This is a genomic window from Halomicrobium zhouii, from assembly GCF_900114435.1.
Classification (GTDB): Archaea; Halobacteriota; Halobacteria; order Halobacteriales; family Haloarculaceae; genus Halomicrobium; species Halomicrobium zhouii.
Window position 1 is genome coordinate 332,123 of sequence record NZ_FOZK01000003.1, and the last position, 108,625, is coordinate 440,747.

At 66.7% G+C, this 108,625-nt stretch carries 117 protein-coding genes, 2 tRNA genes and 2 pseudogenes (2 of these 121 cut by a window edge); 58 read left to right on the top strand and 63 right to left on the bottom strand.

Going from position 1 to position 108,625, the window contains the following annotated elements:
• The 3 genes in view from BM337_RS15360 to BM337_RS15370 are tightly spaced (each overlapping or abutting the next) and all read right to left on the bottom strand, a layout consistent with a single transcriptional unit that may run on beyond the window.
• Positions 1 to 547, bottom strand: partial view of a DUF5803 family protein gene (locus tag BM337_RS15360; protein ID WP_089817525.1) — the 5' portion only. 227 nt of this gene lie to the left of the window's left edge; the window shows 547 of its 774 coding nt (coding positions 1-547); the start codon lies at positions 545 to 547; the stop codon falls past the left edge of the window.
• The gene (locus tag BM337_RS15365) at positions 544 to 1,215 is read right to left on the bottom strand and encodes a DUF2110 family protein (protein WP_089817526.1); all 672 of its coding nucleotides are present in this window, start codon (positions 1,213 to 1,215) and stop codon (positions 544 to 546) included. Before BM337_RS15365 ends, BM337_RS15360 begins: the two co-directional genes overlap by 4 nt.
• Positions 1,215 to 1,757, bottom strand: coding sequence for a transcription factor (locus tag BM337_RS15370; protein ID WP_089817527.1), 543 nt, complete (start codon positions 1,755 to 1,757; stop codon positions 1,215 to 1,217). The genes BM337_RS15365 and BM337_RS15370 overlap by 1 nt, the downstream gene beginning before the upstream one ends.
• Before the next feature lie 128 nt (positions 1,758 to 1,885).
• Between BM337_RS15370 and BM337_RS15375 the strand changes: the two genes are divergently transcribed.
• Positions 1,886 to 2,617: a ThuA domain-containing protein gene (locus BM337_RS15375; protein WP_089817528.1), complete on the top strand. Its 732-nt coding sequence runs from the start codon at positions 1,886 to 1,888 to the stop codon at positions 2,615 to 2,617.
• 18 nt (positions 2,618 to 2,635) lie between these two features.
• On the opposite strand, the gene BM337_RS15380 is transcribed toward BM337_RS15375, so the two are convergent.
• The 4 genes from BM337_RS15380 to BM337_RS21420 all read right to left on the bottom strand — a co-directional run bounded on the left by BM337_RS15380 (position 2,636) and on the right by BM337_RS21420 (position 4,711).
• Positions 2,636 to 3,175: a tRNA (cytidine(56)-2'-O)-methyltransferase gene (locus BM337_RS15380; RefSeq protein WP_089817529.1), complete on the bottom strand. Its 540-nt coding sequence runs from the start codon at positions 3,173 to 3,175 to the stop codon at positions 2,636 to 2,638.
• Positions 3,176 to 3,261: 86 nt separating this feature from the next.
• Positions 3,262 to 3,696, bottom strand: coding sequence for an SHOCT domain-containing protein (locus BM337_RS15385; RefSeq protein WP_089817530.1), 435 nt, complete (start codon positions 3,694 to 3,696; stop codon positions 3,262 to 3,264).
• Positions 3,697 to 3,770: 74 nt separating this feature from the next.
• The gene (locus BM337_RS15390) at positions 3,771 to 4,196 is read right to left on the bottom strand and encodes an SHOCT domain-containing protein (protein WP_245778684.1); all 426 of its coding nucleotides are present in this window, start codon (positions 4,194 to 4,196) and stop codon (positions 3,771 to 3,773) included.
• Between the two features lie 62 nt (positions 4,197 to 4,258).
• Positions 4,259 to 4,711: an SHOCT domain-containing protein gene (locus BM337_RS21420; protein ID WP_218155576.1), complete on the bottom strand. Its 453-nt coding sequence runs from the start codon at positions 4,709 to 4,711 to the stop codon at positions 4,259 to 4,261.
• 115 nt (positions 4,712 to 4,826) lie between these two features.
• Here BM337_RS21420 and BM337_RS15400 point away from each other — a divergent pair, with 115 nt between their 5' ends.
• Positions 4,827 to 5,753: an NAD-dependent epimerase/dehydratase family protein gene (locus tag BM337_RS15400; RefSeq protein WP_089818173.1), complete on the top strand. Its 927-nt coding sequence runs from the start codon at positions 4,827 to 4,829 to the stop codon at positions 5,751 to 5,753.
• Between the two features lie 28 nt (positions 5,754 to 5,781).
• Here BM337_RS15400 and BM337_RS15405 read toward each other — a convergent pair whose 3' ends face one another.
• Complete coding sequence (locus BM337_RS15405; RefSeq protein ID WP_089817531.1) at positions 5,782 to 6,237, bottom strand: YbhB/YbcL family Raf kinase inhibitor-like protein; 456 nt, start codon at positions 6,235 to 6,237, stop codon at positions 5,782 to 5,784.
• 92 nt (positions 6,238 to 6,329) lie between these two features.
• Between BM337_RS15405 and BM337_RS15410 the strand changes: the two genes are divergently transcribed.
• The 5 genes and pseudogenes from BM337_RS15410 (at position 6,330) to BM337_RS15425 (ending at position 8,968) form a co-directional block, all read left to right on the top strand.
• Positions 6,330 to 7,124, top strand: coding sequence for a DUF2797 domain-containing protein (locus tag BM337_RS15410; RefSeq protein ID WP_089817532.1), 795 nt, complete (start codon positions 6,330 to 6,332; stop codon positions 7,122 to 7,124).
• Between the two features lie 114 nt (positions 7,125 to 7,238).
• Positions 7,239 to 7,970 (top strand): annotated as a pseudogene (locus tag BM337_RS21975) (DUF7490 domain-containing protein); the annotation flags it as partial.
• A gap of 135 nt (positions 7,971 to 8,105) precedes the next feature.
• A pseudogene (locus BM337_RS21920) lies at positions 8,106 to 8,204 on the top strand (PGF-CTERM sorting domain-containing protein); the annotation flags it as partial.
• On the top strand, positions 8,201 to 8,497 hold the full coding sequence (locus BM337_RS15420; protein ID WP_089817534.1) for a DUF8060 family membrane protein: 297 nt from the start codon (positions 8,201 to 8,203) through the stop codon (positions 8,495 to 8,497). The pseudogene BM337_RS21920 and the gene BM337_RS15420, both read left to right, overlap by 4 nt.
• A 39-nt stretch (positions 8,498 to 8,536) precedes the next feature.
• On the top strand, positions 8,537 to 8,968 hold the full coding sequence (locus BM337_RS15425) for a hypothetical protein (RefSeq protein ID WP_089817535.1): 432 nt from the start codon (positions 8,537 to 8,539) through the stop codon (positions 8,966 to 8,968).
• Positions 8,969 to 9,300: 332 nt separating this feature from the next.
• On the opposite strand, the gene BM337_RS15430 is transcribed toward BM337_RS15425, so the two are convergent.
• From BM337_RS15430 to BM337_RS15455, 6 genes are all read right to left on the bottom strand, one after another.
• Entirely contained in the window at positions 9,301 to 9,807 is a 507-nt protein-coding gene (locus tag BM337_RS15430) for an NUDIX domain-containing protein (protein WP_177227600.1), read from the bottom strand.
• Between the two features lie 370 nt (positions 9,808 to 10,177).
• Positions 10,178 to 10,528, bottom strand: a complete 351-nt coding sequence (locus tag BM337_RS15435; RefSeq protein WP_089817537.1) for a helix-turn-helix transcriptional regulator — start codon at positions 10,526 to 10,528, stop codon at positions 10,178 to 10,180.
• Positions 10,529 to 10,554: 26 nt separating this feature from the next.
• Positions 10,555 to 11,292, bottom strand: a complete 738-nt coding sequence (locus BM337_RS15440) for an NRDE family protein (RefSeq protein WP_089817538.1) — start codon at positions 11,290 to 11,292, stop codon at positions 10,555 to 10,557.
• Positions 11,293 to 11,351: 59 nt separating this feature from the next.
• Positions 11,352 to 12,890, bottom strand: coding sequence for a class I adenylate-forming enzyme family protein (locus tag BM337_RS15445; protein WP_089817539.1), 1,539 nt, complete (start codon positions 12,888 to 12,890; stop codon positions 11,352 to 11,354).
• A complete protein-coding gene (locus tag BM337_RS15450; RefSeq protein ID WP_089817540.1) occupies positions 12,887 to 13,927 on the bottom strand; it encodes a mandelate racemase/muconate lactonizing enzyme family protein in 1,041 nt (346 codons plus the stop codon). The genes BM337_RS15445 and BM337_RS15450 overlap by 4 nt, the downstream gene beginning before the upstream one ends.
• Entirely contained in the window at positions 13,924 to 14,880 is a 957-nt protein-coding gene (locus tag BM337_RS15455; RefSeq protein WP_089817541.1) for a 1,4-dihydroxy-2-naphthoate polyprenyltransferase, read from the bottom strand. Before BM337_RS15455 ends, BM337_RS15450 begins: the two co-directional genes overlap by 4 nt.
• A gap of 204 nt (positions 14,881 to 15,084) precedes the next feature.
• Here BM337_RS15455 and BM337_RS15460 point away from each other — a divergent pair, with 204 nt between their 5' ends.
• The gene (locus BM337_RS15460) at positions 15,085 to 16,434 is read left to right on the top strand and encodes a cation:proton antiporter (RefSeq protein WP_089817542.1); all 1,350 of its coding nucleotides are present in this window, start codon (positions 15,085 to 15,087) and stop codon (positions 16,432 to 16,434) included.
• On the opposite strand, the gene BM337_RS15465 is transcribed toward BM337_RS15460, so the two are convergent.
• Positions 16,428 to 17,384 (bottom strand): 1,4-dihydroxy-2-naphthoyl-CoA synthase, encoded by a 957-nt coding sequence (locus BM337_RS15465; protein WP_089817543.1) that lies wholly within the window; start codon positions 17,382 to 17,384, stop codon positions 16,428 to 16,430. The genes BM337_RS15460 and BM337_RS15465 overlap by 7 nt on opposite strands.
• 81 nt (positions 17,385 to 17,465) lie before the next feature.
• On the opposite strand from BM337_RS15465, the gene BM337_RS15470 reads away from it, so the two are divergent.
• Entirely contained in the window at positions 17,466 to 17,681 is a 216-nt protein-coding gene (locus BM337_RS15470) for a DUF8066 domain-containing protein (protein ID WP_089817544.1), read from the top strand.
• A gap of 67 nt (positions 17,682 to 17,748) precedes the next feature.
• Positions 17,749 to 18,738, top strand: coding sequence for a J domain-containing protein (locus BM337_RS15475; protein ID WP_089817545.1), 990 nt, complete (start codon positions 17,749 to 17,751; stop codon positions 18,736 to 18,738).
• Positions 18,739 to 18,762: 24 nt separating this feature from the next.
• Here the strand turns inward: BM337_RS15475 and menD are convergent, their stop codons facing one another.
• Positions 18,763 to 20,529 (bottom strand): 2-succinyl-5-enolpyruvyl-6-hydroxy-3-cyclohexene-1-carboxylic-acid synthase, encoded by a 1,767-nt coding sequence (gene menD, locus BM337_RS15480; protein WP_089817546.1) that lies wholly within the window; start codon positions 20,527 to 20,529, stop codon positions 18,763 to 18,765.
• Positions 20,526 to 21,860, bottom strand: a complete 1,335-nt coding sequence (locus BM337_RS15485) for an isochorismate synthase (RefSeq protein WP_089817547.1) — start codon at positions 21,858 to 21,860, stop codon at positions 20,526 to 20,528. The genes menD and BM337_RS15485 overlap by 4 nt, the downstream gene beginning before the upstream one ends.
• Positions 21,861 to 22,143: 283 nt before the next feature.
• Here BM337_RS15485 and BM337_RS15490 point away from each other — a divergent pair, with 283 nt between their 5' ends.
• Positions 22,144 to 22,359 (top strand): ribbon-helix-helix domain-containing protein, encoded by a 216-nt coding sequence (locus BM337_RS15490; RefSeq protein ID WP_089817548.1) that lies wholly within the window; start codon positions 22,144 to 22,146, stop codon positions 22,357 to 22,359.
• An 87-nt stretch (positions 22,360 to 22,446) separates the two neighbouring features.
• Positions 22,447 to 22,728, top strand: coding sequence for a UPF0058 family protein (locus BM337_RS15495; RefSeq protein ID WP_089817549.1), 282 nt, complete (start codon positions 22,447 to 22,449; stop codon positions 22,726 to 22,728).
• Between the two features lie 17 nt (positions 22,729 to 22,745).
• On the opposite strand, the gene BM337_RS15500 is transcribed toward BM337_RS15495, so the two are convergent.
• Together BM337_RS15500 and BM337_RS15505 are read right to left on the bottom strand one after the other, a co-directional pair.
• Positions 22,746 to 23,258: an Lrp/AsnC family transcriptional regulator gene (locus BM337_RS15500; RefSeq protein ID WP_089817550.1), complete on the bottom strand. Its 513-nt coding sequence runs from the start codon at positions 23,256 to 23,258 to the stop codon at positions 22,746 to 22,748.
• Between the two features lie 87 nt (positions 23,259 to 23,345).
• Positions 23,346 to 24,137: an enoyl-CoA hydratase/isomerase family protein gene (locus tag BM337_RS15505; protein WP_089817551.1), complete on the bottom strand. Its 792-nt coding sequence runs from the start codon at positions 24,135 to 24,137 to the stop codon at positions 23,346 to 23,348.
• Between the two features lie 111 nt (positions 24,138 to 24,248).
• On the opposite strand from BM337_RS15505, the gene BM337_RS15510 reads away from it, so the two are divergent.
• The 4 genes from BM337_RS15510 to BM337_RS15525 all read left to right on the top strand — a co-directional run bounded on the left by BM337_RS15510 (position 24,249) and on the right by BM337_RS15525 (position 27,563).
• Positions 24,249 to 25,670 carry a cryptochrome/photolyase family protein gene (locus BM337_RS15510; protein WP_089817553.1) on the top strand — a complete coding sequence of 474 codons (1,422 nt, stop codon included), beginning with the start codon at positions 24,249 to 24,251 and terminating at the stop codon, positions 25,668 to 25,670.
• Positions 25,671 to 25,782: 112 nt separating this feature from the next.
• Positions 25,783 to 26,394 (top strand): superoxide dismutase, encoded by a 612-nt coding sequence (gene sod, locus BM337_RS15515; protein WP_089817555.1) that lies wholly within the window; start codon positions 25,783 to 25,785, stop codon positions 26,392 to 26,394.
• 95 nt (positions 26,395 to 26,489) lie between these two features.
• Positions 26,490 to 26,753, top strand: a complete 264-nt coding sequence (locus BM337_RS15520; protein ID WP_089817557.1) for a DUF5827 family protein — start codon at positions 26,490 to 26,492, stop codon at positions 26,751 to 26,753.
• Positions 26,754 to 27,563, top strand: a complete 810-nt coding sequence (locus tag BM337_RS15525) for an ATPase (RefSeq protein ID WP_089817559.1) — start codon at positions 26,754 to 26,756, stop codon at positions 27,561 to 27,563.
• Between the two features lie 31 nt (positions 27,564 to 27,594).
• Here BM337_RS15525 and BM337_RS15530 read toward each other — a convergent pair whose 3' ends face one another.
• The 5 genes from BM337_RS15530 to cyaB all read right to left on the bottom strand — a co-directional run bounded on the left by BM337_RS15530 (position 27,595) and on the right by cyaB (position 31,793).
• Positions 27,595 to 28,071 carry a DUF5804 family protein gene (locus BM337_RS15530; RefSeq protein WP_089817561.1) on the bottom strand — a complete coding sequence of 159 codons (477 nt, stop codon included), beginning with the start codon at positions 28,069 to 28,071 and terminating at the stop codon, positions 27,595 to 27,597.
• Between the two features lie 48 nt (positions 28,072 to 28,119).
• Positions 28,120 to 29,310 carry a tRNA sulfurtransferase gene (locus tag BM337_RS15535; RefSeq protein WP_089817563.1) on the bottom strand — a complete coding sequence of 397 codons (1,191 nt, stop codon included), beginning with the start codon at positions 29,308 to 29,310 and terminating at the stop codon, positions 28,120 to 28,122.
• Positions 29,311 to 29,375: 65 nt separating this feature from the next.
• Positions 29,376 to 29,906 (bottom strand): hypothetical protein, encoded by a 531-nt coding sequence (locus BM337_RS15540; protein WP_089817565.1) that lies wholly within the window; start codon positions 29,904 to 29,906, stop codon positions 29,376 to 29,378.
• Positions 29,907 to 29,991: 85 nt separating this feature from the next.
• Positions 29,992 to 31,194, bottom strand: coding sequence for a methionine adenosyltransferase (locus BM337_RS15545; protein ID WP_089817567.1), 1,203 nt, complete (start codon positions 31,192 to 31,194; stop codon positions 29,992 to 29,994).
• A 59-nt stretch (positions 31,195 to 31,253) separates the two neighbouring features.
• Positions 31,254 to 31,793: a class IV adenylate cyclase gene (cyaB, locus tag BM337_RS15550; RefSeq protein WP_089817569.1), complete on the bottom strand. Its 540-nt coding sequence runs from the start codon at positions 31,791 to 31,793 to the stop codon at positions 31,254 to 31,256.
• Positions 31,794 to 31,909: 116 nt separating this feature from the next.
• Between cyaB and BM337_RS20720 the strand changes: the two genes are divergently transcribed.
• Together BM337_RS20720 and BM337_RS15560 are read left to right on the top strand one after the other, a co-directional pair.
• Entirely contained in the window at positions 31,910 to 32,326 is a 417-nt protein-coding gene (locus tag BM337_RS20720; protein WP_177227561.1) for a hypothetical protein, read from the top strand.
• Between the two features lie 75 nt (positions 32,327 to 32,401).
• Entirely contained in the window at positions 32,402 to 33,415 is a 1,014-nt protein-coding gene (locus BM337_RS15560) for an FKBP-type peptidyl-prolyl cis-trans isomerase (RefSeq protein ID WP_089817573.1), read from the top strand.
• Between the two features lie 577 nt (positions 33,416 to 33,992).
• On the opposite strand, the gene pyrI is transcribed toward BM337_RS15560, so the two are convergent.
• Both pyrI and pyrB read right to left on the bottom strand, forming a co-directional pair.
• Positions 33,993 to 34,454, bottom strand: coding sequence for an aspartate carbamoyltransferase regulatory subunit (gene pyrI, locus BM337_RS15565; RefSeq protein WP_089817574.1), 462 nt, complete (start codon positions 34,452 to 34,454; stop codon positions 33,993 to 33,995).
• Entirely contained in the window at positions 34,451 to 35,365 is a 915-nt protein-coding gene (gene pyrB / locus BM337_RS15570; RefSeq protein ID WP_089817576.1) for an aspartate carbamoyltransferase, read from the bottom strand. Before pyrB ends, pyrI begins: the two co-directional genes overlap by 4 nt.
• Positions 35,366 to 35,447: 82 nt before the next feature.
• On the opposite strand from pyrB, the gene BM337_RS15575 reads away from it, so the two are divergent.
• The 4 genes from BM337_RS15575 to BM337_RS15590 all read left to right on the top strand — a co-directional run bounded on the left by BM337_RS15575 (position 35,448) and on the right by BM337_RS15590 (position 39,690).
• Positions 35,448 to 36,074 (top strand): MinD/ParA family ATP-binding protein, encoded by a 627-nt coding sequence (locus BM337_RS15575; RefSeq protein ID WP_089817578.1) that lies wholly within the window; start codon positions 35,448 to 35,450, stop codon positions 36,072 to 36,074.
• Positions 36,075 to 36,103: 29 nt separating this feature from the next.
• A complete protein-coding gene (locus BM337_RS15580) occupies positions 36,104 to 36,733 on the top strand; it encodes an RAD55 family ATPase (protein WP_089817579.1) in 630 nt (209 codons plus the stop codon).
• A 235-nt stretch (positions 36,734 to 36,968) separates the two neighbouring features.
• On the top strand, positions 36,969 to 38,402 hold the full coding sequence (gene thiC / locus BM337_RS15585) for a phosphomethylpyrimidine synthase ThiC (RefSeq protein WP_089817582.1): 1,434 nt from the start codon (positions 36,969 to 36,971) through the stop codon (positions 38,400 to 38,402).
• A gap of 463 nt (positions 38,403 to 38,865) precedes the next feature.
• A complete protein-coding gene (locus BM337_RS15590) occupies positions 38,866 to 39,690 on the top strand; it encodes a hypothetical protein (protein WP_089817584.1) in 825 nt (274 codons plus the stop codon).
• A gap of 268 nt (positions 39,691 to 39,958) precedes the next feature.
• On the opposite strand, the gene BM337_RS15595 is transcribed toward BM337_RS15590, so the two are convergent.
• Positions 39,959 to 40,522, bottom strand: a complete 564-nt coding sequence (locus BM337_RS15595; protein ID WP_089817586.1) for an NUDIX hydrolase — start codon at positions 40,520 to 40,522, stop codon at positions 39,959 to 39,961.
• A 179-nt stretch (positions 40,523 to 40,701) separates the two neighbouring features.
• On the opposite strand from BM337_RS15595, the gene BM337_RS15600 reads away from it, so the two are divergent.
• From BM337_RS15600 to BM337_RS15635, 8 genes are all read left to right on the top strand, one after another.
• Entirely contained in the window at positions 40,702 to 40,887 is a 186-nt protein-coding gene (locus BM337_RS15600; RefSeq protein WP_089817588.1) for a DUF1918 domain-containing protein, read from the top strand.
• A gap of 11 nt (positions 40,888 to 40,898) precedes the next feature.
• A complete protein-coding gene (locus BM337_RS15605) occupies positions 40,899 to 41,324 on the top strand; it encodes an RNA-binding protein (protein WP_089817590.1) in 426 nt (141 codons plus the stop codon).
• A complete protein-coding gene (locus BM337_RS15610; protein WP_089817592.1) occupies positions 41,321 to 42,049 on the top strand; it encodes an RNase P subunit p30 family protein in 729 nt (242 codons plus the stop codon). Before BM337_RS15605 ends, BM337_RS15610 begins: the two co-directional genes overlap by 4 nt.
• A gap of 68 nt (positions 42,050 to 42,117) precedes the next feature.
• A complete protein-coding gene (locus BM337_RS15615; protein WP_089817594.1) occupies positions 42,118 to 42,537 on the top strand; it encodes a hypothetical protein in 420 nt (139 codons plus the stop codon).
• A gap of 198 nt (positions 42,538 to 42,735) precedes the next feature.
• Positions 42,736 to 43,374, top strand: coding sequence for a class I SAM-dependent methyltransferase (locus BM337_RS15620; protein WP_089817595.1), 639 nt, complete (start codon positions 42,736 to 42,738; stop codon positions 43,372 to 43,374).
• Positions 43,371 to 43,850 carry an Rpp14/Pop5 family protein gene (locus BM337_RS15625; RefSeq protein WP_089817597.1) on the top strand — a complete coding sequence of 160 codons (480 nt, stop codon included), beginning with the start codon at positions 43,371 to 43,373 and terminating at the stop codon, positions 43,848 to 43,850. Before BM337_RS15620 ends, BM337_RS15625 begins: the two co-directional genes overlap by 4 nt.
• A gap of 2 nt (positions 43,851 to 43,852) precedes the next feature.
• Complete coding sequence (psmA, locus tag BM337_RS15630; protein ID WP_089817599.1) at positions 43,853 to 44,665, top strand: archaeal proteasome endopeptidase complex subunit alpha; 813 nt, start codon at positions 43,853 to 43,855, stop codon at positions 44,663 to 44,665.
• A 155-nt stretch (positions 44,666 to 44,820) separates the two neighbouring features.
• The gene (locus BM337_RS15635; RefSeq protein ID WP_177227563.1) at positions 44,821 to 45,015 is read left to right on the top strand and encodes a hypothetical protein; all 195 of its coding nucleotides are present in this window, start codon (positions 44,821 to 44,823) and stop codon (positions 45,013 to 45,015) included.
• Positions 45,016 to 45,135: 120 nt separating this feature from the next.
• Here the strand turns inward: BM337_RS15635 and BM337_RS15640 are convergent, their stop codons facing one another.
• From BM337_RS15640 to BM337_RS15650, 3 genes are all read right to left on the bottom strand, one after another.
• Complete coding sequence (locus BM337_RS15640) at positions 45,136 to 46,206, bottom strand: disk-shape morphogenesis protein volactin (RefSeq protein ID WP_089817603.1); 1,071 nt, start codon at positions 46,204 to 46,206, stop codon at positions 45,136 to 45,138.
• 95 nt (positions 46,207 to 46,301) lie between these two features.
• Positions 46,302 to 47,186 (bottom strand): cell division protein CdpA domain-containing protein, encoded by an 885-nt coding sequence (locus BM337_RS15645; protein ID WP_089817605.1) that lies wholly within the window; start codon positions 47,184 to 47,186, stop codon positions 46,302 to 46,304.
• A gap of 108 nt (positions 47,187 to 47,294) precedes the next feature.
• Complete coding sequence (locus BM337_RS15650; RefSeq protein ID WP_089817608.1) at positions 47,295 to 48,053, bottom strand: hypothetical protein; 759 nt, start codon at positions 48,051 to 48,053, stop codon at positions 47,295 to 47,297.
• 119 nt (positions 48,054 to 48,172) lie between these two features.
• On the opposite strand from BM337_RS15650, the gene BM337_RS15655 reads away from it, so the two are divergent.
• A complete protein-coding gene (locus BM337_RS15655; RefSeq protein WP_089817610.1) occupies positions 48,173 to 48,898 on the top strand; it encodes a ribosome assembly factor SBDS in 726 nt (241 codons plus the stop codon).
• A 30-nt stretch (positions 48,899 to 48,928) separates the two neighbouring features.
• Here the strand turns inward: BM337_RS15655 and BM337_RS15660 are convergent, their stop codons facing one another.
• The gene (locus BM337_RS15660; protein WP_089817611.1) at positions 48,929 to 49,255 is read right to left on the bottom strand and encodes an FUN14 domain-containing protein; all 327 of its coding nucleotides are present in this window, start codon (positions 49,253 to 49,255) and stop codon (positions 48,929 to 48,931) included.
• 112 nt (positions 49,256 to 49,367) lie between these two features.
• On the opposite strand from BM337_RS15660, the gene hflX reads away from it, so the two are divergent.
• Positions 49,368 to 50,678, top strand: coding sequence for a GTPase HflX (hflX, locus tag BM337_RS15665; RefSeq protein WP_089817613.1), 1,311 nt, complete (start codon positions 49,368 to 49,370; stop codon positions 50,676 to 50,678).
• A gap of 15 nt (positions 50,679 to 50,693) precedes the next feature.
• Here the strand turns inward: hflX and BM337_RS15670 are convergent, their stop codons facing one another.
• The 3 genes from BM337_RS15670 to BM337_RS15680 are packed head-to-tail and all read right to left on the bottom strand — an operon-like array spanning position 50,694 to position 53,399.
• On the bottom strand, positions 50,694 to 52,121 hold the full coding sequence (locus BM337_RS15670) for an NAD(P)H-hydrate dehydratase (RefSeq protein WP_089817615.1): 1,428 nt from the start codon (positions 52,119 to 52,121) through the stop codon (positions 50,694 to 50,696).
• 60 nt (positions 52,122 to 52,181) lie between these two features.
• Positions 52,182 to 52,457 carry an acylphosphatase gene (locus tag BM337_RS15675; RefSeq protein WP_089817617.1) on the bottom strand — a complete coding sequence of 92 codons (276 nt, stop codon included), beginning with the start codon at positions 52,455 to 52,457 and terminating at the stop codon, positions 52,182 to 52,184.
• 33 nt (positions 52,458 to 52,490) lie between these two features.
• Positions 52,491 to 53,399, bottom strand: a complete 909-nt coding sequence (locus BM337_RS15680; protein WP_089817619.1) for a DNA-3-methyladenine glycosylase family protein — start codon at positions 53,397 to 53,399, stop codon at positions 52,491 to 52,493.
• Between the two features lie 86 nt (positions 53,400 to 53,485).
• On the opposite strand from BM337_RS15680, the gene BM337_RS15685 reads away from it, so the two are divergent.
• Positions 53,486 to 53,998, top strand: coding sequence for a DUF555 domain-containing protein (locus BM337_RS15685; protein ID WP_089817621.1), 513 nt, complete (start codon positions 53,486 to 53,488; stop codon positions 53,996 to 53,998).
• A gap of 99 nt (positions 53,999 to 54,097) precedes the next feature.
• Here the strand turns inward: BM337_RS15685 and BM337_RS15690 are convergent, their stop codons facing one another.
• On the bottom strand, positions 54,098 to 54,334 hold the full coding sequence (locus BM337_RS15690; protein WP_089817623.1) for a UPF0058 family protein: 237 nt from the start codon (positions 54,332 to 54,334) through the stop codon (positions 54,098 to 54,100).
• 144 nt (positions 54,335 to 54,478) lie between these two features.
• Between BM337_RS15690 and BM337_RS15695 the strand changes: the two genes are divergently transcribed.
• The gene (locus BM337_RS15695; protein ID WP_089817625.1) at positions 54,479 to 54,883 is read left to right on the top strand and encodes a translation initiation factor IF-2 subunit beta; all 405 of its coding nucleotides are present in this window, start codon (positions 54,479 to 54,481) and stop codon (positions 54,881 to 54,883) included.
• A 21-nt stretch (positions 54,884 to 54,904) separates the two neighbouring features.
• Here BM337_RS15695 and BM337_RS15700 read toward each other — a convergent pair whose 3' ends face one another.
• The 6 genes from BM337_RS15700 to BM337_RS15725 form a co-directional block, all read right to left on the bottom strand.
• Positions 54,905 to 55,084: a DUF7836 family putative zinc-binding protein gene (locus tag BM337_RS15700; protein ID WP_089817627.1), complete on the bottom strand. Its 180-nt coding sequence runs from the start codon at positions 55,082 to 55,084 to the stop codon at positions 54,905 to 54,907.
• 90 nt (positions 55,085 to 55,174) lie between these two features.
• Positions 55,175 to 56,155: a transcription initiation factor IIB gene (locus tag BM337_RS15705; protein ID WP_089817629.1), complete on the bottom strand. Its 981-nt coding sequence runs from the start codon at positions 56,153 to 56,155 to the stop codon at positions 55,175 to 55,177.
• A gap of 279 nt (positions 56,156 to 56,434) precedes the next feature.
• Complete coding sequence (locus BM337_RS15710) at positions 56,435 to 57,781, bottom strand: ferritin-like domain-containing protein (RefSeq protein WP_089817631.1); 1,347 nt, start codon at positions 57,779 to 57,781, stop codon at positions 56,435 to 56,437.
• A 177-nt stretch (positions 57,782 to 57,958) separates the two neighbouring features.
• Positions 57,959 to 58,264, bottom strand: a complete 306-nt coding sequence (locus BM337_RS15715) for a DUF8036 family membrane protein (RefSeq protein ID WP_089817632.1) — start codon at positions 58,262 to 58,264, stop codon at positions 57,959 to 57,961.
• A 54-nt stretch (positions 58,265 to 58,318) separates the two neighbouring features.
• Positions 58,319 to 58,594 carry an ArsR/SmtB family transcription factor gene (locus BM337_RS15720; RefSeq protein ID WP_089817634.1) on the bottom strand — a complete coding sequence of 92 codons (276 nt, stop codon included), beginning with the start codon at positions 58,592 to 58,594 and terminating at the stop codon, positions 58,319 to 58,321.
• Between the two features lie 65 nt (positions 58,595 to 58,659).
• Positions 58,660 to 58,944: a DUF357 domain-containing protein gene (locus tag BM337_RS15725; protein ID WP_089817636.1), complete on the bottom strand. Its 285-nt coding sequence runs from the start codon at positions 58,942 to 58,944 to the stop codon at positions 58,660 to 58,662.
• Positions 58,945 to 59,052: 108 nt separating this feature from the next.
• Between BM337_RS15725 and BM337_RS15730 the strand changes: the two genes are divergently transcribed.
• The gene (locus BM337_RS15730; RefSeq protein WP_089817637.1) at positions 59,053 to 60,102 is read left to right on the top strand and encodes an NAD(P)/FAD-dependent oxidoreductase; all 1,050 of its coding nucleotides are present in this window, start codon (positions 59,053 to 59,055) and stop codon (positions 60,100 to 60,102) included.
• 86 nt (positions 60,103 to 60,188) lie between these two features.
• Positions 60,189 to 60,476, top strand: coding sequence for a DUF7545 family protein (locus BM337_RS15735; RefSeq protein WP_089817639.1), 288 nt, complete (start codon positions 60,189 to 60,191; stop codon positions 60,474 to 60,476).
• Between the two features lie 53 nt (positions 60,477 to 60,529).
• On the opposite strand, the gene BM337_RS15740 is transcribed toward BM337_RS15735, so the two are convergent.
• Both BM337_RS15740 and BM337_RS15745 read right to left on the bottom strand, forming a co-directional pair.
• A complete protein-coding gene (locus BM337_RS15740; protein WP_089817642.1) occupies positions 60,530 to 61,192 on the bottom strand; it encodes a 2,5-diamino-6-(ribosylamino)-4(3H)-pyrimidinone 5'-phosphate reductase in 663 nt (220 codons plus the stop codon).
• A gap of 81 nt (positions 61,193 to 61,273) precedes the next feature.
• A complete protein-coding gene (locus tag BM337_RS15745) occupies positions 61,274 to 61,759 on the bottom strand; it encodes a hypothetical protein (protein ID WP_089817644.1) in 486 nt (161 codons plus the stop codon).
• Between the two features lie 271 nt (positions 61,760 to 62,030).
• Here BM337_RS15745 and BM337_RS15750 point away from each other — a divergent pair, with 271 nt between their 5' ends.
• The 3 genes from BM337_RS15750 to BM337_RS15760 are packed head-to-tail and all read left to right on the top strand — an operon-like array spanning position 62,031 to position 65,819.
• Entirely contained in the window at positions 62,031 to 63,308 is a 1,278-nt protein-coding gene (locus BM337_RS15750; protein WP_089817646.1) for a Single-stranded DNA binding protein, read from the top strand.
• The gene (locus BM337_RS15755) at positions 63,305 to 65,053 is read left to right on the top strand and encodes a hypothetical protein (RefSeq protein WP_089817648.1); all 1,749 of its coding nucleotides are present in this window, start codon (positions 63,305 to 63,307) and stop codon (positions 65,051 to 65,053) included. The genes BM337_RS15750 and BM337_RS15755 overlap by 4 nt, the downstream gene beginning before the upstream one ends.
• A 4-nt stretch (positions 65,054 to 65,057) precedes the next feature.
• Entirely contained in the window at positions 65,058 to 65,819 is a 762-nt protein-coding gene (locus BM337_RS15760; RefSeq protein WP_089817650.1) for a metallophosphoesterase, read from the top strand.
• Here the strand turns inward: BM337_RS15760 and BM337_RS15765 are convergent.
• The 3 genes from BM337_RS15765 to BM337_RS15775 form a co-directional block, all read right to left on the bottom strand.
• Complete coding sequence (locus BM337_RS15765) at positions 65,816 to 66,079, bottom strand: hypothetical protein (RefSeq protein WP_089817651.1); 264 nt, start codon at positions 66,077 to 66,079, stop codon at positions 65,816 to 65,818. The two genes, BM337_RS15760 and BM337_RS15765, sit on opposite strands and share 4 nt — an antisense overlap.
• Before the next feature lie 53 nt (positions 66,080 to 66,132).
• Entirely contained in the window at positions 66,133 to 66,396 is a 264-nt protein-coding gene (locus BM337_RS15770) for a hypothetical protein (RefSeq protein ID WP_089817653.1), read from the bottom strand.
• Positions 66,397 to 66,461: 65 nt separating this feature from the next.
• On the bottom strand, positions 66,462 to 66,719 hold the full coding sequence (locus BM337_RS15775) for a hypothetical protein (RefSeq protein ID WP_089817655.1): 258 nt from the start codon (positions 66,717 to 66,719) through the stop codon (positions 66,462 to 66,464).
• Positions 66,720 to 66,795: 76 nt separating this feature from the next.
• On the opposite strand from BM337_RS15775, the gene BM337_RS15780 reads away from it, so the two are divergent.
• From BM337_RS15780 to BM337_RS15790, 3 genes are all read left to right on the top strand, one after another.
• Complete coding sequence (locus BM337_RS15780; RefSeq protein ID WP_089817657.1) at positions 66,796 to 69,627, top strand: DEAD/DEAH box helicase; 2,832 nt, start codon at positions 66,796 to 66,798, stop codon at positions 69,625 to 69,627.
• A gap of 81 nt (positions 69,628 to 69,708) precedes the next feature.
• A complete protein-coding gene (locus BM337_RS15785) occupies positions 69,709 to 70,527 on the top strand; it encodes a hypothetical protein (RefSeq protein ID WP_089817659.1) in 819 nt (272 codons plus the stop codon).
• 36 nt (positions 70,528 to 70,563) lie between these two features.
• Entirely contained in the window at positions 70,564 to 72,318 is a 1,755-nt protein-coding gene (locus BM337_RS15790; RefSeq protein ID WP_089817661.1) for a MutS-related protein, read from the top strand.
• Positions 72,319 to 73,044: 726 nt separating this feature from the next.
• On the opposite strand, the gene BM337_RS15795 is transcribed toward BM337_RS15790, so the two are convergent.
• Positions 73,045 to 73,359, bottom strand: a complete 315-nt coding sequence (locus tag BM337_RS15795; RefSeq protein ID WP_089817662.1) for a hypothetical protein — start codon at positions 73,357 to 73,359, stop codon at positions 73,045 to 73,047.
• Between the two features lie 226 nt (positions 73,360 to 73,585).
• A tRNA-OTHER gene (locus BM337_RS15800) sits at positions 73,586 to 73,657 on the bottom strand.
• A 496-nt stretch (positions 73,658 to 74,153) separates the two neighbouring features.
• Here BM337_RS15800 and BM337_RS15805 point away from each other — a divergent pair.
• The 3 genes from BM337_RS15805 (at position 74,154) to BM337_RS15815 (ending at position 78,452) form a co-directional block, all read left to right on the top strand.
• Positions 74,154 to 74,564, top strand: coding sequence for an archease (locus BM337_RS15805; protein WP_089817664.1), 411 nt, complete (start codon positions 74,154 to 74,156; stop codon positions 74,562 to 74,564).
• A 140-nt stretch (positions 74,565 to 74,704) separates the two neighbouring features.
• Positions 74,705 to 77,149: a heavy metal translocating P-type ATPase gene (locus BM337_RS15810; protein ID WP_089817666.1), complete on the top strand. Its 2,445-nt coding sequence runs from the start codon at positions 74,705 to 74,707 to the stop codon at positions 77,147 to 77,149.
• A 37-nt stretch (positions 77,150 to 77,186) separates the two neighbouring features.
• Positions 77,187 to 78,452, top strand: a complete 1,266-nt coding sequence (locus BM337_RS15815) for an HAD family hydrolase (RefSeq protein WP_089817668.1) — start codon at positions 77,187 to 77,189, stop codon at positions 78,450 to 78,452.
• A 190-nt stretch (positions 78,453 to 78,642) separates the two neighbouring features.
• Here the strand turns inward: BM337_RS15815 and BM337_RS15820 are convergent, their stop codons facing one another.
• A complete protein-coding gene (locus BM337_RS15820; protein ID WP_089817670.1) occupies positions 78,643 to 78,921 on the bottom strand; it encodes a winged helix-turn-helix domain-containing protein in 279 nt (92 codons plus the stop codon).
• Positions 78,922 to 79,411: 490 nt separating this feature from the next.
• The gene (locus BM337_RS15825) at positions 79,412 to 80,419 is read right to left on the bottom strand and encodes a threonine aldolase family protein (protein ID WP_089817672.1); all 1,008 of its coding nucleotides are present in this window, start codon (positions 80,417 to 80,419) and stop codon (positions 79,412 to 79,414) included.
• 250 nt (positions 80,420 to 80,669) lie between these two features.
• Between BM337_RS15825 and BM337_RS15830 the strand changes: the two genes are divergently transcribed.
• Positions 80,670 to 81,122, top strand: coding sequence for a TRAM domain-containing protein (locus BM337_RS15830; RefSeq protein WP_089817673.1), 453 nt, complete (start codon positions 80,670 to 80,672; stop codon positions 81,120 to 81,122).
• Positions 81,123 to 81,254: 132 nt separating this feature from the next.
• Here the strand turns inward: BM337_RS15830 and nirK are convergent, their stop codons facing one another.
• Positions 81,255 to 82,343 (bottom strand): copper-containing nitrite reductase, encoded by a 1,089-nt coding sequence (nirK, locus tag BM337_RS15835; RefSeq protein WP_089817675.1) that lies wholly within the window; start codon positions 82,341 to 82,343, stop codon positions 81,255 to 81,257.
• A 439-nt stretch (positions 82,344 to 82,782) separates the two neighbouring features.
• On the opposite strand from nirK, the gene BM337_RS15840 reads away from it, so the two are divergent.
• From BM337_RS15840 to BM337_RS15855, 4 genes are all read left to right on the top strand, one after another.
• The gene (locus BM337_RS15840; protein ID WP_218155578.1) at positions 82,783 to 84,024 is read left to right on the top strand and encodes a 4Fe-4S ferredoxin N-terminal domain-containing protein; all 1,242 of its coding nucleotides are present in this window, start codon (positions 82,783 to 82,785) and stop codon (positions 84,022 to 84,024) included.
• Positions 84,021 to 85,346, top strand: coding sequence for an NrfD/PsrC family molybdoenzyme membrane anchor subunit (gene nrfD / locus BM337_RS15845; protein ID WP_089817677.1), 1,326 nt, complete (start codon positions 84,021 to 84,023; stop codon positions 85,344 to 85,346). Before BM337_RS15840 ends, nrfD begins: the two co-directional genes overlap by 4 nt.
• Entirely contained in the window at positions 85,346 to 85,582 is a 237-nt protein-coding gene (locus BM337_RS15850; protein ID WP_089817679.1) for a hypothetical protein, read from the top strand. The genes nrfD and BM337_RS15850 overlap by 1 nt, the downstream gene beginning before the upstream one ends.
• 79 nt (positions 85,583 to 85,661) lie before the next feature.
• Entirely contained in the window at positions 85,662 to 86,777 is a 1,116-nt protein-coding gene (locus BM337_RS15855; protein ID WP_089817681.1) for an Mrp/NBP35 family ATP-binding protein, read from the top strand.
• A gap of 51 nt (positions 86,778 to 86,828) precedes the next feature.
• Here BM337_RS15855 and BM337_RS15860 read toward each other — a convergent pair whose 3' ends face one another.
• A complete protein-coding gene (locus tag BM337_RS15860; protein ID WP_089817683.1) occupies positions 86,829 to 87,110 on the bottom strand; it encodes a hypothetical protein in 282 nt (93 codons plus the stop codon).
• Positions 87,111 to 87,226: 116 nt separating this feature from the next.
• Entirely contained in the window at positions 87,227 to 89,509 is a 2,283-nt protein-coding gene (locus BM337_RS15865; RefSeq protein WP_089817685.1) for a nitric-oxide reductase large subunit, read from the bottom strand.
• A gap of 190 nt (positions 89,510 to 89,699) precedes the next feature.
• On the opposite strand from BM337_RS15865, the gene BM337_RS15870 reads away from it, so the two are divergent.
• Positions 89,700 to 89,912 carry a glycine zipper 2TM domain-containing protein gene (locus BM337_RS15870; protein ID WP_089817687.1) on the top strand — a complete coding sequence of 71 codons (213 nt, stop codon included), beginning with the start codon at positions 89,700 to 89,702 and terminating at the stop codon, positions 89,910 to 89,912.
• 255 nt (positions 89,913 to 90,167) lie between these two features.
• On the opposite strand, the gene BM337_RS15875 is transcribed toward BM337_RS15870, so the two are convergent.
• From BM337_RS15875 to BM337_RS15900, 6 genes are all read right to left on the bottom strand, one after another.
• Positions 90,168 to 90,242 (bottom strand) — tRNA-Glu (locus BM337_RS15875).
• Between the two features lie 65 nt (positions 90,243 to 90,307).
• Positions 90,308 to 91,459 carry a helix-turn-helix transcriptional regulator gene (locus BM337_RS15880; RefSeq protein WP_089817689.1) on the bottom strand — a complete coding sequence of 384 codons (1,152 nt, stop codon included), beginning with the start codon at positions 91,457 to 91,459 and terminating at the stop codon, positions 90,308 to 90,310.
• Between the two features lie 59 nt (positions 91,460 to 91,518).
• Positions 91,519 to 94,599, bottom strand: coding sequence for an FAD-binding and (Fe-S)-binding domain-containing protein (locus tag BM337_RS15885; protein WP_089817691.1), 3,081 nt, complete (start codon positions 94,597 to 94,599; stop codon positions 91,519 to 91,521).
• A gap of 102 nt (positions 94,600 to 94,701) precedes the next feature.
• A complete protein-coding gene (thyX, locus tag BM337_RS15890) occupies positions 94,702 to 95,445 on the bottom strand; it encodes an FAD-dependent thymidylate synthase (protein ID WP_089817693.1) in 744 nt (247 codons plus the stop codon).
• 97 nt (positions 95,446 to 95,542) lie between these two features.
• Entirely contained in the window at positions 95,543 to 96,229 is a 687-nt protein-coding gene (locus BM337_RS15895; protein ID WP_449271696.1) for an RAD55 family ATPase, read from the bottom strand.
• Positions 96,213 to 96,797 (bottom strand): response regulator transcription factor, encoded by a 585-nt coding sequence (locus BM337_RS15900; RefSeq protein WP_089817697.1) that lies wholly within the window; start codon positions 96,795 to 96,797, stop codon positions 96,213 to 96,215. The genes BM337_RS15895 and BM337_RS15900 overlap by 17 nt, the downstream gene beginning before the upstream one ends.
• Before the next feature lie 120 nt (positions 96,798 to 96,917).
• Here BM337_RS15900 and BM337_RS15905 point away from each other — a divergent pair, with 120 nt between their 5' ends.
• Positions 96,918 to 97,496: an MBL fold metallo-hydrolase gene (locus BM337_RS15905; protein WP_089818177.1), complete on the top strand. Its 579-nt coding sequence runs from the start codon at positions 96,918 to 96,920 to the stop codon at positions 97,494 to 97,496.
• A 33-nt stretch (positions 97,497 to 97,529) separates the two neighbouring features.
• On the opposite strand, the gene BM337_RS15910 is transcribed toward BM337_RS15905, so the two are convergent.
• Positions 97,530 to 98,441, bottom strand: coding sequence for a PLP-dependent cysteine synthase family protein (locus BM337_RS15910; RefSeq protein ID WP_089817699.1), 912 nt, complete (start codon positions 98,439 to 98,441; stop codon positions 97,530 to 97,532).
• A gap of 144 nt (positions 98,442 to 98,585) precedes the next feature.
• On the opposite strand from BM337_RS15910, the gene BM337_RS15915 reads away from it, so the two are divergent.
• Both BM337_RS15915 and BM337_RS15920 read left to right on the top strand, forming a co-directional pair.
• Positions 98,586 to 98,969 (top strand): thioredoxin family protein, encoded by a 384-nt coding sequence (locus BM337_RS15915; RefSeq protein WP_089817701.1) that lies wholly within the window; start codon positions 98,586 to 98,588, stop codon positions 98,967 to 98,969.
• A gap of 75 nt (positions 98,970 to 99,044) precedes the next feature.
• Entirely contained in the window at positions 99,045 to 99,365 is a 321-nt protein-coding gene (locus BM337_RS15920) for a hypothetical protein (protein WP_089817705.1), read from the top strand.
• Positions 99,366 to 99,375: 10 nt separating this feature from the next.
• On the opposite strand, the gene BM337_RS15925 is transcribed toward BM337_RS15920, so the two are convergent.
• Complete coding sequence (locus BM337_RS15925) at positions 99,376 to 101,517, bottom strand: thioredoxin domain-containing protein (RefSeq protein WP_089817707.1); 2,142 nt, start codon at positions 101,515 to 101,517, stop codon at positions 99,376 to 99,378.
• Positions 101,518 to 101,653: 136 nt separating this feature from the next.
• Between BM337_RS15925 and BM337_RS15930 the strand changes: the two genes are divergently transcribed.
• A complete protein-coding gene (locus BM337_RS15930) occupies positions 101,654 to 102,463 on the top strand; it encodes a hypothetical protein (RefSeq protein WP_089817709.1) in 810 nt (269 codons plus the stop codon).
• A 281-nt stretch (positions 102,464 to 102,744) separates the two neighbouring features.
• Here the strand turns inward: BM337_RS15930 and BM337_RS15935 are convergent, their stop codons facing one another.
• On the bottom strand, positions 102,745 to 104,106 hold the full coding sequence (locus BM337_RS15935) for an NAD-dependent succinate-semialdehyde dehydrogenase (protein WP_089817711.1): 1,362 nt from the start codon (positions 104,104 to 104,106) through the stop codon (positions 102,745 to 102,747).
• 123 nt (positions 104,107 to 104,229) lie between these two features.
• Here BM337_RS15935 and BM337_RS15940 point away from each other — a divergent pair, with 123 nt between their 5' ends.
• The gene (locus BM337_RS15940) at positions 104,230 to 105,408 is read left to right on the top strand and encodes a M24 family metallopeptidase (protein ID WP_089818179.1); all 1,179 of its coding nucleotides are present in this window, start codon (positions 104,230 to 104,232) and stop codon (positions 105,406 to 105,408) included.
• Positions 105,409 to 105,462: 54 nt separating this feature from the next.
• Here the strand turns inward: BM337_RS15940 and BM337_RS15945 are convergent, their stop codons facing one another.
• The gene (locus tag BM337_RS15945) at positions 105,463 to 106,431 is read right to left on the bottom strand and encodes a D-2-hydroxyacid dehydrogenase (RefSeq protein ID WP_089817714.1); all 969 of its coding nucleotides are present in this window, start codon (positions 106,429 to 106,431) and stop codon (positions 105,463 to 105,465) included.
• Between the two features lie 103 nt (positions 106,432 to 106,534).
• On the opposite strand from BM337_RS15945, the gene BM337_RS15950 reads away from it, so the two are divergent.
• Both BM337_RS15950 and ilvA read left to right on the top strand, forming a co-directional pair.
• Positions 106,535 to 107,839 (top strand): amidohydrolase, encoded by a 1,305-nt coding sequence (locus tag BM337_RS15950; RefSeq protein ID WP_089817715.1) that lies wholly within the window; start codon positions 106,535 to 106,537, stop codon positions 107,837 to 107,839.
• On the top strand, positions 107,836 to 108,625 hold the 5' portion of the coding sequence (ilvA, locus tag BM337_RS15955) for a threonine ammonia-lyase (protein ID WP_089817717.1). The gene runs 488 nt beyond the window's last position; the window shows 790 of its 1,278 coding nt (coding positions 1-790); the start codon lies at positions 107,836 to 107,838; its stop codon lies beyond the right edge, outside the window. The genes BM337_RS15950 and ilvA overlap by 4 nt, the downstream gene beginning before the upstream one ends.

Here is a 108,625-nt window from a genome sequence, read left to right on the forward strand (position 1 = left end):
TGACGACCATGTAGCCCTCGTCGTTCACCTCCGTCTCGTAGTTCCCTGGACTGACCTGCGAGAGCAGCGGCACGCCGACGCGCGCGTTCTCCGGGAGTCTGACGGCGGTGGAGCCCTCCACGAACACTGGCGTAGTGAACTGCTTTCCGTGGCGCTCCGAGGTGAACGCGACCTGGCCAGTGCTGTCGTTCGGCAGATCCAGTATCGTCCGCTCCCGGGTCTGTTCGACCGAGAGCGCGGAGCTGTTCGAGTCGATCACCGTCCCGTTCTCGTAGCGATACCGCAGGGCGGATATCTGGAGGTTGTTCTCGGTGCCGAGTTCGTCACGTTCGTACAGTTCCAGGGTCGACGTGTTGGAGGCGTCGTATACCGCCTCGTACGACGACCGGTTGACGACGATAGAGACGTTTCTATCGGTGTCCCACTCGTAGGTGGCGTTCTCGTTGAGCGCGGCCTGGTCGGGTTCCCCCGGGCCGAACACGCTCGAACAGCCCGCGAGCGCGACGAGCACGGCGAGCAGTCCGAACAGCGCCAGCCGTCGCCTCATGGAACGACGCAGAGCAGTTCGGCGGGGAGGTACTCCCCGATACTCGCCAGCAGTCCCGGCGGGTCGGTGTTCTCACCGCAGACGATACTCTGTTCGAGCAGGCCGATGCGCTCGACCGTGACGATGTCCTGGGCGTGGCCCGCGCGGTTCACCGTCGCCCGGACTTCTGCCCGCGTCGCGCTGTTGACGTTGACCCGGCCGTCCCCGCGCGTCCACTCGTAGAGCCGGTCGACCTCGTCGTCGGCGAGTCGAGCGGGCGATTCGTTGACGAACCGCAGCGGCATGTGCTGCACGAGGCCGAATCGCTTGCGGACCTGCTCGGGACTCCCGCGGCCCAGGTCCAGGTTCTCGGCGGAGATTCTGACGGCGTTGCCGAACCCGGCGTCGAGGACGAAGCCGTCGTCGTCCCAGCGCTGGAGGGTGCCGGTGTACGTCTCGCCCTCGGCCATGTCGGGGACGACCTCGCCGAACTCCTCCCGGAGGACGTTGCGGGCCGCCGTCGCGTCGGGACCGTCGACGGTCACCGACGGGAAGTCGTCGTCGCGGACGCCGACGTCGAAACTGACGTCGAGGTCGCCGATCTCGTTCGCGACGAGCGAGGTGAGCGAGTCGAGCGCGCGCTCTCGCGCGTCGCCTTCGATGTACAGCTTTGTTGCGAGTACGACCATCAGGCCTCAGCTTCCGTTTCCGTCTCAGCGTCGACGTTGAGTTCGTCGCGCAGTCGCTCGATCCGGCCGTCCATCGCGTCGACCAGTCTCGTGTTCTCCATCGTCTCGACCTGGTTGCCACATTCTGGGCACTCGAAGCCGAACTCCATGGCCTCGGCGAACTCGAAGCGGATGCCGCAGGTCTCACACAGGTAGAACTCGTTGTCGCGCTCGTAGGCCCGGCGCTCCTCGAGGGCTTCGAGGAGCCGGTACATCTCCGACTCGAGCGCCTCCGGGATGTTCTCGTAGTGGAACGTCCAGAGGTAGGTGAGCCACCCCGAGTCCTCGTCGCGCAGTCGTCGGTACGTCGCGAGATCGTTCTCGTAGAGAATGAACAGCGCGCGACGGACGTCGTTGAGTTCGAGGCCCAGCTCCTCGGCCAGTTCCTCGTCGGTCACTTCGCCGTCCGGCGGCGCGGCGGCGACCGGCATCCCCTTCGGTCCGACCAGTTCGTGGAGGTATTTCTGTATGACGGGATCCTCCAGAAGGTCCTCAAAAGCCATTAGTAACAGTTGCGACCGTCGCGCGGTTAAGTTTTTAGCTTTGGCCGTCGTTTCGGTCCGGGAGCGCCGCGCCGTCTCGGCCCGAGATCCACCCGGAGTTTTACGGACGCGAGCGACGGACTAGCGCCATGGCATCCGTCACCGTCTGGAACGAGTTCGTCCACGAGCGCGAACACGACGCCGTCGAGGAGATGTACCCCCACGGCATCCACGAGACCATCGCCGACGCGCTTGCAGAACGCGGCCACGAGACGCGGACGGCCACACTTCAGGAGGACGAGCACGGCCTCACGAGCGACGTCCTCGACGAAACGGACGTCCTCTTCTGGTGGGGCCACACGGCCCACGACGAAGTCGACGACGCGGTCGTCGAACGCGTCTGCGACCGCGTCCACGAGGGAATGGGGTTCGTCGCACTCCACTCGGGCCACTTCTCCAGGCCGTTCAAGCGATTGATGGGGACGCCGTGTTCGCTCACCTGGCGAGAGAACGAGGAGCGCGAGCGCCTCTGGGCCATCCACCCAGAGCACCCCATCGTCGACGGAATCGAGAACCCGGTCGTCGTCCCCGAGGCCGAGACCTACGGCGAGCCGTTCGCCGTCCCCGAACCGGACGAACTCGTCTTCACCTCCTGGTTCGAGGGCGGTGAGGTGTTCCGGTCGGGGTGTTGCTACCGCCGTGGACTCGGTCGCGTCTTCTACTTCCGCCCGGGCCACGAGACGCATCCCATCTATCACGACGAGACGATCCAGCAGATCCTCGCCAACGCCGCCGAGTGGGCGAGCGAGAACGCCGATACGCCGGCGGATCTGGATACGGAGAACGTCACCGAACCGCCCGAGTCGGCCTACCGGGACTGACCGCCCTGACCGAGGGAACTACTCCTCGACCGACTCGACGCGCTTCCCGGTCTCCTTCGGGACGACCACGCTGTCGGCGTCCTCCCACTCGCGGTCGAGTTCTCGGCCCTCGAACAACCGGTCGAGGAAGACTGCGAGGCCGGCGATCTCGGAGTGGGGCTGGTTCGTCACGCCGACGTTCCAGTCGGCGTGCTCGTACACCTCGAAGGGAACCTTCTCGGCGCCGACGACGACGAGCAGGGGTTTTTCGCGGTGCGCCTCGCGGATCTCAGCTTCGACGTCTTGTACCGGGAGCCCGTACATGGTGAGGTGCGCGACGCGTCCGTTCCAGTCGCGGATGACCTTCGTCGGCGAGTCGGTCGTCTCTACCTCGAAAGGGCCGCCGAACCGGTCCGTGATGTCTTCGATGGTATCCTGCCTGCTGGCGCCGGGGCCGGCGAGGAAGAGCCTGTCGGCGCCCAGCGCGCGGGCCGTCAGGCCGACGTGGGTCGTCGTCCGCTCGTCGCGACCGGGTCGGTGTCCCAGTCGGAGGACGACGACCTCGGGTTCGTCTTGCATGGTGGCCGAGAGGACGTGGTCACGGGAAGCCGTTACGGAAGCACGCAGGAACGTCGAACCGAATTCAGCTCTCCGTCCGAAGCGACTCACTCGGTCAGCAAATCGAGCCCGTCGGCCCGGTTCGTCGGTTCCGTCCGGCGGTCGCTCTCCAGCAGTTGCTCCATGCGCCGTTCGAACTCCTCGTCACCGACGTCACCCTCTGCGTAGCGCCGCTGCAGGACGGTAACCGGATCAGCCTCCGATTCGTCCGCCTGGGACCGTTCTGCGCTGCCCGTCGTACCGGGAGACGATTCCCTCGTGAGTCCGTAGAGCAGTTTCGCCCCCGCGAGTGCCGGCAACGCTGTCGCCGGAATCAACACCAGCCCGGGGAGGAAGACGGTCCAGCCCGGGCGAAGGACCGACAGGAACCCCATCCAGGCCATGTAGAGCGCGGGGAGACCGAACACCAGAACGCCGAACAGTCCGAGGAGGAGGCGCGCGAGCGGGGACTCGGGGGCGTATTCGTCCACGACGTCGAGCATGGAATCGCGTTCCACCGGAGCGGACTAAAATTAACCGGTGACGTTTCGATGTGATTCGGCGGTCGACGGCGGTTCTACTCCGCTATCGTCTGCTCCGTCCCGGTTTCGAGGGACTGGGCCGACCCACCGTCCTCAGTCAACCGGGCCAGCTTTCGCTCGAATTCGTCGTCCGTCAGGTCACCGGCAGCGTACCGGCGCCGTAACGTCGAGAGCGGATCCGACGTCGCCGCGTCGGCGACGACGTCGTCGGTCGAGTCGACGGCCGACGCGCGCTCTGCGACGTCCTTCAGGAGGTGATTCCCGGCCGCGACGGTGAAGAGGCCGGTCAGCAACACGAGTACCGAGCCGAGACGGCCGACGTACATCCACATCTGGATAGGCCACCACAGCGCGAAGAAGGCGTACAGGGTCACGGGAACGCCGAGCGTCACGAGAGCCGCCCCGACGGTGAGGCGCGGGCGCGGGGCGTCGGGGACGTACCGGTCGACGAGACCGAACATGTCTCGACAATCTGTGACCGCCGACAAGAATCTTACTGGCTGTGCACCGGTGGCCCGAAGGGCTACTCGACGGCTCGTTCCACGCCGGCACCGCCGGTCGACAGATCGGAACGGTCGGTTTCCACGAGACGTTCGACTCTCCGTTCGAACTCGTCCTCGGTCAGTTCCCCGGTGGCGTACCGTCGCTTGAGAGTCGACATCGGGTCACCTCCATCTCCGGCCGATCCGTCGGAAGCGGGAGACGTTTCCACCGGGCCATCCTCGCGAGCGCGCGCCCAGTCGGCGACGTCACGGATAGAGACCTGGGTGACGCGGGCCGACGCGAGGAAGGCGAGGAACATCCCGGCCGGGATAGCCAGGTAGGAGACGTGCACGTCGGTAATCGGTCCGTACTGGTTGACGGCGTTGAGTGCGAAGAGGACGAACAGGCAGAGGAACGTCGTCGTCAGGGCGACGGGAACGATCAGCCGTGGATACGGTTCCGACGGCGTGTACCGGTCGACGAAGTCGCTCATGGCAGTGTGGTCGCCCCCATCGGCTAAAAATTTCGGGGGCGGACGGTGAGCGCCAGCAGTCCATCACGCGACTGACATCACAAAGGCAATGGGGGAGCGAGGTGGACTCGCAGGCATGAACCTGACGGACAGACGGATACTCGTCACCGGCGGCGCGGGTTTCGTGGGCTCACACCTCGCAGAGCGACTCGTCGCGGACAACGACGTCGTCGTCGCCGACGACCTGACGAACGGTGACGCGTCGTGGGTCCCGGACGACGCGACGCTCGTCGAAGGCGATCTCACCGACCCGGAGTTCGTCGCCGAGGCGATAACGGGCGACGTAGACGTCGTCTTCCACTTCGCGGCGGACAAGAACGCCGCCGCGGACGACATCCAGCAGTACCGCACGAACAACCGGATGACCGAGAACGTCCTCGAACGGATGGACGAGGTCGGCGTCGACAACTTCGCGTTTACGTCTTCCTCTACCGTATACGGCGAGGCGCCGCGGCCGACGCCCGAGGACTACGCGCCGCTGGAACCCATCAGCATCTACGGCGCGAGCAAACTCGGCGAGGAGGGGCTGGCCTCCGTCTACGCGCACAGTCACGACATGACGGCGTGGGTGTTCCGCTTCGCCAACATCGTCGGTCCACGACTCCAGCTAGGCGCCGTCATCCCCGACTTCGTCCAGAAGCTGAAAGAGGACCCCGACTCGCTCACCATCCTCGGCGACGGCCGCCAGGAGAAGTCCTACATGCACATCGACGAGTGCGTCGACGCGATGTGCCACGTCGTCGAAAGTTCGGACCGGCCGTTCAACGTCTACAACCTCGGGACGCGGACGACGACGTCGGTGACGGCGATCGCCGACATCGTTAGCGACGAGATGGGGCTGGACCCCGACTACGAGTACACCGGCGGTGACCGCGGCTGGACCGGCGACGTCCCGCGGATGCGGCTCTCCATCGAGAAACTCTCCGCGCTCGGCTGGCGACCCGAACTGTCGAGCGACGACGCGGTCCGGCGGGCGACGCGCGAGCTACTGGCCGACTGGTAGCGCGATTCGTCAGGAGTGCGTTCGACCGTCAGGGCACGTACGTGCCGGTGAGTTCGTCCTTCTCGACGACGTGGCCCTCGGCGGCGCCGAAGAAGTCGTCCTTGTCGGCCTCGGCGTCGAGGTCGAGTTCCGCGTCCAGCGCGTACAGCAGGAACCGGTAGGTGTGCTCGCCGTCCGGCGGCTGCGGGCCGCCCCAGCCCGTCTCGCCGAAGTCGTTTCGCCCCTCGACGGCGTTGGTCGGCAGCCAGCCCGCCGGAATCTCCGAGAGTTCCGGGTCGACGTTCCAGACGACCCAGTGGTCCCAGATCTTCCCCGCTGGCTCCCGGGCGTCGGGGTCGTCGACGACCAGCGCGAGCGACTCGGCACCGGTCGGGACGCCATCGATCTCGAGCGGCGGGTTCGTGTTCTCGGCGCTGTAGCCGTGTTCGTCCGGTATCGAGTCGCCGTCCTCGAACGCGGGACTCGTGAGTGTGAGGTCTGCCATGTCGTATCACGCCGATCCGACCGGCGCAACCAAAAATCCCGCCGTCCCGGCGGAACGAAGTGACTTTACTCGGCCGTGACCTACGCCGCGGCGTGCAAGTCGTCGGGTACCGTGCGCGGACGAACGAGCCGGCAGCGCTCCGTATCGCCGACGGGGGGACCGTCCGCGACGAGTGGCTCGAACCCGGCGACGAACTCGCCTACTCGCTGGGCGACCGGCACTGCGCGGGAACGGTCGATTACAGTGACGCCCACGGTGACACCGATGGCGACGAGAGCGACGACGTCCACCTCCCCTGTGACGCCGAGAAAGCGCCGTACTGCGACGTCCACACGTCCCGCTGGCCTTGCGCGCGCTGTACCGGCAACTGCGACATGCCCATCGACAACTGCCACGAGGAACACGCCATCTACCTCGCCGCCTTCGCGCCGGACGTGTTCAAGGTCGGCGTGACCAAACCGTGGCGCCTGGAACGGCGCCTCCGCGAGCAGGGCGCCGACAGGGCTGCTCACCTCAGGACCGTCGCCAACGGCCGCGTCGCCCGGGAAATCGAAGCCGAGATCGCGACCGACGTCGGTGACCGGGTTCGCGTCCCCACCAAGATGCAGGGGTTCCACGAGCCCGTCGACGATGGGGCGTGGGCCGACCTGCTCGCCGAGTACGACTACGAGACCACCTTCGAATTCGACTACGGCCTCGGGCTCGCCGACCGGCCGATGCCGGAGACCATCGCGACCGGGACCGTGGTCGGCGCGAAGGGACGGGTCGTGATCCTCGAGAACGGCGGGACGACCTACGCCGTCGATTTGCGTGATCTGGTGGGCTACGAGGTCGAAGACGAGGGGAGCGACAGGGAGTTGCAGTCCAGCCTCGGCGCGTTCAGTTGAATTAGATTCGGTTCGTTTTGTCCACACACAAAACATTTAATAGGTGAACGTGGCCTCAGCAGTGTGCAACGGGAAACCGCATTCGTGGGTGGCCTCGCCGTCGTCCTCCTGGCCATGCTCGTCGGGGTGACTGCCGTCCCCGGCGTGGTGGCCGAGCCGCGCGAAGACGTGCGACCCAGTCACTTCGTTATCCAGGACGACCAGTGGTCGATACAGCCGGTCGACGTGTCGGGCCGCACCGCGACCCTTCAGGTAGAGACGCGCATCCGTCACTGGGGCGGAGTGGGTGAGAACGTTACCGTGGCCGTTCGCGCTGTCGACTCCAAGTCCGGCCTGCTCGAAGACCGGACAGAGACAGACCTCGGCGCTATCGAAGGCGAACGGGAGACGCCCGTCCGGACCAATCTCACGGTCGCGCGACAGGGCGGGTATCACGTCGAGACGTTCGTCTTCGAGGACAGCGTCACCGAGGCCGAACACCGCCGTTCCATCAGCGGCGTCGAGGCATTGAAACCGGCGTACGCCCGGTCACCCGTCGAGTTCCACGACTACGGGGGCGGCGAGTCCGGGAAGCCCACGATAGACAAACGGATCGAGGCGGTAGAGGACGGCACGGCGACGCTGGAACTCACGCCTCACCTTACGAACCAGGGCGACGATACCGCCGGTGACGTGACGCTCGTCGTCACCGCTCGCCAGGCCGACTCCCACGTCGTCGCCGGCCAGGCCCAGACCGATGTGGGGTCGATACGCCCCGGCCGAACGGCCAGGCCGACGGTCGAACTGACCGTCCCCGAAGAGTACAACTACTGGCTCGACGCCACCCTGCTGAAAGACGGCGTCGTCGTCGACACGATCAGCGAACCGGCCAACCTGGACCCCCAGGAAACCCTGGAGGAGGACGAACGCCAGACGGAAGTCACGTTCGACGCCGGCGATTTCACCGGGACGGAACGGGACCACAGTCAGGACCGGAGCTCGGAGACGCCGACCGGTTCCAGCGGCCCCGGCTTCGGCACGGCCATCGCGCTGGTCGGACTCGTCGGCGCAGCACTACTCGCGGCACGGAGGAACCAATGACAGAGAACGTCGACACAGAGAACACTAACGACATGGCGACCGGATCGGACAGCCAGTACGACTACGACGGCGGCGACGACAAGACCATCGTCGACCACCTGCAGTGGGCACTGTTCGTCATCCTCATCCTGGTCGTGCTCGTGGCGACCTTCCAGTTCTACTTCGCCGCGTCGTCGGCCATCGACCAGTTCGTGACCGGTCGGTACCGGTCTATCTTCCAGGCCGGGTTCAACCTCGCCATCCTGCTGGTCAGCGGCCTCGGGCTGTCGCTGCTGGTCCGCAACATGCGGTAGACGACAATCCTTTTCCGCTGCCCGCGCAAATCCGGGCGTATGGCAGACGACGAACCTGCGGACGACGACGTCGAGGGCGAGGAGAGCCAGGACGACGACCAGAAGTCCTTCCGCGAGCGCGTCGAGGAGATTCGCCAGGAACGCGCCGAAGAGCGCGAGGAAGGCGAGGGCGAGGGCGAGATGAGCCGCGAGGAGCGCATGGAAGAGATGATGGGCGGCGGCGGCGGCCCCGGCGGTATGGGGGGCGGCGGCAACCCCTTCGCGCAGATGATGGGCGGCATGATGGGCGGCGGCGGGCCGGGCGGGATGGGCGGCGGCCCCGGTGGCATGGGCGGCGGCCCGCCGGGCGCCGGCCGACAGGAGGAGAGCGGTGGCGACGAGGAACTGACGCGAGAGGTCCGAAAGCTCCGCGACGAGGTCCACGACGTCCGTCGCACCCTCGACCGCATCGCCGACGCGCTGGAAGACTAGGGACGTTCGATTTCGTCGCACTCGACCGAATCGCAAATTGACTATTCCGTGTGATTGACGTCTACGACCCCTTTTTTCGACGTTCGACTATGAGTGGTCTGTTCAGTTCGTCCTGAATCGACCGATCGTGATCTGATGATGGCGAAGGAACGGGACTGAATCAACTGCTCACTGCACGCGGTATCCAATGACGGCTTTTATCGCAGAGGGAAATTGTGTTGGCGAAGTTGTGCTGAATAGAGGGCGAATGCAGCAGTGAGTACTCACGTGCACGAATCTCGTATGGACGAAGCCCGGGATCTTGGACATGGAAATCGTTCGAGAGGGCGCGTTTACCGGTCGAATGACAGTTGTAACACTCGCCGATCAATTTGCCGGGTTTCAGCCGGCGAAGAAAAGATCCGTTCGAGCGGCCAGAATTTGACGTCCCTCGCTTCCTCGCCCGGTATTACGCTCCCCTCGGTTTCCTCGTAGTCCACGACGTAGGTGATCATGTTGTAGTGCAATTCCCGATGAGTGCTGTGGACGACAGATAGGAGTCTCAGGTCGGCTGGCTTCGCTTCCACGCCAGTCTCCTCTGCGAGTTCTCGTGTCGCCGCATCTACTGGCTCTTCTTCAATCTCCGGATGACCGCCGGGAAGTTCCCATGCGTCTCTCCCAAATGGCTCCATCAATAGGACGTCCGTTTCATCTCTGACGATGACGTCTGCCGCAGGAACAGCGTTCCTGAAATGGACGTGTCCGCAGGCAGGACAGACCTTTCGCTCTCGTCCGTGAATCGTCTGCACAACCAGTTTCTCTCCACATTGGTGACAATACTCTGGCTCGACAGCGACCATAGCCGGGCCGTCACTACCAGATGTCATATCTCTGTCGAACCGCGGAGTGACGTTTCCATCCGGGACAGTTGCTTTAGTCGGCCCGAACCGAGAACATAGTGCGGTTGCCGCTATGAATGTATCAGTCTCGAACAATCGGTTCAGAGCAGTGGCCGGTAACGGACGGCGTCCACCGTGCTACAGTCCTGCTCTGTAAACAACAGGGCGTTCCTGACGAATATTTTGAATATGGCAAGCAGGCATGAAATCTGGCACTCCTGTACTGACCACACGAAGGAATTTTCGCACGCACCTGCCACTCGGAAACGTTCGTAAAGTAGGCAATAAAAACGTTCAAACGATACTCTCTCTCGCGTGAGCGACGGGCGCGCTACTCCTCGTACGCGAGGTTCATGACCCACTGGGAGAACGTGTCGCTGCTCGGGTCGATCTCCTCGTCGCCGACGAAGGGGGAAAGTTGGTCGCCGGCCATCAGCAGCGAGAAGTCCAGGTCGCGTGGGGCCGGCGTCAGGTAGTAGGTGTTGTGGCCCTCGTAGACGGTGTCCTCGCGCTGGATCATATCCTTCTCGAACAGCGACTCGACGATGCGGCTCCCCTTGCGGGAGGAGACGTCGAGTTCCTTCCAGAAGTCACTCTGGTGGATACCCCCGGATTCGCGGATGAGTTCGAGACCGGCACGCTCGTCGTCGGAGAGGTTCGCCTCGACGGCTGCCATGCTCATGTGAGTGTAATGGGACGGTGTGCGGCTTAAACCTGACTTTCGACCGGCCGGTACTCCGTCCGGCACGGCGGTCCGTCGGCGTAGCGGTGCGTCTGCTCGTCCTCGCCGAGCGTCAGGAGCGACGAGGACCGGGTCCCGAACCCGTCCCCGTGCACGCAGACGCCGTACTCGTGGTCCGAGACGGCCGTCTGGGCGCGGTCGAGCCACGACTGGCTGTCCTCGCCGGGCTTCGGCTGCAGGTGGTCACGCAGGCGGTCGGCGTTGGCGGCCTGGTCCTCGCCGGCCTCCTGGCGAACCTCGGGGATGCGGTACTGGCCGTCGGCGCCGACGTTGACGACGACGTGGACGCCGGGCTGGAGGTTCGAGACGGCCAGCTGGCCGTCCCACTCGAAGTACAGCGCGGCGTTCTCGTCGGCGACGACGAGGTTGAACCCGTCGTACTCGTCGTCTCGCACCGCGCGTTCGACGTACCGGGCCGCGTCCTCGGCCGTCTCGCTCCGGAGCGCGTCGCGGACGAGCAGGCCCCTGGAGCGCTCGCCGCCGAACGAGCCGTCGACCCAGCGGTTCGTGATAGCCGCGAAGACGCCGTGCTCGTTGTAGCCGATCCACGTTCCGCCGGCCTCCTCGTCGACCGGCGCGACGACGTCGGGTTCCCAGTCGCGGACGGCCGGGGGCGAAGATGGTCGTCCGACCTGTTCGTCACGGTTCGCTGCGACGGCGAGATAGTCGTCGAACGCCTGCCATGCGAAGACGAGGGTACACACGGTCCATCGTACGCCGGCGGCAGAAATAAGCCTCCCGTCGGCTCGCCACGCCCGACCGCTCACTCCTCGGCGAGCAGTGAACGGGCGCGCTCCCTGTCGACGGTCCCCGAGGCGGTTCGCGGCAGCGCCTCGGCGAATCGCACGGTCTTGGGCACCTCGTAGTCGGCCAGTTCGTCGCGACAGCGGTCCCGCAGTTCGGAGACGGAGAGCGTGGCGTCGGACCGTTCGACGAGCGCGCCGACGCGCTCGCCCCACTCCCGGTCCGGTATCCCGACGACCGCGACGTCTTCGACGCCCGCTAACTCGCGAATCGTGGCCGCCACAGCGGCGGGCTGGACGTTCTCCCCGCCGGTGACGATCTGGTCGTCGACGCGGCCGACCACCCAGAGGCGGCCGCCCTCGTCCCGGTAGCCCAGGTCACCCGTCTCGAAGCCGCGCGGACCGAACGCAACCGCGGTGTGCTCTTCGTCCAGGTAGCCGGGCGTGACCGTCGGTCCGTCGACGACGATCTCGCCGACGTCACCTGTCGGGCGGGGTTCCTCGGAATCGTCGACGATGGTGACCGTGGTTCCGCGAAGCGGCGTTCCCACCGTGCCCCGGTGCTCGAACGCCGTCTCGGGGAGCGCCGTCGCGACCTGCGATGCGGTCTCCGTCGCGCCGTAGGTCGGACAGACGGGAACGCCGCGCGACTCGCAGCGGTCGACCAGGGACTCCGGCGTCGGCCCGCCCCCGAGCAGGACGAACCGGAGGTGATCCGGCGGCGTCCACCCGGCGTCGAGCAGCCGCTTGAGCATCGTGGGGACCAGCGAGACGCAGGTGACGTTGTGGTCCTCGATAACGCGCGCTGTCGCGTCGGGATCGAATTCTGACTGGAGGACCGTCGTCGTCCCGTAGAGCGTCGACCGAACGAGTGGAGCGAGCCCGCCCATGTGGTACATCGGCAGGCAGACGAGCCAGCGGTCGTCGGGGGCGACGCCGAGCCGGTGGGCCGACCCAACCGCGCTCGACACGAGATTGTCCAGCGTGAGTCGGACGCCCTTCGGGTCGCCGGTCGTACCCGAAGTGAACATGAGCAGTCGCTCCGCGTCCGCGGCGCAGTCGACCGGCGTCGCTTCGTCACCGGAGCCGGGTGCGAGCGCGTCGACTGCAGGAGAGTTCGGCTCGTCGACAGTCACGACGTGAACGCCGTCGGGAGCGACGTCGACGGCGGTCGTCTCGGTGTCCGCAGAACAGACCAGCACGTCCAGCCCTGCGCGGCTCGCCTGCGTCGCGAGCGTCCCCGCGTCCACGCGAACGTTCAGGAGCACGGCGGCGGCGCCGGCGCGCGCCGTTGCGAAGTACAGTTCGGCGAAGCGAACGCCGGTGTTCAGCATGAATCCGACGCGGTCGCCTGGCCCCAGGTCGAAGCTCGACTGAAGGCCAGCGAGACGGCGCGCGACCCGGCGATCGAACTCGCCGTAGCGCCAGCAATCGCCGGATTCGGCGTCGACGAGCGCGGTTTCGTCCGGCGTCGCCTCTGCCCGGGCGCCCAAGAGGTCCGCCGTCGGGTAGTCGAGTGGGGCATCGACCGGCCACTCGCCGGGTCCAGGAAGCGTCACGGTCCGACCTCCGAGGGATCCATCCCGAGACCGGGTGACTGCGGAACAGTAATTCGACCGTCGTCGACAGGCGCCGGGTCCGGACCGAGGTCCTCGGCCAGCAGTTCGGCCGTCGCCAGCCCGCAGGGGGCGACGTCCGGAATCGCCGCGGCGACGTGGACTGCCGCGGTCCGCGCGACGACGCCGTCGACGGTCGTCGTCACGACGGGTTCCACACCCGCGTCGCGAGCGCGCGTCGCGATGGTGTGTGCGTCCCCCGGCCCGCCGAGGACCATCGGCTTGACGATCAGGACGTCTGCCGCGTCGCGTTCGAGGACCTCGGCGACGCGGTGGTCGACGAGCGTCTCGTCGACCGCGACGCCGACGGGGCCGCCAGCGAGGTCGGCCAGGCCGTCGAGGTCGTCGGCCGGGAGCGGTTGCTCGACGTACGCCACGTCGAGGGGGCCGAACTCTTCGAGGGCGGACACGGCCTCCTCGCGGGACCACGCGGCGTTCGCGTCGGCGCGGAGCGTCACGCCGTCGCCGACCGCCTCCCGGACGGCACGGACGCGGTCGACGTCCGCGGCGACCGGTCGGGCGCCGACCTTCAGCTTCAGGCAGTCGAAGCCGCGGTCGACGGCGGTCTGAGCCCGTTCGACCGTCTCGGACGCGTCGGCGTCGCCGATCGTGGCGTTGACGGGCACCGATTCGCATCGGCGGTCCTCGTCGAGCCACTGGTAGAGGGGGACGCCCTCTGCGCGAGCGTCCGCGTCGAACAGCGCCGTCGTGAACCCGTGCCGGGCGGCCGGCGCGTCGGCGACTTCCAGGTCCAGCAGCGCCGAGGCGTGCCCCTCGGATTCGGCGGTTTCGAGCGCCCGACCGAGCGTCGACCGGCAGGCCGACAGGGACTCGGTCCAGCCGGGCAGCGGCGTCGCCTCGCCAAGGCCCGTCTCGTCCCGGTGATCGTACCGGGCGAGCAGGCCCTGGCGCGTTTCGATGGGGCCACTGGCCGTCTCCAGGGGCGTCGACAGCGCGAGGGAGAACTCGTCGATACTCATAGGAGGGCAGGGGCGGCGAGGCCGGCGGCGAACAGGAGCGAGTGGGCGAACAGCGTCTGGCCCACCCGTTCGAGCGCCGGATTCAGCGCCTCCCCGTCGGTTCGACGCATGACTGTCCGCCCAACAGAGAGCGCGAGTGGGAGCGACAGCAGCGGTGCGAGCGCCCAGAGCCCGAACCGGTCGTCCAGTGCGAGAAGCACCGGGACGACGTAGGCCATCCCGACGAGAAGAGAGAACTCGACTCGGCTCGCCCGGTAGCCGAGCATCACCGCGAGCGTTCGCTTCCCGGCTTCGGCGTCAGTTTCGCGGTCCCGGACGTTGTTGACGACGAGGAGGGCCGTCGAGAGGCCCGCGGCCGGGAGGCTCGCGACGACGGCGGTGAGCGGGAGGGTGTCGGCGGGAAGCCCGAGGGGGAAGAGGCCCGCGTCGGCGAACGTGACGGCCTGGACGTAGTAGGTGCCGGTCACCGCGACGAGGCCGAAGTAGACGAAGACGAACAGGTCGCCGAGGCCGCGGTAGCCGTATGGGTAGGGACCGCCGGTGTAGAGGACGCCGGCGAGGATGCTACTCAGGCCCACGACGAGGATGGGCACGCCACCGATGGCGACGAGGTAGACGCCGACGACGACGGCGAGGGCGTAGGTCGCGACCATCGCGAGTTTGACCCGCTCGGGCGGGATGAGGCCGCCTGCGGTGACCCTGGTGAACCCCTCGCGGTCCTCGGTGTCGGCGCCCTTCACGGCGTCGTAGTAGTCGTTGGCGAAGTTCGTCCCGACCTGGATCAACAGCGCCCCGACGAGCGCGGCGACGGCGGGGAGCCAGGCGAACACCCCGTCGTGGACGGCCAGGCCCACGCCGACGACGACGGGCGCGGACCCGGCCGGGAGCGTCTGGGGCCTGGCCGCCATCAGCCAGGCCTTGGTCTTCGAGACGTCAGCGTCTGCGGTAGCCATTGGGGAAGTGTGGGGACTGGTGCACGTTCAAGATTGGCATCTCGTCGTCGGGCAGGGTCCCGCTGGTACGGGAAACGGATCGTTCTGCCAGCCCGCAGTGGCGACGGGTCGACTCGGATGGATTACAGGATACTTGCCAGGGGCGTGCCAGATACATCAGCAAGCCGAGTGGTTACACCGGACGCGTTCGTACCCGACTGACGCATGGTCGAGACGTACCACGTCGCCTTCGTCATCTTCGGTCTCGCCATCTTCGCCGCCGTGGTGTTACCACGGTTGCTCATGCACCGGCCGATGTCCCTCCCGATCATCTACGTCGGCGCCGGCTTCGTCCTCTTCGCGATCCCACACGGTGTCGGGCCGCCGGACATGGTAGAGAACTCCGTCGTCGTCGAACACCTCACCGAACTCGTCGTCATCGTCTCGCTGATGGGGGCCGGCCTGAAGATAGACCGGCCGTTCTCCTGGCGCGGGTGGGGAACGACGTGGCGGCTCCTGGGAATCACGATGCCGCTGACCATCGGCGCCGCCGTGTTCCTGGGGTGGTGGGTCCTCGGGCTCCACGTCGCGACGGCGATGCTCCTCGGAGCAGTCGTCGCGCCGACTGACCCAGTCCTGGCGTCGGACATCGAGGCCGGCCCGCCGCTCTCCGAGGTGGAGGAGGAACCCGACGTCCAGCAGGAACACTCCGTCAGGTTCGCGCTCACCTCCGAAGCGGGGCTCAACGACGGGCTGGCGTTCCCGTTCACGAACCTCGCTATCGTCCTGGCGGCCGCGGCTGCTCCGGCGACGCTCGCCTGGGTGGGAGAGTGGACCCTCTACTACGTCCTCTACAAGATAGTCGTCGGCGTGCTCGCTGGCATCGTTCTGGGATACGCTGGCGGGCTGGTCATCTTTCGACTGCCGGCCTCCTCGAAGGTATCGGAGGCGCTCGCCGGCGCCGAAGCCCTCTCCGGCACGCTGTTCATCTACGGCGCGACGGAGATAGTGGGTGGATACGGCTTCCTCGCCGTGTTCGTCGGTGCGCTCGTGGTCCGCAAGTTCGAGTGGGAACACGACTACTACCGCACTCTCGACGAGTTCGCCGTGATGGTCGAGCGCCTGCTGATGGCGGTCGTCCTCGTGCTGTTCGGCGGCGCGCTCGCGGGCGGATTGCTCGCCCCGCTCACGGTGACTGAAGTCGGCATCGGCCTCGCCCTGCTGCTCGTCGTCCGGCCAGCGGCAGGGATGATCGGCCTGCTCGGTTCCGGCCTCTCCTGGCCCTCGCGGGCGATCGTCGCTTCCTTCGGCATCCGCGGCATCGGGTCGTTCTACTACCTCTCGCACGCGCTGAACGAGGCGTCGTTCACCGAACTGGAACTCGTCATCGCCGCCGAGCGCCTCTGGGCGCTGCTGGGCTTCGTCGTCCTCGCCTCGGTCCTCATTCACGGGGTCACAGCCAGCCCGGTCATGGACGCCTTCGAACGGTGGGAAGAGCGGACCAGGCCGGTCCGCGAAGCGCGGGCCGACGGCACTGGCGGCGGTTCCGGAGACGAAGACAGTGACGCTCAGTAATGCCAGGGCACGTCGTCGAAGTCCGGCTCGCGCCCCTCGTTGAAGGCGTCGCGACCCTCTTTCGCCTCGTCGGTCATGTACGCCAGCCGCGTCGCCTCGCCGGCGAACACCTGCTGGCCCACCATCCCGTCGGAGTCGAGGTTGAAGGCGTACTTGAGCATGCGAATCGCCGTCGGTGACTTGCGGTCGATCGCTTCGGCCCACTCCAGGGCCGTCTCCTCCAGTTCCTCGTGGGGGACGGCCTCGTTGACCATGCCCATGTCCGCGGCCTCCTGGGCGTCGTAGGTCTTCCCGAGGAAAAACACCTCGCGAGCCTTCTTCTGACCGATCTGGCGAGCGAGGTACGCCGAGCCGAAGCCGCCGTCGAAGGAAGCGACGTCCGGGTCCGTCTGGAGGAACTTCGCGTGCTCGGCGCTCGCGAGGGTGAGGTCACAGACGACGTGGAGGCTGTGGCCACCACCGACGGCCCAGCCCGGCACCACGGCGACGACGGGCTTGGGGATGTGTCGGATCTGGCGCTGGACTTCGAGAATGTGGAGGCGGCCGACGTTCTCGGGTGCGTCCTCGCGGGATTCGTCGAGTGAGGGGTCCTCGGACGCGTCGCGTCCGACGGCGTCGTCCGCGCCGACATCCGCCTCGGAATCGTACTCGTACCCGGAGTCGCCGCGCATCGACTGGTCCCCGCCAGCACAGAAGGCCCAGCCACCGTCCTTCGGCGACGGGCCGTTTCCAGTGAGGAGCACGCAGCCCACGTCGGTGAGTCGCTTGGCGTGGTCCAGCGCGGTCGACAGTTCGTCGACCGTCTCCGGGCGGAAGGCGTTGCGGACCGCCGGCCGGTCGAAGGCGATTCGGACCGCGCCGACGTCGTCGGCCCGGTGGTAGGTGATATCCGAGAAGTCGAACCGGTCGATCGGTTCCCAGCGGTCGGGGTCGAATACGTCCGAAACCATGTCGGTGCTGGGTCGGGCCGCCCCAAATAGGTTCCCGTGGCGGTCGAAAACTACTGTTTCCGGTCGGGTCACCTGACTGCCGTGCCGCCCCAGATAGACCACGAACGCCTGCTCCTCACGCTCGGGATACTGGCGGTTCTCGTCGTGGCGTACAGCATCGTCATCGTCCAGCAGATACTCCTCGGCGTCTTCGTCGTCCTCGTGCTCGGACTGGTGTACCTGTTCTTCGTCCTCCTCCAGCTGCTCGACCGCATCGCGACGGCTCTCGAAGCCATCGCCGAGCAGCGCCGTGAGTAACGGCGGTGATAATCGGCGACGAGGCTTTATTAGCCAGTCGCGTGCAGTTCGGGGCAACAGGCCCTCCATGACCCAGACGTTCTACGACGTACTCGGCGTCCCGCCCGACGCCTCGACGGACCGGATCAGGGCCGCCTATCGCGAACGGCTGAAGGAGTCCCATCCCGACCTGAACGACGACGAGGACGCGAACGAGGCGACGCGGCGGATCATCCGCGCCCGGGACGTCCTCACCGACGAGTCCGAGCGCGAGCGCTACGACGAGGTGGGCCACGAGGCGTACGTCGGCGACGACGCCTCGCCCGTGGACGACGAGGACGTCAGTGACGCGGCGACCGCCGCCCGGCGCGCGGGCTGGGGAGACGGGACGGAGAACGAATCGACATCGTCGCGTTCGGCCACCGACGACCACCGGGACCGAGCGGGTCGCTCGGGCGCTGACCGGAGACGACGGGCCCGTGATCGACGGCGACGGGAGCGTGCGGCCAGGGAGCGCGTCGACCGTGAGGCCGACCGGACCGGTGACGGCTCGTCGCAGAACAGGACGACCCGGGACACGTCGTCGCAGGACAGGGCCACACGAGACGCGACGTCACAGGCCACGGCGACGACAGATGGCGGTTCGACCACCGCCGACGCCGTGAGTGTGGGTGGCGTCGGGGAAGCAGCGCGGTCCTGGAACGGGAGCGGCGGCTTCAGCGTCCGCCAGCGGTACGACACCGGCCGCCGACGCCGGATGGTCCCCACCGGGAAGTCGATGACCCTCCTGGCCGTCTCGATGGTCCTCTATCCGCTGATGCTGTTCAGCGCGCTGTTCCCGCCGTTCCCGCTCCTCGTCAACGTCATCGTCGGGTTCTGTACGGTCTTTCTGGTTGGGTACCTCCAGTCCCAGCCCGAAGTCGGGGTCATGGTCTTCGGAAGCTGGAGTCTGCTGACGCCCGTCGCCTTCGCCGCCGTTGGCGTCCCACTGACCGGCCTCGTCGGCATCGCTGCCCTCACCGGGACGTGGCTGCCGCTCGGACTCTCCGTCGCGACGCTGGTACTCGTCCGGCCCTGACCGCAGAACTCGACCGATCGCCGATCAGAACGCTTCGCAGACGCGCTCGTGCAATCGCTCCCGGTGCCGATGGCTCTCCGCCGCGTCCGTTGTCACCTCGATGACCTGCGTTCCGGCCGAACCGACGGACGACGAGACCGCGTCGACGAGCGCGTCGCCGTCCGCGACGCGTTCGAACCCGACGTCGTACAGGTCGCCGGTCGACTCGAAGTCCAGCCCGTGGGGCGTCTTGAACTGGTCGGTAAAGGGCGGGTCGAAGGACTCGATGGGAAGCTTGTGGAAGATGCCGCCGCCGTCGTTGTTGACGAGGACGACGGTGGCGTCGACGGCACAGCGCGCGACGGCGAGCAGGCCATTCATGTCGTGGTAGTACGCCAGGTCACCGAGGAGCAGGACGAGCGGATCATCGGTTCCGCTGGCGGCGCCGAGCGCACTCGACGTGATGCCGTCGATGCCGCTGGCCCCCCGGTTGCCCAGTATCGAAAGGTCCGCCGTTCGCGGGCGACCGAACCGGTCCACGTCCCGGACGGGCATGCTGTTTGAGACGTAGAGCGTCGCCGGGTCCGGGAGGGCCTCGACGACACGTCCGGCGACGCTTCCTTCGAACAGCGTCCCGTCGAGTTCTGGGCCGACCAGGTCCCAGTACGACCGCTCAGCGCGGGCGAATCGCTTGGTCCAGTCCGTCTCGGTGCCGTCATCGGCGGCGACGCGAGCAGCGAGTCCCCCGGCGAAGCCGGTGGGGTCCGCGGTCACGAGATCCGTCGCGGTGAACGCGGCTTCGCGCCACGCGCCCGCCGGATCGACGACGAACTGCCGCGCGTCGGCGTCGCGCAGGTAACGCCGCAACGTCTTCGACGTGGGCGAGGCGCCGAACCGGATGACTGCGTCAGGATCCGGCCAGTCGCCCGCGGCGTCGAGGTAGGAGTCGTACCCGCCGCAGACGGTGACGTCGGACACGTGGTCACCAAATCTGACGCCCGAGAGCGGGTCCGCGAGCACGGGAAAGCCAGTCGCCCCGGCGAGCGTCGCGAGAGCCTCACGCGCGGGCGTCGGTCGGTTCGACGGTCCCGCGACGATTAGCCCGCGGTCGGCGTCGTCTATCTCGCTCGCGACGCGGGCCAGCTCCCTGTCGCTCAGCCGTAGCTGGCCCTGCGACGTCGCGACGAACGGGCCGTCGCGGCCGGTGACCCCCAGTGAGTCGGACGCTGCGAACGACTCGGGAATCGAACCGACGCCATCGGGCGTGTCGGTCGGTTCCAGCGGTTTCGCGACGGGGACGTTGAGGTGGACGGGCCCCGGCGGCGTCCCGGTCGACGTCGCGAGGGCACGGCAGACGGTCGTCCGCAGGGAACGCAGACGGCGGTCCTCCGCTGCTGGCTCCGGGAGACACCGGTACGACCTGACCGCGTCGCCGTACAGCTTCGTCTGGTCGACGGTCTGGTTCGCCCCGCTGTCGCGCAGTTCGGCTGGTCGGTCCGCCGTCAGTACGACCAGCGGAACGCGCGAGCGGTCGGCCTCGATGACCGCCGGGTGGAAGTTCGCGGCCGCGGTGCCGGAGGTACAGACCAGTGCGGTCGGCTCACCGGTCTTCCGGGAGCGACCGAGCGCGAAGAAGGCCGCCGAGCGCTCGTCGAGGTGCGAGAAGACCCTGACGTCGGGGTGGTCGGCGAAGGCGACCGTCAGCGGCGTCGAGCGACTGCCGGGCGCGACACAGACTGCGTCGAGACCGCTCGCGGCGAGCTCGTCGACGATCGTCTCGCCCCACAGCGTCGCCAGGTTCGGTGCAGTCATTCGAGTTCGTCCAGCATCGGCCGGTACTTGAGCTGTACCTCGTCCCACTCCCGGTCGGGGTCACTGTCGGCGACGATGCCCGCGCCGGCGAACACCGTCGCGGCGTCCCCGCGTGCGAGCGCGGACCGGATCGCGACGGCGAAGGTCCCGTTGCCCGAGGCGTCGAACCAGCCGACTGGCGCGGCGTACCAGCCCCGGTCGAACGTCTCCGTCTCGCGGATAGTCTCCAGGGCGGCGTCCGGCGGGAGGCCGCCGACCGCGGGCGTCGGGTGGAGCGCCTCGACGAGCGAGAGGACGTGTTCGTCCTCGGCGAGTTCGGCCGTGATCGGCGTCCGGAGGTGCTGGACGGTGGCCAGACGTCGGATGCTCCGGTCACCAGTACCGACCGAGGAGGCGAACGGCTCCAGTTGCTCGCGGACCGCGTCGGCGACGACCTCGTGTTCGTATCTGTCCTTCTCGCTCTCGAGGAGTTCCGTCGCCAGCCACTCGTCCTCGGCCGGCGTGTCACCGCGTCCGGTCGATCCCGCGAGCGCCTCCGTGCTGACCGTCCGGCCGGTGAGCGAGACGAGCCGTTCCGGCGTCGCGCCGAAGAACGTGGCGTCCTCGGTGGGCGAGAAAGCGAACCGGTAGCAGTCCGGATACGTCCGGCCGAGTCGTTCGAGGGCGTCCGGTACAGAGAGCTGGTTCGAGAGCGAGAGGGTCATCGCCTGGGCGAGGACGACCTTCTCCAGGGCACCCTCGGAGACGCTCTGCAGTGCCGCCTCCACCTGTTCGCGCCACCCGTTTCGCGAGGGTGTGCGGGTCCGGTCGGCGACGCGTGGCGGGCCGGCCGGCTCGGGGTTGGTCTCGTCGGCGAGCCGGTCGCGCCAGACGCCGAGTTTCGAATCTGCCTCCTCGGCAGCGCCCGGACCGGCGGCCGTCACCGTGAGCCACCAGTCGTCGCCGTCGGCGGTCAGCTGAACCTCGGGGAGCACGAACCGCGCGTCGCCGAACCCGTCCCAGGGCCCGGCCTGTCCGTCGTCGTGGAAGGCGAAGCCGCCGAACAGCCGGGGCCGCGCGGCGCTCGGGATGCCATCCGGGACAGAACAGGATTCGAGCAGGCGGGCACCGTCGGCGCGCACCTCGGCGAACCGGTCCGAGCCGTCGCCGGTCACCGTCGCCGTCGCTCCCCTGACAGCCACGGACTCGGTCGGGGTCTGCCAGACGAACCGTGGACGGTCGTTCGTCGCCAGAAAGGCCCTCGTCGGCGGTTTCGACACCGAACAGCCGCGCGTGACGACCGGCGCGTCGACTGTCCGAACCGTCGCCTCGTCACCGCGAGGTACATCCATCGCAGGCGAGTTAGGTCCGGGGGCCTTTGAGCCTAACTATACGGTTAGCCTCACGCGCCGAACACGTCTACGCGGTGACGAGAGCCCTCGTCCAGAGCGGTCCTACCGCCGTCGGTCGATGGGGAGCACCGAACGGAGCGTAATTCAGTTGTTTTTAATTGAGTTCGAATAAACTCTTGGAGTTTGGAAAGTAAAACGGGTGTATCAGTAGCTCTCTTTCGCACCATCCCCAACTTCCCCCGTCAGATTTAAATAAACCTCTGTCGAACCGACGTACAGTGCGATGCCCAAGGTAGAGATTACAATCCCGGAACACCTCGAGATGCAGATCGCCCAGCTCGTCGAAGAAGGCGAGTTTCTCAACCGCGAGGAAGCGATCGAAGACCTGCTCTCGACCGGGCTGAAGGCGTACAAGACCAGCGGGCCCATGGACGACGAGGAAGAACCAGGTCTCGAGGACGACGGCATGATGGGTCACGACGACGAATACGTGTTCTAGGCAGTCTCGGCCCGTCTGGCCCGTGGACCCGCCTGTGACGCGTTATCAAGCAATTCTTATGCTGTTTGCGCCGGCTAGTACTGTCAAATGCACAAAGACGAACTCCTCGAGCTACACGAACAGATGGTGTACATCATGCGTTTCTTCCGCGACGAGATGGACAGCGTCGACCCGGAGCTGTTCGACGCCTACCAGGAACTCGACGTCGAGCCCTCGGACGTACACAAATCGAAGAGCGAACACAAACACGCCGTCTTCGTGCTCGGGAACTCGCTGGCGACGGCGATGAGCGAGGACGAGTTCTCCGACGCCGGCCGCGTCGGCAAGCGAATGAAGGAACTCGCCGAGGACGCCGAGAGCCGCATCTGACCGACCGCTCCGTCGCGTTACTGTTCTAGCTCGGTGAACATCTCGGGGTCCGTCCGGAACTTGAGGACGTTGTGGACCACGGAGTTGCGCACGTTGTCGATGACGTCGCCGTGGTCCTTGTAGAAGTCGTGAATCCAGCGCGACTCGGCTTTCCGGCTGGGGAACATCATCACCGACTTCCACTGGTACTCCCCGTCCGAGAGGAAGTACAGGAGCGTGTGGCGGTCGTGCCGGATGGCGTTCATCGCGTCGTTCCAGCCCTCGGCGAAGTGGGCCGGATTGAACTTGAACTCGAAGAGCGCGAAGTTGAAGTACGCCTCGTTGGGCACGATAGTCTCCCGGAAGACGCCCTCTTCGCGCATCTTCCGGATGGACTCGCTCACGGTGACGTGCGAGACGCAGATGTCGTGTTCCTCCTCGAGTATCGTCGCGAGTTCACGCGAGGACAGTTGCGGGTCGTCGGAGAGTTCGCTGAGGATGAGCACGTCGCGTTCTTTGAACTCCCAGTCGGGACAAGCGTCAGTGGACATGAATGTTGCTCTGGACTGAGTAAACCTCTTTCTTTCGACTCTCTCCCGCGTTGATATCGATCCCCAGTGATCGAACTTTTCGCGACCTCACCGCCCCTCGAACTGGGGCGACCGGCCTTCGACGAACGCAGCGGCCCCCTCGGCGTGGTCGCGAGTACCGAACGCGACGCCCTGAGCCATCGCTTCCGAGCCCGACGCGCTCTCGAAGGAGTCGGGACGCTGGTTCAACAGCCGCTTCGACGCGGTGAGCGCGACGGTCGGCCCCGTCGCGATCGTCTCGACCAGGTTCGCCACGCCCTCCTCGAAGGAGTCGGACTCGAACACGCGCGTGAAGATACCGAGTTCGCGGGCGCGGTCGGCGGACACGAGTTCGCCGGTGAAAACCAGCTCCTTGGCCGTGTTGAGCCCGACGAGTCGGGGGAGCAGGAAGGAGACACCCGAGTCCAGCGCGAGGCCGACGCGCCGGAACCCGAAGCTGATCTTGGCCGCGGGACTGGCCAGCTGGACGTCGCAGGCGATGGCCAGCCCGGCGCCCGCGCCGAAGGCCGGCCCGTCTATCTTGGCGACCGTCGGGAGCGAACACTCGTAGACGCGACCGACGGCGCGGTTCACCGATCGAATGACCAGGTCGACTCGCTGGGCCGCCGGGACGTCTCCCTCGATGCCGTCCAGCATGGCCTGGACGTCACCGCCCGCACAGAACGACGGGCCGGCCCCCTCCAGGACGACGCACCGGGCGTCACTGTCGGCGATGGTATCGAAGGCCGCGACGATCTCGTCGGCGAGTGCGGCGGAGATTGCGTTGCGAGCGTCTGGCCGGTTCAGCGTCACCCGCGCGACGCCGTCCGAGACGTCGAGCACCACGAGGTCTGAAGCCATAGCGGCCCGACGAACGCGAGCGGCAAAGTCGTGTGGGCAGCGGAGGGCTGGCAGCGGGCCGTCTGGCCACGAAGGGACAGTTTGAGGGAGGGCCCCGACCGTAGATTCGGTGTGCAGATCCACTGGCACCGTCGCGACCTGCGCGCGGTCGACAACGCCGGCCTCGCAGCGGCTGCGGCCCCAGCGGAGGACGACGGCCCCGTCGTTCCAGTGTTCGTCTTCGACGAGGCCGTCCTCGCGCACGCCGCGCCACCGCGGGTCGCCTTCATGCTCGACGCGCTGGACTCGCTGCGCGCGTGGTACCGTGAACGGGGGAGCGATCTGGTCGTCGCCCGCGGGGACCCGGCAGACGTCCTGCCGGACCTGGCCGAGCGCCACGGCGCGAGCGTCGTCACCTGGGGCGAGGACTACTCCGGGCTGGCGAAGGAGCGCGACGCGCGCGTCCGCCTGGCGCTCGACGAGGTGGACGTGGACCGACGCGTCGTCACCGACAGCGTCCTCCACGAACCGGGGTCGATCACGACGAACGACGGCGAGCCGTACTCGGTGTTCACCTACTACGGACGGAAGTGGCAGGACCGGCCGAAAGACGACCCCTACGAACCGCCAACGTCGTCGACGCTCGCCGACGTGAGTGGGAACCCACTCCCGTCACTGGAGGCACTGGGCTTCGACGAGCCAGCGGCCCAAATTCCGACGGCTGACCCGGCCGCCGCGCGCGAGCGACTGGCGGCGTTCTGCGACGGGCCGATCTACGAGTACGAGGACCTGCGGGACGTTCCCGCGACGGAGAATACGTCCCGGCTCTCTCCCCACCTGAAGTTCGGGACCCTCGGGATTCGCGAGGTGTACGCGGCGACCGAGGCTGCAAAAGAGTCTGCGAAAGACGGCGCGACCGATGAGCAGGTCGAATCGATCGAGACGTTCCAGTCCGAGCTGGCCTGGCGTGAGTTCTACTTCCAGGTGCTGGCGGCGAACCCGGAGACCGTCTCGCAGAACTTCAAGGACTACGAGAATCCGATCGACTGGCGGAACGACCCGGAGGAGTTCGAGGCGTGGAAGGCGGGCGAGACGGGCTATCCATTCGTCGACGCCGGGATGCGACAGCTCCGGGCAGAGGCGTTCGTACACAACCGGCTCCGGATGGTCGTCGCCTCGTTCCTGACGAAGGACCTCCTGGTCGACTGGCGGCGGGGCTACGACTGGTTCCGCGAGCGTCTCGTCGACCACGACGCGGCGAGCGACGTCGGCGGCTGGCAGTGGGCAGCCTCGACGGGCACTGACGCCCAGCCGTACTTCCGGGTGTTCAACCCGACGACCCAGGGCGAGCGCTACGACCCCGACGCCGAGTACATCACGGAGTACGTCCCCGAACTGCGCGACGTCGACTCAGACCTGATTCACGAGTGGCCCGACCTGTCGCAGACCCAGCGACGAAACGTCGCGCCGGAGTACCCCGACCCCATCGTGGACCACGGAGAGCGCCGCGAGGAGGCCATCGCCGCGTTCGAGGCCGCCCGTGGGGACTCCTGACGGGCGACGAGCCGGAGGCCGCGCCACGGCCGGATAGTGCTAGGAGTTACCGTACGGCTCCTAAACGTTTAACAGGCGTCCGGCCGACGATTCGCGTTGGAGGGTTTACATTATGCCAGAAGAATCCGAACCTGAGCTGCCACCGCTCCCGTACGACTACGACGCGCTCGAACCACACATCTCCGAGCAGGTGCTGACCTGGCACCACGACACGCACCACCAGGGCTACGTCAACGGCCTGCAGGCCGCCGAGGAGACCCTGGCCGAGAACCGCTCGTCGGGCGACTTCGGTGGCTCCGCCGGCGCGCTCGGCAACGTCACCCACAACGGGTGTGGCCACTATCTCCACACGCTGTTCTGGGAGAACATGTCCCCCAACGGCGGCGGCGAGCCCGAGGGCGATCTCGCGGACCGCATCGCCGAGGACTTCGGCTCCTACGAGGGCTGGAAAGGCGAGTTCGAGGCCGCCGCGGGCGCCGCCGGCGGCTGGGCGCTGCTCGTCTACGACCCCGTTGCCAAACAGCTGCGCAACGTCGCCGTCGACAAACACGACCAGGGCGCGCTCTGGGGCGCCCACCCGATTCTCGCGCTCGACGTCTGGGAGCACTCCTACTACTACGACTACGGGCCGGACCGCGGCAGCTTCATCGACGCGTTCTTCGAAGTCGTCGAGTGGGACAAGGCCGCCGAAGAGTACCAGAAGTGCCTCGACCACTTCGAGTGAGTCGCTGATCTCCGACCTTTTTTCGCCCCGGTGACGGGGAGCGCGTCGCCTCGTCGATTCGAGAGTTTTACGCGTCGAGGGACGAACTGGTTGGTATGCCAAAACCGAGAGCCGACTTCGACGACCTGCGGAGTCTGGAGTTTCGCGACCCCGACGAAGTGCTCGACGAGGACAAACTGTACACCATCTACGAGATCGGGCGGCTCCTCCAGGGGCTCGACCCCGAAGCCGAACTCGACGTCGAGACGGAGAACGTCCTGATGGACTGGGCCATCCCGTGGATGCTCAACAACGCGGAGGCGTTCGTCTTCGCGGAACCGGCCGCCGACGACGAACCGGGGTACTACGGGCTCGCGTAGATGAAGCTGCTCGTCGCCGGGTCCGAGCGGGTCGACGCCGGCAAGACCACGTTCTCCGTGGGCCTGCTCGAACGCACCGGCGCCGTCGGCTACAAGCCCCGCGCCGGCAACGACTACTGGCACGACCACGACGACTGGGACCGGGCCAGCGCGGACGGTCGCCTCTACGGCAAGGACGCGAAGCGCCTCGTCGGCGCGAGCCCGCCTGACTTCCAGCCGGAAGCTATCAACCCGATCCACAGACTGTGGCACCCGTCACCGGGCGGCGGTGCCGGGATTCTCGGGAGCGAAGACAGGGAGTTCCTCGTCGACCGGGTCGGCGACGAATTCGTCGTCAACGAAACGGTCTCGCTACCCGACCAGGTCCGCGAGCGACTCGCACTGGACGACGCCCGCGTCGTCTCGTCGCTCGACGAATTCAACGCCACGATGGCCCGCTTGCACGTCCCGGCGCTCCAGTCGCTGTCAGGCGAAATCGAGGAGCGCCAGCGAGCCGTCGTCGAATCGTACGGCGACGTCGCGCGGCCGCTCGCCGACCTGGCACCGGACGCCGTCGCCGTCGTCGAACCGACGCTGGCGAGGCTCTACGACGGCGACCGCTACGCGAAGGCCTGCGAGGTAGCCACCGGCGGTCCAGGAACCGGCCAGCTCGAAGAGCGCGTCGGCTCGGTCGTCGACCTCGTCGAGTCGGCGGCGACGGTCCAGTTACCAGCGCTCGACGGCGACGACCGGAACGACCCAGCAGCGATCGCCGACGCCTACGAGCCGGCCTACGACGCGCTGCTGGGGACTGCCTTCGACGGCGAATAGTGACCGTCTTCGAAGACCCGCATCCCCGTTCTCAGGCGCCGAACTCCGCCTGCGTCACTCGGACGACGAGCGTGTCGTCCACGTCCCGCAGGTCGTACTCCGGAATCGTGTCGCCGGTCCGGGTGACGAGCATCGGTTCGACGAGCCGAGGTGGAGATTCGAACTCCTCGTCACTCTCCTCAATGCCGTATACCTGGAGGAATCGGTCCGTCTCGGCCGGCTCGACCTCGTCGTCGCGGACCGCGGCGGCCAGGTCCCGCGAGAGCCACTCCGTCTCGCTGATCGAGGGTTCGAGGACGAACGCCGTCTCGGTAAAGCGGACGAGGTACCAGTTCAGATCGTTGAGCAGCGAGACGGCGGCGCCGAGGCTCACCGTCTCCAGCGTGAGCGTGTTCTCGAACGGTTCCCGGAGGTCGTAGGTCGCGAGCGCGTTTCGCGCCGTCTCGCGCGAGAGGAGTTCGTACCGGAGGTTGGCGTCCTCCGTCCCGACGAGACAGACCCGGGTCATCGTCCGAGGTGAGTCCCGCGGGCGGGAAAGTGGTTTCGTTCCACCCGGTCACTCGGTGTCGATGGGGACGATTTCTGCTTCCCCGGCCACGACGCGCGCACGCGAAAAGAGGTCGTCGGGCTCGACGGCCCGGACCGTCTCCAGATCCGCGTTCGTCTCGGGGAAGGAGGGAGCCACGCGGTTGCAGCCCGCGTCGATGGTCGACTCCTCGTAGGTCCCGATGTCGCGCGCCTGTTCGATGACCTCGGTCTTGTCCATCGTGAGGCAGGGACGGTGGACCGGTAACTCGACGGCCGCGTCGGTGACCGCGAGGTTCGCGCTCGTCTGGCTCGACTTCTGGCCGATGGCCTCGCCGGTGACGACGCCCACTGCGCCGGTCTCGCGGGCGACGGCCTCGCCCACGGCGACGACGAACCGGCGGAGGTGGAGCATCCGGGTGTCCGTCGTCTGCTCGGCCAGTTCCGCGACGACGTCGCCGCCCGGAACGATCCGGAGGTCGAGGTCGTAGCTCGGGGCGTACCGGGCAAGGTCGGCGACGGTCGCGGCCGCGCGCGCCTGGTGGTCGGGCCCGCCGTAGTCGCCCAGGTCGACGTACACCGGAACGATCGGGCAACCCCGGCGCATCATCTGCCAGGCGGCGACCGGCGAGTCGATGCCACCGCTGACCATCGCCACGACGGGCCGCTGGGTGCCGAGGGGCATCCCGCCCGGGCCGTCGCGCTTCTCCAGGAAGACGTAGGCCTCGTCCTCGCGGCACTCGACGAACAGTTCGAAGTCCGGGTCGTCGAGGTCCACTTCGGCCTCGCTGCCCATTGACTCGATGGTCTCCCAGACCGCGCTCCCGCCCTCGGACTCGATGTCGGTGCTGGCGAAGGGGTGGGCGTCCTGCTCGCCCGCGCGGCGCGCGCTGACGGCGAAGGTCCCGCCGTCGTAGTGGGCCTCGGTCGCGTCGCGGAGCGCGTCCGCGATGGCTTCCAGCGTCGGTTCGACCGTCACCGCGGGGCTCGCCGAGACGACGCCGAAGGCGTCCGTCGCGGCCGCAGTCGCCGCCTCGGGTTCGTCGGTGTGGACGAAGATCCGATTCCGGTGTCGGTCGACCTCGCCGTCGACGTCGCGGTCGGCGAGCAGCGAGTTGACGTTGCCTGCGAGCCGGGTCTCCATCTTGCGGCGGACCTGGTCGCTCTTGACGCCGATTTCGCCGTGGCGGACGACGACGACGTCGGATCCCGGCGGGTGCATACCTGGGATATCGGACGGGAGAATAAACGCGTGTCGTCCTCCGCCCACCGGCCAGGAACCGTCGCTCAGTCGCGACCCGGGTCCGGGTAACCGCCGACCGACAGCAGCCGCTCGAGGAACGCGTCGGTCGCCGACGCGAACCAGAGGCCGCCACCGAGCGAGAGCGCCCCAGCGGTGATAAGTGGGATGTTGAGGGACGCGCTGCACGCGCCGCCCGGCGTCGAAACGACGACGGCCAAGCCGTCCAGCATCAGGCCCGGCAGCGCAGAGGACGGCTCCGCGCCGGTGGCGACTTCGCAGCCGCCGTTCAGGATCGTGAACGGCTCGATGGCGAAGAGGAGCAGGCCGACGCCGACCGCCACGTGAGCCGGGTCGGCCCGTCTCGACGCGACGACGGCGAGTAGCGCGAGCGATCCGACGTACGAACCGAGGACCAGCCACGGAACGACCGGCGCGAGTCCCCCGTAGGAGACCGAACCGAAGAGGTAGAGGTGGATATAGCGAAAACCGGCGTGCACGAGGAACACGTCGAGGACCACCGTGACCGCGAACGTGCGTCTGAGAACCGGATTCCGAGTGGCCGACCGGATCGACATACACACCACTTCCGGTCCGGGGACGTAAGTTTTCGCAGCGACGGCGTCGCAGAAGCCTCTTCGCGTCGCGGTGGACGGCGCCTCCTCAGAACGTGGACAGCTGGCCGTCGATGACCCGCTTCGTGACGCCGGTGACGTCCGCGAGCTCGTCGTCGACGGCAGCGCGGACCTCTGCTTCGATGTCTTCGATGGCGACGCCGGGTTCGGTGACGAGTTCCGCGTCGGCGACGTGCGGGTCGTCGATGGGCGATCCGATCTGGGAGAGCAGGCGGACCTGGAGCTGTTTGATGCCGTCGACCTCACTCACGACGGACTCCGCGATTTCGGTCGAGAGGAGGTTGTATATCTTCCCGATGTGGTTGACGGGGTTCTTGCCGGAGGTCGCCTCCATGCTCATGGGCCGGTTCGGCGTGATGAGGCCGTTGGCGCGGTTGCCACGGCCGACGGAGCCGTCGTCGCCTTGCTCGGCGGAGGTGCCAGTCGTCGTCAGGTAGATGGAGCCCTCATCGTAGTCGTCGGCGGTGTTGACGTGGACGGTAACCTCGCGGTCGGTGTACTCCGTGGCCAGGTCGGCGACGTACTCCCGAACCCCCTCGACGGCGTCGCGGTAGGCGTCCATGTCCGGGACGTGCCGGTCGACCATCGCGACGGCGACGGTGACGTCGACGTGGTCGCCCTCGCGCTTGCCCATGACCTTGACGTCCTGGCCGACGACGGGGTTGTCCGCGGCGTACTCTTCGTTGAGACTGCGTTCGGTCTCGTGGACGATCTGTTCGGTCTCGGTGAGCGGCGCGTGACCGACGCCGTAGCTCGTGTCGTTGGCCATCGGGACGGTCGCTTCTTCACCGAAAACCTCCTGGAGGTCGCCGCTGCCCTCGCCGAGGCGGACGTCGACGATGACGTCCTTGCCGACGTCGAGGAAGGGGAACTGCTCGTCGAGGTACTCGCGGGCGGCCTCCAGTGCGATCGTCTCGGTCGGGATGCGCTCGCCGCCGAACGTCTTGGTGGCGCGACCGACGATGAGGAGGTAGATCGGTTCCAGTACTTCGCCGCCGCCGAAGGCGGGCGCGGCCGTGCCGGCGACGAGCTGGGTCTCGTCGGTGTTGTAGTGCAGCACCTCGCCGAAGCGGTCGATGTACTCCTGAGCGAGCGCGCGCGAGACAGTTTCGGCGATCCCGTCGCAGATAGAGTCGGGGTGACCGATACCTTTCCGCTCGACGATCTCCACCGACTGGTCCTCGACCGCGTGCCCGGTGGCGGGCTGAACGTGTATATTCCGGTCCGTCATTGGCCGTAGTTGGGAGTCCCGGGTTCTATAACTTGCGGAAACCTTTCTTGCCGTTCTGATTACTCCTCTGCATCACCGAGGAGGAGACCCAGGTAGGACGTCCGGATCTGCTCGTCGGGGTCGAGACCGAGATCCATCATTACCTCCTTCGCGCCCTCGCGCGCGTCGTCGACTTCCTCGGCCTCGATTTCGACCTCGACGAACTCACCGAGGCCGTCGACGCTGTCCAGCGTGACGGTGTAGCCGTTCAGGTGATAGCGGTCACGATCCTTCTCCACGACGGCGGCCGCCTCGAACCCCAGTGCACGGAATATCGCGTCGGCGTCCGATCCGCTCTCGACGGCCGTCTCTATCTCCTCCCGGGTCTTCGATTCGGCGTCGACCTTCGGTCCTTTGTAAGTCAACTCGACGATCGCTTCGTCGCCGTGGGACTCTCGACGGATGCGAAACGCCTCGTCGGTCGCTGCGAAGTCGCGGTGGGGCGCGTCGTAGTACGTGTCTTCCTGGGTCACGACACCCAGGCGATCGGCCCCCAGTGCTTCGAGTCGGTCGCGAACGGCGTCGTGGTCCGCCTCGACCTTCAGTTCGACCTCGTACATGCGCATGTGGTCGGCCAGGCCGGACAAAAGCAACCCGAATCGTGTCCCCGACCGGAATATTCCAGCTGGCGAATGCGAGAAGAAAGAACTTGTACCTCATCTGTAAACCGGATCACGTGCTCCGTCGAGAATACGTCGTATCCGTCGGCGTCGGCTGCTCGTCCCTCAATGCCGGCTGTCCAGCCGGTGGTCCGAACTACCGACTGAAGTCGTTCCAGCTTTCCGAAACGATCACTTCAGGGGACACTGCGACGGCCAGCGTGAGCCTCGTAAGTGACGACAGGTCTGACATCCACACCGACGTTATCGTCGAGATAGACGATCTCAGAGAGAAACACCGCACCACAGTCGACAGCGGAGAGACCAGGACAGTCGATATCGACGTTGACGTAGATCTAGAGCCGGGGTCCTACGAAGCCACTGTCGAGGCCATCGGGGCGAACAACGAATTATCCCAACAGGTAGAGGTCGTCGAGCCAGTGACAGTGGAAACCGAACAGCGACCCGCTGAATCGGCCATTCGCACCGGCTGATGCAGTCAGATTCAGATCTATCACTCGGCGGGGCGAAACGTTGTCCTTAAGAGCGCGACGACTGACGATTCGGGTATGAGCAACGACTCCGAGGCCGAGGAGGCCGACGTCGAAGAACAGGAAGTCGACGAGACCGAAGCACAGGACACCGAGGCCGATGAGGAGACCGCCCAGGAAGAAGCGACCGAGGAAGAAACCCCCGAAGGAGGGCTCCAGGAGGGCGACTTCGTCGAACTGGACTACACCGCCCGGACCGTTGAAGGCGACGACCTGGTCGACACGACCCACCCCGAAGTCGCCGAAGAGGAAGGCGTCGGCGAGGACCAGGAGTTCGCCCCGCGCACAATCGTCCTCGGCCAGGGTCACCTGTTCGAGGCCGTCGAGTCTGACATCTACGGCAAGGAAGCCGGGGACAGCGGCACCGTGAACGTCTCGGCGGAGGAGGCCTTCGGTGAGTACGACGAGAGCGAAGTCCGCACCATCTCGAAGGACAAGATTCCGGAAGACGACCGCTACCCAGGTGCCCACGTCGACGTCGGCGGCGAGCACGGTCACGTCGAGACCATCATCGGCGGTCGCGCGCGCGTCGATTTCAACCACCCACTCGCCGGCGAGGGCATCGAGTACGAGTACGACATCCTCCGCGAGGTCGAGGACCGAGAGGAGCAGGCCCAGGGCCTCATCAGCATGTTCCTCGACATGGAACTCGAGGTTTGGTTCGAGACCGACACCGTCGAGGAAGAGCAGATGGTCGAACCCGACGAGGACGACGACGAGGACGCCGAACCCGAGTTCGAGACCGTCGAAGTCGAGAAGGAGACGCTCTACATCGAGGCGACCCCGCAGCTCACGATGAACCAGCAGTGGATGATGGGCAAACAGCAGATCGCCCAGCAGCTCACCCAGATCCTCGACATCGACCGCATCATCGTCCAGGAGGAGATCGGCGGCGGCATGGGCGGTATGATGGGCGGCATGGGAGGAATGATGGGCGGCGGCGCAGGCGGCGAGGACATCGAGGCGGCCCTCGAAGACGCCGACGTTGACGCCGACGAGATCATGGAAGAGATCGAAGGCGCCGAAGAATAGACGAGCATACCGCGAGCGGAGCGAGCGGTTTCTTCGGTCCGAACGGAGTGAGGACCGGCCTTTTTTGGTGCAGATTTTTCGAGGAGCGGTGTGCGAGCGCAGCGAGCACACCCGACGAAGAAAAAGGTGCGGCGGCATGGGAGGAATGATGGGCGGCGGCGCAGGCGGCGAGGACATCGAAGCGGCCCTCGAAGACGCCGACGTCGACGCCGACGAGATCGTGGAAGAGATCGAAGGCGCCGAAGAAGAGTAATCGGGTAGCCCGTCCGTCTTTTCATCCGTTCAGTCTCTTGGAGAACGTACTATAGCAAGCATACGGCGAGCGAAGCGAGCCGTTTCACTTCTCGCGAGACGCGGAGCGCCGAGCGGGAAGGAAGTTTGAAACGAAAGTTTTCAAGGAGTGGTTCCCGCAGGTCGCCGGAGGCGATCGAGGAAACCCGACGTGATTCGAGAGAGCGAAGCTCTCTCGGCATCTGCTCACGGGCGGCTTCGCCGCCCGTTCGCACGGTTCGTGGGACTCGAAGTGTCCCACGCACATCACGAAAATCGCGGAGCGATTTTCGAACGAACGTAAAATTTAGTTGGCCAGAATGTGGGCCGGGAGGTCCTCGCGGATGATGGTGTCACAGTACTCACAGCGGACGCCGTCGTCGAGGACGGTGAAGGCGGATTCGACCGGTTCGTCCTCGGTCGTGATGCAGTTGTGGTTGGGACACTGCAGCACGCCCACGACGCGGTCGGGGTGGTTGACGTGCTTCTTCTCGACGACGTCGAAGTCGCGGACGATGTTGATAGAGGCGGCCGGTGCGATGAGCGACAGGACGTCGAGTTCCTCCTCCGAGAGCTCCCGGCCCTCGACTTTGACGATGTCCTTGTGGCCGAGCTGGTCCGAGGGGACGTTCATGACCACGGAGACGGTCTCGCCCTCGGTGCCGTCGATGCCGAGGATGGCCAGGACGTTCAGCGCCTGGCCGCCCGTAATGTGGTCGATGACGGTGCCGTTCTCGATCTTGCTGACGCGGAGCTTTCGGTCTGTCATCGTTCTCCCTCCAGGACCATGTCGAGTATCGCCATGCGGACCGGCACGCCGTTGTGGGCCTGCTGGAAGTACTTCGCGTGCTCAGTGGCGTCGATCTCGTGGTCGATCTCGTCGACGCGGGGGAGCGGGTGCATCACGGTGAGATCGTCTTTCGCGTCCGCGAGCGTTCCGGCGTCGATCTGGTACTCGCCGGCCACTTCCCGGTACTCGCTCTCGTCGGGGAAGCGTTCGGCCTGGATGCGAGTCACGTAGAGGACGTCGAGCTCCGAGAGGACGGGTTCCAGCGAGGTGTGCTCTCGTACGTCCGCGCCGGCCTCGTGCAGGTCGTACCGGACCGACCGGGGGAGTTGCAGGCTCTCCGGGCTCACGAAGTGTTGGCGCGCGTCGAATTCCGTGAGCGCGTGGGCGAGCGAGTGGACGGTTCGGCCGTACTTCAGGTCGCCCATGATACCGATCGTCAGGTCGTCGAAGCCGGCGTTCTCCCGGATGGTGTAGAGGTCGAGCAGCGTCTGGGTCGGGTGCTGGCCGGCGCCGTCGCCGGCGTTGATGAGCGGCACGTCGACGTAGTCGCTGGCCATCTTCGCCGACCCCTCGCTGGGGTGGCGCAGGACGAGCGCGTCGGCGTACCCCTCGACGACGCGGACGGTGTCGGCCAGGGACTCGCCCTTCTTCACCGACGAGGACTCGACGGTACCCATGTCGACGACGTCGCCGCCGAGGCGCTTCATCGCGGCGGTGAAACTCATCTTCGTTCGCGTACTCGGCTCGAAGAAGAGCAGCCCCAGCAGGGCGTCGTCGTGACGGTCAGCGAACGCGCCCGGGTCGGCGGCGATGTCGGCAGCGCGGTCCAGCACCTCCTCGATGTCCGCTCGAGAGAGCTGTTTGGCGCTGATAATGTGGTCCTGGCGCATTGGGTAGACTCCCGCCCCCGATGGCCTTGAATCTCCCGACACAGCACGAACATTCAAATGGGAAGGCGGGGCCAGAGCGCCCATGATCGCTGTGGCCGGTGGCAAGGGCGGCTGTGGCAAGACCACCACGACGGCGTGTCTCGCCCGGGCGCTCGCGGACGCGGGTTCCGATCCAGTCGTCGTCGACGCCGACGTGGGAATGCCCGACCTGCACGTCGTCGCGGGCGCCCGTCTCGACGCCGGACTCGCTACTCTCGCGAGCGGAGCTCCCGTCAGTAAAGCGGTCCAGTCGACACTCGAACTTCCGGGCGTGCGTCTCGTCGCGAATGGCCCCGAACAGTCGGACGACCTGGCCACAGCCCTCGATCGACTGCAGACGCTGGCCGACCCGGTTCTGGTCGACACCGCCGCCGGCGCGTCGCCGGCCGTGGCGACACCCCTGCGGGCTGCCGACGCCACTATCGTGGTCTCGACGCCGACGCCTCAGAGCCTGGAAGATGCGGCCAAGACCGCGGCGATGGCTCGGGCGCTCGACGCGCCGGTCGTCGGTAGCGTCGTCACGAGGAGCGACGGCTCCGTGGATCCGGGGCGACTCCTGGATTGCCCGACCCTCGGCCACGTTCCGTCCGTCCCTGATCCACTCGCCGACGACCGGGTCCGGGCCGCGTACGCGGATGTTTGTGAGTCTCTCCCTAAGCGGAATATTTAATCAGTTGCAGAATAGTGACTCTCCACGGGATGGCTAATCGGCTGCGGACTGGGATCGACGTCCTCGACAGGAAACTCGACGGTGGGATACCTGCTGGTAGCATCGTCGCTCTCAGCGCGTCGCCGGCCAGCCAGGCGGAACTGTTCCTCTACGAACTCACCGCGACGCGTGGTACCCTGTGGCTCTCGCTGGATCGCACCGCCGAGGCGGTCCAGTACAGTATCGAGAACACGCCTGCAAACACGGGCGACCCGACGGTGCGCCACATCTCCGGCGAGGCACCGCTGGACAACGCGGGGAAGCTCGTCAGTGCGCTCCCCGAGACCTCGAATCTCATTCTGGACCCGGTCGACGTCCTCGAGGCCCAGGAGCCCCACTCGCGGTACCGCGCGTTCATGAACGACCTCCAGAACCACATTTTCAATACGGGCAGTCTCGCTATTCTTCACAGCCTCGACGGTCACGAGGTTCCGCCGCTGCGAGACACGACCGAACACTTCGCAGACGTCGTCTTCCAGCTCGATACCGGCGTGACGGGCGACGAGATCGTGAACAAGCTCTCGATCCCCAAGTTCCGGGGCGGCCGCGCCCCCGGCGACGTCATCAAGCTGAACCTCGTCGAAGAGGTCAGCATCGACACCTCGCGGGACATCGCCTAAACCGACTAAACTTTACTACTCGAGTGTCCTCGCACGCTCTTCGAGCCTGCTGCGGGCACCACTCGTCGCAAACTTGAGTTTCGAACTTCCGTCTCGCTCCATTCGGTCGCCAGAAGTGAAACGGCTCGCTTCGCTCGTCGCGGTATGCTTGCCCGGAAAGCCACCAGCTCTTCGATCGACACAGGGTCGGGGGATTGACCTGGTTTTATAACCCAATGATACAACAGACTAATCGATGACGCAACTCGAACGAGCGCGGGCGGACGAGGTTACCGAAGCGATGGAGCGGGTCGCTGAGCGGGAGAAAGAGGACACAGAGTTCGTCCGTGCACAGGTCGCGGACGGCCAGGCGGTTATCCCGGCGAACGACCATCACGACGCGCTGGACCCGATGATCATCGGGCGGGAGTTCTCGACGAAGGTGAACGCCAACATCGGGAACAGCGACGAGACGAGCGACCTGGAAGGGGAGCTCCGCAAACTCCACACAGCGGTGCACTACGGCGCGGACACGGTGATGGACCTGTCGACCGGCGAGGGACTGGATCCGATCCGCGAGGCGAACGTCGAGCACTCGCCAGTGCCCGTGGGGACGGTCCCGATATACGAGGCCGTCAAACGGGCGGGGAGTCCCGAGGAGATAACCCACGAACTGTTACTCGACGTTATCGAGAAACAGGCCGAGCAGGGCGTCGACTACATGACCATCCACGCCGGCGTGCTGATGGAACACCTCCCGCTCACCGACGGCCGGAAGACGGGCATCGTCTCGCGCGGTGGCTCCCTCCTGGCGAAGTGGATGGAGGAGAACGGGATGGAAAATCCACTGTACACGAAGTTCGAGGAAATCTGCGAGATCTTCCGCGAGCACGACGTCACCTTCAGCCTCGGTGACGGCCTGCGACCAGGGTGTCTCGCCGACGCCAGCGACGAGGCGCAGTTCGCCGAACTGGAGACGCTCGGGGAACTCACACGGACGGCCTGGGACCACGGCGTCCAGGTAATGGTCGAAGGGCCGGGCCACGTGCCGATGGACCAGGTCGCCGACAACGTCGAGCGCCAGCAGGACGTCTGCGACGGCGCGCCGTTCTACGTCCTCGGCCCGCTCGTGACCGACGTCGCGCCGGGCTACGACCACATCACCAGCGCCATCGGCGCGACGGAAGCTGGCCGGGCGGGCGCGGCGATGCTCTGCTACGTCACGCCGAAGGAACACCTCGGACTCCCAGAAGAAGAGGACGTCCGCGAGGGCCTGGCTGCCTACCGTATCGCGGCCCACGCCGCCGACGTCGCGAACGGTCGTGAGGGGGCGCGTGACTGGGACGACGCACTGTCGGAGGCTCGCTACGCCTTCGACTGGAACGAACAGTTCGACCTGGCGCTGGACCCGGAACGCGCCCGGTCCTACCACGACCAGACGCTTCCGGGAGACAACTACAGGGAGGCCCGCTTCTGTTCGATGTGTGGCGTCGAGTTCTGCTCGATGCGAATCGACCAGGACGCTCGGGAGGCAGGTGAGATGAGCGACATCGCCGACGAGACGGACCTGGCTGGCTCGGTGGCCGCCGAAGTGAACCGACCACCGACGGGAACCCACGACGGCGGGCGCGCCATCCGCGAGGCCATCGACGACCAGTGGGAACCGCCGGAGCAGTCGGTGGACGACTGAGAACCGCTACGCGCGACGGCCGAGAGGGAGGAGTAGGCGCTCCATTCCGCCGAACGCCGCGTACTTATGCAATCGATAGTTCGTGGCCGTGGGAGGAGAATATCGTCGCAGAACCACTGAGGCGTCCATCAGTGTCACCTGCTCTTTTCTCGATCGCCGGACGGCCGACCGGCGCCGCGCGCGGTTCCCCACCGCAGCCCGCCCGGTTTTGCTACCAACGGCACAGCAGTCGGATCGGTACCGATCGGCGCATAGTCACCTGGTAAGGAGTGTTACATGCAGAAAAACTATACCCGAGAGTACCTTACAGTTGAGTGATGTCTCGTAAGATTATCCTCGTCGCCTTCCTGGTGGCTGCGGCGGCCGCCTACAAGCTGACGCGGTAACAAGGGGTCTGGCTGTATCGCCCTCCAACCACACTTTCTCCCGAACGACTTACCCCCGTGGAGCCGTAGCCGCAGGTATGTACGGCGTCGTCACGCGCAACGAGGAGGAGCTTTCCTGGGAGGAGTTCGACCGCGGGTTCTACGAGGTGAAGGACGTGACCGGTCGCGCGGCTGAACCGGTCGCCGACGCCGTCAACATGATCTCCTGTTTCGGCGACAACGCCGCGGAGGACCAGGACGGCCTCGTTCCGGTCGACGACGAGGGAAACAGAGCGACCCGCGAGCGGCCCTACTTCGACTGGTCGTACGTCTGCCCCACGCACGACCGGTACCGGGAGGGATTACTGGGGATAATCGAAGACGCCGCCGCAGTGAACGAGGACGTCCGCCTCGACGACGTCGGGTTCCCGCGCGAGGAGTACTGCCACTGCGAGCGCTGTGAGGAGCGCTTCGCCGATAGCGACCACGAGGAGTGGTCGACCTGGCGCGAGCACGTCATCACGGAGTTCGTCGCCGCCGCTCGCGAGCGCGTCCCCGGACGACTCTACCTCACGCTCTACCCGGACCCCTACCCGGGACACCTCTCGGCGCGGTCCGGGATCGACGTCGAAGCCCTGGAGGCGTACGTCGACGAGTTCGTCGTCCCCATCTACGACATGGCCTACACCACGACCTACTGGCTGGAGATTCTCGCGAGCGGGTTCCGTGACCGGCTCTCGACGCCCTTCAGCGTCGAACTGTACGCCGTCGACGTCGACGTTGACGACCTGATTCACGCGGCGGAGGTCGCCGAGGAGTACGGCGAGGACGTCTTCTTCGGCTACGACGCGAGCAACGCCCGCGCGACGGTTCGCCGGATGCAGGCCGACGCCCGGCAGGGCGAGACGTTCACGCCCGAGTGAGCGACGGCCGTCGTCACACCAACGGGCAACGGAGTTATCCGCGCCCGCGTGCTAAATACCCACATGCTCCAGTGTCCTCGATGTGGCGACGTCGTCGAACAGCTCCACCCCTTGCCCGGCGAGGCGTTGCAGACCAGTGGGCCGGGGCAACGCCCGGAGAGTGACGTACCCGCGGGCCGAGCGTGTTCCTGGTGTCGCCACGAGCTACTGGAAGGCTAGATAGCGCTCGCGGACTGGCGCTCCCGGATCACGCCGCCTCCGAGGAGGACTACTGCTCCAGCGTCTCCGCTCGCCACCGAACGAGCTGGTCGCGGTCGCGCGCGTCATCGGGCAGTTCGTCGAACCATCGCGCGTCGGTTATCTCACCGTCCGGGTCGTCGACGGTCAGTGCGGTCGTCTCGGCGCGAGCCTGGTAGATCGGCAGGACGCCCCACGTGTCGTAGTCTCCACACCGGAACTCGACCCGGGCGAGCAGCGCCAGCCCCTCGAACGCCGCGTCGACGCCGGCCTCCTCCATCAGTTCGCGACGCGCGGCCGCCCGGAACGACTCGTCGCCGTCCACTTCCCCGCCGGGGAGGACCCACATGTCCACGTCGTCGTGGCGGACCAGCAGTAGTTCACCGGACTCGCGGTACGTTATCGCGTGGGCACCGTAGGGGAGGCCGTTGTCGCGGATGCGGTCCGCGACGGTCCTGAACCGCGGCCGAGAGACGCTGCGGTGACGGGTGCACTCGAGGAAGTCCTCGTGGCGGTCCGCGACGGAGTGATACGTCTGTTCTGCCGACTGGCGCGCGACGTCGCCGAGGTACCAGAGGTCGTCGACCGTCGTCATCGATGCCGTCTGGGTATCGCACCGTGTCTCGGTCTCGGAACCGATCCGTCCGGGGGCGAAGATGGTGACATGCCACCCGTTTCGCGCGTCACTGTCATAAGTGTTCGACCCGGGCCAGTGGCGTCCGCCGAGCAGGTCAAATCAGACCCTTTTTGCCGTCCACCCCTGTACCGATCGATATGGCATTCGAAGAGGACGACGCTGTCATCTTGCACGACGAACACAGCGAGTACGACGGGGAGGAGGGGACGGTCACCCAGGTCGTCGAGACGATGTTCGGGGACGCGAACTACACCGTCTCCTTCGAGGACGGCCAGGAGCAGGGCATCCCGGAGGACTCCCTCGAACCCGTCGACGAGGAGTAACGACGATTTCGATGGCCTCGGTCCCGTTTCACTACGTCGAACTGCGCGCATTCTCCTACGCCACCGAGGACGAGAAGCGAGTCGAACAGGCGCTCCGGACGTTTCTCCCCGAGGACGTCGAACTCCAGCGGCACACGTCCGAGGGTCACTACGGCGACCGCATCGTCGTCCTCTCGGCCCGCGTGGAGCTGGCGGACGAGATTCGACACGTCCTCTCCCAGGTCGCGACCCTGGACGACGTCGACGACGTCGTCGCCGAACTCGACGACCGGGTGGACGACAACTGCTCGTTCTTCCTGACGTTCGACAAGCAGGCCGCCTTCGGTGGCGAGGTCCGGCGCGGCGACGGGATCACGCTCCGGGCGAAAGTCGAGGCGTATCCGGCCAAGCGGGAGAAGGCCGTCACCAACGCCCGTGAAGTGCTGGAAGCCCTATGAGGTACGAGGCAGTCCACGCCCGGCCGGACGGCGATAGTACCGTCGCGCGGCTGGCGCTGACCGCGAGCGAGTACGGCTTCGACGGCATCGTCGTCCGGAACCACGGTGACGCCCTCGCGGACTACGACCCAGAGGTGGTCAGCGAGACGTACGACGTCGACGTCGTCCCGGCCGTGGAGGTCAGAGCGGACGACCCGTCACAGGCCAGTGGCTACGTTGGGAACCACCGGCCCGACACCGTCGTCCTCGCAGTCCACGGCGGGACCGTCGCGATGAACCGGTTCGCCGTCGAACAGGCCGCCGTCGACGTCCTGGCACATCCGATGCGCGACGACGGCGATTTCAACCACGTACTGGCGAAGGAAGCCGCGGCGAACGGCGTCCGCGTGGAGTTCTCGCTCCGCGACGTCCTCGATTGCACCGGTGGCCGACGCGTCCGCCGCCTCCAGTCCCTCCGGAAGCTCCGCGAACTCGTCGACTACTACGACGTCCCCTACGTCGTCAGCGCGGACCCGACGAGCCACCTGCAACTCCGGGCCCCGCGCGAACTCGTCGCCGTCGGCGAGGCCATCGGCTTCTCCAGCGAACAGGTCGAATCCGGCCTCGCGGAGTGGGGTCGAATCGCCTCACGCAACCGGGAACGACTCTCGGACTCCTTCGTCGAACCCGGCGTTCGTCGCGTCGACGAACGAGACCCGGGCTCTACCGGAGACGACCACGACTGAACGGTACAGACATCGTTCCGGGCCGAACGACCGGTGATTTTATGTTGTAGTTGGTACTCTAACAAGACATGGGGTCAGAGAACGTAAGCTTCGAAGCAGCGGTCATCGCCGCTGTCGGGGTGGTGCTCGGGGTCGCCCACCTCTTCGGCGCGATGCTCGCGCTGCTATCGCAGGGGGTGAACAGCGTGTTACTGCTGGCGAACTCGGTGCCAGTGACGACGACAACCGCTATCGCGTTGATGCTGACAGCCGGATTCCTGGGGACGGGGAGTCGACAGGGCCGGTACGTGGGGATGGTGGCCTTCGGCGCGGTCGCGGTGTTCGGCCGACCGTCGCTCGTGGCTCCGGAGCCGTTTCCCGTCGCACACGCGGGACTCGCACTGCTCGTCGTACTGTACCTGGCGCTCCGGAACCCGATCACCGAACCGGAACGGTCGAACGTCGACGAGTCGACCAGCGCGACCAGGCTCGGATCGACGATCCGGTGAGCAGAACCGGTGATCCAGAGCCGGTGATCCAGAGCCGGTGAAGCAGAACCGGTGATCCAGAGCCGGTGAAGCAGAACCGGTGATCCAGAGCCGGTGAGACGGAATTGACGAGACGGGACCGGTGAAACGGTCGCCATCCGACGAGCCGGGTCTCCGCGAGTCGTATGCTTCATTGGCCTCGCCCGCGACGGGAGTGACATGAAGAAGTCCCTCGAAGAGCACGCCGACCGGTTTTCCGAGCAATCCGCCGAGTACGACGAGCAGCAGGACTCTGTGGCCTACCGAGAGTGTGCCGACCTCGTCGTCCGGTACGCGAACCCGGGACCGGAGGACGTGGTCCTCGACCTGGGGACCGGGACCGGAGCCATCGCCCTGCCGCTGGCCGAGCGATGCGAGTTCGTGCACGGCCGGGACATCAGCGAGGGGATGCTCTCCGAAGCCCGGGCGAAGGCCGCCGACCGCGCCGTCGAGAACGTCGAGTTCGCCGAGGGCCGCTTTCGCGAGCCGAACGTCGACCGCAACATCGACGTCGTCACCTCGAACTTCGCGATGCACCACCTCGACGACGAGGAGAAGGCCGAGGCCATCGACGTCATCGCCGCCCTCGAACCCCGGCGATTCGTCCTCGGCGACGTGATGTTCTTCGGCGACCCGGACCCCGACGAGACGTTCTATAGCCCAGACGTCGACGACCCGGCGACGGTCGGCGTGCTGGCGGACGCCTTCACGGACGCCGGGTTCGCCCTCACGGCAGTCGAGAGCGTCCACGATCAGGTTGGCGTCCTGGTCGGGGAGCGGGTCCCCGACGGCGACGGCATCGAGGAGGCACCGCGGTGAAACACCTCCCGAAACACCTCCGCCAGCGCTGGCGATACCTGGGGGTAGCCATCGAGACCTGGCCCGACGCCGCGTTCGGCCGGCGCGACTTCCAGCGGGAGCTGTGGTACGCCGCCCAGAACCTCTTCGGTGACGCCGGCAGCGCGGACCTCGACATGACGGTCCTCCGGTTCGATCTGGCCGACAGTGACGGCGCTGCAGTGGTCCGGACGCGGCGGGACGAGGAACCACGGGCGAGAGCAGCCCTTGCCTGCGTGGCAGCGGTCGACGGAGACCCGGTCGGAATCCGCGTGAGGGGGGTAAGCGGCACCGTGCGAGCCTGTGAAGAAAACTATATACATCGCCGACGGGAACCACCGGACCAGAGACACGTCGCGTTCGAGGACGCGGAGGAACCCGCCGTCGCCCGTGACGGGAAGGTCGACGTGCGGACCCCCGAGGGCTACTCGGGCGCGACCACACTCGATTTCCAGTAACTATGCAGGGCCAAAACCAACAGCAGGCGTACGACCGGGGGATAACGATCTTCTCGCCGGACGGGCGTCTCTATCAGGTCGAGTACGCACGCGAGGCCGTCAAGCGCGGCACCGCGAGTATCGGCATCCGGACCAGTGACGGCGTCGTCCTCGCAGTGGACAAACGGATCCGGTCGCCGCTGATGGAGCGCTCCTCCGTCGAGAAGATCCACAAGGCCGACGACCACATCGGCATCGCCAGCGCCGGCCACGTCGCCGACGCGCGCCAGCTCATCGACTTCGCCCGCCGACAGGCGCAGGTCAACCAGCTCAGGTACGGCGAGCCGATCGGCATCGAGACGCTGACCAAGGAGGTCACCGACTACATCCAGCAGTACACCCAGGTCGGCGGCGCCCGGCCGTTCGGCGTCGCGCTCATCATCGGCGGCATCGCGAACGGCAAACCCCGCCTCTACGAGACGGACCCATCCGGGACCCCCTACGAGTGGAAAGCCCTCGCAGTCGGCGCCGATCGCGGCGACATCCGGGAGTACCTCGAAGCGAACTACTCCGAAGAGATGGTCCTCGACGACGGCATCGACCTCGCGCTGGAAGCGCTCGCGTCCGTCAACGACGACGAACTCGCTCCCGAGGGAATCGGCATCGCCACCATCGACGTCGAGACGGAACAGTTCCGGGAACTCAGCGACGACGACAAAGAGGCACACCTCAGCGATCTGGGCATCCTGGGATCGGCCGACGACGAGGAGACAGACGACGAATCCGCAGACGAGTCCGCCGAGACGTCCGACGACGAGCCCGACGAGGAGTCCTGACGACGGGTCGGCACACGTATTTTCGGTGTCACGCACTCTCCAGACGTCTCGCATCGTGACCGTTCGTGTCGGCGAAGCAGTACCATCTAGCCGCTAAAGTTATTACCGTTCGAACGAAGGAGGAAATTATGGCCTGCGTACGATGTGGGGGATCGATGGCAGAGTTCGAACTGGGGGAGAACGTCTCGCGACGATGCGAGGAGTGTGGATTCGTCGACGTCCCGGTGTCCCACGTTCGCGAGGAATCGCCACGTGAATCGTGGGAAGACGCTATCGACCGGTTCAACGCGCGACAGTACGGCGTGAAAAGAGACGTCACCACCCACCGACCGGGAACCGCGGACGACTGATAGTGGTGGTTGTACTTCGTTACCGGTGTCTCTTCGCAACCGGCCGGTTCAGCTCCGGTTCACTACCGATAGTGTCTGGCTCCTGAAAATAGTTCCAATCACTGTGAGAAACGACCGGTATCAGTCGTCGCTCGCCGCTTCGATCTCCTCGTCGGGTTCCGATTCGCTCTCGTCGTCCTCCGAAGCAGATCCCGCCGTGTCGCGGTCCTGATCTTCTTCCTCCGAGCGGCCAGCGACGAGGGCGCCGCGGGAGACGCTGTACATCGGTTCCTCGGCGTGCCTGACGTCGCTGATGGAGAACGGGATGTCGGCGTCCTCGAGGTGCTGTTCGAACAGTTTCGAGAACCCGTTCGGCGAGGACGTGCCGCCCGTGACGACGACCGGCACGTCGAGGCCTTCTTCGATGTCCTCCTCGTCGACCTCCTTTCGGATCTTCTCGATCACGTAGTCCAGGAGATTCTCGTAGTAGATCGACAGCGCACCCTCGACGCCACCGACGTCGGTCGTGAAGTCGAGTTCGAAGCCGTCCTCCTTGATGGAGGTGACCTTGTCGACCTGGGTACCAGTCGCCTGGGCCGCCTGTTCGTCGATCCAGTCCCCACCGCGGGCGACGGAGAACTTCATGACTGGAACCGCGTAGTAGGCCAGGCAGACGTTCGTCATGCCGGCTCCGAAGCTGATCCCGAGCCCGGTGAAGTCGTTGTCGGCGAGTTCCGAGTAGATGACCGACATCCCCTCGTTGATCGGTTCCGCGTCGTACCCCATGTCGTTCAGGAACGACTCGATCGTCTTCTGGTGGTACAGCGTGCTGAGGTCGGAATCGATCGGGTCGGCGGGCGAAGAGAAGTACAGTTTCTCGTCGGGCCGGTCGGGCGACCCGACGACCTGTTCGATGATGAGTTTCATCATCGGAATCGCCGACTTCTCGTCCGAGGAGAGGATCCCCTGGGACATCGGTCGCCGCGTCTCGCGGTTGAAGATGTTCGCGAAGTTCAGCGCGTCGTCCCCCAGGACGTACACGTCGTCGTCCTTCCGGATGTGAAGGACGTCCGACCGAGAGAGCATCTGCTCGGCCATGTCACTGTACTCTATCTCCACGAAGGAGTTCCGTTGCTGGACGAACACGGTGTCAGTACCCTCCTGTTTCGCCGACAGGATGTTCATCGTACCCACGTCAAGTCCTTTAGCCATGGTTACAGAGTCGAAAATTAAACCCCGCCGTATTAAATCTATGTTTGTGCATGTTATAGAGTAATTATTCTCGAATGAACAATCTTAGTGAGTGACTAACGTCCGAACGTCGCGGCGACTCGTGCGAGGACCCTCGCGAGGAACGTCTCGTCGTCGCTGGAAGACGCCTCCTCTCTGCGCCGGCGACGTAACTCGCGTAGCTGGTCGGTCTGGTCGTCGACCGTGGTCTCCGAGCGAGCGGTCGTCTGTTCGCCGCCCTTGACCGTCCGGAGGCCACTCACCTGCTCGTCGACCCCGGTGCTGTGTACCTCCGTCGTGGCCGCCTGCAGACCCGAGGTATCGAACTCACTCTCGTCGGACGTGAGCGTCAGGGCCGTCCCCTCGTGGCGTTCGACGCCGCCCCACGTGAGTTCGACGTCCGCCATGGCCTCGTCGATGTCCTGACGGATCTCGTCGTCGCTGATCTGCGCGTCGTCCTCCGTCTCTTCGGGGGCGAAATCGGCGGGCGCGGGCCTCGCCCGGTCGATGTGGTACGCCACCATCGCGGCGCCGGTCGACGCGAGGACGGCCGTCAGTCCCACGCCGTAGACGGCGAGGACGTGAATGCTGTACTGGGGACCACTCCCCTCGGCCCACATGTACGGATATGCGTAGGTGAACAGCCCGATAGCGACGAGACAGACGACGACACCCGAAGCGCCACCGACCAGGCCCCGACGGTCGACCGGGAGCAACACGATGACCGACGAGAGCGCCGTCGGGACGGCGAGCATCCCGAGCGCGAAGGCCACCTCGCGCGCGACGTAATCGCTCAGTTCCACCCACTGCCCGGCGGCGCCTGCGCCGAACGCCCCCAGTCCGAGTCCGACTGCCCCGAAGAACAGCGCGAACCCGAGGTAGACGTCGACGTTACTGTCTGGCTCGCCGATTATCCGTCGGTACCACTCGAACAGTCGTCCGTCCGTCTCAGTCCCCGTCATAGCCACCCCGCTCGGTAACCCGCCTCATTACGTGAACCGTTCAGCTTAATCCGCCATTAGTTTTTCGTGGGGGACGTTACGGACTCAATAATCGAACCCGTAGTATTTTCAGAAGTCGTCGGAGAACGAAATGCGAGTGACCCGACCCGGCGTCGTCCTGTATCGCCAGACGTGAGCGCCGTCCCTGGCCGGTTCGACGCGAGATATCTGCCGGAGTCCCGTCTTGATACAGCCCCACCAGGCGTCCTCGCTCCCGTACCCGGCGGGAAGCTCCTCGTACAGTTCGTCGACGAAGTCCCCCCGCTTGGCCTCGGTCTGCTCTCTGAGGAGACACAGTGCGGCGCCGACGGCCCACCGTCGTCGGTCGCAGAGTTCCTCGTCGTGCCCGGGCACGTCGATGGACGCGACGTCGGCGACGTCGTCCCCGGGGAACCCCTCCTCACGTGTCGACCGGGGATCGTAGTCGATAGCCGTCCACCCGCGCTCACCGAGCCTGTCGCTCGTCTGTGCGACCGCGCGCCGCGCGAACGCGTCGACCCGTTCGCGCTCCACGTCGGCGAGGCTCTCGACGACGTTCGTGAGTTCCTCGTCTTCGATCCGAGCGACGGCGTCCTCCGCGCCGTCGATCGAGAGGTCGACGTCGTCCGTGGTCGAGTCGTCGGAGCGGACGTCCCCCGAGCGCTCGCGACGAACTTCGCTGGCAAATGCAGCGAGGCGACTGTGGCGCATCCCGTCCCCCTCCAGCGAGAACCGCTGTTCGACGACCCAGGCCAGGTACGACTCGACCGTCTCGAACTCGAGGAGGTCCGCCTCGATCGCGAGCGACCGCGCGGTCTCGTCGTCTATCGAAACCTCGAAACTCCGCATTCGGCGCGGTGATTCCGCCCACACCGCTATAAATCCATACCCATCACCGTCGCGAGAGAAGGCGGGGTCGGACGGCTCGCTGAGAAAGGCCTTTAAGCCATCCACGGATACCGACAGGTATGATATCTCTTGACGAGGCGGTGGCCGCGAGGCTCGAATCGCACGGCCAGCGATTCGAAGTGCTGGTCGATCCGGACGCGGCACTGGCGATAAAGCGCGACGAGTTCGACGGAGACCTGGAGGACGTCATCGCGGCGGAGGACGTCTTCGAGGACGCCTCGTCGGGGGACAGACCCCCCGAGAGCTCCCTGGAGGAGGTCTTCGAGACGACCGACCCCCTCGAGATCATTCCGGAGGTCATCAAACAGGGAGAGATCCAGATAACGGCTGAACAGCGCCGCGAGATGCAGGAACAGAAGCACAAACAGCTCGTCCAGACCATCACTCGGAACGCCGTCAACCCCCAGATGGACGACGCGCCCCATCCACCGGAGCGCATCGAGTCCGCGCTCGAAGAGACCGACTTCCGGATCGATCCGATGGAACCGGTCGAGAACCAGGTCGACGACGCCCTCGAGGCGCTCCGGCCAGTCATCCCCATCAGGTTCGACGAGGTGACCGTCGCCGTGCAGGTTCCTGCGGACTACGCTGGCAGTGCACAGTCACGGATCCGTCAGTTCGGTGACCTGGACCGGGAAGAGTGGCAGAACGACGGTTCCTGGGTCGGCGTCCTGACGTTCCCTGCGGGGATGCAAAACGAGTTCTACGACCTCGTGAACGAACACACGAGTGGCGAGGCAGAAACACAGATCGTCAAGGACGAAGACGACCTGCGAACGCGGTAAACGGGTCGCAGAAGCGGCAGCGGCCGACAGTTATCCTTTCCGGAACCCGAGCAGGAAGCCGCCGGTGAATCCGGCGCTGACGGGCAGTGCCGAGAGCAGGCTCATCATCCACGATGGAGGTTGCGAGCCGGCGGCGTCGCCGGCTGCTCTGGTCGCGTTCGAGGCCGTTCCGGTTATCGCTCCCCAGTCGACGGAGAGGACGCCGCGCGTTTCGAGGAACTTGAAGAGGGCGAGCTGGATGCCCACGAGGACGGCGATTATCTTGGCCACCTTCTTGGCGGCGAAGCCGATGACGCCGCCGATGACCGCGCCCCCGCCAAGTTCCAGACCGAGCTGTTGCGGGTTTAAGTCGACCATACCCGACACGTTACAGTCGTGGCTTAAGTCTTTTGTGCCCCTTCGCGAGCCGGGAGCGACCGGCCGAGGTCCGGACTGGATTTAAATACGGTGGCGGCGTAATCCACGGTGAGTGACGCCAAGCCAGCCAACCGAACGAGCGGTCGTCGCAAAGCGCGTCGACTCCGGAACGGCGGACACCGAGGAGATAACGGACCTCGCGCGTGCGGCCGGGTACGAAGTCGTCGGCGAACTGACCCAGACGCGAACCGAGGACCCAGCGTACCACCTCGGGGAGGGGAAGGTCGACCGCCTCGCGAACGTCGTCGCCCGGGAACGGGCGACCGCAGTCATCTTCGACAACCAGCTTGGCCCGTACCAGACGTACAACATCGGGAACAAACTCCCCGACGGGACGAGCGTCATCGACCGGTTCCGACTCATCCTGGAGATATTCGGCCAGCGCGCCCAGACGCGGAAGGCACAGCTCCAGGTCGAACTCGCCGAACTGCGATACGAGCTCCCGCGCGCGGAAGCCAAGGCCAGCCTGGCCAAACGCGACGAGCGTCCGGGGTTCATGGGGCTGGGCGAGTACGACGAGAGCCGCGAGCAGGACATCAAGAAACGGATCTCCCGTATCCGCGACGAACTCGACTCCATCCAGGAGACGGAGGAACACCGCCGCGAACAGCGCCGGGAGTCGGGGTTCGACCTGGTCGCGCTCGCGGGCTACACGAACGCCGGTAAGTCGACATTACTCCGACGACTCGCCGAGGACGTCGACGTCGACGCCAACGAGGACCTCCACGCGGACCTCGACCCGACGGCCGAGAGCGAGGACCGCCTGTTCACGACCCTGGGGACCACGACTCGCCGGGCCGACATGGACCGCCGGGACGTGCTCGTGACCGACACGGTCGGCTTCATCTCCGACCTGCCCCACTGGCTCGTCGAGTCGTTCAAGTCGACGCTCGACGCCGTCTACCGGGCGGATCTGGTCCTCCTGGTCGTCGACGTCAGCGAACCCGTCGAGGAGATCCGGGAGAAGCTCGTGACGAGCCACGACACGCTCTACGAGCGCAACGAGGCACCCATCGTCACGGTGCTGAACAAGACCGACCTCGTCGACGACGAGGAGGTCCAGCGCAAGAAGGCAGCCCTGTCCGCGCTCGCACCGAACCCGGTGACCGTCAGCGCGAGGGAGGGAGAGAACGTCGACGCGCTGCTGTCCCGAATCGACCGAGAACTCCCCGACTACGAACGCGAGCGTCTCGTCCTGCCGATGACGGACGACACGATGAGCGTCGTCTCGTGGATCCACGACCACGCCCGCGTCGACGACGTCGACTACGGCGACCAGGTCGTCATCGAGTTCGAGGCCCGCCCGGCCGTCGTGGAGCGCTCGCGCGCGAAGGCCGGCGAAATCGCCGAAGCCTCGGCCTAGCGACCCTTTTCCGCGTTATCCGTCGGTTGCGTCGCCGAGCGCCGTCGGTATCCGTTCGAGGACGTCCGAGGCGACGTAGCCCGTCCCGCGGTCGTCGTACAGGGTATCGCCGGCCCGACCGGTGGTGAACGAGGCCATACACGCCGCGTCGAAGGAGTCCTGGCTGTCGAGGTACGTCGCGACGACGCCCGAGAGCAGGTCGCCGGTGCCCCCAACGGCCATCCCCGGATTGCCGGCGCGGCACAGCCGAGTACGGTCCCCGTCAGAGATCACGTCGACTGCCCCCTTCGCGAGAACGACGTGACCGAGTTCGTCCGCGATGCGCTCGACCTCGTGGGCGTTCTCGGCGAGGTCGTCGACTTCCGGACCGCCCAGGGCAGCCAGTTCTCTGCTGTTGGGCGTACAGACCACCTCGGCCTCGGTGTCGACGTCCGGGACGACCGAGAGCGCGTCGGCGTCGGCGACCACCGGCCCCTCGAAGGATTCGAGGAACCGTCGCGCCGCGTCCAGCGTCTCGTCCGCAGTCCCGAGGCCCGGTCCCAGCACGACCACGTCGTCGTGTTTCGTGGCCGTCTCGACGAGACCGTCGACCTGGTCCGGCGTGAGTCGCTCGCCCTCGTAGGGTTGGACGATGAGGTCCGGTTCGTACCCCTGGATCTCGCCGGCCACGGAGTCGGGCGCGGCGACGAAGGACAGTTCCGCCCCGGACCGGAGCGCGGACTGGGCGCTCAGCGCCGGGGCGCCGGTGTAGGGACCGCCACCGATGACGAACACGCGGGCGCTGCGGTCTCTGCCCGCCAACCGTCGAAGGTCGCCCGGGCCGACGTACTCCTCGGCCGCGGGCGGGATGCCGATGTCCGCGACGGTCACCGTCGCCTCGAGGCGTTCGAGCCCTGGCTTCGAATCGTGGAACGTGACGACGTGGTCCGCGTCCACCGCGCTGTCCGGGAGCGTTCCGGTGTCGGCGTCGAACCCGGAGGGGACGTCGACCGAGACGACCGTGGCGTCGCTGTCGTTCACCGCTTCGGCGGCGGTCGCCGCGGGTTCCCTGAGGTCGCCAGAGATGCCCGTCCCGAGCATCGCGTCGACTACGACGTCAGGGTCACCTAGCGAGAGAGAACGCGAGTCACGGACAGCACGGGCGTCGTACTCCGCCTGGCAGAGCGCGTCCCAGTTCTCCCGGGCGATGTCGGTCGTGATGGTCTCGGCGCGGCCCAGCAGGAGAATCTCCAGGTCGAACTCGTCGAGGAATCGCGCCGCGACGAACGCGTCGCCGCCGTTGTTCCCGCGGCCGGCGACGACCGTGATGGTCGCACCGGGGTCGGCGACCTGGCGGACCACGCGGGCGACTGCGTTGCCCGAGGACTCCATCAGCTGCTTTCGCGGGACGCCGAGGGCGTCCGCGTTCTCGTCGACGACGGCCATCCTGCTGCCCGTGATCATGGATCTGTGTTCGGTCGTCCGCGTAGTAATTGTGGTGGACCGTACGCCAGAGCGGTCGCTTCAGCGACGGATCTCGAAGGAGTCGAACCCCTCTGGCTCGTCGTACTCTATCTCGACGTCCTCGACGTGGGCCCGGTCGCTCCCCTCGTGGCACCACTCGACCATCTCCTCGACGGCGTCCTCGGGTCCCTCGAAGACGGCCTCGACGCGGCCGTCGGACAGGTTCTTCACCCAGCCGTCGACGCCTCGCTTGCGGGCCTCTTCCCGCGTGGTCGCACGGTAGAAGACGCCCTGGACCTTCCCGGAGACGAACACGTGTGCGCGAGTGTCGGTCATGGACGGTCGTACTCGCGAGCGCGGCAAAAATCCCTAGCGACTGTCGCCGCCGCTCCGGAGGTAGTGGAAGATGTACGTTTGAACGTACCCGGCGTACTGTCCGCCCAGCGACTCCCGGATGGCCCGCGACGTCTCGGCGTACGAGCCGCGGTCGCAGTCCGGGAAGTAGTCGGCGATGGTCGTGCGGAGCCACGTGTCCAGCGGGACCGCCTCCAGGAAGTCGAGCGAGAAGAGGAGGACGCAGTCTGCGACCTTGTCCCCGACGCCGACGAAGCGGGTGAGGTGCTCGCGGGCGTCTTCGTACGCCATCTCCCGGGCTGGCGCCGGGTCCGCTTCGCCGCTGGCCACCATCTCGGCAGTCTGCTGGACGTAGGGAGCACGGTAGCCGAGACCGAGATCCCGGAGTTCCGCTTCCGTCGCGGCTGCGAGGGCGTCGGGCGTGGGGTAGGCCCGGTAGGTCTCCCCGTCGAACGCGACTGGGTCCCCGTACTCTCGACGCAGCGCGGTCTGCATCGCGTGGATCCGCTCGACGCGCATCTGGGCCGAACAGATGAACGAAATCAGGCAGCCGAAGGGCGGGTCGCGGACGAGGCGCAGTCCCCAGTAGGCGTCGTAGGCGTCCTGGACGACGTCGTCGTCCGGCGAGGCCGCCCGTATCGCGTCCAGGTCGTCGTCGAGGCGAAGCAGTCGACGGAGATGTGGGTCCGCGTCGAGAGACGACTCCCACTCCAGTGTTCCGTCGACCTGGCGCGTCCGGACGAACTCCGGGGCCCCGTCGACCCGTATCGTCGTCCAGTACCAGGCGTCGCCGCCGTGGGCACCGGAGCCGTCGTACATCCGGCCGTCCTCGCGGTCCCAGAGGTACGACTGGCCGCTCTCGACGGTCGATTGCAGGTCGAATCCACCCGGCAGCGAACTGACGTCGACGTGCCCGCGTTCCATCTACCGGTTCCTGTCGGTCAGGCGGCTTTGGCCTTTCGAGTCAACCGGCCGAACCTTCTTGGTAGTGGGTGTCGAACCGCTCACATATGGACTGCAGAGTCGTCGTCGAGGCGGCCGTCCCCGTATACGACGTCGAAACGGCCGACGAGGCGGTCAGGATAGCCATCTCGAAGACGGGCGAGATGCTCAACCCCGACCTCAACTACGTCGAGATCAACATGGGCGAACGGGCCTGCCCGCACTGCCACGAGGAACTGGAACCGGCGTTCGTCGCCGCTGACGAGAGCCTTGTCGCGCTCGAACTGGAGATGACCGTCTTCAACGTCGAACGCGACGAACACGCCGCCCGGATCGCCCGCAAGGAGATCGGTCAACGGCTCGAGAACATCCCACTCGAAGTCCTCGAGATCGAGGACGTTCCGGACGAAGACGATGACGACGATGCACTCGAGGCGGAGACGGACGACGAGGGAGAGACGGAGAGCACAGCGTCGAACTCGATCAGTGACGCCGACCAGCCCGTCGATGGTGACGAAGCCGGTCAAGGGGACGACGACGAGGACGTGCTGCCCGAGTTCGAGGAACTGATCGACGAGTAACGCCCGAATCGCGACGGTTCGGCCGCTGGAGTTCGTTCACGCGCGGGAGAGCGAGAAGCGGAGCGCTAGAAGCGTAGGGAAACCGAAAGGAACGAAACCTCAGTCTGCGGCAGCGGAAACGGGTTCTTTCTCTTCGGCGAGCATCTCCGACGTGATGCCCTTCGCGAGCGCGAAGACGGCGGCCTTGTGGTCCGTCTTCGACTTGTGGATGGACGTCGGCTGGACGCCAAGTTCCGCGTACTCGTCGTGTTCGACGTCGTCACCAGTCTCTTTCTCGTAGTGAGTCTGTACCTGTGCAAGCAGGCCGTGAAGATGTATGAGTTCCTGCTTTTTCATGTTCAACCGTTCCTAATAACTCGAGGGTTATAGTAGTACTCTGAGTGTAGTTAACACACTCCCTTCACTTGTGGTACGGACTGTCTACCGGTAGCGTCTCATGACCGTGAAACACTTTAGGAATCGGACAACCTACCGTTTCGTATGGACTACGACGACATGCTCGACCGGGCCGTCGACGAGACACCCGACATCGAGGGGAGCAGTGAGCGCTTCGAGGTGCCGTCGCCGGAGATCCGACAGGAAGGTAACGCGACCGTCTTCGAGAACTTCCAGTCGGTCTGTGACACGCTGGGTCGGGAAGACGAACACGTTATGAAGTTCCTACAGAACGAACTCGGGACGAACGGTCACATCGACGAGAGCGGTCGGGCGCGCCTCACCGGCGAGTTCAACCAGCGCCGCATTGAGGCGGCGGTCGACGAGTACACGGAGACGTTCGTCATCTGTCCGGAGTGTGGCCTGCCGGATACGCGGCTCGAACAGGACCAGGGCGTCCCGATACTGCGATGTGAAGCCTGCGGGGCGCGCTCCTCGACCAGTTCCTGATCACTGAAACGCCAGTCTCGACTACTGGAGCCCCTTCAGCGTCTGCAGGTCGCGGTCTGTCCGCGCGAACTCGGCGAGCCGTCGGCTCGCGTGGCAGTTCGGACAGTGAAAGGTCCCGTCGTGGCGCGGGAGGTCGCTCGGCGTCGACTCCCAGTCCTTGGTACACTCCGGACACAGTAATCGGACGTATGCCTCGACCATGTGTGTAGTTGGCACGCAGCACGCCATCAAAAAGGTGTCGTCCCGGCTCGTGTCGTCCTGGCAGTCGAGTCGTCCCAGCGCTGGCGGCGATCAGGCGGGCATCCCTTCCGCTTCGAGCAGCTCCTTGTACCGGTTCCGGATGGTGACCTCGGAGATGCTCGCCACCTCGCTGACCTGGCTCTGGGTGACCTTCTCGTTGCTCAGCAGCGAACCGGCGTACACCGCAGCGGCGGCCAGTCCCACGGGGGATTTCCCGCTGAGGACGCCGTCCTCACGGGCGGCCTCGATGAGCTCACGGGAGCGTCGTTCGGATTCGTCCGAGAGGTCGAGGTCGCTGATGAATCGCGGGACGTAGCTCTCGGGCTTCGCAGGCGCGACTTCGAGACCGAGTTCGCGGACGATGTAGCGGTACGTCCGGGTTAGCTCCATCTTATCGACGCGGGAGACCCGTGCGATCTCGTCGAGCGACCGGGGCGTCCCGGCCTGGCGCGCGGCGGCGTAGACGGAGGCCGTCGCGACGCCCTCGATGGACCGGCCCGGGAGCAGGTCCTCGCTGAGGGCGCGCCGATAGATGACGGAGGCCGTCTCGCGAACGTTCTGGGGTAGCCCCAGCGCGCTCGCCATCCGGTCGATCTCGCCGAGTGCCTGCTTGAGGTTGCGCTCCTTGGAGTCCCGGGTCCGGAACCGCTCGTTCCAGGTCCGGAGGCGCTTCATCTTCGAGCGCTGCTTGCTCGACAGGGAGTTGCCGTAGGCGTCCTTGTCCTGCCAGCCGATGTTGGTCGACAGGCCCTTGTCGTGCATCATGTTCGTCGTGGGCGCACCGACCCGGGACTTGTTGTCGCGTTCGCTGGAGTCGAAGGCGCGCCATTCGGGGCCACGGTCGATCTCGTCTTCCTCGACGACGAGGCCGCAGTCCGTACACACGGTCTCGCCGTGTTCGGTGTCGGCCACGACGTCGCCGCCGCACTCCGGACAGACCTCCTCTGACTCTTGCTCTTCGGTCTGCTCGCTCCTCACCGCCTGTTCGTCTACCTGTTCGCCTGCGTTGGTTCGGACTGGGGATTCACTCATGATGGGGGAACTCTCGTGACTGCCGCGGACGCAATCCTTAAGAAATCGGTGCGATCCGCCTAACTCTTTGTAAGTGCGAAATCCATATAAGGGTTTCGGTAGTTGTGGTAGCTAACCGCACGACGTAAGGGGGACGGTTCCAGATCGGTAGTAGACAACAAATACCGACGAGCGGGCACGTGATCCTCGGCACCGGTTCCGCCACCAGGCGGGCGAGCGGGACGTCGTTGCTACTACCGTCCCGGGCGGCCAGTCTTCGAAGCGGGCAGTAGCAGCCGCTTACTCGCTCGTAATGAACCGGCTAGCTATCTCGGTGACCTCGTCCATCGTCTTTGCGCCGTCGAAGGCGTCGGGGAAGGGGCTCGCCGTGTTCAACTCGTTCAGGAAGCTCGCGTGACGAGCCTCGACGTCGTGAATAGCCGCCGCGGCCTCGAAGACGCCGTCGTTCTCGACGGTGGGTGCGGCGCCCGCGTACGCGGCGACGCCGGTGTTCTCGAGGGCCTTGCCGACGGCGAGGAACTCGCTCGGCGTCTCGTACCCGAAGTCGTACGCCGCCTCTTCGACGGGCGTTCCACCGAGTTTCTCGACCGTCTCCCCGATCGCGTCGACGTGCGCTTTCTCGTGGTCCCGGATCACCGCGAGGCGGTCCGGTACGGAGGTCCGGAGGTCGTCGTCGAACTCACTGAGCACGTCGGCGCCCGTGATATCGTCGTCCGCGAACATTTCGAGTCCGTCTCGGTAGAAGGCGTGCTCGAGGTGTTCGAGCGTCAGCGCGTAGTTCAGGACGTCGACGTCGGAGTTGTCATCCTCCATCTTCCGATCCGCGGTGGGATCTTCGCCGGCTCGACCACCCAGATCACCGAGCTCGGTGGTGATGAAGTCCCCGGCGATATCGATCACTTCGTCCATCGACTTGGCTTCGCCGAAGGCCCTGGGAAACGGGGAGGAGTCGGTGAGGAGATTCAGGAAGCTGGCGTGCCTGGCCTCCACGCTGTGGACCGCGAGTGCGGAGGGCAACACGTCGTTGCTCGTGACCGCGGGTGCTGCCCCCTTGTACGCGGCGACGCCGGTGTTCTCGAGCGCCTTCGCGACGGCAAGGAACTCGCTGGGCGTCTCGTACCCGAAGTCGTACGCGGCTTCGCCGACCGCGTCGCCACCGAGCTGTCCGACGACCTCGACGATCGTCTCGACGTGAGCCTGCTCGTGGTCGCGGATGGTCGCCATCCGGTCCGGCACCTCCATGCGAACCGTCTCGCCGAAGGGCTCGAGGACGTCGGCGTTCGTTAGTTCGTCCTCAGCGAACGTGTCGAGGCCGTCGCGGTAGAAGGCGTGTTCGAGGTGTTCGAGCGTCAGCGCGTAGTTCAGGACGTCGACGTCCGGATGGAGCGGTTCCGCCGTCGACGTCTCGGTTTCACTGGGCGTCTCGGTCGGGGTGTCGGTGTCCATCGCCGTCGCGGGCTCCGTCGACGTCCCGCTACTGTCGCTCCCCTGGCAGCCGGCGAGCATCGCGGCGCCGATACCGGCCGTCCCGGCGAGCAGGCGTCGTCGGGTCGTCACGTAGTCCCGAATGGACTCGGCGTCGTTCTGTGCGCGTTTGTCGGCGTCGGACGGATCGTCTCTCACCATGCAGAAGGACCAACCAGCATTATTTAAAAAGAGATTTCCCGAACTGCGGCCGGACTCTTACCCAATTTCGCCCGTAATGTCACCGGCATCCGGTGATTTGCAGGCCGAACGGACGGTTCCGTTTCGAGAGGCGAGTTGACGAAGAGGAGTGCGATCTGGTCCGGAACAGCCCGAACGTTAGTCCCACGTTACCCAGGCCAGGAACGCCAGACCGAACGTCTCGAGGACGTGGAGCGCCATCATCGCCTGCCACGCGATGGCCGGAACCGCAGTACTGAACCACACCGACAGGTCCTGGTGGAGGAGGTAGAAGTACAGCGCGAGCGCGTTCTCAGCGAGCAGAAATAGGGAGAACAGCAGGTTGCCGAGGGTGTGTTTGGACCGGATCTGGTAGTAATTGCGGCCCCAGACGTATCCGAGGGCACAGAGCAACAGGACGTTTAGCCCCGCTGCGAGCCGTGCGACGTCAATCCAGGCGACCATCGATACCTCCTTTCCCGAGAACGCGAATATACTCTTTCCCAATTTGGACCATAGTTACTCTGCTGCCTCCATTATCTCCTCGACCGTCTCCCAGTGGTGGCGCGTCTGGTCTGTCGGCAGGTAGACCGCGCCGTAGTCGTCGCCGCTGTCTGTGACGATGTCGTTGTCTTCGAGGACGTCCAGGTGGTGCCGGATAGTCTTGTAATCGAGGTCGAGCGCGTCGGCGAGCTGGTTCGCGTTCCGGGGGCGGGAATCCAGGGCCCGCAGGAGACGGATGCGGTTCGTCCCGCCTCTCGTCCCGGTCAACACGTACCAGAGCACGGCCTCCATTGCTCAGTTGCTCACGCCCGGCCCTTGTAAGCGCGTTGCAAAGGGCGAGAGAGGCGTCGAAGCGGTCAGACTGTGAACAGGTGACCGTCGCGCGGGACGTCGAACAGGCCGATGCGCGCGCCGGCGTCGAGCCACGCGTGGCCGTAGGAGAACGACGCCAGCGCGTTGACCGGGTCGTCGTCCTCCCTGAAGTGGCGTCCGTCTTCGAGGTACGATTCGGCCATCTCCGCGCACTCCAGAGCGGCGTCGTGCATCGGCGTCCCCTCCGGCGGCGCTACCTCGGCGGCGTCGACGGCCTCGGCGAGCAACCCCTCGTACCGGTCGGTCTTCTCTTCGAGATCGGCGGACATGCTCGCACCTCGTTCGCCCATTGCCAAATCCCTTGGCCTGCAGCCGCGGTCGTGTGCCGACTCCGACACAGCGCAACCTACAAAACCCGCTGTACAGTACATCGTCCCATGACCGAGGACGTCGCGGAACACCGAGAGCTCATCATCGCGGGCACGGGCATCGCGGGGCTGACGGCCGCCATCTACGGGGGACGGGCGAACCTCGACCCGCTCGTACTGGAAGGCGACGAACCGGGCGGCCAGCTGACGCTCACGACCGACGTGGCGAACTACCCCGGCTTCCCGGAGGGGATCAGCGGCCCGGACCTGGTCAACAACATGAAAGCGCAGGCCAGCAAGTTCGGGGCCGACCTCGAACACGGGATCGTGGTCGACGTAGACGACAGCGACCGGCCCTTCCGCGTCGAGGTGAACGACGGCACCGTCTACACCTGCGACGCCTTCGTCGCCGCCTCGGGCGCCAGCGCACGCACGCTCGGCGTCCCCGGCGAGGACGAACTGATGGGCTACGGCATCTCGACGTGTGCCACCTGCGACGGCGCGTTCTTCCGCGACGAGGACATGCTGGTCGTCGGCGGCGGCGACGCCGCGATGGAAGAGGCCAGCTTCCTCACCAAGTTCGCCGACACCGTCTACGTCGTCCACCGCCGCGACGAGTTCCGCGCGGAGGACTACTGGGTCGAGCGTGTCGAGGACCACGTCGAAGACGACGACGTCGAGATCCTGGAGAACACCGAACTCCTGGAAGTCGAGGGCTCGCCCGAAGACGGCGTCGACCAGGTCGTCCTCGCGGAACACCCCGAGGGTCACCCCACCGACAAACTCGACCACGAGGAGACGGAGACGTTCGAGTTCGACGTCGGCGCCGTCTTCCTCGCCATCGGCCACACCCCGAACACGGAGTACCTCGAAGGGACCGGCGTGGAACTCGACGACGAGGGGTACATCAGGACGAAGGGTGGCGACGGCGGCGACCAGACCGCCACCGACGTCGAGGGCATCTTCGGCGCGGGCGACGTCGTCGACTACCACTACCAGCAGGCCATCACGGCCGGTGGGATGGGCTGCAAGGCCGCCATCGACGCCGACCAGTACCTCGAGAACCTCACCGGGACGCAGGCGGCGAGTACGGAGTCGGCCGCGGAAGCGGACGACTGATCGCGGACGCGTCGCAGACACGTCGGCGCCGTTTCTGAGCTCCCGATACCCACAGGCCCTTTTACCGGGAGCCCCGAATCCATAGCATGGCAAGTGATACTGTCACGCTGACGCTCGAATCCGAGGAAGACACCGACGAACTGGAACTCCCGCGCGAACTGGTCGACATGCTCCGGGAGTCCGACGACGAGACGGCCCCCGAGGTCGTCGGCGACATCGCGATGATGGGGTTCGCCCAGCGCATCCACGGCGCGGCCCACCACGCCGAGGGCGAACCGGACCAGCAGATCGCCGACCTGAACGATCTGACGATGGACCTGTTCGAGGACCGGTTCGGCGCGACGTTCGGTGAACTCACGGGCCACGACCACTGAACTCACGGGTTCCTTCTCCCTTCGTTTCGCGCGGATAGCGCCCTGCTCGTCGCTCAGGCGACTGTCCAGCGGAGCAACACGCCGTCGTCGATCCGCTCGACGTCAGATAGCGCCAGTTCCGGGAACGAGTCGACGAAGCCGTCGCCGTCGGCCAGCGTCGGCGCGTCGCGGCCGCCGATGACCGACGACCCGACGTACACCGAGAGCTCGTCGACGAGGCCTTCCTCGAACAGCGAGAAGATGAGTTCCCCGCCGCCCTCGACCATCAACTGGTCGACGCCGTCGCCCTCGAGTTTGGCCAGCGCCGTCACGAGTTCCACCCGGTCCTGGCCCGTCGCGATCACCGTCGCGCCCGCGTCCTCCATCTGCTCGACGAAGTCCGGCGGCGCAGCCTGACTGACGAGGAGGTAGGTGTGCGCCCGGTCGTCGAGGACGGTGGCGTCCGGCGGCGTCCGGACACGCGAGTCCGCAACGACGCGGGCGGGGTTGGGAGGGTCGCCCGCCTCCTCTCGCCCAGCGCGCCTGGCTGCGTCGTCGACCGTCAACGACGGGTCGTCGGCGATGACTGTCCCCACCCCGACCATGACGGCGTCGCTCTCGGCTCGCAGTCGGTCCATCCGGTCGAAGTCGTCGGGACCGGAGATGGCTACCTGCTCGCGTTCGCGCGTCGAGAGCTTCCCGTCCGCGCTCATCGCGGCGTTGACGACGACGTGCATGTCAGTCCGCACGGTGCAGTCGCGAAAACCGCTTACGGTCCCGGTCCCCGTCGCGTGAGGCCGCGGTGGACGGGTCCCCTATCAGGCGTCTGAGGGCGCGTCCCCGGTGGCTCTCGACGGCCTGTTCTTCGCGAGGAGCTTCCGGGTGTCCAGGCTCTTCTTGCCGTGGTTGGCCGTCTTGATCCGTAGCTTCGGCCCGTCGATCCACAGCTCGCGGACGTCGAGGACGGCCTCGTGTTTCCAGCTCTTCATTCGGGCCATCCCCGTCTCGTCTAGCTCGACGAACGTGCGGGGCGTCTCGTTCCCGCCGAGTTCCCACGTCGTGTCTCCCATCTCCACGGTCTCGCGCTGTGCGGTCGCCCACTCGAAGACCACGAGGTGTTGCTCGCGAGGTTCGTCCCCCCGTTCGTGGTCGACCCTGGTCCGAGTCTCGTAATCGATACCGAAGTGGGCCGCCCACAGCTCCAGGTACTCGAAGTCGAACCGTTTCTTTCCCTGCCCTTTGCCCGACCTGTTGGTCCAGACGACGTGCGAATTCGTCGGCTTCTGTCCGAACGTTCCGACCATGATATCAGTTCCGTACGGCGATCGTGGCGGGCTCTCGGCGGGCCGTCGCCTCCGAGCTTCCTCCCCGACAGGCTCCGTCGTCTGTCCGCGCGCTCGGACGGCCGTCCTCGCGATCGGGCCGACGTGTACTCACGATGTAGGGAGTAGTATAGTTATCACTAATAAAAATATACGCCCGCGATCGGCCGTCATCCTTATATCGACCGTCCACGCGCCGCCGGTCGCTGGCGCCACAGAACCCTTTTCAGCACCCACTCCGAACCACCAATCGATGACGCTCGAAGACCATGCCGAGGAGCTCGCCTCCGACCTCGGCGTTGACAAAGCGGAGGTCACACGCGACCTGGAGAACCTGGTGAATTACTCGGTGCCGATGGACGAAGCGAAACAGAGCCTCCGCCGTAAATACGGCGACGGCGGGGCCGGGGGCGGTGGCGGCGGCCCGACGAGCAAGGATATCGCGGATATCTCGCCCGACGACGGCAACGTCACCGTCACGGCGCGGGTGCTCACCGTCGGCCAGCGCTCCATCCAGTACCAGGGCGACGAACACGTGATATTCGAGGGCGAACTCGCGGACGAGTCGGGGAAGATTTCCTACACCGCCTGGGAGGACTTCGGCCTCTCGCCGGGCGACACCATCGAGGCCGGCAACGCCGGCGTCCGGGAGTGGGACGGCCGCCCCGAACTCAACCTCGGCGAGTCGACGTCGCTGTCGATTCTCGACGAGGCCCTCGACGTGCCCTACGAGATCGGTGGCGACAGCGAACTCACCGACCTCGTCCCCGGCGACCGCGGCATCAACGTCGAGGTCACCGTCCTCGAGGTCGAGGAGAAGACCATCGACGGCCGCAACGGCGAGACGGACATCCTCAGCGGCGTCTTCGGCGACGAGAGCGGCCGGCTTCCCTTCACGGACTGGGACCCACATCCCGAGATCGAAGAGGGCGCCTCGATCCGCATCGAGGACGTCTTCGTCCGCGAGTTCCGCGGCGCGCCGTCGGTCAACGTCTCGGAGTTCTCGACCGTCCGACCGCTCGACCGCTCCGTCGAGGCCAGCGAGAGCGCCCAGTCGATGCGCGTCCGCGAGGCCGTCGAGTCCGGCGGCCTGTTCGACGTGGAACTGACGGGCAATATCATCGACGTGCGTGACGGCTCGGGACTCATCGAGCGCTGTCCCGACTGCGGCCGCGTCGTCCAGAACGGCCAGTGTCGCAGCCACGGCGCCGTCGACGGCGTCGACGACCTGCGGACCAAGGCCATCCTCGACGACGGAACCGGGACTGTGACCGTCGTCCTCGACGACGAACTCACTGCAGAGGTGTACGGCGGCGACCTGGAAGACGCGACCGAACACGCCCGCGACGCGATGAACAAGGAAGTCGTCGCCGAGCGTATCGCCGACCGCATCGTCGGCCTGGAGTACACGGTTCGGGGCTCGCTGTCCGTCGACGACTACGGCGCCAACCTCGACGCGACGGAGTTCGCCGTCACAGACGACGACCCGGCCGAGCGTGCGAAGGCCTTCCTCGCGGAGGTGGGCGCATGAGTGAATCCCAGGGCGGTGCAGGACGACGCGAGGTCGCCTGGCGCCTGTTCGCGGCGGAGTTCGACGACGCGGACTACTCGTACTCACAGAGCGACGAGGAACGCGCCCCGAACTACGTCGTCACGCCGACGGGTGCGCGCGTGAATCGCCTCTTCGTCGTCGGCGTGCTCACCGAGATAGAGACCGTCAGCGAGGACTACCTGCGGGCCCGCGTCGTCGACCCGACTGGCCCCTTCGTCATCTACGCCGGGCAGTACCAGCCCGACGCGCTGGCGTTCCTCGAACAGGTCGAACCCCCGACGTTCGTCGCCGTCACGGGGAAGGCCCGGACCTACCAGCCCGACGACTCCGACCAGGTGTTCACCTCGGTCAGGCCGGAGTCGATCAGCGAAGTCGAGGCGGCGACCCGCGACCGGTGGGTCGTCCAGACCGCCGAGCAGACGTCGAACCGCGTCGCGCGGATGGCCGAGGCCAAGCACTCGGGGCTCTCGGGCGACGAGTTGCAGACTGCCCTCGAAGCTCACGACGTCGAGGAAGGTCTCGCAGCGGGCATCCCGCTCGCGCTCGACCACTACGGGACCACCGGCGACTACCTGGCCGCCGTCCGCCAGACGGCGCTAGATGCTGCCCGCGTCGTCGCCGACGAGATAGACGAGGCCGAATCGCTGGACGTGCTGCCGGGCCAGGGCGGCGACGACGCCATCGCCGACCTCGTCGAACGACCCATCGACGTTGACACCCTGGGCACGGGCGACGACGCGGGGGACGAGACCGTCGACGAGGAACCGACCGCCTCGGAATCCGAGGAGAACGCCGCGGAGGCCGGCGCGGGCAACGGGTCCGCCATCGGCACGGCGGAGTCGAGTAGCCAGGCCGACTCGACGCCGGAGAGCGAGACGGGCGAGACGACCACCGACGGGGCGGCGGACGCGTCGACCGTCGATTCAGCCGACGAGGGCGGCACTGACTCGGTAGCCGAACCAGCCAGGGAATCCACGGACGCGGCCGCGTCGGAACCGGCCGACGAGCCGGCCGACACCGCACCCGAAACCGGAGACACGTCGACAGGTGAAGACATGGTCACGAACGAACCGGCAGATGCGGCAGCTACCGGGGACGAGGCCTCGGCGGACGCGGCCACGGACTCGCCCGACGCGACGGCGAACCCGGACAGCCCCTCCTCGGGCGACGACGACCTGGAGGACTTCGAACCGGAGTTCGACCTCGACGAGGACGAGCGCGAAGAACTCGAAGAGGAGTTCGGCACCGAGTTCCAGAGCGGCACCGAAGTCTCGGAGCCCGGCGAGGCCGGCATCGAGACGCCGGACCCAGACGAGCCGGAAGGCGACGGTGCCGAGGCGGGAGCGGACGCCGCCGAGCAGGCCGAGGGAACGGCGGAGGCGACCGGCGCCGAGCCGACGACAGAGATAGACGACGTCGAAGAGACGGAACCGGCGGACGACGTCGCTGTCGAAGACGAGGACGAGGAAGCGACCGAGACGGAAGCCGCCGAGGACGACGAGTCCGCCGAGGACGTCGACCTGGACGAGGTCGACCTCGAAGACGCCGTCATGGACGCGATGAGCGACCTCGACGACGGCGACGGCGCCCAGCGCGACGACGTACTCGCGGCGGTCGTCGACCGCACCGGCGCAGACCCCGGTGACGTCGAAGACGCCATCCAGGACGCGCTGATGGGCGGCCGGTGCTACGAACCCGACGACGCCACCCTCAAGCCGATCTGATCTGATGGGCGTCGAACCGGTCCCCGACGTGCCCGCGGCCGTCGCCGAGGGGGACGAGGAGCGGCTGTTGCTGATAGCCGATTTCCACGCCGGCATCGAGTCGGAGCTCCGGCGCGACGGCGTCGAACTCGCGAGTCAGGCCGAGAGCCGACGGGAGCGCTTGCTCGGACTCGTCGCCGAGACGGACCCGGACCGCCTCGTCGTCCTGGGGGACCTGGGCCACGAGATCGGCCAGTCGAAGGGCGTCGAGCGCGAGGAACTGACCGACCTCTTCGCGGCGCTGGACGTCCCCGTCACGGTCGCGAAAGGGAACCACGACGGCGACGTCGAGGAACTCGTCCCCGAGGTCGACGCCGACGTGACGATCACGCCGACGGACGGCGCGCGAATCGGAAACATCGGCGTCGTCCACGGCCACACATGGCCGAGCGAGGACGTGCTCTCGGCCGACGTGGTCTGCGTCGGCCACGAACACCCCGTCGTCCGCCTGGAAGACGAGGTCGGCGGCCGCCGCGTCGAGCGCGTCTGGCTCCGCGGCGAACTGGATCCAATCACCTTCGAGGCCCACTACGACTGGGACCTAAACGAGGCCCCCGCCATCGGCGGCGACCTGGTCGTCTTCCCGGCGTTCAACGACCTCTCCAGCGGGACGTGGGTCAACGTCGAGGGCCAGGAGTTCCTTTCGCCGTTCCTGCCAGAGGGGCTGACCGGCGGCGAGGCGTACATGCTCGACGGGACGCGGCTAGGGCCCTACGACCTGGTCTAGCCCCACATGAGGTATCCAGAAACCACAGTGCCGGCGAGCGCGAGGACCTGTGAGACCAGTAGCCAATCGGGGACGTCGTCCGGCATGAACCGGTCGGGGTCGACGACGCCGACGAGTCCGCCAGCCATCGCGAGCCCGCAACAGGCGACGTAGAGAGCGCCCTGCCCGTCGGTGTAGTCGACCGACTTCACCCACGCCCAGTACAGCTGCGTCGCCCCGTAGAGAACCCAGACCAGCGAGACCAGTCGTGCGCGGTTCACGACCGAACGATTTCGTGACGACCGCATAACATTTGCTGGATAGTGTGATGCCGTCACGTCAGCGTCACGGCGACGCCAGCACCGAACAGCACGACGCCGATACCGAGCAAGACGATCTTCCAGGTCGCCGGTTCGTCAGTGGAGACCAGATCGGGCCGGACCAGCGCGGCAGCGCTCGTGAGGAGCATACCGAGACCCGCGACGACGAACAGACCGGCCGTCAACGTGAGCGACGAGGAGAGCTGGACGCCGCCGAACACCAGTGCGAGCAAGCCGAACGTTCCAGAGAGCGCGTGGTAGAGTTGCGTCTTGTCCATGCGAACGAGAGGCGTGTGAGGACGAAAAGGGCTGTGAAGGGGGTGCGGGCGACTCCCACCGGCGGTCACGCGAGGAGCACTACCACGAGCAGCGTCAGACAGAACAACGCGAGGAGGCCGGAGAGTACCGGTGACGCCCGGTCGTCGGAGATAGTCGTCGGTCGAACCATCGCGACGAGGCCCGGCAAGAGCATCCCGACGCCGATGAGGACGAGGACCCAGGTCACGAGGCCCGCGTTCGGACCGACGTCGTCGACCAGGGTGAGAAGCCAGAGCCCGCCGGCCGCCGCGAGCAGCCCCGCGTTCACTCGGCGAGTGTCCATAGCGGGAGTGCCAGGACAGTTGACAAAAAGGTGGTGAACCACGCCGCTTAATCCGATCAAGCCCATACTCCTGCTGATGACTGACGGGGTGACGGCGGGGGAGGCGGCCTTCACCGCGCTCGGCGAGGACGTCCGCTCGGCGCTGTCCGAGCGGGGCTTCTCGACGCCGACCGAGCCCCAGCGCCTGGCGATTCCGCCGCTTGCGTCCGGGAAGGACGGCCTCGTCATCGCCCCCACGGGCACCGGGAAGACGGAGACGGCGATGTTGCCTGTCTTCGACCAGCTGGCGAGGGAGGAGCGCTTCGGCATCGGCGCGCTGTACGTCACGCCGCTGCGGGCGCTCAACCGCGACATGCGCCAGCGGCTGGATTGGTGGGGCGAGACGCTCGACCTGCGCATCGACGTGCGCCACGGCGACACCACGGACTACCAGCGCCAGAAACAGGCGAACGACCCGCCGGACGTGCTCGTGACGACGCCGGAGACGATTCAGGCGATGCTGACCGGGTCGAAGCTCCGGACCGCGCTGGCGGACGTCGAGCACCTGATAATCGACGAGGTGCACGAACTGGCCGCCTCCAAGCGCGGGGCGCAGTTGACCGTCGCGATGGAGCGGGTACAGGAACTCAGCGGGCCGTTCCAGCGCATCGGGCTCTCGGCGACGGTGGGCGACCCTGAAGAGGTCGGCAGGTTCCTCACCGGCGGCGAGGACTGCGAGATAATCGAGGTCGACGTGGGCAGTCGGCTGGACGTGAACGTCGTCCAGCCCAGCGTCACCGAGGCGGACCAGCGACTGGCCAGCGAACTGGTGACCGACGCGGAGGTGGCGAGTCACGTCCGCTACATCGCGGACCTCATCGAGGCCAACGAGTCCGTCCTGCTGTTCGTCAACACGCGCCAGACAGCCGAGGCGCTCGGCTCGCGGTTCAAGGAACTGGGAACCAACATCGGCGTCCACCACGGCTCGCTGTCCAAGGAGGCCCGCATCGACGTCGAGGACGCGTTCAAGGACGGCGAACTCGACGGGCTGCTGTGTACCTCCTCGATGGAACTGGGCATCGACGTCGGCCACGTCGACCACGTGATCCAGTACGGCAGCCCCCGGCAGGTGTCGCGCCTGCTCCAGCGAGTCGGGCGGGCGGGCCACCGGCGCGACCTCGTGTCGTCGGGGACCGTCGTCACGACCCACGCCGACGACACGCTGGAGGGGCTGGCCATCACCCGGCAGGCGATGGACGGCGACGTCGAGCCCGCCGGCATCCACGACGGGAGCCTCGACACCGTCGCCAACCAGGTCGCGGGGCTGATCATGGACAACGGCGAGATCCCCGCGATGGAGGCCTACGAGATAATCACCCGGGCCTACCCCTTCCGGGACCTCACCGTCGACCAGTTCGAGCAGGTAGTGCGGGAGATGGGGTCGAACCGGGTGATCTGGATCGACGAGGAGGAAGACACCCTGGAGAAACGCCAGGGCACCTGGCAGTACTTCTACCAGAACCTCTCGATGATCCCCGACGAGGCGACCTACGACGTGGAGGACGTGGCCTCGGGCAACCAGATCGGGACCCTCGACGAGAAGTTCGTGGTCAACTTCGCCACGCCGGGGGAGGTGTTCATCCAGCGCGGCGAGATGTGGAGAATTACGGAGATCGACGAAGAAGAGGAGACGGTGACGGTCTCGCCCATCGAGGATCCGGCCGGCGAGGTTCCCTCCTGGGTCGGCCAGGAGATTCCCGTGCCGCCGGACGTGGCTCGGGAGGTCGGGGAACTTCGTCGGGTGGCGGGGGGCCAGTTGCAGGGCGGCGCCTCGACGGAGCGCGTCGCGAAGGACCTGGAGACTCGCTACGACGCCGAGGCGCCGACCATCACCGCCGGGCTGGAACAACTCGAGAAGCACGAGCACGCGCTGCCGACGGACGAGGACGTCGTCGTCGAGATGCGCGGCCGGGAGGCCGTGGTCAACGCCTGCTTCGGTCACAAGATCAACGAGACCCTGGGTCGCACGCTGTCGGCCCTTTTGGGCCAGCGCGCCGGGTCGACCGTCGCGATGGAAGTCGACCCCTACCGCATCGAACTGGAACTTCCCAAGGGCATCAGCGGCGCCGACGCCGTCGAGATTCTCGAAACTACGGACCCCGACCACGTCGAGGCCATCATCGAACTCAGCCTCAAGAACTCCGATGCGCTGAAGTTCAAGCTCGCGCAGGTCGCGGCCAAGTTCGGGACGCTCAAGCGCTGGCGCGGGAAGGGCTCGACGAGCTTCGGCCGCGACCGGCTGGCGTCGGCGCTCGAAGACACGCCCATCTACGACGAGGCCGTCCGCGAGGTGTTCCACGAGGACCTGGCCGTCGAGGCGACGAAGGAAGTCCTGCGGGACATTCAGGACGGCACCGTCGGGCTGGAGACCGTCGGCGACCGGACGCCCATCGGACTGGGCGGCAAGTCCGCCAGCCGGGAACTCCTCTCGCCCGAGCACGCCGACGCCAGCGTCATCCAGACCGTCCGCGAGCGCATCCAGGACGACCGCGTCATCCTGTTCTGTCTCCACTGCCAGGACTGGCAGCGGACGACGAAGGTGAGCCGGGTGCGCGACCAGCCGGACTGCCCCGACTGTGGCTCCACCCGCATCGCCGCGCTGAACCCCTGGGCCGACGAAGTCGTCTCGGCCGTCAAGTCCGGCGACAAGGACGAGGAACAGGAGAAGATGACCCAGCGGGCGTATCGCTCCGCCTCCCTGGTCCAGACTCACGGGAAGAAAGCCGTCATCGCGCTCGCGGCGAGAGGCGTCGGTCCGCACAACGCCGCCCGGATCATCAACAAGCTCCGCGAGGACGAGGACGAATTCTACCGGGACATCCTCGCCCAGGAACGGGAGTACGCCCGCACCAAGTCCTTCTGGGGCTGACGGGCGGTCCCACTTACGTCCCCGATATCGACCGCTGATCCGGCCCGAGACGTTATTTCCGGGGCCGAGAGAGAAGCGGCCATGGACGGGGAGAGACGACGGTTACTGGTGGGGACCGCCGGCGGACTGGCCGCGCTCGCGGGCTGTTCGTCGCCGTTCGAGTTCGGATCGAGCGGGTCGGACGCGACGGGGGAAGGCGGTAGTCAGAACCTCGGCGACGGCTATCACGCACCGTCACTGGAGGAGCGCCCGGATGGCTGGGAAGTCACGGACACCCGGCGCTCGACGTTCGAGCGCGAGAAATTCGGGGTCGGCGTGAAGGGGTACGCGTCGACGAAGGTGTACGAGGAGACAGCGCTCCGCGAGGCCGTTTCAGAGAAGACGCGGGGGCAGTTCGACGGCCGCCTGGCAACCTTCTTCGCGACGAAGATCAACCTGACCGGCGAGGCGACCGCGGCGGCCGGCGTCGACCGGATATCCGAGTTCGCGAAGGACCGGTTCGAGGGGGAACTCGACAACCAGAACCTGGGGAACGTCAGGGAAGTCGAACCCGGTGGATCGACGCCCGACGTCGGCGGCGAGGTGTACGAGTACCGCGGCGAGTACGAGACGCCGGAGATCAGTCGGACGGTCGACGTCCCCGACGTCGGGACGCGGGAACTCGTCATCCCGGCCGACACGCTCCCGGTCGCGGGCCTCGTCAGCGTCTGGAAACCGAGCAACGGCGTCGCCTACGTCGGTGGCGGGGCCTTCCCGGCGGCGAACTACGCGCAGGAAGACACCATCTCGATAACGAGCGAGGCCGGCGACGGTATCGACCTGGTCGTCAGAGTGAACCTCGGCATCGATCCGGGGGCGCTCCGCAGCGACGTCGTCACGATGACGGAGCAGGTCGGGTGAGAAACGCCTAAACCGGCCGACGGTCAGGGTGCGTACATGCGACTGGAGGAGTACTGGGGCATCGGCCCGAAGACGTCCGATCTGCTGACCGAGGAGCTGGGGATAGAGCGGGCCGTCGACGCCATCGAGTCGACGGACACGCGCGCGCTGACCGAGGCCGGCCTCTCACGCGGGCGGGCGACCAGGATCCTCCGGCGGGCGACGGGGAAGGAGGCGATGGATCTCCTGGCGACCCGCGACACCCGCGACGTGTACAAGGAGTTGCTCCAGATGGCCGAGGAGCACGCCGTCACCGAGCGGGCCGCGGACAGTATCCGCGTCCTCACGCCGCTCCCGACCCAGGAGGCGATGGAGGAGCGCCTGGACGAGGTCGAAGCCGCCTGCGACGCGTGGACCGCGCTCGACGACGAAACCCAGCGGACCGTGCTGGCGGCGTTCACCAAGTACGACGGCGGCGGCGGCGAACTCGCGGCCGTCCGGACCGCCATCGCACTGAAGGAAACGGGCGTCGAGTCGGGCGTGTTCGCGCCGCTCGCCGAACTTGACGCCGACGCGCTGGCGGACGCCGCCCGCGCGCTCGCCGGCCTGCGTGGCGAGAGCGACCGGGTCGGTGAGGGCGCCGACGACGAACTCGACCGGCTCCGGGAGCAACTGGGCCGCGTCGAAGACCTGGCAGCGGACTCGATGACCGTGGTCGAGGAGCTCCAGGAGAGCGCCCGCCGCCCGGACGAGTTCCAGGACGCGTTCGTCCGCCACGTCACGTCGGAGAGCGAGGTCGACGTCGGTCGCGTCCGTGAGGCAACGCCGGACCAGGCCACAGACGCGCAGGACTTCGTCGACGCTGCACTCCGCTCGCTCGTCCAGAATCTCCGGTCGGCCGTCGAAGAGCGCGAGGAGACGGTCGCCGCGACGCTGGAAGACGACCTCGCCGACGCGCGCAAATCGGTCGACGCCGCTGTGACGGCGGTCGACGACGTCGCGCTGTACGTCTCGCTGGCCCGTTTCGCCGTCGCCTACGACCTCACGCGGCCGTCGTTCGTCGACGACCGGCAGGTCGTCGCCATCCAAAACGCGACGAACCTGTTCCTCGTCGAGGGCGGCCTGTCGGTCCAGCCCATCAGCTACGCCGTCGGCGACCACGAACTGGACGCGGGCCGGGACCTCCCCACTGGAGACCGCGTCGCCGTCCTCACCGGGGCGAACTCCGGCGGGAAGACGACGCTGCTGGAGACGCTCTGCCAGGTCCAGTTGCTCGCCCAGATGGGGCTGCCCGTCCCCGCCGACCAGGCGGAGGTCAGCGTCGTCGACACCGTCGTCTTCCACCGACGTCACGCGAGTTTCAATGCGGGCGTCCTGGAATCGACGCTCCGCTCCGTCGTCCCGCCAGTGACCAGCGGCGGGCGCACGCTGATGCTCGTCGACGAGTTCGAGGCCATCACCGAGCCGGGCAGCGCCGCGAACCTGCTCCACGGCCTCGTCACGCTCACGGTCGAACGCGACGCGCTGGGCGTGTTCGTCACGCACCTCGCGGACGACCTGCAACCCCTTCCCGACGCGGCCCGCACGGACGGCATCTTCGCCGAGGGGCTGAGCCAGGACCTGGAACTGCAGGTGGACTACCAGCCGCGCTTCCGGACCGTCGGCAAGTCGACGCCGGAGTTCATCGTCTCCCGCCTCGTCGCCAACGCCGCCGACCCGACCGAGCGCTCCGGTTTCGAGACGCTGGCCCAGGCCGTCGGCGAGGAGGCCGTCCAGCGGACCCTCTCCGACGCGCGCTGGACTGGCGAGTGATCGATTTTGTCGCGGCGAAGTAACTCTCCGTTGTTTTCGCGCGTTTGGCCCAGGGAAAGGGGTGTCGACGCCGCGTGAGCCGCGGCGCCGAAGCGGACAGACGGTCCGTCGCGTGGCAAGAGCGACGGTCCGTGGATACCACGACAAGACACTGCTGGGATGCAGGCACGGGTCGCCCCGCGCCCGACAGGTTCGGTGTGTGTGGTATCCGCCGATACGGTTGACTTGCTTGCAGAGCGGCCGGGGGACCGGCCGCGGGAGCGGGTGGGGTTCGGACACTCGGACCGGACGGCATCCGTCCCACCCGTCGTCGGGACGCGAGGACGACGGGCGGGCAGTTCTGCGTTCTGGATGCACGTCCGCTCCAGTTCGGGAGAGGTGCGACGTGGGTTTTGTTACTCCCTCGATACCGGCAGCGTCAGCGGTCGCTACTACCTGCCAGTCGGTTCGAAGGCGGTGCCTGCGCGCTCTCTGATCCCGGAAGGCAGCCCCTGTCCGGAGAGTGAATGCTTCACGCCAGGAGTCGAAGCCGGGAGACGGCGCGGGCCGTCGTCCGCCGATAGACTCACTCCGTTCGTCTCCCGAGCCCGGCCTCTCACAGCTCGGCCGGACGCCGATAGACTCACTCCGTTCGTCTATCGAGCCCACGCTCACTTCGTTCGCGTGGACGCCGGCAGACTCGCGGAGTCGAGAACGGATGGGAGATGGTTGCGAGCGATACGCCGGTCATTCGCCCCCGTCGACGACGAGGCCGTTCACGTCGGTGACGCCGAACCCGTCTTCGAGGGTGGCTTCGACCGTGGCCGGCCTGTCGTCCGCGTCGGCGGGGACCTCGGCCGTGAGTCGGGCGTCCGCGTCGACGCGGATGTCCGTCCACGTCGGTCGGACCGACGTGACGCGCTCGACGGTCACCGCCGTGACGCCGTCGACGTTCGCGAGGACGTCGGCGACGCCCGATTCGAGGTTGCCGGCCTCGCCGCGCGGGACGCGCAACGAGACGTCGACCGATGCGTCGACAGGGGTAGTCGCTTGTAGCGACATAGGCTTCCGCCGCGATTCGAACGCGGGCGCGGCCTGCGAGGCCGCGTCGTGCCTGTCACGCGGGAGCGTGTCGCCGCGAGTCCCCCACGAGACAGTGATGCCTCTGGCGAGCGGGAGACGCGCGGCTGTCAGCGCCGCGGCCCGGATGGACCGCGTCCGTTGCTCGGCAGCCGGGCGCTGCCGACACCCGGAAGGGTGCCACCACGACTCGGCGCCGTGGATTCGACCGTCCCACCGGGAATCGAACCCGGCTCTCGGGGCGGACGCCCCGCGTGCTAGCCAGTTACACCGTGGGACTGTTCGGGAGAACGGGCCTGGACCGCCCACGACCCACGCTCGCCGAGCGCTGGCGCGTGGCAACGTGCGCGATCCGGTGGCGGACGGACCGCACCGTGGCCACCAGTGGAAGGCAACGTGAAAAGTCGCCGGCGGCCCGCGTCCCGAAGTCGTCTACGCGGCGAGGGACGCGAACCGGCGATAGCTGGTGTCCACCAGACCATTCCAGCCGTCACCGATTGCGCAACCCGCCACGGTGTCGAGAATCCCGTAGCGGGCCGCGGGCCCTCCGCCGATCGCGTGGCGAATGGCCGTCGGTGACGGAACTGTCATGATCATTTCGTGGAACACCTCGTTACACAGGTCGACAGGTGGCAATATATTAAACCTTTTTCACGAGTGTGAACGTACCACAAGCTTCGGTTCAGCTGCTCGGCTGCGACGGAGATGACCCAGCCTTTTGGCGTTCGTCCACGCAGGTCTGTACATGGACACAGCGACGGGAACGGAGGGAGATCGTGGGTTTCGAACTCCGTGACCACACCGCGGACGTCGCCGTGGCAGCGACGGGCGAGACGCTCGGAGACGTCTTCGCCGCCGTCGCCGACGGCCTGACGGCCGCGATGTGCGAGGACGTCCCCGACGGCGGCGAGCGGTTCGACGTCTCCGTCGATGCCGAGAGCCGGGAGGCACTCCTGTTCGACTTCCTCGACGAACTCATCTACGTTCGCGACGTCGAGAGCGTCCTGCCGACCGACCACGATGCCACGGTGGAGCGCGAGGGTGACCGCTGGCGCGTCGACGCGAGCGCCCGCGGCGTCCCACTTTCCGCCGTCACGGCCCGCGAGGTGAAGGCGGTGACGTACTCCGAGATGGACCTCTCGGAGACGGCCGACGGCTGGGAGGCCTACGTCGTCTTCGACGTGTGAGGGCGCCTTCGACACTGGGCTGAGTGGACCGAGCCACAGCCCGAGTTAATAATCCACCACACGAGGGATGGCAATTTCTGTTGTTAGAGCCCGTTTCGCTAACAGCTTGATTAATAACCCGTGACGGCCTAGTCCCGACAATGACAGATGCGAACGCCGACGCCCCCGGTGACGCCGTCCCACCGGACGATACCGGCGAACCGGCGGGGACGGCCGACGAGGCGGTTTTCGACATGGACGTGCCCGATATGGACTGTGCGTCCTGTGCGGGCAAGGTGACGAGTGCGCTGGAAGGGACCGACGGCGTCCAGCGCGTCGACGCCCGCCCGGCCACCGGCACCGTGAGCGTCGGGTACGACGACGGACGGGCCGACGGCGACGACCTCACGCGAGCCGTCGAGTCCGCCGGCTACGAGGTGACCGGCACGAGCGGTGACGGCGCCGACGAAGACGGTCACGCCCAGGACGCCGACGGGACCCGTAACGTCTGGACGAGCCCGCGGGCGATCAAGACCTGGATCGGTGCGGTGTTGCTCGCCGTCGGAATCGTCTTCGAGCCCGCGCTGGTCGGACTGGTCGACGACCCCGTCGTCGCGACAGTCCTCTCGACGGAGTTCTCGCTCGCCGACGTGCTCTTCCTCGGCGCCGTCGCCACGGCGGGCCAGGAGATTCTCCGGGGAGGGTACTACTCGGCGAAGAACGCCGCGCTCGACATCGACTTCCTGATGAGCGTCGCGATGGTGAGCGCCGTCGCCGCCTCGGTCGTCTCTCCCTCGGCCAACTTCTACTTCGAGGCGGCGACGCTCGCGGTGCTCTTTAGCATCGCGGAACTGCTGGAGCGGTACTCGATGGACCAGGCCCGGTCCTCGCTGCGCGAGCTGATGGACCTCTCGCCGGACGAGGCGACCGTCCGTCGGGAGGGAGAGGAAGTGACGGTTCCCGTCGAGGAGGTCACCGTGGGCGACGCGGTGCTCGTCCAGCCGGGAGAGAAGATTCCCCTCGACGGCGGAGTCCGCGAGGGGGAGAGCGCCGTCAACGAGGCGCCGATCACCGGCGAGAGCGTCCCCGTCGACAAGGCCGACGGCGACGAGGTGTACGCCGGCACGATCAACCAGGCCGGCTTCCTGGAAGTCGAGGTCACCGCCGCGGCGGGCGAGGACACCCTCTCGCGTATCGTCCAGCTGGTCGAGGACGCGCAGGCCAACAAGACGGAACGCGAGCAGTTCGTCGACCGCTTCGCCGGCTACTACACGCCCTTGATGGTCGCGCTCGCGATCCTAGTCGCGACGGTCCCACCGCTAGTTCTGGAGGGCCCCGTAACCGCCGGCGTTGCCGGCTACGCGGTCACCTTCCCGGCGGGGTGGATGCCGTGGTTCGTCAACGGCATCACCCTGCTCGTGCTGGCCTGCCCCTGCGCGTTCGTCATCTCGACGCCGGTGACCGTCGTCTCCGGCATCACCAGCGCCGCCAAGAACGGCGTCCTCATCAAGGGCGGGCGCTACCTCGAATCGATGGGACAGGTCGACGCCGTCGCGATGGACAAGACCGGTACGCTCACGCGGGGCGAACTGGCCGTCACGGACGTCGTCCCCCTGGGTAACCGGTCCGAGGACGACGTCCTCGCGTGCGCACGCGGGCTCGAACAGCGCTCCGAGCACCCCATCGGCGAGGCCATCGTCGCCCACGCGAGCGACGCCGGCGTCGACACCGCCCAGGTCAGCGAGTTCGAGAGCCTCACAGGCAAGGGCGTCCAGGCGACCCTCGGCGGGGAGGCCCACTACGCCGGGAAACCCGGCCTCTTCGACTCACTGGGCTTCGACCTCGAACACGTCCACGTCGTCGAGAGCGACGACGGTATCGAGGACGAGGTCCGGGACCTCTGTGACCGCCAGGGCTGTCTCAACCTCGCCGAGGACACCATCCCGCGCCTCCAGCGCGAGGGGAAGACGGTCGTCCTCGTCGGAACGGAGGACGAACTGGAAGGGGTGGTCGCCGTCGCGGACGACGTCCGTCCCGAGGCGGCCTGGACCGTCGGGCGCCTCCAGGACCTGGGCGTCGAGGTCGTCATGCTCACCGGCGACAACGAGCGGACCGCCCGCGCCATCGGCGACCGCGTGGGCGTCGACGACGTCAGGGCGGCGCTGCTCCCCGAGGAGAAGGTCGAAGCCATCGAGGAACTCGACGCCGAGTACGAGGGCGGCGTCGCGATGGTCGGCGACGGTATCAACGACGCGCCCGCGCTCGCGACGGCGACGGTGGGCGTCGCGATGGGCGCGGCCGGCACCGACACGGCCATCGAGACGGCCGACGTCGCGCTGATGAGCGACGACCTCTCGAAGCTTCCCTACCTCTACGACGTGGCCCACCAGGCCAACGGCGTCATCCGGCAGAACATCTGGGCCAGCCTCGGCCTGAAGGCGATGCTGGCCGTGGGCGTCCCCCTCGGCGTGGTGAACCTGGCCATCGCCGTCCTGCTCGGCGACGCTGGAATGACTGTCGGTGTGACGGGCAACGCGATGCGACTCTCGCGCGTGCGTCCGGAGACGCCCGAGGCGACGGAACCCGGGACGGACGCGGCTGCGTGACCCCACCGTTATCACCCAGCGCCCCTTCGCGGCAGGTATGGAACGGTACGACCAGATCTACCGGCTCTACCGGGACTTCGACACGGAGACCCTGGAGGCCTACCAGGACTTCGTCGACCTGTTTCCCCCGGTCGATTCGCGGGTAGCGCTCGACCACTGGGAGGAGGCGACCGACGAACTGGAGCGGCGCAAGGCGGAGATACGGGACGGGTTCGACGAGGAGGGAGACGTGTTCGCCGAACTCGCGGCCACGCTGAGCCGCGACCAGGCGTTCACGGCCCTGGATCTGGCCACCGAGTACGAGCGGCCGGTCAACGCGCTCGTCCTCGACGTCGACGAGACGCTCCGGACTGCTGGCCGGACGGACAACGAGATTCCACGGGACGTCCTCCACCGCCTCCACCAGTTACACGAGGACGGCGTGCCCATCGTCGTCTGTACGGGCCAGACCCTCGAGAACGTGAAGGGCTTCCTCATCCAGGGGCTGGGGAACGAACTCGTCCACTCCGGCGACCTCAGCATCGTCTACGAGTCGGGCAACGGCGTGTTCACGCCCGGACACGGCCCGGACACGAAGCAACTCCTCTACGAGGACCTCGACGACGAGATCACCGACGTGTTCGCGGCCGTGCGCTCGCGAATCGTCACCGAGGCCCCCGACGAGATCCGCCGGGGCTGCCATCTCCAGGGTAACGAGTTCAACGTGACGCTGAAGCCCAACGCGGAGACGGGGACGCCGGCCGCACAGGAAGTCATCGACCACGCGCTCGTGTACGTCGTCGACCTGCTGGCGGACGCCATCGGCGAACAGGTCGGGTACGACGGCGGGTCGAGTGGAGCGGAGGCGGCCCCCGCGTCGTGGGCGAGAGCGCTCTACAGCAGAGACCCGGAAATCGAGCAGGTCCTGCGGTCGCGAGACGCGCTCCCCGACGTCGACCCGGACGACGTGCCGGCGGACCTGGCCGCGATCCTCGAACGAATCGACGTCGCGTACTACGAGGCCGACGCCGCCGAAATCGTCAGCCTCGAACTCGACAAGGTGGCGGGTGTGGAGGCGGCCTTCGACGTGCTCGGCGTCGACGACCCCTTCGCCCTCGTCATGGGCGACAGCAAGAGCGACCTGCGCGTGATGCGGTGGCTCGAAGAACGAGGGGCAGGACTCGCCGCGGCCCCCAAACACGCCTCCCGGGACGTCCTGGACCACGTCATCAGGACGGACGAGCTACTGTTCGACGAGGGCGACGCCGCCTCCATCCTCGAACTCGCCGCCGGGACGAACCTCTTCGCCGAACTGGACGGGTAAGTGACGGACCGGACACGGACCGACTACGGGCTGACGGTCGACGACTCGGTCCACGAACCGACCGACGAAGCGAGCGAGGGATCGACCGGCAGAATGGGTTCTCGATCCGCCCGGCTGTGACACACCGCCAGGCGAACGTTTCCCGACTGTCGGACGGGCAGTCGACGTACAGCAGTGCCAGCGTCCCGGTCTATATCATGTTCTCCGCTTCGATCGTCTCCCAGACGGCCTCGCCGTGGTCTGTGATACCGTAGACGCGGCCCTTCTTCCGGTCCTCCGATACGAGGAGCTCCGTGAGTTCGTGGTCGCGGAGTTCCTGCAGCGCGCGCGAGACGTGAGCCACGCTCAGGTCCGTGTCTTCGGCGATCCGTGAGGGCGTGGCGGGGCTGTCACTGAGGCGTTTGAGCGTCGCGATCCTGTACCGTGAACTGATGACGTAGCTGACGTCGTCCCATTCTGATGCAACCATAGTTTTGATCTGGGCGCGGTGGCGAGCTGGCCGACCGCCGGGTCGTCGAACGGTCGGGGTGGGCTCGGTCCCTGTCCCTGTCAACCGTTTGGGACGAACTCCGGATAACTATCACGTCAGTTCTAGAAGGACAATCGCAAGTAAGAGTGGGTTTACTGGACTATAGATACGGTTTCTCGGAGTAACAACGGCCATACTCTCACGTCGACCCACCCCCGTTCGGAGGCGGCGACCCCTCACTCCCGCGCTCAACCGGTAATCTACGGGGGGTACTCCGCTGTCACGAGTGGCCTGCTGTCGCCGAGTTACTGAGATGAAGCCGGATTCCTCGATAACGTCGACATAATCCGACTCATATCGCAACGGGAGCGGTTCAGGCGGGTCACCCGGGAGTAACTGGCCGACTGTTCGGTGCGACGACGCAATCGATTGAGTCGACACATCGATAGTCGTCACGCGTGCGCCGGCGGTTCGTCGAAGCCAGGAGTCGCTACGTCGCGCGCGCCACGGCGTCGATGGCCCGGTCGACGTCCCCGTCGTCGACGTCCCAGTGGGTGCAAAAGCGCACGACGTGGTCGTCGAAGGGGACGCCGAGGAGCCCCTCGGACTCGCAATCGTCGAGGAACGCCTCGGCTGGCCGGTCCGTCTCGACGAGGACGACGTTCGTCTCTGGCGGGGTGACAGTGAGTCCGTCGACCTGGTCGATCCCGTCGGCGAGTCGCGCCGCGCGCCGGTGGTCCGCGCCGAGTCGGTGTCGGTTCTCGAGCGCGCGCAGGCCCGGCGCGGCTATCATCCCCGCCTGCCGCATCCCGCCGCCCAGCAGTTTCCGGTTGCGTCGCGCCGCGTCGACGAACGACAACGAACCGGCGAGGATCGATCCCACGGGCGCGCCGAGCCCCTTCGAGAGACAGCACATCACCGAGTCGACGTGGTCGACGAAGGCCGACGCCGCGACGTCGTGGGCCGTCGCCGCGTTGAACAGCCGCGCCCCGTCGAGGTGGACCGGGATCCCCAGGTCGTGGGCGGCCTCGGCGGCCGCAGCGACGTCGTCGGGAGAGTGGGCCGTCCCACCCTTGCTGTTGTGGGTGTTTTCGAGCGAGAGGAGCCCCGTCCCGGGTCGATGGTCGCTCGCCTCGACGCAGCCGTCGCGTACCTGCGCCGGAGTCACGACGCCGCGTTCGCCCCCGTCGAGCGTGCGCGGCTGGAGGGCCGCGTGCTGGGCGAGACCTGCGAGTTCCCACTTGTAGATGTGGCTCTCGCGCTCGCAGAGTAGTTCCTGGCCCCGTTCGGTGTGGGTCCGGGCGGCCACCTGGTTGCCCATCGTCCCCGAAGGGACGAAGAGCGCCGCCTCGGTACCGAGTACCTCGGCGGCCCGCGTCTGCAGCTCGTTGACCGAGGGGTCTTCACCGTAGACGTCGTCGCCCACGCTCGCGTCGCGGGCGGCGTCCCGCATCGCCTCGCTCGGCCGGGTGACTGTGTCGCTCCGCAGGTCGATCATGTCCCCACCGTAGCGGCCGGACACGCAAAACTCCGCGGGTGATAGTGGTGGTTGTAGGCCCGTCCCGGCGTCCGGCCGAACGCCGGTACAACGGTACAACCATCATTACGAGTCCGTCGCCGCGTCGGCGCTCTCGACCGCGCCCCTGAAAATCGCAGCGCGAATGTGTCGGACGGTTGTCTCGTTGGCGATCTGATAGTCGGTAGATTCATAGTACGGTTCCCCCGATTTTGTCGGGACTAGCGAAACCATGGAGATTTCAGACAATCTTGCCTGTCTCTACAGCGCACAGGTGGAACAGCGTGACGGCAGGTACGTCATCGAAGTGCCTGAAACCGAGGTATCGGTCGGCGACGTCGCGCCCGGTGACGTGTATCGCATCGCGTTGCTCGCCACCGACGAGGCGGGAGACGACGAGGGGACTGCCTCGCAGCCCCGGTCCCGGTCTGGGTCACAGGACCAGTCCTCGTCCCGGAACGGGACGCGAGCCGACCAGGGACCGCCGGTCGACGAGGGCGAGCGCCGCACCGTCGACATCGAGGACATCGGCGAGAAGGGCGACGGCATCGCCCGCGTCGAACGCGGCTACGTCGTCATCGTCCCAGACACGGAACAGGGCGAACGCGTCACCATCGAGATCACCGACGTGAAGGAGAACCTCGGGTTCGCGGAAGTCGTCGAACGCAAGGCGTACTACGAGTAAGGACGGTCGAGTACCGCGGACCGAAATCCGGGACGGATCGGGCCTGCCGTTGCGTCGCAACGTCCGGAGCATTCCCGGGTGAGGAATCGCCAGAAAGGGGAGCGCTGGGCCCCTCGTCGGACGACGGGACCGCTACGGGTCGCCGTTGTAGATGCCCGGTTCCTCCTCACCCTCGACCTGTATCACGCCCAGCATGCCCTTGCGGACGACCCGGGTGAGCGCGTGGTCGACGAGCTTGATCGGCCCCGGAACTGGCGTGTCTATCTCCGCGGCGGCGACGGTCCCGGGGGCGACCGGTGCCGTCTCGACGAACCGGTCGGGCTCGGAGACCAGGTCGCCGTCGCGGTAGAACGTCTCCCAGACGTTCCCGATGCCGTGCCAGGAGCTGATGTGGTTCGGACCGCCGTTGGAGTGGAAGATGCGGACGCGGTCCCCTTTCTCGACCGTGACCGGTCCGTAACCGTCCCCGGTGAACGCGTACGCCTCGCCGTTGAGGCAGACGTAGGTGGAATCCTGAGACTTCGCCGCGTCGATGTCGAACTCGTGGTGGCCCTCCTCGCCGGGCGCGCCGTTCGTGTAGAGTTCGTGCTGGCCGAAGAACAGCTCGTGGTCCACCTCCGGGAGCCCCTCCTCTGGTTCGACCAGGATGGCGCCGAACATCCCCGCGCTGATGTGGTGGTCCATGTTCGGGACCGCACAGTGGTAGATGAAGACGCCCGGGTAGGTGGCCTGGTACTGGATCTCGGCGCTCTCCCCCGGCGCGATGGTCGTGTCGCTCGCACCGCCGCCCGGCCCGTAGACGGCGTGGAAGTCGATGTTGTGGGGTAGCTGGCTGTCCTCGGGATTGTTCAGCCGGAAGGTGACGGTGTCGCCGCGGCGCACCCGGACCATCGGCCCCGGAACCCGGCCGTCGAAGGTCATGTAGTCGAACGTGACGCCGGGCTCTATCTCCGCGGTCACCTCTTCGGTCGTCATCTCGACCTCGTGGTGGCGCGGCTCGTCCCAGTCGACCGGGTCCGGGATGTCTCGCGGGTCCGCCGCTATCCGGTCGACGTCGACGTCTTTCGCCGGGTCGAGTCCGTCCTCCGTCGCCGTGTCGGTCTCGCCCTGATTCGTGCTGGCAGCAGCCTCTTCCTCCCCGTCGCCGGAACAGCCAGCGACGAACGCCGCCCCGCCCACACTGATCGTCGAGAGGAACGCGCGTCGGTCCGTGAATGGCATTTCTTTCATGGTGCTACAGGTCGAGAGAACGGAGGAGACCCCATTCAAACGCGGAGGACGTCCCAGATTCGTGAGAATTGTTCCCGAGATTCGAGACGCCCGACGCAGATGTTCGACCGGTCGTTTATGTCGCTACGGCGGCATCCCGCAGTATTACGGGCCTTATACGGTCGTTCGAGGAGTTTCGATTTCGCGTTACGTGCGCACCCGTTAGTGACGGGCATCCGGGCGGGAACGCGGGGCCCGACCGTTCCTGAGTCTGAGAGGACGCAGTTTAGCCCTCTTAAACGGCCGAGTGAACATCTTCACCCACGTTCTCAGCGGCTGAGATGCGGGTGCGCGAGTGAAGGGGGCGAGGGCGCCAGTTCAGGGCGATGGTGACGATGACGGAGTACAGCTGTCGACGGAACTGCACCGTAGTAACGGAGGGGAATCGTCCGTGACCGACGAGGGGCCAGTCTCGTTCGACGAGGACGAGGAAGCCCGGATGGAACGGGCCCTGGCGGAGGCCGGGTACGACACCGAACTCGGCGTGGAGATGGCGAAAGACGCCCAGCGCGTCGCGGCCGGTGAGCTGGGCGAGGCGGCCTTCTTCGAGCGGTACCACGAGGAGGTCCTCGACGAGTTCGGCCGGGACGCCCGCGAACTGCCGGAACTCCGCGACGACGTCGACGGCGAAGTCGTCGCCGACGCCGACGACCCCGACGGGATCCGCGAGAGCCTGGCGGCCATCGCCGACGACGAGGGCGTCTCCCGTCGAGAGGTGATGAAGAAGGGCGGCGCGGCAGCGATGGCCCTGAGCGTCTTCGCCGGGGGCGGCGGCGCGGCGGCTGGCGAAGACCAGGGGGAATCCTACGACGGGACGCGCTACGGGATGGTCATCAACCTCAACAACTGCGACGGCTGTCTCGCCTGCGTGAAAGCCTGCGAGCAGGAACACGGCACCTCGCGGGGCGCAAACTGGATGTACGTCTTCACGTACGAGGACGAGGACCAGGACGGCGAGAACTTCCTCGTCAGGCCCTGCCAGCACTGCACCGACTCGCCGTGTACGAAGGTCTGTCCCATCGGCGCGCGCCACACCCGCGAGCAGGACGGCCTCGTGCTGACCGACTACGACATCTGCATCGGCTGCCGGTACTGCGAGGTGTCCTGTCCATACGGAGTCAACTACTTCCAGTGGGGCGACCCCGACGTCCCCGAGTCGGAGATCGACGACGACCACCAGATCGACGAGCGCGGCCGCTGGGTCGGCGCGCGCCCGCCGAAGGGCGTGATGGGCAAGTGTACGTTCTGCGTCGACCGGCAGGACGGCCAGATGGGCGAGGAGAAGGTCGGGACCACGGCCTGCGAGGAGGCCTGTGCGATGGACGCCATCCACTTCGGCGACCTGAACGACGAGGAGAGCGCGCCGAACCAGCACCTGGCAGCCTACGAGGAGGCTCACCAGAACGACCACTCCGAGTGGGAGAACCGCACGGACGACCTGGTTTCGACGTTCAAGCTGATGGAGGAACGGGGGACCAACCCGAACGTCACGTACATCGGCAACGAACCCTCCCAGGACGCTCGCCAGGTCGAGGGCCCGGTCGCCTACGAGGACATGGGCCTCGTCGACGACCGAAAGCAGGAAGTGCTGGACAGCGGCGCCATGGCGACGGACGGAGGTGAGGAGGCGTGAGCACCGACGTCTCCGGTGTCAGTCGCGAGGTGCTCGTCCGACCGATCCAGTCCCGGTCGAAGGGGTACCTCCTCGCGCTGGCGGCGTCGCTGGCCGCCATCGGCGTCTGGGTGTTCTTCTACACCCAGCAGCTCGAACACGGGATGATAGTCACTAACCTCGCCGACTGGGGTTCCGGCGGTGGCGTCCCGTGGGGCCTCTACATCGGGGCGTTCATCTGGTGGGTCGGCATCGCACACGGCGGGATCATCCTGTCGGCGGCGGTCCGGCTCATCGGCCTCGACACCTACCAGCCGGTCGCGCGGATGGCGGAACTGCTGACCATCGCCGCGCTGACCTGCGCGGGGCTGTTCATCCTCATCCACGTCGGCCGGCCGGACCGGCTGGTCACGAGCGTCCTGCCAGCGTGGCCGACGCGCGTCCAGTGGTCGCCGCTGATGTGGGACGTCACCGTCATCACCGCCTACTTCGTGCTGACGGGGACGTACCTCATGCTGACCATCAGGTACGACGTCCACCGCCTCAGGGACCAGCTCCCGGACGTCCTGGAACCTGTCTACCAGGCCCTGATGATCGGGTACACGGAGAAGGAGGACGCGGTCGTCGAGCGGATGGTGTGGTGGGTCGCCTTCGCCATCATCATCATGGCGCCGCTGTTGCTCCACGGGGGCGTCATCCCGTGGCTGTTCGCGCTGTTGCCGTCGATGGCCGGCTGGCACGGCGGCGTCCAGGGCCCATCCTTCCTCTCCATCGCGCTCACCTCTGCGGTCAGCGGCATCATCATCATCGCCGCTGCCTTCCGGTGGGCCTACGACTGGGAGGAACTCATCCCCGACGCCGTGTTCCGGGGCCTGGCGAAGTGGCTTGGCTTCTTCAGCCTGCTCTTCCTCTGGCTGCAGCTCCAGCAGGTCGTGACCGGCATCTTCGCCGCGCCGACCACGCTCCAGCACGCGACGGAGGTGAAGCTCTCGACGCCGCTGTACTGGGTCGCCATCGGGCTCGTCGGCCTGACGCTGGCCTACGTGTTCGCCTCGGCGCTGAAGCCGTCGCTGTTCAGCATCCGCGCGATGGTGATGGCCTCCTTCGCGGTGCTTGTCGGCACGCTCGTCGAGAAGACGCTGTTCGTCGTCGAGGGGCTCCAGCACGCCCACTTCGCGCTGTACGACGGCGTGCCGGGCGCCTACGTCCCCTCGCCGGTCGAACTCTCCGCGGTGCTCGGCACCGCCGGCATCGCGGTGCTATTCTTCCTGGTCGTCTCGAAGGTGATCCCGGTGGTCGAACTGCACGCCATCGAGGCGGACCACGAGGAGGTGAACCAGTGATGGTCCCGCTCGCCTCGTCGGTGCCGCACACGCTCCCGTTCGTCGGCCCGGGAACGTACCTCATCTTCGGCATCGTCCTCGCACCGGTGTACCTCATGTTGGTGGCGTGGTTCCTTGGCGAACCGAGCGACCGGCAGTCGGCGCTGCTCGGCGTCGGCTACGTCGCCGGGCTGACGACGGCCATCTGGGGCGGCCTGTTCGTGGTGACGATGATCATCGATTTCGCGTTCTTCTGACCCGACGGCACCGCCCGCCGACCCCGTCGGCGAAACACCCCCCGACCGCTGCTCCCGACCCCGAAATCTACACGACCCCATGACCCAACCAGAACTCGAATCCGAACTGACCGACCGACTCGCGACCGTCCAGGACCCGGCGAACGACGACGACGACGTCGTCTCGATGGGCCTCGTGAACGACGTCACCGTCCGCGACGGCACCGCGGAGGTGTCGCTGGCGTTCAACGCGCCCTACGCGCCCGAGGAGATAGAGATAGGCAACGCAATTCGTGAAGAGATCGAGGACGCCGGCCTCGAACCCGACCTTCGCGCGAACGTCGGCGAGGAACACGGCTACGACGAGGACGTCCTGCCGGGCGTCCGCAACGTCGTCGCCGTCGCCTCCGGGAAAGGCGGCGTCGGGAAGACCACCGTCGCGGCGAACCTCGCGGCCGGGCTCAAGGACCTTGGCGCTCGCGTCGGCATCCTCGACGCGGACGTGCACGGCCCGAACGTCCCCCGGATCTTGCCCACCGAGAACGAACCGGGCATCACGCCCGACGAGGAGATCGTCCCGCCCCGCTCGGACGGGGTCATGGTGATGAGCACCCACCACATGATGCCCGACGACGAGGACGAACCCGCGGTCATGCGCGGGCCGATGGTGAACAACGTGATGATGAAGTTCGTCAACGAGGTCCAGTGGGGCCGACTCGACTACCTCGTCGTCGACCTCCCGCCGGGGACCGGCGACGCCTCCCTGAACCTGTTGCAGACGCTGCCCGTCGCCGGCGTCGTCATCGTCACGACACCCCAGGAGATGGCGGTCGCGGACGCCCGCAAGGGGCTCCGACTGTTCGCGGACCACGACGCCCCCGTCCTCGGCGTCGTCGAGAACATGAGCACCTTCCGGTGTCCCGGCTGCGGCGACGACCACTCGGTGTTCGGCGAGGGCGGCGGCGACGAGATACGCGAGGACTACGACGTCCCGGTCCTGTCGCGCCTGCCCATCCACCCCGACTTCGACAGCCAGGGCGGGGACGGCCCGACGGTCCGCGACGACGACAGCGTCGTCCAGGAAGACCTGTTCGACATGGTCGACAGCGTCGCCGACCGCATCGGCGAGGAGAATCGACGAAAAGTCGCGGAGCACGTCGACGCAGCGAGGGCAGACGCGGGCGACGACGTCCCCGCGGCGGCCGAGTCTCGCTGAATCGTCGGCCCACCGTCGGCCGGTCGCGTTGTGCTCGACGGCCGGCCGCGCTCACGCTTCGTCGCGAAGCGCTTCTGCGACCGCCTGCAGTTCGCCTTTCCTGAACGCGTTCTCCGTCGCCGCTGGATCGTCGTCGTCCAGTTCACCGACCTTCCAGAGGATGCCCGCCCGCATCTGTGGCTTCGACGGGAGCCGGTTCGTGTCGACGTCGTAGCCCACGGCCTCGCAGATCGCGGCCAGCGCCTCCTTCGTGAACGCCGTGGAGTACTCTCGCTCGTACCGCCCGACCGAGACGCGGATCTCGTTCCGGAGGGCGTCGACAGTTGGTGACATTGACAGCAGTGTGAACCGGCCGCGTTGTGTACGTTCCGGTCACCGGTAGCATTCGCGACTGGGCGAGTCCGCGACCGGGCGAACGTCTCCGTCCGGAGAAAAAGCGGCGAGGGCCGTCAGTCGTCGCCCAGCACGCCTTCCGCCACCGCCACGTCGTCGACGCCGGGGTCCTCCTCGGACGCCCGGAGGACGAACCGCTTTCTCACGAGGTCGGCCGAGTAGATGGCCGTCCCCAGGATGATGAGCGTGTCACCGGGGAGCCGTGCCCAGAACAGGTCCTGGACGATCGGCTGGTTGTAGAACGCCAGGCTCCGGCCCGCGGCGTAGCTCTCCGTGAAAATCGCCTCCAGCTGGAGGAAGCCGACCGGGAGGACGGAGCCGAACACCATCAGCGCCAGGCCGACGTTCCAGCACCAGAACGCAGCCCGGAGCCACGACCCGTCCCATCGGTCCGGTTCGATTGACAGCTGGAGCATGTAGGTCACCATCCCCAGCGCGAGGAAGCCGAACGCGCCGAACATCGCGGCGTGGGCGTGGCCGACGGTGAGGTAGGTGCCGTGCTCGTAGTAGTTTATCAGCGGGAGGTTGATGAAGAAGCCGAGCACGCCGGCGCCCACGAAGTTCCACACGCCGCTGGCGACGATGAACATGAACGGGAGTTTGTACGGGAAGTCCTCCGTCTCGGACATCGCCGTGTACTGGCCCAGCGCCTCGTAGAGGATGAACACCAGCGGGATCAGTTCCAGCGTCGAGAAGACGCTCCCGATGGGCACCCACATGTCCGGCATCCCGACCCACCAGTAGTGGTGGGAGACGCCGATGACGCCCGTGCTCATCACCAGCAGCGCCTGGAGCATGACCGCCTTCTCCGCGCTCCGGCGTTTCAGCAGGTTCATCGACACCAGCGTCAGGCCGACGATGGCGACGATGAAGAACTCGAAGGCCCCCTCGACCCACATGTGGACGACCCACCAGCGCCAGAACTCCGTGACGGCGATGTTCGTCTCGGGCGTGAAGAAGAAGCCGGCGGTGAATAGCAGCGCGATAGAGCCGCCGGCGTACAGGATCATGTGCGCGAGGCCGTACACCGGCTCGCGGTCCAGCAGCGGCTTCAGCCCCCGGATCGAGAGGACCGCCCAGAGGCCGAACCCGGCGAGCAGGCCGAACTGCCAGAGCTTGCCGACTTCGAGGTACTCCAGCCCCTCGTTGCCGACGAGCCACCAGAGGTCGCCGAAGTAGCCGTTGGACCCGAGCCAGATGCCGCCCAGACCACCGACGGTGACGACGACGATGGCCACGAGCAACCCGTCGATGTACGTCGACTGGCGCTTCGGTTCGTGCCCGGTCAGCAGCGGCGGGAGGAACAGGCCCGCCCCCAGCCACGTCGCGGCGATCCAGAGGATCCCCAGGTCGATGTGCCAGGTCTTCGCCATCGCGAAGGGAAGGATCTGCAGGATGTGGACGCCGAATATCTCCTCGACGCCGAAGAAGCCCGCCCGCTCGATGTAGAAGTGCGCCAGGAGTCCCCCCAGTAACACCTGTGCGAGGAACAGTCCCGCCGCGACCGGGACGAACCGCAACGCGGAGCGCTGGCTCGGGAAGACGCTCACGTCGCCGGGTTCGGGCACCGAGAGCCCCTCCGCGGACGGCTCCGGCAGTTCGACGGCCCGGTAGAGCCAGATGCCGAAGCCCGCCCCCGCGACGAGCAACACCATCGCGACGACGCTCCAGGTCATCGCCGCCCCGGTGGCGTCGTTGCCCGCACCGGGCGCGTACGGCCACTCGTTCGTGTACGAGTGGTCACCGTCGGGTCGGTCGGTGTGGGAGAACCACGCCGTCCACATGGCGAAGTCGGCGAACTCCTCGGCCGCCGTCTCGGAGTCGATCATCCCCTCGGGGACGCCGCGCTCGTGGCTCCCCTCGTGGTAGCGCTCGACGTACTCCTCGCGCACCTGCTGGTGGGCGTACAGTTCGGCCGCCGAGTACTCGATGTCACCACCCTCGTACTGGTCGTCGAGGTCCTGCTTCACGACGTCGTCCACCGCCGCCCGTTCCTCTGACGCCAGGCTCTCGTACTCGCCGCCGTAGCGCTCCTCGGCGTAGTACGAGCGCATGTACCGGGTCTTCAACTCCAGGGCGTCGGCCGTGTAGTCGGCCCCGTAGTACGCGCCGTTGCCCAGGATCGACCCGTGGTTCATCAGCCCGTTCTTCTGGAACGCCTTCTTCCCGTCCCTGATCTGTTCGTCGGTGACCACCGTCTCGCCGTCGGGCCCGACCACCTGTTCGGGTATCGGCGGCGCTTCCTGGTAGGCGAACCACGCACCAGCGCCCATGACGACGAGGTTGAACACGAACGCGACGGCTATCACCTTCGCGATAGTTTTGCGTCGTAACTCCATCGGACGTCCATTCTACACCCTGACAAAAGAAACGGGGGACCGTTCTCAGTCACCGGGTCCATGACCGAACGTGTTCGCCAATCGACTCAGTTTCACCGTGTCACGGCGCGTGCTCGGCCAGCCGTCCCTCGCGAGCCCGCCGGTGGACCGACGGCATACTTTTATGGGCGTTCTGTGCGTCTCTCGACACGTGAAATCACGAATCCTCTTCCTCGTCAACCGCGCGAAGTACGCAGCCATCGGCGCCGCCGTCGGCGCCGCCATCGGCGGCCTGTTCAGTCGAAACGCCGCGAGCACCGGCGGCGCCGTCGGCGGCCTGGCCGGCGCCGTCGTGGCCGAGACGCGAGCCAGCGCCGGGAACGCCATCTCGGACGTGAAAGAGAAGGTGCGGGCCGAGCAATAGCGCTCTCCAGCGCGATAGCTGCTAAGCGTTCTGACACTGCGTCCCACAAAGGGGCGCTCTGCTCGTACGTCCACCGGGATAACCATACCAACACCGAGCCTTCGCTCTCTCCGTTCACGAACTCGTCGCAGAATGCTCCGTCAGGGATTCGAACCACGCGAAGACGGTCCGCTCACTCCGTTCGCGGCTGCGACTTCTCTACTTCAAATCCCTTCCGTGCGCGCTTCGCTCACTCGTAGAACTCGTTCGCTGTAGTGCTCCGTCAGGGATTCGAACCCTGGTCCTTGCCGTGAGAGGGCAAGATGATTGGCCGGACTACACCAACGGAGCGTACTCATTTGTACCCCAGAGTAAGGTATAACGGTTGCGCTTTAGCGGCTCCCTGGGTGTGGTTCTCACTCCTCGTCGTCGAACGGCGATCCGGCGGCTTCGGGTTCGTGACCCGAGAGGCTGATGATGTTCTCGCGGCCGACGCGAAGTTTGCTGATGTCACCTTCGTCCTCCATCTCCGAGAGGAGCATGCTGACCTTGGACTTGGACCACTCTGTCTCGTCGACGATGTTGACCTGTTTCATCCGACCGCCGTTGTCCTCCAGTAGTTTGAGGACGCGGTCGTTGTCGGAGAGGAGTTCCTCGTCCGGGATCGCGGCCGGCTCGGTGTCGGTCGTCGCAGGTTCGCCAGCGGCGCCGGCGGCCCCGGCCGCGTCGTCGGACGGTCCGTCGTCGCCAGAGAACGCACCGGACTGCCACACCGCGGCGCCGGCCAGCCCGATGACGACGACGAGCGCGCCGACGAGGACGAGCATATCGCCGCTGTTCGCGTTGCCGGGATCCGTCGACGAATCGGTCGTCTCGCCAGCGGAGTCACCGTTTCCGCCACCGAGCGCGGACTCGTCGACGAGTTCCACGCGTGGGCGCCTGTCGGTGAACTGCTTCTCACCGACCCAGGTGACGGTGTCGCTCGATTCCAGCGTGTCGCCCGACTGCGAGTATGATTCTGGGTCTGCGCTTCTGAAGGCGAGCGACGGCCCCGTCTCGAACACGAGCCGCTGGTTCTGTCCGATGTAGAGTCCGCCCTCGAACACGTCGCCGGCCCGGACGGTGTCACCGTCGGTCACGCCGAAGTTCGACCACGTGAACGACATCGTCACGACGCCCCGCTCGTCCGACAGCGTCGTCTCGTCGACCGACGCACTCCGGGAGAACGACGCGGCGTTCATCTCCCGACCGGTGACATCCGAGCCCGCCGTCGTCAGTTTCGTCGACCGGTTGACGAAGTCGCGGTACATTCCGGACTCGTTCGCCTCGAACTCCGCGGCGAAGGCCTCGAACTGCTCGCGCTCGGACTCGTTTTCCAGCGGGCGAGAGTACTCGAACGTCCACTGCGCGCTCCCGTTTTCGTACATCTGGATGTTGAACACCGTCTGGGAGAACCCTTCCGGTGCCCCGAGGCGCGTGGGGCCCGCGTCCGACGCACCGAGTGCAGGAGCCACAGCGACGCTGGCAAACAGGAGAACGGCGAGACCGACGGCGACCGAGCGAGTCATCTAGGGTATATCAGCCGAGGATGGAATAAAAGCGCTATGACTAACAGAGGGAGATAGACTCATCGCACCGGCACGGCAGCGGCGAGTCGTTCGACCGGGTGCGACGGGGGTTGCCCACCGGGTCGATCCTCGAGTTGCGTCCGACAGGACGCGCCCGGTGCGACGACGCGGTCACCGGCGCTGTCGTCGATTTGCTCGAACAGGAGCCGGGCGATAGACTGACTCATGGAGTAGTGTTCGGCCTCGTAGCCGAAACTCCCGGCCATGCCGCAACAGCCCGAATCGAGCGCGTCGACGTCGTAGCCGGCTCGTCTGAGCACGCCCACGGCGTAGTGGTCCTTCCTGGTCGCCTTCTGGTGACAGTGGCCGTGATACGCAAGCGTCTCCGCGGGCGGGTCCCAGTCGACACCCTCGTCGAGGCCGAACCAGCTGAGATACTCACAGAGCCCGTAGGCGTTCGCGGCGACCGTCTCGGCCTCGGCGGTGGCCAGCAGGTCGAGGTAATCCGACTGGAACATTACGGCGTCGGACGGTTCGACGGCGACGACGTCCCACTCCTCCCCGACGAGAGGTGCGAGTGCTGCCGCGTTGTGTCGTGCGCGCTCGCGTGACTTGTCGAGAAACCCCTTCGAGTGGGCAGCGCGCCCGCTGGCCCGCAGGTTCGCTGGCACGCGAACGTGAACGCCCGCGGCTTCGAGCACGCTGACAGCTGCCCTCAGGACGGCCGGATCGCTGTAGTTGTTGTACGTATCGGGGAACAGTACGGCCTTCCGGGCCGCGTCGTCGGCCGGAACCGCTGGCCCGCGGTCGGCGTACCACTCGACGAAGGACTCCCGGTGGAACGTCGGCAGGTCGCGCTCGCGGGCGATACCGAAGAGCTTCTCCGAGACGACGTCGCTCCCGGGAAGCGAGGCCAGCCAGTTCGAAACCGGTGCGAGCGCGCTCCCGAGCTTGCTGAGTCGCTCGACGTCGGCGAACAGCCGGTCGCGCATGCCGGCCCCGTTCTCCTGGTGGTTCGCGTGCTGGAGTTCGGCCTTGAGCTTGGCCATGTCGACCTCGCTCGGGCAGTCGCGGGCACAGCCCTTGCAGCCGATACACAGGTCCATGATCTCGGTCGTGAACGCCTCGCTGGTCGGGTCCTGGGGGAGGTCGCCGCTCATCGCCTGCCTGAGCGCGTTGGCGCGACCGCGCGTCGCCGTCGACTCCTCCTCGCTCGCGCGGTAGGTCGGACACATCACCCCGCCGGTCGTCTCCTGGTGCCCGCGACAGCCCCCACAGCCGTGGCAGAGTTCGACCATCCCCTGGAACCCGTTGTCGTTGTCCCAGCGGAGTGCCGGGTCGAAGCCGGCGTCGAACTCGTAGTCGGGTTCGTACCGCAAATGCTCCGTCATGTCCACGTCGCCGCTGACCTGTCCGGGGTTCAGGAGCCAGTCCGGGTCGAAGGCGGTCTTGAGATCGCCGAAGAGCTCCCAGACGTAGTCGCCGTACAGCTTCCGGTTCCACTGCGTGCGGGCGCGACCGTCGCCGTGCTCGCCGGAGACGCTGCCGCCGTACTCGAGGACCAGGTCCGTCGCCGCCTCGGCGATGGCCTCCATCTGCTCGACGCCGTCGAGAGACTTCGTGTCGACGAGCGGGCGGATGTGGAGACACCCCGGCCCGGCGTGGGCGTAGAAGCTAGCGAACGTCCCGTTGTCTTCGAGGACGTCCCGGAAGTCGGCGACGTACTCGGCGAGGTTCTCCGGGGGCACCGCGGTATCCTCGATGAAGCTGACGTGCTTCTCGTCGGAGGTCCGGCCCAGCAAGATGGGGAGACCGCTCTTGCGGAGCTTCCAGAACCGGCTCCGTTCCGCGTCGCTGTGGGCCTCCCGGCCCGCGAAAGCGTGCAGCGGTTCCGCCGTCAGCTCTTCGGCACGTTCCTGCGGAATCGCCTCCGGTGAGACGTCGCCGACCCGATCGGTCAGCAAGTCGGCGACGTACTCTTTGCCTTCGCGGTCGGTCTCGGCGTAGAACTCGACGAGGAGGAGCGCCCCCGCCTGCTCGGGGACGATTTCGTTGACGAGTTCGCCGAACTCCTCGGTCGGGCGCGCCAGGTCCAGCAGGACGTCGTCGAGCACCTCGACCGCCGACGGGTCGTGTTCGAGGATCGGGGGGACGTCCCGCATCGCGTCGACGAGGTCCTCGTAGGCCAGGAGCGCGAGCGCCTTCGTCTCGGGGACGGGTTCCAGCGAGACGGTCGCCTCGGTGACGACGGCCAGCGTCCCCTCGCTGCCCGCGAGCAGGCGCGCCAGGTTGACGCTGCCGGAGTCGGCTTCCTCGACCAGGCGGTCGAGGTTGTAGCCCGAGACGTTGCGCTTCAGGTCGGGGAACGCCTCGGCGACAGCCTCGGCTTCCTCGTCGACGATACGAGCGACCGCGGCGTAGATTCGCGACTCCAGGTCGTCGGATTCGACGGCGTCGGCGGGCTTTCCGGAAACCTCGAACTCCCCGGAACCGCCGGCGGCCCGCTCCCGGAGTTCCTCCAGCGTCACCTCGCCGAAGGTGGTGACCGTGCCGTCGGCGAGGACGACCTCGCACTCCTCGACGTAGGCGTCCGTCTTCCCGTACTTCAGCGAGTGCGAGCCCGTGGAGTTGTTGCCGATAGCGCCCCCGAGGACGCTCTTGTCGCCCCAGGCGGGGTCCGGCGCGAACTTCAGGTCGTGCTCCGCGAGGCGCTCGTTCAGGTCTGCGAGGATGACCCCAGCCTCCGCGCGTGCAGTCCGGGCCTCAGGGTCGACCGACTGAATCGAGTCCATGTGCCGCGAGAAGTCGAGGACGACCGCCTCGTTGACGGCCTGCCCAGCGAGGCTCGTCCCCCCGCCGCGCGGGAGCACCGGCGTCCCGCGCTCGGCGCAGTAGGAGACGACCGCCGCGACGTCCGCCGTCGACCGCGGGAAGACGACGCCAATGGGCGTCACCTCGTAGGCGCTGGCGTCCGTCGCGTACAGTTCCCGAGTGAGGTCGTCGAACCGGACGTCCCCGTCGACCCGCTCCCGGAGGTCCCTGACGAAGCCGGGCCGTTCGACGTCGCCGGCCTGGTAGTCGTACCGGGCCCGGTCGTCGCTCTCTGGGCCGTCGGCCGGTCCCTCCGTACTCGTTCCCATTGGCCTCACTTCGGCGCGGGAGCGGATTAAAACTCCGGCGGTCGCGAACGGGTACTGCTGTACTCGACGGGCACCGGTCTCGAAGGCGGTCCGGAGAGCGTCTCAGGGAGCCAGCCGGTTCTTCCGGTTCTTCATGTTCTCCTCGTAGTATTTGAATGTGATCGGGCACCAGTCCTTCGCCAGATCGAGCAACTCCTCGGTCATCTGCCGGATCTCCCACTGGCTGTCCGCCGCAGCGCGCATGTCAGCGATATGCATCAACATTCTGACATTCATCGACATGACCATGTTGACCTTCGTTCCGATGGGGAGGACGAACCGGGCGTCCTCCGGCGGCATGCCGAGGTCGAGCAGTTCCTGATAGGACTCGACGGCGTCCGCGACGGTGTCACGGAAGATCTCGTCGCGCTCGGCGACAGTCTCCTCGTCGACCTGGCCGGTCTTCTGGTTGCGGCCGACCCAGTCGGGGTCGGTGGCCGACGGCGGGACGACGACCATCTCGCCTTCGCGCACGTCCGCCGGGTCGACGTCGTCGAAAGAGACGTAGCGCATGCTCTGGACGTCGAAGGAGACGTGCCGGTGGCGGGTGATCTGGGCCATGCAAGACCGGCTGATCCCCTCGACGGCGAAGGTGACCTGCGGGTGCTCGAAGGGGCCGTAGTGGCCGTGGCTCAGGAGGTGGCCGATGAGCGTCTCCTTTTTCTCCTCGAGGGAGTCGCCCTCGACGGTCTCCATGGTCTCCTCGAACGTCTGGTCGCCGACGAAGGGTTCGCTGTAGTCGTTTCGCGCGCCGGTGCAGATGAGTTCCTCGGGGTCCTCGGTCGCCTCGAGTAGCCGGACTTCCATATCTGGTGACCCACGCGGAGCGTGATAATTCTACTCAATAGGAGAGCGGACAGTCAGCGAGCGGAATAGATAGTCGACGAAGTGAGCCGGTGGTCGGTTACAGGTCCTGCCAGTCGCTCGGGTCGCTGGAGAGGCCGAGGACGCGGGCCTGGCGGGTGCCGTCGTCTTCCCGGACCTCGACGAGGCCGTCGAAGGCCTGCTTGATGACCTGGAGGGTCTGGTCGTCGTGGGCGCCGGAGTCGATGGTGAACACGCCGACGTAGCCCGCGGCGTCGAGGCGCGAGGAGAGGATGTGACAGAGCTTGAACACGGTCTTCTTGTCCGTGTAGGTCAGCATCGTCGAGAGCGAGAACAGGGCGAGTCTGCCCTGGTCGCGGCCGCTGTTGTGGAGGCCTTCCAGGGCCTTCGTGATGCCGATACCGATGCCGGTCAGGTCGCCGGGAGAAGAGACGTGGTGGGCGTAGATGCCCTCGGTGGCATCGCCGTCACCGCCGGAATCGCCCCGGCAGTCGACGACGCCGAGCTGGGAGTCCTCCAGATCTGGGACCGACTCGCGGAAGTCCGCCGCGATGTCGGCGGCGTCGTCGTTCGTCGTGACGACGACGGCACCTTCGCCATTGCGGGCGCCGTCCCTGAGCACCTCCAGGGCGAGTTCGTCCTTGCCAGTCATCGCGGGTCCGGCGACGAGGAGACTGGTGCCGGGCCGGACCGACGAGAGCGCGTCGAAGTCGAGTACACGTGAGAGATCGTACATTGTCTCTTTGGGCTCACTCCGCTTCGTCATTGCTCAACCCGCGGAGGGTAGCGATAAAGTCTGCGTCGTCTTCGATACCACCGAGACTATCCGAGAGGTTGTCCTGAAGTTCGGCAATCTCCTCCTTAAGTTCGTCGTATTCCTCGCTCTCGGCGAGTTCCGCGTTGCTCTTGGTCGCCTCGAGCGTCGCCCGCTTCTCGACCAGTGAGTAGTAGTCCTGCAGGAGCGCGTCGTACGCCGATCGGTCGAGGAGATTCTCCACTGTCTCGTGGAGTTCCTCGCTCCTGATAGGCTTCGAGAGGTACGCGTCGAACCCCATCTCCAGGATGTCGAAGTCGGGCTCGACCGCGGTGACCATCGAGACGCGACAGTCCAGGTCACGCTCGCGGATCTGTTCGAGGACTTCGTCACCCGAGAGTCCCGGCATCATTCGGTCCAACAACACGACGTCCACGTCGGCGTCGAGTTTCGACAGTCCCTCGTCGCCATCGTGTGCCATCTCGACCTCGTAATCCTCGCGTAGCCAGAGCCTGTAGGTCTCCGCCACGTCGGGTTCGTCCTCGACGATGAGCACCACGGGTCGGTCCGAGTCTGTCATTCTGTTCTCTATCGGCTGGTTTAATCAGCATCATACATAGCCCTGTGGGTAGTCCCGGCTGGCGCTCCGTCGGCCAGCGAACGACAATAGCCAATACCCTGGCACGACCAGGGTGTGACGATGATCGCAAACCTCGCGCTGGACCGCGACGTCTTCACGAGCAACGTCTTCCTCGTGACGGGCGAACGGACCGCGCTCGTCGACGTGGGCAACGAGTTCGACGTCGTCGAAGCAGTGCGGGACCGGGTCGACGACCTCGACGTCGTCGTCCTGACCCACACCCACTACGACCACGTCGGGAACCTCGAGTCCGTCCTCGACGCCTTCGACGTCGAGGTGGTGGCCTTCGACGGCGACGCGGACGGCGTCACCAGGACCCTCGGTGACGGTGGGACCGTCCAGATCGGTGACCACGAGTACGTCGCGCTCCACACGCCGGGGCACAAGAACGACCACCTCTGTCTGTACAGCGAGGCCGCCGGCGTGCTCTTCGCCGGTGACCTCGTCTTCGCCGGCGGTAGTTTCGGCCGCACGGACCTGGACGAGGGCGACCGACCCACCCTGATCGAGAGCATCGAGCGGGTGCTCGACGTCGTCGACGGGGCCGAACTCCGCGAGCTACACACCGGCCACGGTCCGAGCGTGGAGTCGAACCCGTACCAGACCATCCAGATGGCCCACCAGGCCGCGCAGTTCTAACCGGAGCGGTCGCACCGCTTCTTCCGACCGGCCTCAGTCGAACAGGCCGGTGGACATGTACCGCTCGCCGCTGTCCCAGAACACCGTCACGACGAGGGGGTCCTCGACACCGTCGTCGACCAGGCGCTCGGCCACGTCTCTGGCGGCCAGATTCGACGCGCCCGAGGACTGGCCGACCAGGATCCCTTCCTCCTCGGCCAGGCGACGGCACTCCGCTTCGGCGTCGTCGAGCGTCACCGTCGCCACGTCGTCGAGCAAGTCCACGTCGAGGTTGTCGCTGACGAATCCGGGGCCCATGCCCTGGAAACTATCCTCGCCGGTGCCGGGTTCCATCCCCGAGAGGACCGCGTTGTCGGCGGGTTCGACCGCGACGATCTCGACGTCGGGGAACTCCTCGCGGAGGCGCCGGCCGATACCCGTTATCGTGCCGCCGGTGCCGACGCCCGCCACGAACGCGTCGACGGTCCGGTCGCCGACCTGGTCGAGAATTTCCGGCCCGGTCGTCTCGTAGTGTGCCTGCGGGTTGGCCGGGTTCTCGAACTGGCGCAACTGGACGAACTCGCCCGTCGCTTCGAGTTCGTCCGCACGCTCACGCGCGTCGGAGATGTCGCCGTCGACCAGATCTATCTCGGCGCCGTAGGCCTTCATGATCTGGCGTCGCTCGGGGGACTTCGAGGACGGCATGATCAGGCGGACGTCGTACCCCTTTGCGGCGCCGACCATCGCCAGGCCGATGCCGGTGTTGCCGCTCGTCGGTTCGACGAGGGTGTCGTCCGGGTCGAGGCGGCCATCGGCCTCCGCCGCGTCGACCATGAACCGCGCCGGTCGGTCCTTCGCGGACCCGCCGGGGTTGAACGACTCCACCTTCGCCGCCACGGTCGCGCCCGCTGGCGAGTGGACCTCGACGAGGGGCGAACCGATAGTCTCGAGGATACTGGAGTTCACTGCGTCGGGATACGCCCTCACCCACTATACGCTGTCGGCCACCGGCAGCGTGTGCCGTGAGCGGTGACAGTCGCCCAGCATACGTCGCGAAACGACACCGATCCGGGCGGGAGCTTAATGTCGGAGGGTGCCAAAACGTGGGGCATGACCCTCGAAACCATGGAACCGAATCCCGTGTGGGTGGCCGACGCCTACTCGGACACCGTCGACACCCTCGCGGAACACTCGGACGAACTCGTCTACAAGGTCTGGGGCGGCGACTGGTGCAAGGACTGCCGATCACAGCTTCCGGACTTCGGTGCAGCCCTCGACGCCGCCGGCGTCCCAGACGAGAACGTCGAGCACTACGCCGTCGAGAAGGAAGACGACGGGAGCAAAGTCGGGCCAAAGGTGGAGGAGTACGACGTCGAGTACATCCCGACGGTCGTGGTCGAACACGGCGGAGAGGAGATCGCCCGGTTCGTCGAGGAAGAGCCCGTCGCCATCGCCATCTACCTCGCGAACGAGATCGAAGCGGCGCTTGCCTGAGGGGTCACCGGTACGGTCGTCGACCCTGCGTTGTCAAGTCTGTCCCCTTTCTCCCCGTAGCCCGTCTCTCCCGGTATGGCCCGTAACGACAATTACGACGACGATGCCACCGCTAGCGGGAGCCTCGAGGACGAATCAGTCGACGACCCGCGCCTTCGTGACGACGCCGGCACGGCGACCGGGGACGACGTCGCGCGCGCGACGGCGCAGTCCGACGACGAGATGGTGTACGCCGGCGGACGGGAGGCGGACGACGGCTGGCTCACCCGCGGGCTCGCGTGGGCGCTCCTGCTCACCGGACTCGCCCTCTTTCTCTTCCCGGAACCCGCGACGTCGATGCTCGGCATCGGTCTGATAGTCGCCGGTCTCGTCGTCTGGGTCGTCAGCGCCGCGTAATCCGTCCCCGCTACGCCTCGTCCGGCGACCACGACAGCGCCGCCGCCAGGTCGTGTTGCGGCGGCGAGCAGGCGAAGTTCCGGCAGGCGTACACGGTCGGCTCGCCGTCCCGCTGACTCCGGTCTGCCCAGATAGGCGGCGCCTCGTCCAGCCCCAGCGTCTCGAGCCACCCGTCGAGCCCGTCGGCCGTCGCGGGCCGCCAGGCCAGCAACCGGTCGGGGAGGTACGTCTCGGCGAGCGTCTCCCGCCACGATTCTGGCGCTTCGTCGGCCGCCAGGGTCAACTCCAGCGCGCCGCGAGAGTACTGGTCAGCCGCGAGGACGAGCGACGCGTGCTCCATCGGACTGGCCTCGATGCGGTTCGAGTGGGTCTCCAAGACGCGCTCGGCGACCGTCTCGAAGCGGTCGTCGGCGACGAAGTGGTCCGCCGAGAGCAGTAACTGGACCGCCACGCCCGCGCTCGACGGCGTGGACCGGTCGGTGAGCTCCTGGGGGCGCGCCACGAGCGACTCGCCGCTGGAGGGCGTGAAGTAGAGCGTCCCCGCGTCCTCGTCCCAGAACTCCCGCTCGATAGCGCGGGCCAGGTCGAGGGCGAATGCGAGGTGCTCGACGTCGCCCGTCGCCTGGAACAGGTCGAGCGCGCCGCGGCCGAGGAAGGCGTAGTCCTCCAGGTACCCCTGGATGCTGACGTCGTTGTCCTTGTACCGGCGGCTGAGCGACTGACTCTCCTCGTCCCAGAGCCGTTCGCGGACGAAAGCGAGCGCATTTGCCGCTGATTCGTCGTACTCGTCGTTCAGGACGATCGACCCCTCAGCGAACGCGGAGATCATCAGCCCGTTCCAGCCCGCGAGCACCTTCTCGTCCCGGGCTGGTCGGGGTCGCTCCTCGCGCGCGTCGAAAACCTGTTCCCGGGCGGTCTCCAGCGTCGATTCGACCTCACTCTCGTCCAGCCCGTACTCCTCGGCCAGGTCCTCGACGGACGCCGCGAGCGTCAGCACCGTCGACCCCTCGAAGTTGCCGCGTTCGGTGACGCCGAAGCGGTCGCAGAACAGGTCGGCGGCCATCTCGTCCGCCACCGCCTCGCGTACCTCCTCGGGAGTCCAGACGAAGAACGCGCCCTCCTCGTCCTCACCAGCTTCGTTTTCACTCTGGGCGTCCAGCGTACTGAAGAAGCCGCCATCGTCGTGGGTCAGTTCGCGCTCGACGAAGTCGAACGTTCGGCGGGGGACCTCGGCGTATCGCTCCTGGCCCGTCAATTGATAGCCGGCGAGGAACGCTCGCGGGATCTCGGCGTTGTCGTACAGCATCTTCTCGAAGTGGGGGACTACCCACTCGCGGTCGGTGCAGTAGCGGTGGAACCCGCCGCCGACGTGGTCGAACAGGCCCCCGCTGGCCATCGCGTCGAGCGTCTCCGTCGCGACCTCGCGATAGGACTCCTTTCCGATTCCGTTACGTTCGGACGCGCGCATGAGCGCGTGGAGTCGCCCTGGCTGTGGGAACTTGGGACCGCTGCCGCCCCCGCCCCAGCCACCGTACTCGCGATCGGCGCCCCGGACGGCGGTATCGGCGGCGAGTTCGAGCGCGCTTTCGTCGGGTGCGTCGCCGGGCTGGTCGGGCGTCGACGCCAGGTCGTTCTCGATGGCGGCGGTCCACTGCTCGGCACGCTCCACCATGTCCTCGCGCTGTTCGTCCCAGGAGTGCGCGATGCGTTCGAGCAGGTCGGGGAACGCCGGCATCCCGCGCTTCTCCTCGTTCGGGAAGTAGGTCCCGACGTAGAACGGCTTGCCCTCGGGCGTCAACCAGGCCGACAGCGGCCACCCGCCGTGGCCGGTCACCTGCTGGCAGATGCTCATGTACACCGAATCGAGGTCCGGGCGCTCCTCCCGGTCGACCTTGATCGGGACGAAGTGCTCGTTCAGCAGTTCGGCGACGTCCTCGTCGGCGAAGCTCTCGTCGGCCATGACGTGACACCAGTGACACGCCGAGTAGCCGATGGAGAGGAAGATGGGTTTCTCCTCCTCGCGGGCTTTCTCCAGGGCCGCATCGTCCCACGGCTGCCAGTTGACGGGGTTGTCCGCGTGCTGGCGCAGGTACGGGCTCTCCTCCTCGTCGAGTCTGTTCCGCGCCGTCGGTTCTGCGGCGTCGTCGGTCATACCACGACGTAGGCGAGCGACGCCTTTAGAAAGCCCGACTCGGGGACAGGAGAGCGCGAACGGCCCGGGTACGTCGTGGTTCGCACGTCACAGTCGCTGCGGAGAATTTATTTTCGGAAGCGTCGTTCTCGGATGTATGGCGGGCGCGGAGATATCAGAGCTGCTTATCAACGTGGTACTGCCCGCGTGTCTCGTCTCGTCCGTGCTGGGCGCCGTGACCGTCGTCTACCAGCGAACGATGCGGTTCGACGATCCGACTCCTCTTGCCGCAGCACTGCTCGCGCTTTGCGGGAAGTCGTCGCACGAGGACCGGTGGAAACTACGGCTGGCTGCCGAGTGGGGGGCGTTCTCTGCGACGACCAGCGTGGCTCTCGTTCTGATCGTGGTGACAGAGACCAATCTCTTCGACGGGATGATCCCATTGGTATTGATCGGTGGGCAGCTGTTGGCCGCAGTCGTCAGATTCCAATCTCGCACCACCGACCCCAGTACGTTCCCATGGCGCAGTCTAGCCGGTCAGACCGTCGTGTTGTACCTCTCCTGGCAATTTCTCTGGGCCGGGCTCTGGGCGGTGACCCTCCCTATCCACGGATCCGGCCTCGTTCACGCGGTACCGACACCGGGCCGACTCTCAATCCTACTCGTCCTTCCAGCGGGTGGCCTGTACCTCGTCACAGGATTCCTCGCCGTCGGAATGGTTGTGAACCGGTCCGCCGAATTACTACGTTTCCCGAACGAAGTGCTCGCGGCAACCGCATCGATAGCGGCGATAGCGGCATACGGTCTCCTGGGAACCGGCCTCGTCCCCTATCCCGCTTCCACCGCCGTCGACGACTGGTTTGCGATCGCTCTCGTCGTCGCGCTCCTCGCGATCGGACGGGTCGTCGTTTCCGGCGGTCATCAGTCGAAGGACGAATCGTCGGCGTCCGACCCCATTCGCCGCTGACGAACGATCACGATAGCGGGAACGGGTACTTCCCGAGACGTCGGCACCCCCTGTCTGCCGGTGCGTGGCGCGAAACTGCGGTGACCCGTGAGCCGAGTATCAGTTTCACTCTGTGGATAACATTTATCTAGCAGTTTACTAGATGTTCGCGACTTCACCTCCGAGATGTGGCGAATCGAGACCGTCGGGCATCTGACGTTCGTCGCATGTTACCAGAACAGTGAAGCGAGTTATCGCGGCGAAACTGTCGTCCAGCAGCCGTCGAGTCGCTGCCCGGTTCGTCACTCGATCCAGACGGTCTTCCGGTTGACGAACTCCTTCATTCCGATTTCGGAGAGTTCGCGGCCGTAGCCGGACTCTTTGACGCCGCCGAAGGGGACGCGTGGGTCGGACTTGGTGAGCTGGTTGACGTAGACGCAGCCGGCGTCGATTCGCCTCGCGATCCGTTCGCCGCGGTCGCGGTCCTCCGTCCAGACGCTCGCGCCCAGTCCGAACTCCGTCTCGTTCGCCTTCCTCACCGCGGCGTCGGCGTCCTCTACTTCGTACAGCGTCGCGACCGGGCCGAACAGCTCCTCGGTGTCCGCCGGACAGCCGGCCGGCACGTCGGTGAGGACCGTCGGTGGGTAGTACGCGCCGTCGCGGTCCATCGGCTCACCGCCAGTGACGACGTTCGCGCCGGCATCCACGCTCGCCTGGACCTGGTCGTCGAGGTCGTCCAGGAGGTCCTGGCGGGCCTGCGGACCGACGTCGGTGTCCTCGTCGAACGGGTCGCCGATGGTCAGCGACTCGAACTCGTCGACCAGCCGGTCGGTGTACTCGTCGTAAACGTCGGAGTGGACGATAAATCGCTTGGCAGCGATGCAGGACTGGCCGCCGTTCTGGTTCCGGGCCCAGGCGCCCGTCTCCGCGGCGGCTTCCAGGTCGGCGTCGTCGAGGACGACGAAGGGGTCACTGCCGCCGAGTTCGAGGACGGTCTTCTTCAGCTTGTCACCGGCGGCCGAGGCGACGGCGCGTCCCGCGGGGCCACTCCCCGTGAGCGTCGCGGCCCGGACCCGGTCGTCGGCGACGACGTCGTCGACGAGGTCGGAGGGCACCAGCAGCGACTGGAAGACGCCCTCGGGGTAGCCGGCGTCGCGGAGGATCTCCTCGATGGCCTCCGCACAGCCCGGGACGTTCGAGGCGTGTTTCAGGACCCCGACGTTGCCCGCGGTGATGTAGGGCGCGATGAAGCGAAAAACCTGCCAGAACGGGAAGTTCCACGGCATGACGGCGAGGACGATGCCCAGCGGTTCGTAGACTGTCTTCACCTCGGTGCCCGCCGGACTCGGGTAGTGTTCGTCTTCGAGGTAGGCGTGGGCGTTCTGGGCGTAGTGGTCACACGCCCAGGCGCACTTCTCGACCTCGGCGACGGCCTGGGTGACTGGTTTGCCCATCTCCTCGGTCATGAGTTCGGCGTACTCGCGCTTGTTCTCCCGGAGCACCTCCCCGGCAGACTCGATCAGTTCCTCCCGTTCGGCGAGGGGTCGGTCGCGCCAGTCTTGGAAGGCCCCCCAGCCGTCGTCGAGCGCCCGCTCGACGTCCGGCAGGTCCGCCTCCTCGTACGTGTCGATGCGTTCGCCGGTGGCCGGGTTGACAGCCTCCATACTGGTCTACGTGTCGGAGCCGGAGGACTTAGGTCTTCCCGTAAGTATACAGATTTCGTTTCTATCGTCCACAGAAACTTTTTGAAAGTGCGCGCCGTGGTACCACACACCGGTACCGGGACTATGTCACAGAAAATCTTCAGCGAGCGGGAGTACGATCGGCGCGTTGGCCGCGTGAAGGAGCGACTTCGTGAGGAGGGACTGGACGCCGTCGTCGTCGCGGACCCCGCCAACATGAACTACCTGACGGGGTACGACGGGTGGTCGTTCTACGTCCACCAGGCCGTCGTCGTCACCACCGAACGCGACGAACCGGTGTGGATCGGTCGGGAGATGGACGCCAACGGCGCGCGGGCGACGACGTCCCTGTCCGAGTCGAGCATCCGGTCCTACAGCGACGACCACGTCCACTCGCCCCACGACCTCCACCCGATGGACTACGTCGCCGGCGTCCTGGCGGAGTTCGACGTCGACGACGGCCGGGTCGGCCTCGAGATGGACGCCAGCTACTTCACCGCGAAGTCGTACACGCGGCTCACGTCGAACCTCCCGGAGGCCGACTTCGTCGACGCGACGCTGCTGGTCAACTGGGTCCGCGTGAAGAAGTCCGAACGGGAACTCGAGTACATGCGCCAGGCCGCCCGGATCTCAGAGAACGCCATGCGAGCGGGCCTCGACGCCGTCGAGGCGGGCGTCCCCGAGTACGAGGTGGCCGCCGAGATCTACGACGCGCTGATCCGGGGAACGGACGAGTACGGCGGCGACTACCCGGCGATCGTCCCGCTGATGCCCGCCGGCGAGCACACCGACACGCCCCACCTGACCTGGACCGACCGCGCGTTCGAGGACGGGGACCCGGTGATCATCGAACTCTCCGGCTGTCGCCACCGGTACCACTCGCCGCTCGCCCGGACGACGTTCGTCGGCGATCCGCCCGAGGAGATGCGACGGACCGCGGAAATCGTCGTCGAAGGGATCGACGCCGCGCTCGACGCCGCCGAACCGGGCGTCACCTGCGAGGCCGTCGAACAGGCCTGGCGCGAGACCATCGCCGCCCACGACATCGTGAAAGAGGACCGCATCGGCTACTCGATGGGGCTGGGCTACCCGCCGGACTGGGGCGAACACACCGCGAGCCTCCGCCCCGGCGACGAGACGGTGCTCGAAGAGGACATGACGTTCCACCTGATCCCGGGCATCTGGACGGGCGACGTCGGCGTCGAGATAAGCGAGACGTTCCACGTCACCGGCGACGGCGCCGAGACGCTGGCCGACTTCCCCCGGCGGCTCTTCTCGGCCTGACTGGCCGGAACTATGGCGTTTTCCAGCCACGGCCTCGATCCCGTGGCAACAGACTCAGTCCGTCGCCGGGTCGAGGACCACGTTTTCGAGGTCCCCTTCCCCGTCGAGCGCCGCGACGTTTTCGGCGACGATGTCCGCCAGTCGGTCCCAGTGTTTCGGCGTGTGCCCGCCCGTGTGGGGCGTGATGAGGCAGTTCTCCAGGTCCCACAGAGGATGGTCGTTCGGCAGCGGCTCCGGGTCGGTGACGTCGAGGGCGGCGCCCCTGATCGAGTTCGACTGCAGGGCCGTCACGAGCGCGTCGGTGTCGACAATGGCGCCGCGGGCGGCGTTGACGAGGACGGCGTTCGGGGGCAACGTCGCGAACTCCGATTCGCCGACGAGCCCCCTGGTGAGGTCGTTCAGCGGGCACGCGAGCACGACGTAGTCGCTGCGGGCGAACGCCGCGTGGATATCGTCCTCGTCGAAGCCCAGCACCTCGTCGGTCGGGCCGCCCTTCTCGGGGGTGTACCGGATACCGATAGTGTCCACGTCGAAGCCGTCGAGCCGGGTGGCTATCTCCTGGCCGATGGATCCCAGTCCGACGACGGTGACGGTCGATCCGGTGAACTCGTGGGACTGGAAGTGACGCCACTCATTGTTTTGCTTGCGTCGCCACCCCTCGTGGAGGTTACGGGCGAACACGAGCATATTCCCGATGGACTGTTCGGCGATACCGGGCGCGTGGATACCCCCCGCGTTCGTGACCGTGACGCCGTGGTCGGCGAGGGCGTCCCTGGGCAGGTGGTCCGTCCCGGCGAACGTGCAGGCGAACAGTTCGAGGCGCTCGGCGGCGTCGAGGAGGTCTGCATCGATCGTTATCCCGGTCACGACTCTCGCCTGGGCCACGAGTTCGCGTTCCTCGCGAGGCGTCCGGGCGTGTGCGGTCGTGAGGTCCGGAAGCCGCTCCCGGAGGGTCTCGGCGTACGATTCCATCGACAGGCCTTCCGTCCCCTCGCGGAGGACGACGACGTCCGGTGGAGTCATGTGCGCGTCGACGGACAATCGGCCGCCATCGACTTATCCTTTAGCGTACTCGACGTAAACGTAAACTGTGTATTTATTGCGATGGGGCGTGATAGCTACCCCCATGAGCGAACCGATCCGGGACCGCCTCGTCTCGCTGCGTCGGAGCTTCCACCGGTATCCGGAGCCGGGGTGGCGAGAGTTCCACACGACCGCCAGGCTGGTCGAGGAGATCCGGGCAATCGGCGTCGACGAACTGGCGGTCGGCCCCGACGCGTACGACCCGGCCGACCGAATGGCCGTTCTCGACGACGAGGTCATCGAACCGTGGTTCGACCGCGCGCGTGAACGCGGCACGGACGCAGACCTCCTCGACCAGATGGCCGGCGGCAACACTGGCGCGGTGGCCGTCGTCGACCGCGGTGACGGGCCGTCTATCGGCCTCCGGGTGGACATCGACGGGCTGTTCGTCGAGGAGTCGACCGACGAGAGCCACGTCCCTGCCGACGAGGGGTTCCGGTCGGAGGGGGACGGCACGATGCACGCCTGCGGGCACGACGCGCACATGACGTGGGGGCTCGCCGTCCTCGACGCAATCGCGTCTAGCGACTTCGCCGGACGACTGGTGGTGTTCTTCCAGCCCGCCGAGGAACTCGGCGGCGGCGCCCACGCGATGGCCGAGAGCGAGTACGTCGCCGGCCTGGACTACCTGCTGGCGGCCCACGTGGGGCTGGACCACCCGACAGGGGAAGTCGTCGCCGGCATCGAGAAACCGCTGGCGATGGCCCACGTCGACGTAACCATCGAGGGTACCTCCGCACACGCCGGGAAAGCGCCCAACGAGGGCGACAACGCGATGCACGCGATGGGGACGGCCATCGAGAACGCCTACGGCATCCCCCGACACGGCGACGGGATGACGCGCGTCAACGTCGGCCGCGCCGAGGCGGGGACGGCGAGCAACGTCGTCGCCGAACGGGCCCTCATGGAGGCCGAGGTCCGCGGGGAGACGACCGAACTGATGGAGTACGTGAAGACGAGACTCGAACGGGTGAGCCGGAGCGCCGCCAGGATGCACGGCTGTGAGGCGGAGTTCGACGTGATCAGCGAGTGCCCCCGGGCCGACAGCGACCCGGAGCTCGTGGACGTCGTCGCGGCCGTCGCTGGAGGCGTGCCGGGCGTCGACCGCGTCGTCCCGACCGCGGAGTTCGGTGCGAGCGAGGACGCGACCTTCCTCATGGAGTGCGTCCAGGAGGACGGCGGACTCGCCTCGTACCTGATCGTCGGGACCGACCACCCGACGAGCCACCACACGCCGACGTTCGACGTCGACGAACGAAGCCTCGAACACGGTGTCGACGTGCTCGTCGAGTCGATTCGGGAACTCGAGCGCCGTCACCCGCTGCCACGGGGAGGCGAGGACCAGTGAGCGACCGACCAGAAAGCGACCGACCAGAAAGCGACCAATCACCGGGCGAGCGACCTGTGACCGTCGCCGACGTCGAGGAAGCCCAGGAGCGTCTCGCCGGGGTCGTCCACCGGACGCCGCTGGACACGTCCCGGACGTTCGCCGAGCTATCCGGGGCGGCCTCGGTCGGACTCAAACTGGAGAACGTCCAGCGGACGGGGTCGTTCAAGATTCGCGGAGCATACAACGCGATGAGCCAGCTGTCCCGGGAACGGCGGGAACGCGGCGTCGTCACGGCCAGCGCGGGCAACCACGCCCAGGGCGTCGCCCTCGCTGGAGACCTGCTGGACGTCGACGTGACCGTCGTCGTCCCCGAGATAACCCCGGCCGCGAAAATCGCGGCCACCCGCGAATACGGCGCCGACGTCGTCGTCGAGGGCGACATCTACGAACGATCCTACGAGTACGCCCGCGAGCACGCCGCCGAGACCGGCGAGACGTTCGTCCACCCGTTCGACGACGAGGCCGTCATCGCCGGGCAGGGGACCGTCGGCCTGGAGTTGCTGGACCAGTTCCCCGGCCTCGACACTGTCTTCGTCGCTATCGGCGGCGGCGGGCTGATATCCGGTGTCGGGACAGCGGTGAAGGCCCACGACCCGGCCATCCGCGTGGTCGGGGTCCAGCCCGAGGGCGCGTTCCACGCGAAGCCCTCGCTCGACGCCGGCGAGATACACGAACTCGACGACGTCGACACGGTCGCCGACGGGATAGCCGACACGCGGCTGCTCGAAACGACCTTCTCTGTCG

Excerpts from the sequence above, each read along its gene's own strand:
- BM337_RS15580 (WP_089817579.1), top strand. The coding sequence starts at position 36,104 with ATGGCTAATCGGCTGCGGACTGGGATCGACGTCCTCGACAGGAAACTC.
- psmA (WP_089817599.1), top strand. The coding sequence starts at position 43,853 with ATGCAGGGCCAAAACCAACAGCAGGCGTACGACCGGGGGATAACGATC.
- BM337_RS15770 (WP_089817653.1), bottom strand. The coding sequence starts at position 66,396 with ATGGACAAGACGCAACTCTACCACGCGCTCTCTGGAACGTTCGGCTTG.
- BM337_RS15935 (WP_089817711.1), bottom strand. The coding sequence starts at position 104,106 with ATGGAGGCTGTCAACCCGGCCACCGGCGAACGCATCGACACGTACGAG.
- BM337_RS15645 (WP_089817605.1), bottom strand. The coding sequence starts at position 47,186 with ATGACGGGGACTGAGACGGACGGACGACTGTTCGAGTGGTACCGACGG.
- BM337_RS15810 (WP_089817666.1), top strand. The coding sequence starts at position 74,705 with ATGACAGATGCGAACGCCGACGCCCCCGGTGACGCCGTCCCACCGGAC.
- BM337_RS15390 (WP_245778684.1), bottom strand. The coding sequence starts at position 4,196 with ATGTTCGGTCTCGTCGACCGGTACGTCCCCGACGCCCCGCGCCCGCGC.
- BM337_RS15490 (WP_089817548.1), top strand. The coding sequence starts at position 22,144 with ATGCCCAAGGTAGAGATTACAATCCCGGAACACCTCGAGATGCAGATC.
- BM337_RS15750 (WP_089817646.1), top strand. The coding sequence starts at position 62,031 with ATGACGCTCGAAGACCATGCCGAGGAGCTCGCCTCCGACCTCGGCGTT.
- BM337_RS15795 (WP_089817662.1), bottom strand. The coding sequence starts at position 73,359 with ATGTCGCTACAAGCGACTACCCCTGTCGACGCATCGGTCGACGTCTCG.
- BM337_RS15545 (WP_089817567.1), bottom strand. The coding sequence starts at position 31,194 with ATGACGGACCGGAATATACACGTTCAGCCCGCCACCGGGCACGCGGTC.
- BM337_RS15715 (WP_089817632.1), bottom strand. The coding sequence starts at position 58,264 with ATGGTCGCCTGGATTGACGTCGCACGGCTCGCAGCGGGGCTAAACGTC.
- BM337_RS15885 (WP_089817691.1), bottom strand. The coding sequence starts at position 94,599 with ATGGGAACGAGTACGGAGGGACCGGCCGACGGCCCAGAGAGCGACGAC.
- nirK (WP_089817675.1), bottom strand. The coding sequence starts at position 82,343 with ATGCCATTCACGGACCGACGCGCGTTCCTCTCGACGATCAGTGTGGGC.
- BM337_RS15465 (WP_089817543.1), bottom strand. The coding sequence starts at position 17,384 with ATGGTTTCGGACGTATTCGACCCCGACCGCTGGGAACCGATCGACCGG.
- BM337_RS15575 (WP_089817578.1), top strand. The coding sequence starts at position 35,448 with ATGATCGCTGTGGCCGGTGGCAAGGGCGGCTGTGGCAAGACCACCACG.
- BM337_RS15365 (WP_089817526.1), bottom strand. The coding sequence starts at position 1,215 with ATGGTCGTACTCGCAACAAAGCTGTACATCGAAGGCGACGCGCGAGAG.
- BM337_RS21420 (WP_218155576.1), bottom strand. The coding sequence starts at position 4,711 with ATGAGCGACTTCGTCGACCGGTACACGCCGTCGGAACCGTATCCACGG.
- BM337_RS15375 (WP_089817528.1), top strand. The coding sequence starts at position 1,886 with ATGGCATCCGTCACCGTCTGGAACGAGTTCGTCCACGAGCGCGAACAC.
- BM337_RS15495 (WP_089817549.1), top strand. The coding sequence starts at position 22,447 with ATGCACAAAGACGAACTCCTCGAGCTACACGAACAGATGGTGTACATC.
- BM337_RS15790 (WP_089817661.1), top strand. The coding sequence starts at position 70,564 with ATGCGACTGGAGGAGTACTGGGGCATCGGCCCGAAGACGTCCGATCTG.
- menD (WP_089817546.1), bottom strand. The coding sequence starts at position 20,529 with ATGACTGCACCGAACCTGGCGACGCTGTGGGGCGAGACGATCGTCGAC.
- BM337_RS15620 (WP_089817595.1), top strand. The coding sequence starts at position 42,736 with ATGAAGAAGTCCCTCGAAGAGCACGCCGACCGGTTTTCCGAGCAATCC.
- BM337_RS15905 (WP_089818177.1), top strand. The coding sequence starts at position 96,918 with ATGATCGCAAACCTCGCGCTGGACCGCGACGTCTTCACGAGCAACGTC.
- BM337_RS15950 (WP_089817715.1), top strand. The coding sequence starts at position 106,535 with ATGAGCGAACCGATCCGGGACCGCCTCGTCTCGCTGCGTCGGAGCTTC.
- BM337_RS15385 (WP_089817530.1), bottom strand. The coding sequence starts at position 3,696 with ATGCTCGACGTCGTGGACGAATACGCCCCCGAGTCCCCGCTCGCGCGC.
- BM337_RS15740 (WP_089817642.1), bottom strand. The coding sequence starts at position 61,192 with ATGCACGTCGTCGTCAACGCCGCGATGAGCGCGGACGGGAAGCTCTCG.
- BM337_RS15920 (WP_089817705.1), top strand. The coding sequence starts at position 99,045 with ATGGCCCGTAACGACAATTACGACGACGATGCCACCGCTAGCGGGAGC.
- thiC (WP_089817582.1), top strand. The coding sequence starts at position 36,969 with ATGACGCAACTCGAACGAGCGCGGGCGGACGAGGTTACCGAAGCGATG.
- BM337_RS15945 (WP_089817714.1), bottom strand. The coding sequence starts at position 106,431 with ATGACTCCACCGGACGTCGTCGTCCTCCGCGAGGGGACGGAAGGCCTG.
- cyaB (WP_089817569.1), bottom strand. The coding sequence starts at position 31,793 with ATGTACGAGGTCGAACTGAAGGTCGAGGCGGACCACGACGCCGTTCGC.
- BM337_RS15660 (WP_089817611.1), bottom strand. The coding sequence starts at position 49,255 with ATGGTCGACTTAAACCCGCAACAGCTCGGTCTGGAACTTGGCGGGGGC.
- BM337_RS15380 (WP_089817529.1), bottom strand. The coding sequence starts at position 3,175 with ATGCAAGACGAACCCGAGGTCGTCGTCCTCCGACTGGGACACCGACCC.
- BM337_RS15760 (WP_089817650.1), top strand. The coding sequence starts at position 65,058 with ATGGGCGTCGAACCGGTCCCCGACGTGCCCGCGGCCGTCGCCGAGGGG.
- BM337_RS15460 (WP_089817542.1), top strand. The coding sequence starts at position 15,085 with ATGGTCGAGACGTACCACGTCGCCTTCGTCATCTTCGGTCTCGCCATC.
- BM337_RS15735 (WP_089817639.1), top strand. The coding sequence starts at position 60,189 with ATGGCAAGTGATACTGTCACGCTGACGCTCGAATCCGAGGAAGACACC.
- BM337_RS15930 (WP_089817709.1), top strand. The coding sequence starts at position 101,654 with ATGGCGGGCGCGGAGATATCAGAGCTGCTTATCAACGTGGTACTGCCC.
- BM337_RS15615 (WP_089817594.1), top strand. The coding sequence starts at position 42,118 with ATGGGGTCAGAGAACGTAAGCTTCGAAGCAGCGGTCATCGCCGCTGTC.
- BM337_RS15530 (WP_089817561.1), bottom strand. The coding sequence starts at position 28,071 with ATGACCCGGGTCTGTCTCGTCGGGACGGAGGACGCCAACCTCCGGTAC.
- BM337_RS15725 (WP_089817636.1), bottom strand. The coding sequence starts at position 58,944 with ATGTCCGCCGATCTCGAAGAGAAGACCGACCGGTACGAGGGGTTGCTC.
- BM337_RS15655 (WP_089817610.1), top strand. The coding sequence starts at position 48,173 with ATGATATCTCTTGACGAGGCGGTGGCCGCGAGGCTCGAATCGCACGGC.
- BM337_RS15520 (WP_089817557.1), top strand. The coding sequence starts at position 26,490 with ATGCCAAAACCGAGAGCCGACTTCGACGACCTGCGGAGTCTGGAGTTT.
- BM337_RS15815 (WP_089817668.1), top strand. The coding sequence starts at position 77,187 with ATGGAACGGTACGACCAGATCTACCGGCTCTACCGGGACTTCGACACG.
- BM337_RS15695 (WP_089817625.1), top strand. The coding sequence starts at position 54,479 with ATGGACTACGACGACATGCTCGACCGGGCCGTCGACGAGACACCCGAC.
- BM337_RS15690 (WP_089817623.1), bottom strand. The coding sequence starts at position 54,334 with ATGAAAAAGCAGGAACTCATACATCTTCACGGCCTGCTTGCACAGGTA.
- BM337_RS15895 (WP_449271696.1), bottom strand. The coding sequence starts at position 96,229 with ATGACGAAGCGGAGTGAGCCCAAAGAGACAATGTACGATCTCTCACGT.
- pyrB (WP_089817576.1), bottom strand. The coding sequence starts at position 35,365 with ATGCGCCAGGACCACATTATCAGCGCCAAACAGCTCTCTCGAGCGGAC.
- BM337_RS15405 (WP_089817531.1), bottom strand. The coding sequence starts at position 6,237 with ATGGCAGACCTCACACTCACGAGTCCCGCGTTCGAGGACGGCGACTCG.
- BM337_RS15775 (WP_089817655.1), bottom strand. The coding sequence starts at position 66,719 with ATGGACACTCGCCGAGTGAACGCGGGGCTGCTCGCGGCGGCCGGCGGG.
- BM337_RS15640 (WP_089817603.1), bottom strand. The coding sequence starts at position 46,206 with ATGGCTAAAGGACTTGACGTGGGTACGATGAACATCCTGTCGGCGAAA.
- thyX (WP_089817693.1), bottom strand. The coding sequence starts at position 95,445 with ATGGAAGTCCGGCTACTCGAGGCGACCGAGGACCCCGAGGAACTCATC.
- BM337_RS15705 (WP_089817629.1), bottom strand. The coding sequence starts at position 56,155 with ATGAGTGAATCCCCAGTCCGAACCAACGCAGGCGAACAGGTAGACGAA.
- BM337_RS15650 (WP_089817608.1), bottom strand. The coding sequence starts at position 48,053 with ATGCGGAGTTTCGAGGTTTCGATAGACGACGAGACCGCGCGGTCGCTC.
- BM337_RS15940 (WP_089818179.1), top strand. The coding sequence starts at position 104,230 with ATGTCACAGAAAATCTTCAGCGAGCGGGAGTACGATCGGCGCGTTGGC.
- BM337_RS15745 (WP_089817644.1), bottom strand. The coding sequence starts at position 61,759 with ATGGTCGGAACGTTCGGACAGAAGCCGACGAATTCGCACGTCGTCTGG.
- BM337_RS15605 (WP_089817590.1), top strand. The coding sequence starts at position 40,899 with ATGGCCTCGGTCCCGTTTCACTACGTCGAACTGCGCGCATTCTCCTAC.
- BM337_RS15680 (WP_089817619.1), bottom strand. The coding sequence starts at position 53,399 with ATGGAACGCGGGCACGTCGACGTCAGTTCGCTGCCGGGTGGATTCGAC.
- BM337_RS15525 (WP_089817559.1), top strand. The coding sequence starts at position 26,754 with ATGAAGCTGCTCGTCGCCGGGTCCGAGCGGGTCGACGCCGGCAAGACC.
- BM337_RS15590 (WP_089817584.1), top strand. The coding sequence starts at position 38,866 with ATGTACGGCGTCGTCACGCGCAACGAGGAGGAGCTTTCCTGGGAGGAG.
- BM337_RS15855 (WP_089817681.1), top strand. The coding sequence starts at position 85,662 with ATGACCCAACCAGAACTCGAATCCGAACTGACCGACCGACTCGCGACC.
- pyrI (WP_089817574.1), bottom strand. The coding sequence starts at position 34,454 with ATGACAGACCGAAAGCTCCGCGTCAGCAAGATCGAGAACGGCACCGTC.
- BM337_RS15370 (WP_089817527.1), bottom strand. The coding sequence starts at position 1,757 with ATGGCTTTTGAGGACCTTCTGGAGGATCCCGTCATACAGAAATACCTC.
- BM337_RS15755 (WP_089817648.1), top strand. The coding sequence starts at position 63,305 with ATGAGTGAATCCCAGGGCGGTGCAGGACGACGCGAGGTCGCCTGGCGC.
- BM337_RS15485 (WP_089817547.1), bottom strand. The coding sequence starts at position 21,860 with ATGGATGTACCTCGCGGTGACGAGGCGACGGTTCGGACAGTCGACGCG.
- BM337_RS15825 (WP_089817672.1), bottom strand. The coding sequence starts at position 80,419 with ATGATCGACCTGCGGAGCGACACAGTCACCCGGCCGAGCGAGGCGATG.
- BM337_RS15780 (WP_089817657.1), top strand. The coding sequence starts at position 66,796 with ATGACTGACGGGGTGACGGCGGGGGAGGCGGCCTTCACCGCGCTCGGC.
- BM337_RS15865 (WP_089817685.1), bottom strand. The coding sequence starts at position 89,509 with ATGGAGTTACGACGCAAAACTATCGCGAAGGTGATAGCCGTCGCGTTC.
- BM337_RS15700 (WP_089817627.1), bottom strand. The coding sequence starts at position 55,084 with ATGGTCGAGGCATACGTCCGATTACTGTGTCCGGAGTGTACCAAGGAC.
- BM337_RS15850 (WP_089817679.1), top strand. The coding sequence starts at position 85,346 with ATGGTCCCGCTCGCCTCGTCGGTGCCGCACACGCTCCCGTTCGTCGGC.
- BM337_RS15720 (WP_089817634.1), bottom strand. The coding sequence starts at position 58,594 with ATGGAGGCCGTGCTCTGGTACGTGTTGACCGGGACGAGAGGCGGGACG.
- BM337_RS15560 (WP_089817573.1), top strand. The coding sequence starts at position 32,402 with ATGAGCAACGACTCCGAGGCCGAGGAGGCCGACGTCGAAGAACAGGAA.
- BM337_RS15880 (WP_089817689.1), bottom strand. The coding sequence starts at position 91,459 with ATGACTCGCTCGGTCGCCGTCGGTCTCGCCGTTCTCCTGTTTGCCAGC.
- BM337_RS15610 (WP_089817592.1), top strand. The coding sequence starts at position 41,321 with ATGAGGTACGAGGCAGTCCACGCCCGGCCGGACGGCGATAGTACCGTC.
- BM337_RS15675 (WP_089817617.1), bottom strand. The coding sequence starts at position 52,457 with ATGACCGACACTCGCGCACACGTGTTCGTCTCCGGGAAGGTCCAGGGC.
- BM337_RS15915 (WP_089817701.1), top strand. The coding sequence starts at position 98,586 with ATGACCCTCGAAACCATGGAACCGAATCCCGTGTGGGTGGCCGACGCC.
- BM337_RS15435 (WP_089817537.1), bottom strand. The coding sequence starts at position 10,528 with ATGAGCATGGCAGCCGTCGAGGCGAACCTCTCCGACGACGAGCGTGCC.
- BM337_RS15455 (WP_089817541.1), bottom strand. The coding sequence starts at position 14,880 with ATGGCTACCGCAGACGCTGACGTCTCGAAGACCAAGGCCTGGCTGATG.
- BM337_RS15820 (WP_089817670.1), bottom strand. The coding sequence starts at position 78,921 with ATGGTTGCATCAGAATGGGACGACGTCAGCTACGTCATCAGTTCACGG.
- BM337_RS15670 (WP_089817615.1), bottom strand. The coding sequence starts at position 52,121 with ATGATCACGGGCAGCAGGATGGCCGTCGTCGACGAGAACGCGGACGCC.
- BM337_RS15425 (WP_089817535.1), top strand. The coding sequence starts at position 8,537 with ATGGCAGACGACGAACCTGCGGACGACGACGTCGAGGGCGAGGAGAGC.
- sod (WP_089817555.1), top strand. The coding sequence starts at position 25,783 with ATGCCAGAAGAATCCGAACCTGAGCTGCCACCGCTCCCGTACGACTAC.
- BM337_RS15635 (WP_177227563.1), top strand. The coding sequence starts at position 44,821 with ATGGCAGAGTTCGAACTGGGGGAGAACGTCTCGCGACGATGCGAGGAG.
- BM337_RS15900 (WP_089817697.1), bottom strand. The coding sequence starts at position 96,797 with ATGACAGACTCGGACCGACCCGTGGTGCTCATCGTCGAGGACGAACCC.
- BM337_RS15535 (WP_089817563.1), bottom strand. The coding sequence starts at position 29,310 with ATGCACCCGCCGGGATCCGACGTCGTCGTCGTCCGCCACGGCGAAATC.
- BM337_RS15860 (WP_089817683.1), bottom strand. The coding sequence starts at position 87,110 with ATGTCACCAACTGTCGACGCCCTCCGGAACGAGATCCGCGTCTCGGTC.
- BM337_RS15600 (WP_089817588.1), top strand. The coding sequence starts at position 40,702 with ATGGCATTCGAAGAGGACGACGCTGTCATCTTGCACGACGAACACAGC.
- BM337_RS15730 (WP_089817637.1), top strand. The coding sequence starts at position 59,053 with ATGACCGAGGACGTCGCGGAACACCGAGAGCTCATCATCGCGGGCACG.
- BM337_RS15500 (WP_089817550.1), bottom strand. The coding sequence starts at position 23,258 with ATGTCCACTGACGCTTGTCCCGACTGGGAGTTCAAAGAACGCGACGTG.
- BM337_RS15710 (WP_089817631.1), bottom strand. The coding sequence starts at position 57,781 with ATGGTGAGAGACGATCCGTCCGACGCCGACAAACGCGCACAGAACGAC.
- BM337_RS15505 (WP_089817551.1), bottom strand. The coding sequence starts at position 24,137 with ATGGCTTCAGACCTCGTGGTGCTCGACGTCTCGGACGGCGTCGCGCGG.
- BM337_RS15400 (WP_089818173.1), top strand. The coding sequence starts at position 4,827 with ATGAACCTGACGGACAGACGGATACTCGTCACCGGCGGCGCGGGTTTC.
- BM337_RS15540 (WP_089817565.1), bottom strand. The coding sequence starts at position 29,906 with ATGTCGATCCGGTCGGCCACTCGGAATCCGGTTCTCAGACGCACGTTC.
- BM337_RS15785 (WP_089817659.1), top strand. The coding sequence starts at position 69,709 with ATGGACGGGGAGAGACGACGGTTACTGGTGGGGACCGCCGGCGGACTG.
- BM337_RS15830 (WP_089817673.1), top strand. The coding sequence starts at position 80,670 with ATGGAGATTTCAGACAATCTTGCCTGTCTCTACAGCGCACAGGTGGAA.
- BM337_RS15685 (WP_089817621.1), top strand. The coding sequence starts at position 53,486 with ATGGACTGCAGAGTCGTCGTCGAGGCGGCCGTCCCCGTATACGACGTC.
- BM337_RS15430 (WP_177227600.1), bottom strand. The coding sequence starts at position 9,807 with ATGGTCGCTGTCGAGCCAGAGTATTGTCACCAATGTGGAGAGAAACTG.
- BM337_RS15450 (WP_089817540.1), bottom strand. The coding sequence starts at position 13,927 with ATGAGTATCGACGAGTTCTCCCTCGCGCTGTCGACGCCCCTGGAGACG.
- BM337_RS15925 (WP_089817707.1), bottom strand. The coding sequence starts at position 101,517 with ATGACCGACGACGCCGCAGAACCGACGGCGCGGAACAGACTCGACGAG.
- BM337_RS15475 (WP_089817545.1), top strand. The coding sequence starts at position 17,749 with ATGACCCAGACGTTCTACGACGTACTCGGCGTCCCGCCCGACGCCTCG.
- BM337_RS15420 (WP_089817534.1), top strand. The coding sequence starts at position 8,201 with ATGACAGAGAACGTCGACACAGAGAACACTAACGACATGGCGACCGGA.
- BM337_RS15595 (WP_089817586.1), bottom strand. The coding sequence starts at position 40,522 with ATGACGACGGTCGACGACCTCTGGTACCTCGGCGACGTCGCGCGCCAG.